The sequence below is a fragment of the Pseudomonas sp. Irchel s3f7 genome (assembly GCF_900187615.1).
Lineage (GTDB): Bacteria > Pseudomonadota > Gammaproteobacteria > Pseudomonadales > Pseudomonadaceae > Aquipseudomonas.
Map to the genome: position 1 here is coordinate 90,105 of NZ_FYDO01000009.1, position 111,188 is coordinate 201,292.

Annotated in this window: 97 protein-coding genes, 1 tRNA gene and 2 pseudogenes (1 of these 100 only partly in view); 52 read left to right on the forward strand and 48 right to left on the reverse strand. The window is 59.1% G+C overall.

Annotated elements, in window-relative coordinates:
* Together CKW19_RS09935 and CKW19_RS09940 are read left to right on the forward strand one after the other, a co-directional pair.
* Nucleotides 1-3,227, forward strand: the 3' portion of a protein-coding gene (locus CKW19_RS09935) for an ATP-binding protein (protein ID WP_160012831.1). The gene continues 532 nt to the left of window position 1, outside the view; only the last 3,227 of its 3,759 coding nucleotides appear in the window; the start codon falls outside the window, past its left edge; the stop codon is at nt 3,225-3,227.
* A gap of 246 nt (nt 3,228-3,473) precedes the next feature.
* Nucleotides 3,474-4,595, forward strand: a complete 1,122-nt coding sequence (locus CKW19_RS09940; RefSeq protein WP_256580317.1) for a two-component system response regulator — start codon at nt 3,474-3,476, stop codon at nt 4,593-4,595.
* A 115-nt stretch (nt 4,596-4,710) separates the two neighbouring features.
* Here CKW19_RS09940 and CKW19_RS09945 read toward each other — a convergent pair whose 3' ends face one another.
* Both CKW19_RS09945 and CKW19_RS28390 read right to left on the reverse strand, forming a co-directional pair.
* Entirely contained in the window at nt 4,711-5,160 is a 450-nt protein-coding gene (locus CKW19_RS09945) for a response regulator (RefSeq protein WP_095057750.1), read from the reverse strand.
* A gap of 49 nt (nt 5,161-5,209) precedes the next feature.
* Complete coding sequence (locus tag CKW19_RS28390) at nt 5,210-5,404, reverse strand: hypothetical protein (protein ID WP_143500306.1); 195 nt, start codon at nt 5,402-5,404, stop codon at nt 5,210-5,212.
* A gap of 191 nt (nt 5,405-5,595) precedes the next feature.
* On the opposite strand from CKW19_RS28390, the gene CKW19_RS09950 reads away from it, so the two are divergent.
* Nucleotides 5,596-10,107, forward strand: coding sequence for a DUF5801 repeats-in-toxin domain-containing protein (locus CKW19_RS09950; protein WP_095057751.1), 4,512 nt, complete (start codon nt 5,596-5,598; stop codon nt 10,105-10,107).
* 300 nt (nt 10,108-10,407) lie between these two features.
* Here CKW19_RS09950 and CKW19_RS09960 read toward each other — a convergent pair whose 3' ends face one another.
* From CKW19_RS09960 to CKW19_RS09970, 3 genes are read right to left on the reverse strand one after another with little or no spacing between them, the layout of a single operon-like run.
* Nucleotides 10,408-10,770 (reverse strand): hypothetical protein, encoded by a 363-nt coding sequence (locus tag CKW19_RS09960; protein ID WP_095057753.1) that lies wholly within the window; start codon nt 10,768-10,770, stop codon nt 10,408-10,410.
* Entirely contained in the window at nt 10,767-11,129 is a 363-nt protein-coding gene (locus CKW19_RS09965; RefSeq protein ID WP_095057754.1) for a P-II family nitrogen regulator, read from the reverse strand. The genes CKW19_RS09960 and CKW19_RS09965 overlap by 4 nt, the downstream gene beginning before the upstream one ends.
* Nucleotides 11,126-12,910 carry a DUF1538 domain-containing protein gene (locus tag CKW19_RS09970; protein ID WP_095057755.1) on the reverse strand — a complete coding sequence of 595 codons (1,785 nt, stop codon included), beginning with the start codon at nt 12,908-12,910 and terminating at the stop codon, nt 11,126-11,128. Before CKW19_RS09970 ends, CKW19_RS09965 begins: the two co-directional genes overlap by 4 nt.
* Before the next feature lie 368 nt (nt 12,911-13,278).
* On the opposite strand from CKW19_RS09970, the gene CKW19_RS09975 reads away from it, so the two are divergent.
* On the forward strand, nt 13,279-13,977 hold the full coding sequence (locus CKW19_RS09975; RefSeq protein WP_095057756.1) for a potassium channel family protein: 699 nt from the start codon (nt 13,279-13,281) through the stop codon (nt 13,975-13,977).
* Between the two features lie 401 nt (nt 13,978-14,378).
* On the opposite strand, the gene CKW19_RS09980 is transcribed toward CKW19_RS09975, so the two are convergent.
* Nucleotides 14,379-15,326 carry a hypothetical protein gene (locus CKW19_RS09980; RefSeq protein WP_095057757.1) on the reverse strand — a complete coding sequence of 316 codons (948 nt, stop codon included), beginning with the start codon at nt 15,324-15,326 and terminating at the stop codon, nt 14,379-14,381.
* Between the two features lie 1,174 nt (nt 15,327-16,500).
* Here CKW19_RS09980 and CKW19_RS29475 point away from each other — a divergent pair.
* A pseudogene (locus CKW19_RS29475) lies at nt 16,501-16,593 on the forward strand (transcriptional regulator); the annotation flags it as partial.
* 106 nt (nt 16,594-16,699) lie between these two features.
* Here CKW19_RS29475 and CKW19_RS09985 read toward each other — a convergent pair.
* Complete coding sequence (locus tag CKW19_RS09985) at nt 16,700-18,040, reverse strand: 2-hydroxycarboxylate transporter family protein (RefSeq protein WP_095057758.1); 1,341 nt, start codon at nt 18,038-18,040, stop codon at nt 16,700-16,702.
* Nucleotides 18,041-18,168: 128 nt separating this feature from the next.
* Between CKW19_RS09985 and CKW19_RS09990 the strand changes: the two genes are divergently transcribed.
* On the forward strand, nt 18,169-19,086 hold the full coding sequence (locus CKW19_RS09990; protein ID WP_095057836.1) for a LysR substrate-binding domain-containing protein: 918 nt from the start codon (nt 18,169-18,171) through the stop codon (nt 19,084-19,086).
* A 46-nt stretch (nt 19,087-19,132) separates the two neighbouring features.
* On the opposite strand, the gene leuD is transcribed toward CKW19_RS09990, so the two are convergent.
* The 5 genes from leuD to CKW19_RS10015 form a co-directional block, all read right to left on the reverse strand.
* On the reverse strand, nt 19,133-19,741 hold the full coding sequence (gene leuD, locus CKW19_RS09995; RefSeq protein ID WP_095057759.1) for a 3-isopropylmalate dehydratase small subunit: 609 nt from the start codon (nt 19,739-19,741) through the stop codon (nt 19,133-19,135).
* Between the two features lie 3 nt (nt 19,742-19,744).
* The gene (gene leuC, locus CKW19_RS10000) at nt 19,745-21,166 is read right to left on the reverse strand and encodes a 3-isopropylmalate dehydratase large subunit (RefSeq protein WP_095057760.1); all 1,422 of its coding nucleotides are present in this window, start codon (nt 21,164-21,166) and stop codon (nt 19,745-19,747) included.
* A 158-nt stretch (nt 21,167-21,324) separates the two neighbouring features.
* Entirely contained in the window at nt 21,325-22,074 is a 750-nt protein-coding gene (locus CKW19_RS10005; protein WP_095057761.1) for a sulfite exporter TauE/SafE family protein, read from the reverse strand.
* 119 nt (nt 22,075-22,193) lie between these two features.
* Nucleotides 22,194-22,637: a hypothetical protein gene (locus CKW19_RS10010; protein ID WP_256580318.1), complete on the reverse strand. Its 444-nt coding sequence runs from the start codon at nt 22,635-22,637 to the stop codon at nt 22,194-22,196.
* A 159-nt stretch (nt 22,638-22,796) separates the two neighbouring features.
* Nucleotides 22,797-23,672: a LysR family transcriptional regulator gene (locus tag CKW19_RS10015; RefSeq protein WP_095057762.1), complete on the reverse strand. Its 876-nt coding sequence runs from the start codon at nt 23,670-23,672 to the stop codon at nt 22,797-22,799.
* Nucleotides 23,673-23,771: 99 nt separating this feature from the next.
* On the opposite strand from CKW19_RS10015, the gene CKW19_RS10020 reads away from it, so the two are divergent.
* The 4 genes and pseudogenes from CKW19_RS10020 (at nt 23,772) to CKW19_RS10035 (ending at nt 27,904) form a co-directional block, all read left to right on the forward strand.
* Entirely contained in the window at nt 23,772-24,941 is a 1,170-nt protein-coding gene (locus CKW19_RS10020) for a mandelate racemase/muconate lactonizing enzyme family protein (protein ID WP_095057763.1), read from the forward strand.
* Between the two features lie 102 nt (nt 24,942-25,043).
* Nucleotides 25,044-26,351 carry a C4-dicarboxylate transporter DctA gene (gene dctA, locus CKW19_RS10025; protein WP_095057764.1) on the forward strand — a complete coding sequence of 436 codons (1,308 nt, stop codon included), beginning with the start codon at nt 25,044-25,046 and terminating at the stop codon, nt 26,349-26,351.
* 121 nt (nt 26,352-26,472) lie between these two features.
* Nucleotides 26,473-26,841 (forward strand): annotated as a pseudogene (locus CKW19_RS10030) (isocitrate lyase/phosphoenolpyruvate mutase family protein); the annotation flags it as partial.
* Between the two features lie 88 nt (nt 26,842-26,929).
* Nucleotides 26,930-27,904, forward strand: a complete 975-nt coding sequence (locus CKW19_RS10035; RefSeq protein ID WP_095057765.1) for a D-glycerate dehydrogenase — start codon at nt 26,930-26,932, stop codon at nt 27,902-27,904.
* Between the two features lie 192 nt (nt 27,905-28,096).
* Here CKW19_RS10035 and CKW19_RS10040 read toward each other — a convergent pair whose 3' ends face one another.
* The 4 genes from CKW19_RS10040 to CKW19_RS10055 all read right to left on the reverse strand — a co-directional run bounded on the left by CKW19_RS10040 (nt 28,097) and on the right by CKW19_RS10055 (nt 30,545).
* A complete protein-coding gene (locus tag CKW19_RS10040; RefSeq protein ID WP_095057766.1) occupies nt 28,097-28,666 on the reverse strand; it encodes a YSC84-related protein in 570 nt (189 codons plus the stop codon).
* Nucleotides 28,667-29,175: 509 nt separating this feature from the next.
* On the reverse strand, nt 29,176-29,403 hold the full coding sequence (locus CKW19_RS10045) for a hypothetical protein (protein ID WP_095057767.1): 228 nt from the start codon (nt 29,401-29,403) through the stop codon (nt 29,176-29,178).
* Between the two features lie 176 nt (nt 29,404-29,579).
* A complete protein-coding gene (locus CKW19_RS10050; protein WP_095057768.1) occupies nt 29,580-29,774 on the reverse strand; it encodes a hypothetical protein in 195 nt (64 codons plus the stop codon).
* A 561-nt stretch (nt 29,775-30,335) separates the two neighbouring features.
* Nucleotides 30,336-30,545, reverse strand: a complete 210-nt coding sequence (locus CKW19_RS10055; protein ID WP_095057769.1) for a hypothetical protein — start codon at nt 30,543-30,545, stop codon at nt 30,336-30,338.
* Nucleotides 30,546-31,049: 504 nt separating this feature from the next.
* On the opposite strand from CKW19_RS10055, the gene CKW19_RS10060 reads away from it, so the two are divergent.
* A complete protein-coding gene (locus tag CKW19_RS10060) occupies nt 31,050-32,426 on the forward strand; it encodes a GGDEF domain-containing protein (RefSeq protein ID WP_095057770.1) in 1,377 nt (458 codons plus the stop codon).
* Nucleotides 32,427-32,590: 164 nt separating this feature from the next.
* Here CKW19_RS10060 and CKW19_RS10065 read toward each other — a convergent pair.
* A tRNA-Ser gene (locus tag CKW19_RS10065) sits at nt 32,591-32,678 on the reverse strand.
* A gap of 123 nt (nt 32,679-32,801) precedes the next feature.
* Here CKW19_RS10065 and CKW19_RS10070 point away from each other — a divergent pair.
* Nucleotides 32,802-33,473 (forward strand): Bax inhibitor-1/YccA family protein, encoded by a 672-nt coding sequence (locus CKW19_RS10070; RefSeq protein WP_095057771.1) that lies wholly within the window; start codon nt 32,802-32,804, stop codon nt 33,471-33,473.
* Between the two features lie 60 nt (nt 33,474-33,533).
* Here the strand turns inward: CKW19_RS10070 and CKW19_RS10075 are convergent, their stop codons facing one another.
* On the reverse strand, nt 33,534-33,863 hold the full coding sequence (locus CKW19_RS10075) for a YceK/YidQ family lipoprotein (RefSeq protein WP_095057772.1): 330 nt from the start codon (nt 33,861-33,863) through the stop codon (nt 33,534-33,536).
* 58 nt (nt 33,864-33,921) lie between these two features.
* Entirely contained in the window at nt 33,922-34,359 is a 438-nt protein-coding gene (locus tag CKW19_RS10080) for an Lrp/AsnC family transcriptional regulator (protein ID WP_095057773.1), read from the reverse strand.
* A gap of 136 nt (nt 34,360-34,495) precedes the next feature.
* Between CKW19_RS10080 and CKW19_RS10085 the strand changes: the two genes are divergently transcribed.
* Nucleotides 34,496-35,392 (forward strand): DMT family transporter, encoded by an 897-nt coding sequence (locus CKW19_RS10085; protein WP_095057774.1) that lies wholly within the window; start codon nt 34,496-34,498, stop codon nt 35,390-35,392.
* Here the strand turns inward: CKW19_RS10085 and CKW19_RS10090 are convergent.
* Nucleotides 35,380-37,005 carry an NADP-dependent glyceraldehyde-3-phosphate dehydrogenase gene (locus CKW19_RS10090; protein ID WP_095057775.1) on the reverse strand — a complete coding sequence of 542 codons (1,626 nt, stop codon included), beginning with the start codon at nt 37,003-37,005 and terminating at the stop codon, nt 35,380-35,382. The two genes, CKW19_RS10085 and CKW19_RS10090, sit on opposite strands and share 13 nt — an antisense overlap.
* Nucleotides 37,006-37,262: 257 nt before the next feature.
* On the opposite strand from CKW19_RS10090, the gene CKW19_RS10095 reads away from it, so the two are divergent.
* The 10 genes from CKW19_RS10095 to CKW19_RS10140 all read left to right on the forward strand — a co-directional run bounded on the left by CKW19_RS10095 (nt 37,263) and on the right by CKW19_RS10140 (nt 46,276).
* Nucleotides 37,263-38,150 (forward strand): Dyp-type peroxidase, encoded by an 888-nt coding sequence (locus CKW19_RS10095; protein ID WP_095057776.1) that lies wholly within the window; start codon nt 37,263-37,265, stop codon nt 38,148-38,150.
* A gap of 233 nt (nt 38,151-38,383) precedes the next feature.
* A complete protein-coding gene (locus CKW19_RS10100; RefSeq protein WP_095057777.1) occupies nt 38,384-39,136 on the forward strand; it encodes a GntR family transcriptional regulator in 753 nt (250 codons plus the stop codon).
* On the forward strand, nt 39,133-40,863 hold the full coding sequence (locus CKW19_RS10105; RefSeq protein WP_095057778.1) for a fumarate reductase/succinate dehydrogenase flavoprotein subunit: 1,731 nt from the start codon (nt 39,133-39,135) through the stop codon (nt 40,861-40,863). The genes CKW19_RS10100 and CKW19_RS10105 overlap by 4 nt, the downstream gene beginning before the upstream one ends.
* A 26-nt stretch (nt 40,864-40,889) precedes the next feature.
* A complete protein-coding gene (locus CKW19_RS10110; RefSeq protein ID WP_008050632.1) occupies nt 40,890-41,135 on the forward strand; it encodes a ferredoxin family protein in 246 nt (81 codons plus the stop codon).
* A gap of 217 nt (nt 41,136-41,352) precedes the next feature.
* Complete coding sequence (locus CKW19_RS10115; protein ID WP_177408795.1) at nt 41,353-42,777, forward strand: ABC transporter substrate-binding protein; 1,425 nt, start codon at nt 41,353-41,355, stop codon at nt 42,775-42,777.
* A 118-nt stretch (nt 42,778-42,895) separates the two neighbouring features.
* A complete protein-coding gene (locus CKW19_RS10120; protein ID WP_095057780.1) occupies nt 42,896-43,678 on the forward strand; it encodes an ABC transporter permease in 783 nt (260 codons plus the stop codon).
* A complete protein-coding gene (locus CKW19_RS10125) occupies nt 43,678-44,526 on the forward strand; it encodes an ABC transporter ATP-binding protein (RefSeq protein ID WP_095057781.1) in 849 nt (282 codons plus the stop codon). The genes CKW19_RS10120 and CKW19_RS10125 overlap by 1 nt, the downstream gene beginning before the upstream one ends.
* The gene (locus CKW19_RS10130) at nt 44,523-45,485 is read left to right on the forward strand and encodes a HEAT repeat domain-containing protein (RefSeq protein WP_095057782.1); all 963 of its coding nucleotides are present in this window, start codon (nt 44,523-44,525) and stop codon (nt 45,483-45,485) included. Before CKW19_RS10125 ends, CKW19_RS10130 begins: the two co-directional genes overlap by 4 nt.
* Complete coding sequence (locus CKW19_RS10135) at nt 45,482-45,760, forward strand: DUF971 domain-containing protein (RefSeq protein WP_095057783.1); 279 nt, start codon at nt 45,482-45,484, stop codon at nt 45,758-45,760. The genes CKW19_RS10130 and CKW19_RS10135 overlap by 4 nt, the downstream gene beginning before the upstream one ends.
* A gap of 147 nt (nt 45,761-45,907) precedes the next feature.
* Nucleotides 45,908-46,276, forward strand: coding sequence for a DUF427 domain-containing protein (locus tag CKW19_RS10140; RefSeq protein WP_095057784.1), 369 nt, complete (start codon nt 45,908-45,910; stop codon nt 46,274-46,276).
* A gap of 143 nt (nt 46,277-46,419) precedes the next feature.
* Here CKW19_RS10140 and CKW19_RS10145 read toward each other — a convergent pair whose 3' ends face one another.
* Together CKW19_RS10145 and CKW19_RS10150 are read right to left on the reverse strand one after the other, a co-directional pair.
* On the reverse strand, nt 46,420-48,042 hold the full coding sequence (locus CKW19_RS10145; RefSeq protein ID WP_095057785.1) for an MFS transporter: 1,623 nt from the start codon (nt 48,040-48,042) through the stop codon (nt 46,420-46,422).
* A 195-nt stretch (nt 48,043-48,237) separates the two neighbouring features.
* On the reverse strand, nt 48,238-49,884 hold the full coding sequence (locus CKW19_RS10150; protein WP_095057786.1) for a GMC family oxidoreductase: 1,647 nt from the start codon (nt 49,882-49,884) through the stop codon (nt 48,238-48,240).
* 132 nt (nt 49,885-50,016) lie between these two features.
* Between CKW19_RS10150 and CKW19_RS10155 the strand changes: the two genes are divergently transcribed.
* Nucleotides 50,017-50,913, forward strand: coding sequence for a LysR family transcriptional regulator (locus CKW19_RS10155; protein WP_095057787.1), 897 nt, complete (start codon nt 50,017-50,019; stop codon nt 50,911-50,913).
* Nucleotides 50,914-51,016: 103 nt separating this feature from the next.
* On the opposite strand, the gene CKW19_RS10160 is transcribed toward CKW19_RS10155, so the two are convergent.
* Both CKW19_RS10160 and CKW19_RS10165 read right to left on the reverse strand, forming a co-directional pair.
* Entirely contained in the window at nt 51,017-52,117 is a 1,101-nt protein-coding gene (locus CKW19_RS10160; RefSeq protein ID WP_095057788.1) for a DNA alkylation repair protein, read from the reverse strand.
* Nucleotides 52,114-53,937, reverse strand: coding sequence for a monovalent cation:proton antiporter-2 (CPA2) family protein (locus CKW19_RS10165; protein ID WP_095057789.1), 1,824 nt, complete (start codon nt 53,935-53,937; stop codon nt 52,114-52,116). The genes CKW19_RS10160 and CKW19_RS10165 overlap by 4 nt, the downstream gene beginning before the upstream one ends.
* A 207-nt stretch (nt 53,938-54,144) precedes the next feature.
* Here CKW19_RS10165 and CKW19_RS10170 point away from each other — a divergent pair, with 207 nt between their 5' ends.
* The 3 genes from CKW19_RS10170 to CKW19_RS10180 all read left to right on the forward strand — a co-directional run bounded on the left by CKW19_RS10170 (nt 54,145) and on the right by CKW19_RS10180 (nt 55,568).
* Entirely contained in the window at nt 54,145-54,609 is a 465-nt protein-coding gene (locus CKW19_RS10170; RefSeq protein WP_095057790.1) for a hypothetical protein, read from the forward strand.
* Between the two features lie 127 nt (nt 54,610-54,736).
* Nucleotides 54,737-55,075 carry an FKBP-type peptidyl-prolyl cis-trans isomerase gene (locus tag CKW19_RS10175; RefSeq protein WP_095057791.1) on the forward strand — a complete coding sequence of 113 codons (339 nt, stop codon included), beginning with the start codon at nt 54,737-54,739 and terminating at the stop codon, nt 55,073-55,075.
* The gene (locus CKW19_RS10180; protein WP_095057792.1) at nt 55,068-55,568 is read left to right on the forward strand and encodes an MEKHLA domain-containing protein; all 501 of its coding nucleotides are present in this window, start codon (nt 55,068-55,070) and stop codon (nt 55,566-55,568) included. Before CKW19_RS10175 ends, CKW19_RS10180 begins: the two co-directional genes overlap by 8 nt.
* A 7-nt stretch (nt 55,569-55,575) precedes the next feature.
* Here the strand turns inward: CKW19_RS10180 and CKW19_RS10185 are convergent, their stop codons facing one another.
* The gene (locus tag CKW19_RS10185; RefSeq protein WP_095057793.1) at nt 55,576-56,697 is read right to left on the reverse strand and encodes a cytochrome P450; all 1,122 of its coding nucleotides are present in this window, start codon (nt 56,695-56,697) and stop codon (nt 55,576-55,578) included.
* Nucleotides 56,698-56,776: 79 nt separating this feature from the next.
* Here CKW19_RS10185 and CKW19_RS10190 point away from each other — a divergent pair, with 79 nt between their 5' ends.
* Entirely contained in the window at nt 56,777-57,541 is a 765-nt protein-coding gene (locus CKW19_RS10190) for a helix-turn-helix transcriptional regulator (protein ID WP_095057794.1), read from the forward strand.
* 59 nt (nt 57,542-57,600) lie between these two features.
* Here the strand turns inward: CKW19_RS10190 and CKW19_RS10195 are convergent, their stop codons facing one another.
* The 5 genes from CKW19_RS10195 to CKW19_RS10215 form a co-directional block, all read right to left on the reverse strand.
* Nucleotides 57,601-58,620 (reverse strand): branched-chain amino acid aminotransferase, encoded by a 1,020-nt coding sequence (locus CKW19_RS10195; protein ID WP_095057795.1) that lies wholly within the window; start codon nt 58,618-58,620, stop codon nt 57,601-57,603.
* 212 nt (nt 58,621-58,832) lie between these two features.
* The gene (gene lpdA, locus CKW19_RS10200; protein ID WP_095057796.1) at nt 58,833-60,215 is read right to left on the reverse strand and encodes a dihydrolipoyl dehydrogenase; all 1,383 of its coding nucleotides are present in this window, start codon (nt 60,213-60,215) and stop codon (nt 58,833-58,835) included.
* An 18-nt stretch (nt 60,216-60,233) separates the two neighbouring features.
* Nucleotides 60,234-61,508, reverse strand: a complete 1,275-nt coding sequence (locus CKW19_RS10205; RefSeq protein WP_095057797.1) for a dihydrolipoamide acetyltransferase family protein — start codon at nt 61,506-61,508, stop codon at nt 60,234-60,236.
* Nucleotides 61,509-62,567 carry an alpha-ketoacid dehydrogenase subunit beta gene (locus CKW19_RS10210; protein ID WP_053158507.1) on the reverse strand — a complete coding sequence of 353 codons (1,059 nt, stop codon included), beginning with the start codon at nt 62,565-62,567 and terminating at the stop codon, nt 61,509-61,511.
* Between the two features lies 1 nt (nt 62,568).
* Complete coding sequence (locus tag CKW19_RS10215) at nt 62,569-63,804, reverse strand: 3-methyl-2-oxobutanoate dehydrogenase (2-methylpropanoyl-transferring) subunit alpha (protein ID WP_095057798.1); 1,236 nt, start codon at nt 63,802-63,804, stop codon at nt 62,569-62,571.
* Between the two features lie 184 nt (nt 63,805-63,988).
* On the opposite strand from CKW19_RS10215, the gene bkdR reads away from it, so the two are divergent.
* The gene (bkdR, locus tag CKW19_RS10220) at nt 63,989-64,477 is read left to right on the forward strand and encodes a Bkd operon transcriptional regulator BkdR (RefSeq protein ID WP_007915088.1); all 489 of its coding nucleotides are present in this window, start codon (nt 63,989-63,991) and stop codon (nt 64,475-64,477) included.
* A gap of 144 nt (nt 64,478-64,621) precedes the next feature.
* Here bkdR and CKW19_RS10225 read toward each other — a convergent pair whose 3' ends face one another.
* Nucleotides 64,622-65,485, reverse strand: coding sequence for an MBL fold metallo-hydrolase (locus tag CKW19_RS10225; RefSeq protein ID WP_095057799.1), 864 nt, complete (start codon nt 65,483-65,485; stop codon nt 64,622-64,624).
* Nucleotides 65,486-65,603: 118 nt separating this feature from the next.
* On the opposite strand from CKW19_RS10225, the gene CKW19_RS10230 reads away from it, so the two are divergent.
* From CKW19_RS10230 to nahK, 6 genes are all read left to right on the forward strand, one after another.
* Nucleotides 65,604-65,945 (forward strand): helix-turn-helix transcriptional regulator, encoded by a 342-nt coding sequence (locus CKW19_RS10230; RefSeq protein WP_007976596.1) that lies wholly within the window; start codon nt 65,604-65,606, stop codon nt 65,943-65,945.
* 176 nt (nt 65,946-66,121) lie between these two features.
* Nucleotides 66,122-67,366, forward strand: a complete 1,245-nt coding sequence (locus tag CKW19_RS10240; protein WP_095057800.1) for an FAD/NAD(P)-binding oxidoreductase — start codon at nt 66,122-66,124, stop codon at nt 67,364-67,366.
* 9 nt (nt 67,367-67,375) lie between these two features.
* On the forward strand, nt 67,376-68,182 hold the full coding sequence (locus CKW19_RS10245; protein ID WP_095057801.1) for a sulfite exporter TauE/SafE family protein: 807 nt from the start codon (nt 67,376-67,378) through the stop codon (nt 68,180-68,182).
* A 232-nt stretch (nt 68,183-68,414) separates the two neighbouring features.
* Nucleotides 68,415-69,599, forward strand: a complete 1,185-nt coding sequence (locus CKW19_RS10250) for a porin (protein WP_095057802.1) — start codon at nt 68,415-68,417, stop codon at nt 69,597-69,599.
* Between the two features lie 300 nt (nt 69,600-69,899).
* A complete protein-coding gene (nosP, locus tag CKW19_RS10255) occupies nt 69,900-71,057 on the forward strand; it encodes a nitric oxide-sensing protein NosP (RefSeq protein WP_095057803.1) in 1,158 nt (385 codons plus the stop codon).
* Complete coding sequence (nahK, locus tag CKW19_RS10260) at nt 70,987-73,620, forward strand: hybrid sensor histidine kinase/response regulator NahK/ErcS' (RefSeq protein WP_095057804.1); 2,634 nt, start codon at nt 70,987-70,989, stop codon at nt 73,618-73,620. The genes nosP and nahK overlap by 71 nt, the downstream gene beginning before the upstream one ends.
* 117 nt (nt 73,621-73,737) lie before the next feature.
* On the opposite strand, the gene CKW19_RS10265 is transcribed toward nahK, so the two are convergent.
* The 6 genes from CKW19_RS10265 to CKW19_RS10290 form a co-directional block, all read right to left on the reverse strand.
* Complete coding sequence (locus tag CKW19_RS10265; protein WP_007976602.1) at nt 73,738-74,403, reverse strand: response regulator transcription factor; 666 nt, start codon at nt 74,401-74,403, stop codon at nt 73,738-73,740.
* A 56-nt stretch (nt 74,404-74,459) separates the two neighbouring features.
* Nucleotides 74,460-75,017, reverse strand: coding sequence for a PQQ-dependent catabolism-associated CXXCW motif protein (locus CKW19_RS10270; protein ID WP_095057805.1), 558 nt, complete (start codon nt 75,015-75,017; stop codon nt 74,460-74,462).
* 181 nt (nt 75,018-75,198) lie between these two features.
* Nucleotides 75,199-75,990, reverse strand: coding sequence for an ABC transporter permease (locus CKW19_RS10275; RefSeq protein WP_095057806.1), 792 nt, complete (start codon nt 75,988-75,990; stop codon nt 75,199-75,201).
* A complete protein-coding gene (locus CKW19_RS10280) occupies nt 75,987-76,718 on the reverse strand; it encodes an ABC transporter ATP-binding protein (protein ID WP_095057807.1) in 732 nt (243 codons plus the stop codon). Before CKW19_RS10280 ends, CKW19_RS10275 begins: the two co-directional genes overlap by 4 nt.
* Nucleotides 76,715-77,674: a YVTN family beta-propeller repeat protein gene (locus CKW19_RS10285; RefSeq protein WP_095057808.1), complete on the reverse strand. Its 960-nt coding sequence runs from the start codon at nt 77,672-77,674 to the stop codon at nt 76,715-76,717. Before CKW19_RS10285 ends, CKW19_RS10280 begins: the two co-directional genes overlap by 4 nt.
* Nucleotides 77,675-77,704: 30 nt before the next feature.
* Nucleotides 77,705-78,889, reverse strand: a complete 1,185-nt coding sequence (locus CKW19_RS10290) for an ABC transporter substrate-binding protein (protein ID WP_095057809.1) — start codon at nt 78,887-78,889, stop codon at nt 77,705-77,707.
* Nucleotides 78,890-79,046: 157 nt separating this feature from the next.
* Between CKW19_RS10290 and CKW19_RS28840 the strand changes: the two genes are divergently transcribed.
* The 15 genes from CKW19_RS28840 (at nt 79,047) to CKW19_RS10360 (ending at nt 93,380) form a co-directional block, all read left to right on the forward strand.
* Nucleotides 79,047-79,211, forward strand: a complete 165-nt coding sequence (locus CKW19_RS28840; RefSeq protein ID WP_177408796.1) for a hypothetical protein — start codon at nt 79,047-79,049, stop codon at nt 79,209-79,211.
* 56 nt (nt 79,212-79,267) lie between these two features.
* Nucleotides 79,268-79,729 (forward strand): cytochrome c-550 PedF, encoded by a 462-nt coding sequence (gene pedF, locus CKW19_RS10295; protein ID WP_095057810.1) that lies wholly within the window; start codon nt 79,268-79,270, stop codon nt 79,727-79,729.
* Between the two features lie 3 nt (nt 79,730-79,732).
* Nucleotides 79,733-80,608, forward strand: coding sequence for an ABC transporter substrate-binding protein (locus CKW19_RS10300; protein WP_095057811.1), 876 nt, complete (start codon nt 79,733-79,735; stop codon nt 80,606-80,608).
* 10 nt (nt 80,609-80,618) lie between these two features.
* Complete coding sequence (locus CKW19_RS10305; RefSeq protein ID WP_095057812.1) at nt 80,619-81,380, forward strand: quinoprotein dehydrogenase-associated SoxYZ-like carrier; 762 nt, start codon at nt 80,619-80,621, stop codon at nt 81,378-81,380.
* 16 nt (nt 81,381-81,396) lie between these two features.
* The gene (locus tag CKW19_RS10310) at nt 81,397-82,335 is read left to right on the forward strand and encodes a quinoprotein relay system zinc metallohydrolase 1 (RefSeq protein ID WP_095057813.1); all 939 of its coding nucleotides are present in this window, start codon (nt 81,397-81,399) and stop codon (nt 82,333-82,335) included.
* Nucleotides 82,336-82,616: 281 nt separating this feature from the next.
* Nucleotides 82,617-84,392, forward strand: coding sequence for a PQQ-dependent methanol/ethanol family dehydrogenase (locus tag CKW19_RS10315; RefSeq protein WP_095057814.1), 1,776 nt, complete (start codon nt 82,617-82,619; stop codon nt 84,390-84,392).
* A 253-nt stretch (nt 84,393-84,645) separates the two neighbouring features.
* A complete protein-coding gene (locus tag CKW19_RS10320) occupies nt 84,646-86,166 on the forward strand; it encodes an aldehyde dehydrogenase family protein (RefSeq protein WP_095057815.1) in 1,521 nt (506 codons plus the stop codon).
* A gap of 224 nt (nt 86,167-86,390) precedes the next feature.
* Complete coding sequence (gene pqqA / locus CKW19_RS10325; protein WP_003253598.1) at nt 86,391-86,462, forward strand: pyrroloquinoline quinone precursor peptide PqqA; 72 nt, start codon at nt 86,391-86,393, stop codon at nt 86,460-86,462.
* Nucleotides 86,463-86,517: 55 nt separating this feature from the next.
* Nucleotides 86,518-87,432: a pyrroloquinoline quinone biosynthesis protein PqqB gene (gene pqqB, locus CKW19_RS10330; protein WP_095057816.1), complete on the forward strand. Its 915-nt coding sequence runs from the start codon at nt 86,518-86,520 to the stop codon at nt 87,430-87,432.
* 48 nt (nt 87,433-87,480) lie between these two features.
* The gene (pqqC, locus tag CKW19_RS10335) at nt 87,481-88,233 is read left to right on the forward strand and encodes a pyrroloquinoline-quinone synthase PqqC (protein WP_095057817.1); all 753 of its coding nucleotides are present in this window, start codon (nt 87,481-87,483) and stop codon (nt 88,231-88,233) included.
* On the forward strand, nt 88,230-88,502 hold the full coding sequence (gene pqqD, locus CKW19_RS10340; RefSeq protein ID WP_095057818.1) for a pyrroloquinoline quinone biosynthesis peptide chaperone PqqD: 273 nt from the start codon (nt 88,230-88,232) through the stop codon (nt 88,500-88,502). Before pqqC ends, pqqD begins: the two co-directional genes overlap by 4 nt.
* Nucleotides 88,480-89,622 carry a pyrroloquinoline quinone biosynthesis protein PqqE gene (gene pqqE / locus CKW19_RS10345; protein WP_095057819.1) on the forward strand — a complete coding sequence of 381 codons (1,143 nt, stop codon included), beginning with the start codon at nt 88,480-88,482 and terminating at the stop codon, nt 89,620-89,622. The genes pqqD and pqqE overlap by 23 nt, the downstream gene beginning before the upstream one ends.
* 208 nt (nt 89,623-89,830) lie before the next feature.
* Nucleotides 89,831-90,994, forward strand: a complete 1,164-nt coding sequence (ercA, locus tag CKW19_RS10350; protein ID WP_095057820.1) for an alcohol dehydrogenase-like regulatory protein ErcA — start codon at nt 89,831-89,833, stop codon at nt 90,992-90,994.
* Nucleotides 90,978-92,705, forward strand: a complete 1,728-nt coding sequence (locus CKW19_RS10355; RefSeq protein WP_095057821.1) for a NahK/ErcS family hybrid sensor histidine kinase/response regulator — start codon at nt 90,978-90,980, stop codon at nt 92,703-92,705. Before ercA ends, CKW19_RS10355 begins: the two co-directional genes overlap by 17 nt.
* A gap of 54 nt (nt 92,706-92,759) precedes the next feature.
* Nucleotides 92,760-93,380 (forward strand): TetR/AcrR family transcriptional regulator, encoded by a 621-nt coding sequence (locus tag CKW19_RS10360; RefSeq protein ID WP_095057822.1) that lies wholly within the window; start codon nt 92,760-92,762, stop codon nt 93,378-93,380.
* Nucleotides 93,381-93,487: 107 nt separating this feature from the next.
* Here CKW19_RS10360 and preA read toward each other — a convergent pair whose 3' ends face one another.
* The 3 genes from preA to hydA form a co-directional block, all read right to left on the reverse strand.
* Nucleotides 93,488-94,762 (reverse strand): NAD-dependent dihydropyrimidine dehydrogenase subunit PreA, encoded by a 1,275-nt coding sequence (gene preA, locus CKW19_RS10365; RefSeq protein WP_095057823.1) that lies wholly within the window; start codon nt 94,760-94,762, stop codon nt 93,488-93,490.
* Nucleotides 94,763-96,130, reverse strand: coding sequence for an NAD(P)-dependent oxidoreductase (locus CKW19_RS10370; RefSeq protein ID WP_095057837.1), 1,368 nt, complete (start codon nt 96,128-96,130; stop codon nt 94,763-94,765). It abuts the gene before it with no gap.
* A 154-nt stretch (nt 96,131-96,284) separates the two neighbouring features.
* Nucleotides 96,285-97,724 (reverse strand): dihydropyrimidinase, encoded by a 1,440-nt coding sequence (hydA, locus tag CKW19_RS10375; protein ID WP_095057824.1) that lies wholly within the window; start codon nt 97,722-97,724, stop codon nt 96,285-96,287.
* 602 nt (nt 97,725-98,326) lie between these two features.
* Between hydA and CKW19_RS10380 the strand changes: the two genes are divergently transcribed.
* Together CKW19_RS10380 and CKW19_RS10385 are read left to right on the forward strand one after the other, a co-directional pair.
* Complete coding sequence (locus CKW19_RS10380) at nt 98,327-99,811, forward strand: NCS1 family nucleobase:cation symporter-1 (protein WP_095057825.1); 1,485 nt, start codon at nt 98,327-98,329, stop codon at nt 99,809-99,811.
* A 142-nt stretch (nt 99,812-99,953) separates the two neighbouring features.
* A complete protein-coding gene (locus tag CKW19_RS10385) occupies nt 99,954-101,237 on the forward strand; it encodes a Zn-dependent hydrolase (RefSeq protein WP_095057826.1) in 1,284 nt (427 codons plus the stop codon).
* An 80-nt stretch (nt 101,238-101,317) separates the two neighbouring features.
* Here CKW19_RS10385 and CKW19_RS10390 read toward each other — a convergent pair whose 3' ends face one another.
* The 8 genes from CKW19_RS10390 to CKW19_RS10425 all read right to left on the reverse strand — a co-directional run bounded on the left by CKW19_RS10390 (nt 101,318) and on the right by CKW19_RS10425 (nt 110,677).
* Entirely contained in the window at nt 101,318-102,463 is a 1,146-nt protein-coding gene (locus CKW19_RS10390) for an XdhC family protein (RefSeq protein WP_095057827.1), read from the reverse strand.
* A gap of 140 nt (nt 102,464-102,603) precedes the next feature.
* A complete protein-coding gene (locus tag CKW19_RS10395; protein WP_095057828.1) occupies nt 102,604-103,992 on the reverse strand; it encodes an amidohydrolase family protein in 1,389 nt (462 codons plus the stop codon).
* Between the two features lie 12 nt (nt 103,993-104,004).
* Entirely contained in the window at nt 104,005-105,372 is a 1,368-nt protein-coding gene (locus tag CKW19_RS10400) for a nucleobase:cation symporter-2 family protein (RefSeq protein WP_095057829.1), read from the reverse strand.
* A gap of 241 nt (nt 105,373-105,613) precedes the next feature.
* Nucleotides 105,614-106,660 (reverse strand): GTP-binding protein, encoded by a 1,047-nt coding sequence (locus tag CKW19_RS10405; protein ID WP_095057830.1) that lies wholly within the window; start codon nt 106,658-106,660, stop codon nt 105,614-105,616.
* Nucleotides 106,661-106,727: 67 nt separating this feature from the next.
* A complete protein-coding gene (locus CKW19_RS10410) occupies nt 106,728-107,381 on the reverse strand; it encodes a UbiX family flavin prenyltransferase (protein ID WP_301156538.1) in 654 nt (217 codons plus the stop codon).
* Nucleotides 107,378-108,763, reverse strand: coding sequence for a UbiD family decarboxylase (locus tag CKW19_RS10415; protein WP_095057831.1), 1,386 nt, complete (start codon nt 108,761-108,763; stop codon nt 107,378-107,380). Before CKW19_RS10415 ends, CKW19_RS10410 begins: the two co-directional genes overlap by 4 nt.
* A 74-nt stretch (nt 108,764-108,837) precedes the next feature.
* A complete protein-coding gene (locus tag CKW19_RS10420; RefSeq protein ID WP_053158646.1) occupies nt 108,838-109,743 on the reverse strand; it encodes an amidohydrolase family protein in 906 nt (301 codons plus the stop codon).
* 4 nt (nt 109,744-109,747) lie between these two features.
* Nucleotides 109,748-110,677 (reverse strand): amidohydrolase family protein, encoded by a 930-nt coding sequence (locus CKW19_RS10425; RefSeq protein WP_053158649.1) that lies wholly within the window; start codon nt 110,675-110,677, stop codon nt 109,748-109,750.
* Between the last annotated feature and the right edge of the window lie 511 nt (nt 110,678-111,188).

Sequence of the window (111,188 nt, forward strand, 5' to 3'; positions counted from 1 at the left end):
TGGCCAGCCGAATCAATGTATTGATGCAGTTGATTACACTGGGCGCCGCACTGTTGGCATTTCTGATCATTTTGCGACGCCAACTGGTGGTCCCGCTGCTGGGGCTTTCCGAGCGCATACGCCGGCTGCAAGCCGGGGAGGCCGTTGGTGAACCGGAGCCGCGCACCGGCCTTGCCGAGGTCGTGGCACTGAATGAAGCGTTCGATGCCTATGTTGACGTCAATGAAGAGTTGCGCCGGCAGCACTGGGTGAAGGTGCGCCTTGGTGAACTGTCCCAGGCGTTACAAATGTGCGCGACCCCACAGGCCTTTGCGGCGACGCTGCAACAGCGGTTGCAGGATTGTTTGAATTGTCACGCGGTCTTGTCGTTTGATGCGGTGCCCGACGTGCAACGCAGTGGTCAAGTGCACTTCAGCTTGCCATTGCTGCAAGAGGGGCAGCAGTTGGCCAGCCTTGAACTTGATTTCACTCAGCGTCCGGATCCCGCCCAATTCAAGCTGCTCGACAGTCTGCCGGCGCGACTTGGCACGTTGCTGCACCTTGTGCAACAACGACTCCACAACCAAGAGCTGTTACAACAGGCCCGCCGACAGGCTCGGCAGCTGGAAGACCAGGCGCAGATCCTGCAGCAACGACAGGATTCACTGGAAGCCACCGAGAGCTGGTATCGCGGCATCGTGGAGTTCGCCCCTAAAGCGCTGCTCGTGTTTGACGAAAATGGTGTGATTCTGGCGAATCAGCAAAGTGAAGTGACGTTTGGTTATGCACCTGGCAGTTTGCTCGGCCAAAGCTATCAAGTCCTGCTCCCGGACAGTCAACGTGACCTGATCGTATCGATGGTTGAGCAGTTGCGCATAGACAAGGTGCTCGACCCGGTCGAAGTCATTGCGCGTCGCGCGGATGACAGTGAGTTCCCTGTGGAATTACGTCTCTGCCTGCTGCCCGCACGGCAGGATCGCGGTGAATGCCTGTGTGTTGCGATTCGCGATCTCACCCAGCGCAAAGCGGACGAGCGCCGTCTGCGTGAAGCGCACGAGCAACAACAAGCAATCGTCACGGCGGCGCCTTGTGGTATCGCGCTGGTGCAGGGTGGCGTGATTGTGCAGGCCAATTTGCGCCTGGACGAACTCTTCGGCTTTACGCCGGGCGAGCAATTGCAATGTTCCCCGGTGAGTTGGCTGGATCAGGTCGTGTGGGCAGAGACGAAGGTTGCATTGGAAGCACAGGTTCGGGCGACCCTCAACAGCGGCGAAATTTATCATCAGCATCTGCAACTGTGCCGCAAGGACTCCACCAGCTTTTGGGGGAGCCTGAGCGCACGTGCCATCGCGCCCGGTGACCTGTCCCGTGGTTCGATCTGGATCGTCGAAGACATTTCCGCCCACCAGGCCGCAGCCGCCGAAATGCAGCAAGCGCAGCTACTCGCCGAGGAGAGCGCACGAATCAAGTCGGAGTTCCTGGCCAATATGAGCCACGAGATCCGCACACCGATGAACGCCATCATCGGCATGACGCATCTGACCTTGCGCACGGAGCTGAACGAACGCCAACGTGATTATCTGAGCAAGGTACAGAGCTCCAGCCGACACTTGCTGGGCGTTCTTGACGATGTCCTGGACTTTTCCAAGATCGAGGCAGGCAAGCTTCAGCTGGATGTCTGTAACTTCAGTCTGACTGCGTTGCTGGAAGAAGTGGTTGACCAGGTTCGTCCCCGCATTGCCGATAAACGCCTGGATCTGCGCCTCAACACCGGGGCGGATGTCCCTGAGCGCTTGTGTGGCGATCCGCTGCGGCTGCGTCAGGTGCTGCTGAACTTCCTCAGCAACGCGGTGAAGTTCACTGAACGGGGGCAGATCCGCATAGAGGTCAACCTGCGTCAGGCCAGCCAGGATGATGTGCTGTTGTACTTCAGCGTGACGGACACTGGCATCGGCTTATCCGCCGAGCAACTGGAAGTCCTGTTCCAGTCCTTTCAACAGGCAGATGCCTCGATCACCAGGCGCTTTGGCGGAACGGGTCTGGGGCTGGCGATTGCCAAACAATTGGCCGAGCTGATGGGCGGGCAGGTGGGTGTTCAAAGTGAACTGGGCGAGGGCAGTACATTCTGGTTTGAGGTCCGTTTGCAATTGGCCCAGGACGACGTCATCGACAACCTGTCCCACACACCGCACCGCAGTGATTGGAAGGTGGCCGACGGCACTCGTATCTTGCTGGTGGAAGACAACGAGCTGAACCAGCAGGTTGCCGCCGAGTTGCTGCGGGCAGTGGGCTGCAGTGTCGATATTGCGTTCGATGGTCGCAAAGCGTTAGAGCGGCTGGCGGCAGAAGAATATGACCTGGTGTTCATGGACATGCAGATGCCGGTGCTCGATGGCCTGGCCGCCACCCGCCAATTGCGCCAGCGGCCCGGATTGAGCGCGTTGCCGGTCATTGCGATAACGGCCAATGCCCGGCGTAGTGACCATGACGCTTGTCTGGCCGCCGGTATGAACGATTTTGTCAGCAAGCCTTTCGAGCCGCAGGCGCTTTACGCGATGTTGCGACGCTGGCTGAGTGACGCGCCGATCAGCCACGGTGGCGCTCATACACGTAAGCCAACCCCGGCTGCACACGTTACCAATGCCAAGTTCAGTCTCGACGGCGTGGATACGGAAGCGGGAATGCGGCGGGTGTTGGGCAATCACCCTTTGTATCTGGATTTATTGCGCAATTACCTGGCCGACCAGAGCCTTCTGCTGGAACAGTTGAACGTGACGCTGGCGACGGGCGATCTGGAAAGAGCGGAGCTGTTGGCACATAGCTGCAAAGGTGTATCCGCAACCATCGGCGCCGACACCGTCGCGCAAGCAGCGCATGCATTGGAGCAAGCGCTGCGCATCAGGCAGCCGGCTGAGATGTTGCAAGTATGCCTGGAGAGGTTGACCCAACCCTTGGCGGCGCTCCTGGGCCAACTGCGCGAGCAATTGCCGGCAAAGGTCGAATCACCGTCAATGCAGGTTGACTTGCCCCGGTTGAACGAAGTGTGTCGCACGCTCGATGCGCTGCTGGGTGAGTCCGATGGGGACGCTGTCCATTACTTCTCCCGACATTCCGTGTTGTTGCGGGGCGCGTTTGCAAATGGCTTTGCGCCACTTGAGGAGGCGATAAAGCGTTTCAGTTTCGAGCAAGCACAGTGCCATCTGAACGAGGCGCTACAAGCCTATGCAACAGCGGCGATGAGCGAATAGCAGGTGGGTTATGCGCGGTGTTTGCCAGCATCAGGACTCTGCTCAAAAGTTTTCAGCGTTTTTCAGCGTTGAACAGAATGCACTCAGACCAATTCAGAGCAGAGTTGCGCAGGGCATGCGTTACTGCAAAAAAAAACCTGGCAAAGAAAACGGACGATTCTTGCCCCATTGTGCCTTCAGGCCAGTTGCGTCTGCCCCGGCAGATTTAACGACGCATTGGTGTGTGCCCGTTGCGAGGATGTCTTGTTGAACCAATTTCCCCGTAAACCCATCGTGCTGGTGGTTGACGACATGCCGGCCAACCTGCAGTTGATCAATGAACTGCTCCGTGAGCAGTATCAATTGCGGGTTGCTGTCAGCGGCGAGCAGGCGCTACAGATTGTCGACCGAGTCCTACCCGACCTGATCTTGCTTGATGTGCAGATGCCTGGCATGGATGGTTATGAGGTCTGTCGTCGTCTCAAAAGCAATCCGAAAACCATGGATGTCCCGGTTCTGTTTCTGAGTGCCAGAAACGAAGATGAAGATCAATGCCTGGGGCTCGAACTGGGCGCTAGCGATTACCTGAGCAAGCCGGTCAATCCGCCCATATTGCTGGCGCGGGTGCAGACACAGATGCGTCTGAAATTGGCGGCAGATCTGCTGCGTGTGCAAAACAACTTTCTCGATCAGGAAGTACTGGCGCGAACCCGCGAACTGCAAGCCACCCATGACGTGACCATCATGGCCCTCGCGTCACTGGCCGAGACACGCGATAACGAGACAGGCAACCATCTGCGACGCACGCAGCATTATGTGCGCGCGTTGGCCGAGGCACTGCGTCATCACCCACGATTCAGCGCGTTTCTGGATGATGAAAGCATTGAACTGATGTTTAAGTCAGCGCCGCTGCACGACATCGGAAAGGTCGGGATCGCGGATCATATCCTGCTCAAGCCTGGCCGTTTCGAGCCCGCCGAGTTCGAGATCATGAAGACCCATGCCCAGTTGGGTTATCAGGCACTGGTCCATGCGGAGGAGCTGTTGGGGCAGCCCGTTCCCTTCCTCAGCATCGCCAAGGAAATTGCCCTGTGTCATCACGAAAAATGGGACGGCAGCGGTTATCCGAACGGGCTGGCCGGTGATGCCATTCCGGTGAGCGCCCGACTGATGGCCGTGGCGGATGTCTACGATGCGGTCATCAGCCGGCGCGTATACAAGTCGCAGATGAGCCATCAGACGGCTGCAACCATCATTTATGACGGTGCCGGCCGGCATTTTGATCCGGATGTGGTGCTGGCCTTCAGGGCTCTGGAGGACGAGTTCGATCAAATTGCCCAGCGCTTTTCCGATAGCGAGCCCGCTGAGCCACTGACAATGGCCGGATAGCGATGAGGGGCATGACAGGGTCATTTTATACAGTTGAAGGCAATGCGCCGACGTCACTCATCCGAGTGACTGGCCTCGTAGACTGTTGGTGTTCGGTGCCGGTTTCCCGGTAAGTCTAGGCTTTGATGCCGAGCTCCCGGTAAACCAAAGGGAGGAGCTGGTCGGGCTCTATCGGTTTGAGCAGGAAATCAACAATGCCCAGATGCATTGCGTCGATTGCATCCCTGATTCCCGCATCGCCGGACATGACCAGGACAGGCAGATCGGCCCACACGGACTTTCGGATCTTGCGAATAAAATCCAGGCCATCGGTCGGTAACATCCGCAAGTCTGTAATGACCAACTCGATGGCGTCGTCAGCGACCAGTAATTTCATGGCGTCGTCAGCGCTTTCAGCTAAAAGGCTCTGGATGCCTTTCAGGTGAAGAATGCCGGAGATCATCTCGCGCAACGCGCGGTCGTCATCAACGATCAAGACCTTTTGAGGTCTTTTTTCTGGCTCATGCCGGTTAGCGGCGTTGAGTGCCTCGTGTTCAGCACCACTCAAAATATCGTCGTCGTTCATAGTCCCTCATTCCGTCAATACTGCTGCCGATTGGCCTTTTCCCTTTGATTCAAGGATCAATCAAAACTTGGTCGGTTGCGCCTGCATTTGCGGGTAGCGACGCGTACCAGAACGCCAAATGCGGGCTGCTCAGTATCAAGGTATAGACGAAATTACGGCCATTCGTGCCGAGCGAAAAAAATATTGAGTGGCTGCTCAACGCGCCTTCGGCCGAAGGCTGCGGCGAGGCGGCGGGTGTGGTCATCGGGCCAGCCATCCTGCCGATGAACACCGCAGCAGGCTCCCGTCTCCCGCTCCCCAGTAGTCTGAAACTCCCAGCCCGTCTGGGAGTTTCAGACGATGTGCAAACTTTGGAGCTTGTTCATAGTTGTGCCCTATAGAACAGACAAAGGTCTACGGTCGGTCTCGATGACTTGACCTGCTCAGGAGAAAGTCATGACTATGCGCAAGAAAACCTCATCGCCAACGAATGACCTGACCGTCACCACCGACCAGCAAGACTACGCACCGGGCAGCACTGCCACTATCACGGCCGGCGGGCTCGCCCCCGGCAGCACCGTGACGTTCGAAGTGGACCACGCCGTCGGTGCTGGCGCGGATAGCGTGTGGGGCACGTCCGACGATGTGCTCGATACCAACACCGGCGATGGGCACGAGCCCTGGTCCGTGACCGATGGCGGTGCCGGCGATCTCGATGGCCAAGTCAATGGCAGCGTTACCACCTCGTGGTACGTGAACCCCGACGACTCGGCCGGCGCGACGTTTCTGCTCAGCGCGACCTCGGCAGGTGCCGATGGTGCGTCCGGCACGGCTGACGATGCGGTGGCCACAGCGTCCTTTACGGACAGTGCTTTTGGCGTCGAGCTGACCGGCGAGGACGTTACGCTGGACGAAACGGCCGGGTTGCAGAACGCCACGGCCACTCCAGCCCCTGGGGGAGACGCGGACGACAACGACACGTCATTGGCCTTGCCGGGGGCGTTTTCCACGCGACTGGGCACTCTTGGGGCCGGTACCGCAACGGGTGTGGCCCTGAGTGGTTACAACGGGGAAGTGGGCAATACGGGCAGCACGGCATTCACCATCACCTCTGCGCCCGGAGGCAGCATTACCGATGTCAGCTTCGTTGACAGCGCTGGCGCTGCGCTCGATGGCGATGACAGTGGACTGTTTACCCTCGATGGCACCAGCATCCTTCTCTATACGGATTCAGATGACAACATCGTTCTGGGCCGGGCCGGTGGGCCGAACGGCGCGATTGTGTTCGCAGCTTACATAGAAGAAACCGGAACACCGGTCTCTGGCGGCAAGATCTGGATCGTGGAGTACCAACCGATTCAGCATCCAGGCACGGCGAACCCTGATGACTCGGTCAATTTGATGGATAAGGTTTTCATCGGTGCCAGCCAGGACCTGGCGTTCAGTCTGCTCAATGCACCCTCCGGTCAGAACCTCTTCCTGATGTTTACGAAGCTGAACCCGGAAACTGAAATTGTAGACACTGTCACGCGGATCACGGACCCCACCATCATCGCCACCGGCAAGAACCCCGCAAACCAGTCAACCGGAGTCAATATAACCACTGGCGACACGATCAATACCAGCCAGGCGGGTGGCCCGACCACCTTCGGCACCAACAATCAGATGATTGTGGAGCAAGAGGGCATCCGCTTCTCGTTCGTCACGGGAGCCAGGCAAAATGTGACTGTTCCCTTCCTCGATCAGAACGAAGCAGATCTTGAAGCCAACGTCGACTTCACCGACGTCTTCAATGCGAAATCGGCGAGTTTCGACGTCGTACAGTTGCAGAGCGGCAAGAGTGCTGTCGTAAGAGTCAGCGCCTTCAGCACCGAGGTTGAATCTAAAGAGGATTTCATCGACGGATATGCGGATGATACGTCGATTTCAATCACCAGCGTTCGCGTCACCAACATTAGTACCGGGGTCGTCGCGGACTCCACCGCACCGTCGAATACCCTGGGCATTGTCTTCAGCTTTGCCGGTGGGGTTGTGACCATCAGCGGCGTCAAGGCTGGCTACGAGATTGAATACACCACAACGGCGGATCACAACCGCGTGCTCATCGAGAACGGCGCGGCCGTCGACGCCAAGGGCAACAACCACGCCGATTTTGACATCGGTGGCTTCAGGCTGCTCCAGGCCTCTATCCAGACCGTCGAAATCGGCTCCAAAATGATTTTCGACGACGACGGACCGAGCATCAGCACCACCGGCACGGAACCCACGCTGACGGTAGACGAGACGACACTGACAACCGACGCTACTCAGAGCTTTGCGGCCAACTTCATCTCGGCGTTTGGCGCTGATGGGGCGGGCACACTGACCTATGCGCTGAGCATGGTGGCCGGTGCCTCCGGGCTGACGGACACGGCCACGGGTGAGGCGGTGATCCTGTCGCTTAACGGCGCGGTGGTCGAAGGCCGCACGGAAACGAGCGACGATCTGGTGTTCACAGTCAGCGTCGCCGCCAATGGTAGCGTTACACTCAACCAGATCCGGGCCGTGGTGCATGCCAACACAGGCGATCACGATGACTCGACGACTCTAACCTCGGATGACTTGGTGAAGCTGACAGCGACCAAGACCGATGGGGACGGCGACAGTGCCCAGGCGACCCTTAACATCGGGCAGAACCTGGTGTTCAAGGACGATGGGCCAAGCATCAATACCACCGGCACGGAACCCACGCTGACGGTGGACGAATCGGACCTGTTAAGCGACGCCACCCAGAGCTTTGCGGCCAACTTCAACTCGGCGTTTGGCGCTGATGGGGCCGGCACGCTGACCTATGCGCTGGGCATAGGGGTTGGCGCCACCGGGCTGACGGACACGGCCACGGGCCATGCGGTGGTCCTGTCACTCAACGGCACGGTGATCGAAGGCCGCACGGTCACGAGCAACCAGCTGGTATTCACGGTTAGCGTCGACGCCAATGGCAGCGTTACGCTCAATCAGCTCCGGGCCGTGGTGCATTCCAACACAGGCAATCCCGATGATTCGAAGAGCCTGGCCTCGGACAACCTGGTGACCCTGACGGCGACCAAAACCGACAAGGAAGGCGACAGCGTCCAGGCGACCCTCAACATCGGGCAGAACCTGGTGTTCAAGGACGATGGGCCGAGCGTCAACACTTCCGGCACGGAACCCACAATGACGGTGGACGATTCGGCCCTGGGGGGCGATGCCACCCAGAGCTTTACCGCCAACTTCAGCTCTGGTCCTGGCGCCGATGGGGCAGGGCCACTGACCTATTCGCTGGGCATAGGCGTCGGCGCCACCGGGCTGACGGATACGGCCACGGGTCAAGTCGTGATCCTGTCGCTTAACGGTACGGTGGTCGAAGGCCGCACAGCCGTGAGCGACGATCTGGTGTTCACGGTCAGCGTGGCCGCCGATGGCAGCGTTACGCTCGATCAGCTCCGGGCGGTGGTGCATCCCAATATCAACGATCCCGATGACTCGACGACTCTGGCCTCGGACAATCTGGTGACGCTGATAGCGACCAGAACCGATGGGGACGGCGACAGTGCCCAGGCGACCCTAAACATCGGGCAGAACCTGGTGTTCAAGGATGACGGGCCATCACTCGCGTTCGGCAACCTGATCGGGACCGGTAGTCTCCTTCCACAATACGGGTACTGGAACAGCGCGGCGGGAGCCGACGGGCTGGGCGCGACCGGCTTGAACATTTCGTTGGTGAACAACCAGTTCACCCTCGTCAGGCCGGACAACTCGACCCTGCTCGGAGTCGGCTCGCTGACCGAGCAGGGGAGCTCACCGGATATCAACGGCGCGTACCATTTTGCGGGTACGTTGACCGGTGATTTCGACAACAACGCCGCAACGGCCAATACCAGCGTCGACTACACGCTGACCGCCTTCGCCGATGGCACTTATGCACTCGATCTGGTGCAAGGCTTCCATTCGACGATCGTGCTCAGCAGTGCCGACGGCTCGCTTGCGGCCGGCGGCCCGGATCCAGTGCGCACCTTGCTGATTCCGCAGACGAACAACCCGGCTATTCCTTCGACTTCCGAGGAAATTGTGTTCTTTTCCGCAGAGTCGCTTGCGACGACTGATCAGATCCTGAGCGGCATCGGGCTCGGAGCCTCCGACCCTACCGAAGCCACGCTACAGACCAACCCGCTGCCGGCGTACATCGACGCCGCCTCCATGAACGTCAGCACGTCCGGCATCGGCGTCGGCAACAACGTGTTCCAGGGAGACAACCAGGTGGCAATCAGCGCTGCCGATGAAAGTTTCGTGATCAATCCGGAAACCCTGCTGGCGGGTATGAAGGTCTTTATCGACAACTCCGTAGGGGGTTACAACACCGCGACCGAGGATTTGTATTACAGGATCTTCTACGAAAATGGCACGTTCTCGAATCGCATCGAGGTGAACACAGTGACATCGGAGGCGGGTGGGCAGGTGTCCTTCCTCATTCAGAAAGAGGGCGCACTGCTGATCGACGCGGTTCAACTGACCATGGGTCGGGGCGATATCAAGATCCCGGTCATCCAGTTCATCTCGGAGAGCGAGAGCCTGGCCAACGATGTGAAACTGGCGTTCAGCGCGACGCTGACCGACAAGGATGGCGATTCGGCGACGAGTACGTTTGACGCCAACCTGTTCGCCAATGACGCGGCCAATGCACAGTTCGACTACACGCTAGTGGGCACGATCGGCGAGCAAGATGCGTTCAACATCGACCTGTCGATCAATGACAACCTGTACCAGGTGACCGGCTTCGATGTAGGCCCGGACGTGCACGACAAACTGGTGATCAACGGTGTGCAGAACACCTTCCAGATCGACAATACCGGCTTTGACAGCATCGTGACGGTGACCGAGCCAGGACAGGTAACGACCATCACCGTGGTCGGGGTCGACCTTCAGGATAGCGACCTCTTCTTTAGCGCCTGAGGCGTCGCGCGCGTGAACGAATGCGAGGGTGGTGCAGGAAACCACCCTCGCATTTTTTTGCGGCACCCATACAAGATCGTCAGTTGAAATCAAACAGGTTGTTAAGGGTTCGATTTATTGACTGATGAACAGCCTCTGCTTCTGTGATGTTGCCATTGAGCGCCGCATACTGGAGATTGATGAAAATCAAAAATCATCAAGACGTGGGTTTTTTTTGTTTGAGAACTACGAGCGCATGGCCGACTTCAGGCGCAATTGCAAGGGCAGTGTGATGGTCCGTATCAGCGACCACCCGGACTCTTACGCGACGCCAGCAGGCATAGCCATGGGCGTCGCGAAATTTAACGCAATCATGTACACCGAACCCCGGCCTGGCTCGGTCAGCCCGGCGTGAGCGCAGATGAATTCGAATACCGTTTCGGCCTCGGCCTCATCCACCACCACATTGATTAGTCGGGACAGTACCGCCTCGGGCACTTCATGACGGGGAGCTTGAGCCGCCTGCAGCACGGGCACACCGCGGCAGCTAACGCTGTCCGCGCGCGTAATGCCATGTGTATCGCGCAACAACTGCAATAGCCTGCGCTCCGTACCATCGTCCGGCAACACGCAGGTGATAAGTTTCGCAGCCCCACCCGGTATACACGCCGTCACCACGCTCACGAGATATTCCCCTGTTCAAGCATTTCTCGGGGAATGTAGGTGGCCACTTTTTCCACCGGTGTCGCATAGATCATTCCCGCTCCGGGAACATTCAGGTTGGCTGCGTGGTAGATGGCTTCGAGTACCGCGTCCTGGTAGTCGACCGCCACCAGCAGGCTGACCACTTCTTTTTCCGCATCGATAGCAACGCTGAGCAAACCGAGCCGCTCGCGGGGGCCTACACCGTGGGCGTGGTAGACAATGGCGCCTGGCGCGCCCATACCCTGGGCCGCACGGATCACCTGGTCAGCGCGACCGACGGGAACAATGCAGGTGATCAGTGCCACATCAGTCAGGTAGGTAATCCCGTCAGCTTTCATCCCGCTTCTCCCGTGCTCAATAATGTATTTGCCGGCTGTTGCGCGGCAGCCTTTGTCTGTTTCCACGACTGAAAGCGCGCCCACTGTCCCAGGAGCATGACGCTGATGATGGGACCAACGGATGCCATGCAGAGAATGCCGAAACCTTCGACTGCGTGGGTGGCATTGCCCAGTCCCAACCCCATGGCAAGAACAAGCGGAACGGTGATCGGCCCAGTGGTGACTCCTGCACTGTCCCAAGCCACATTGACAAACTCTTCCGTCGAAAAAAACGTCAGTACCACGGCAAACAGGTAGGGCGGCACCACCAGCCAGACCAAAGGCAGGTCGAATACCAATTTGGCCACGCCCACCGCAATACCGCAGGCGACGCCTATTGAAACTGCACGGATCAGGCTGCGCTTGCGGATAAAACCATTGGTCAGGGACTCTGCTGTGACGCCGAGCGCATTGAGCGCGGGTTCGGCAATGGTCGCCCCATACCCGAGCACCCAGGCGAAACCCAAGGCCAGTACCAGTCCCACCTGATACATATAAAGCGGAGAGTCTTCTGTGCCAGGGGTTTTCATGAAGGCCGCCGGAATCAGCGAACCCGCACTCCCACCCAGTTTCGACAGGCCGTACGTCAACCCGAGATTGAACACACACATGCCGGCTACGGTCAGTGCAATGCCGAGGAAAATCTCGCCACGTCGTGGCAGGCGCTGGCCCAGCAGAAGTTTCAGCACGATCAGTAAAAATATCACCAGAGGCACAATGGCTCGCAGCCCCGAAACAACCTCCAGTCCGGGGCTGACCGTGTGCCAGGGTGCAGCCAGTTGTTCGGCGCCGGTCATGGCCTGCGCTGCGACGATTATTTCCGCTGGTGAGGAGAGCGCCGCCACGTACAGGCCGAGCAGCATGACGCCCATGACGGGAAACAGCGAGGCCAGGGTGACAATGCCGAACCCGGACAGACCGGAGCCGCCCTTGCCAGCGGCAGCCGCAATGCCGATACCCAGCGCCAGCACCAGCGGTACGGTGACCGGCCCGGTGGTGACCGCGCCAGCGTCCCATGCCAGGCCAATAATCTTCGCAAGCTCAGGGTCCCGGGTCATGTAAACCGTCAACAGCAGCACAGGTGCCAGCGCTAAATAGATCAGCGGCTTCAGGCTCCAGCCATAGAGAAACCGAAGCGTACCGGTTACAGCGGCCAGGCCGACGCTGGCCCCCACAACCAGGACGAGTTCGCCGGTCCACTGGTTGAGTAACGCCCAGAGGTAGGGCGCACGCTCTGCAGAAACGTTCTGCCCCGCAGCGCGCAGCGCCCCGATAGCGGGTTCAGCGAAAGTCACCCCGATGCCCAGCAACAGGGTAATCAGCAACACCACAGGCAGGGATAACTTACGCGGAAGGTTACTGCCAATTATTTCGCCCAACGGCATCAGGCCGAGTTTCAGCCCTTCCATGAACAGCATCAGTCCGACGATCACAGCGAACAGGCCGCCCGCGACAATCAGCGAGTCCTCCACCACTTGGCGCAGGATGATGATCTGAAACAGTACGAGGTACATCGCTAACGGCGCCACGGCGCGAAGCTGCTCTTTCAGCCGGACATTGAGGTAGGGCCTGAGGATGGCGGCGACCTCGACTCCGCGCAATTTTGCAGCTTTGTGAGGAGCGGCCTGCCAGTGGCCATCGGCATTGCGAACCGGTGCGGATACCATTTCTCGCATGGGTATTTCGCGGCGACCGGCGCCGATCATCTGCATGTAGTCGGCGTAGCGAATGGAGTCTTTCATAGGGTCATCTGTTTAAGTAGATCTACGGGTAGGGGACCAATAGCCCGTCGCATTGGCGCCGATTCGGGCTTAACCCAATTTTCCTGCGGCGTACAACTTTGCCTGCCCTCGGTGAGTAGGGTGTTGACTTCAATCATGAAGTTGATCGCAAAGCAGGCAGCAGAACTGCACTTTCTACCGTGAATTCTCCGTAGAGACTTCAGCGTAGCAGAGGGCGTTTTTTGCTGGGTGTGAAGCTGCCAGTCAGGTCGAAAACTCTTACAGGTATACGCGACTAGCGCTTCACTCCCAACTATTCTGAAGCAAGATCAGAATTCACCCGTGTAACATCAGGTATCGAGCGTTGCTTCGGCATTAGGGAAACCGGTATGACACATCTGCAAGATAAAGCCGATTCCGACGCGGATTTAGCTCAGATGGTGATAGGGCTGGGGCCCTGCACTTATCTGTTGTTGCTCTTGCTCGGGTTGATCCTTCTGTTTCCCTTTCTGGAGGAGGGGCTGATTGCTCGCACGTTGCTCGGCATTCTGTTTTCGGCCGTGCTGCTCGTGGGCGCTTTTGCCACCAGGCAGACCCGGTCGGGGTTCATCTTCAAACTGTGCCTGGCGTTGTTTGGGATTGGCCTTCAATGGGCGGCCTTGTGGACGGAGAGCATCGCGACGCTTGAACTTGCCGGGATAACCTATGCGGCGTCTCTTGCGGTTTCGTTCAGCGGAGTGCTTCGCTACCTTCTCAAGCGCGGGCCAATAACAGCCGACAAACTGCATGGCGCGCTTGCTGGCTACATCATGCTGGCCTTTGTCTGGTCCTTCATCTATGCCCTGGTCGAGATTTCCGCCACTGGCTCCTTCGGACCTGGCAACTTCGATTTCAGACAACCCGGCACTTTCTTTAAGCTGATCTATTTCAGCTTCACAACGCTTACTACCACCGGTTACGGCGATGTTATTCCGTTGACCAACCACGCTCGCTCACTGGTGATGGTGGAGGAATTTTCAGGCGTCTTTTATGTGGGGGTCGTGATAGCGCGGCTTGCCGGTATTTATCCGTCGCGTCAGGCCAGGTGACGCCCGATTTGCCTGTGCCATCTACGGGCATTTGTAAGCAACCAGCATCGGACAGTTTGCTGTCGTCGTATGGGGCGAGTACTGCCTATCACGAAGGGCTGGGATTGACTGTGGATTCAACCTGTCAGTCTTACAGGCAGCCATTGGACAGACCGGCGTTGCGCTCGATTCCTCCGATCAGTGCTGAGGAATCGAATCTACCGAAACCTTTAGTTTTTGTTAGGCAGAAAACAGCGCGTCAAGGAATTCTCGGTGAGTAGGGTGTTGACTTCAATCATGAAGTTTGTCGTAGAAGGCAAGCCCCATTCCCGGGCGATGTTGTAAATATGCGAAAGCAGCGATATTCACGGTTCGCTTGCACCTTGCCGGTTCGTTTGTCGCGGTACTGCGTGATTGGGCGTCTACTTCATATCGGCGGTGATTTTTTTCAGCATGTGATCGGGGCTGAACTGATGCAGTATCTCCTCAGGTAACACCGTTGATTTTGATTGTATGAATTCACAAAGATCATTAAAGTTGTCTTTACCGATAATATGTATATTTTCTGGCCTGAAAAAAGGTTGTAGTTTTATTTCATTATTTGATGTTATAAGTTTTTTATTGAAAAAAATAGACTCTAGCGCTCGCAAGGTTATCCCTGCTTGGCCGTCTTGTGGTATGTCGAGCAAAAAATTCGAGCTTGTCGACATCTCTATGCTTTTGTCATAGGAAAAACCTTCGTCGACATGGTACTCTGAAAAATATTTTGTGTTTTTGTCCTTGACGATATAGAAGTCAGCCACGCAACAAAGCCCGCGAAGTTGTTTTGCGATGGAATTGATAGCGGCAGTCCTGCCTTTATCGCGACCTAAAAAAAAGCATTTCGGCGCTCCGGTCGATTCTTCAATTCGACTGTGCAGGGATTTTACATCGTCAACCCCATAGGGGAAAAATTGATTCAAGTAGTCCATGCCATACAGTTCACACTGTGGTTTGTCGAAGCTGTAGACCTTGTCAAAGACCCCCTTTATGCTGAGCATAAAATCTAGGTCAATCAAGTTTCTAACTAGCAGTACTTTTTTTCCTTTGAAATTTTTAATTATGGTTGGCTGGAAGTCTCGTTTGAACTGCCAGTCATTACATATAAGAATGTCGCTGTTACTAACGCTGTATGATGAAAGTAAATTTCGTGCCAGCCACTCATTGCTGATTAGGTTTTTGTTAAATAATTTATTGATTTTTGAGATGTACCGGTTCAGTCTCTTTGTTATTTTTGGGGTGCTGATTGTTTCTATTTTGTGTCGTAGTGATAAGTTTTTAATCATCACTTGCTCGTATTCAGCGATCCATCCTAAGAAAAAATACTTCATTACATCCTCCTCTAGAGTGCTCTAAAGCCAACAAATATTTTTAAGTGCTGGAAGAGTTAAAGTTGACTTGGTGTCGGCGCGCGATTATGCGCCAGAGCAGGAGTCGATAGCAAATCCAAAATTATCATCAACGGTTGATCGTGATTTTGTCACGCTGAGAGTGTCGATCACACAGATCGTTACTCTGAACGGAAGAGACCATCCGCAAGGCCCGCAGCGTTGCCAGCCTATGAAGTCGGAGTGGAAGTGCTAAGTCACGCCAGAATGAGGGATATCTGCAGGAACGGTAAGCTCGTACACATACGGAACTGCCGGAGATATCTGATCGCGCTTTTTTACGGCTGAAACTTCATTGCATTCTAATCGTTGGCGTCTACTCGCTAAAAAAACCAGTTCTGCTGCGCACTGTCTCTTGCCAGAGTAAAGGCCATTATTTTATGGAGTAATTGCTGGCTTTGATGGTGTTTAGAATGTCTATTGCATCGAACACAAGTTACGACTGTTCGCCGAGGTCAGGCGGTTAGGGCAGAATTAGTCGCAAAACACCGCGTTGCACCAAAGACAAAGTGCAAATATGCTGCTTTCACTGGTCCGGAGCGGTCGTCGTGGATGGAAGTTAGGGGCGGTATAACCTTGAAAAGGGTTTGTGGATTTTGGATTTTTTATGTTTCCATTCGTTTGAGTGCTAAATTCACTTGTCGTGAGTTAAGCATTTTGACCTATGGTTGCTGAGTGCAATATACCTTCCTAAAGGTATAGATATGAATTTGGATTTGTTGTTCTCTGGCTGGAGGAACTTCATTAAAGTATCTGCCCCGTACAAAACAGAGTCCGAGATAAATTTTGTCGTTTTTGACAACTATTCGATATTTCTACAGCTGCTTGAGGGTAGCTGATCGAACGACCGCCTGCGGCCGATTTCTGCCTGTCGTGACTGACCGAAATCGACTTAGCTGCCTTTCATTTGTGACCACCAAAACAGGGATAATTCAGTGATATTGAACTGAAACGAGCGATCGAATTTGAGAACACGCTTTGCCCTTTGCTTGCCGAGCACGGATTAAACTTACCAAGCTTGATCAAATATTTATCCCCTGCGGACCTCCTGCTCCACCCGTTGAGTTCAAGGCCAGCAGTCGCTATTCGCACTAGGTAAAGTTTAAAAAAGCCACCTTCCATCAAGGTTACCGAATCGAAAAGCGGAAATCACAAGACGCTGAAAGAATGGAAAGTAGAGCACGGTCCCACGACCGTTGCGTCTGGCTGACCACGTGATTTTGCTTTGAGTACAAAAGGGCCGAGTGGGCCCTTTTTTATTGATGCACTGACAGTGAAGTTAGTATGGCTACTCGAGTCGCATTGTTTCAATTCGCTCAGGCGAAAATACCTAACAGAATCGTTGCAAGAATCACTGTCGATGCGCCACCAATCCGCGTGGAAATCTGAGCGAACGGCATCAACGACATGCGGTTAGAGGCAGATAGGATGGCTACATCCCCAGTGCCGCCCAGGCCGCTGTGGCAGCACGTCACAATGGCCGACTCGATGGGATACATCTTCATCACATTGCCAATGAAGAAGCCCGCCACTGTCATCGAAACCACGACCGATATGCAGACCAGCACATAGCTCACAGAGAACACCTTCACCACGCTATCCAGCGGCACATAGAGCATGCCAAGGCCGATCATGACCGGCCAGATGAAGGCAGCGGAGACCAGCTTGTAGAAGGATTGCGCACCTTTCTCCAGTTTTTCCGGCAGGACACGGATGTACTTAAATAGTACGGCGGCAAGGATCATCATCACTGGCCCTGGGATACCAACAACCTTTTCCAGCAACCCACCCAGGACAAAGAACGCGCAGATGACCAGCACGCCTGCACCCATGATGCGAAGGTCGATGCTGGGGTTTGCCTCTTCCTTGACCTGAAATTTGTCATTCTCGGTCTTGGCCCGAATCAGTGAGCCTTCGCCATTGAGGTTCGGACGTTTCAGGGCCAAACGAGCCAGGTATCCTGCACAAATGATTGCTGCGATGTTGCCGACCACGGCGGCGGGCACCAATTGCGCTACGTAGATATCAGGCGTGCCTCCGAGGATCGCCGAGTACGCCAGCGACAGAGGAAGAATCCCTTCACCGATCCCACCGCCAATAATCGGTACGATGATGAAGAAGAAGGTGTGGTAGAAGCTGTATCCGGCCAGTTTTCCAACAATCAGCCCGCTTCCGACGGCGGCCAAGGTGCCGACGAGCAAGGGGATGAACATGCGGATCATGCCCTGAACCAGGATAAAGCGACTCATACCGAGAATGCTGCCCACCACCAGGCTGGCAATAACGAAGTAGAGGAAATTTGCCTCCTTCATCAGCATCTTGGTTGCATCAATCGTTGCCGGGCCGAAGAAACCGTAAAACACCAGTACCGACGGCAGCATCAGGCACAAGATGGCACCGCCACCAATCTCTCTGAGCAGCGGAAGGCGCGAACCCAACTGACCAAAAAACACGCCCATTGTCATGATGACTGCGAGTCCGCCGATCATGTTTTTTGGCAGAAAACCCAAATGCGCGGAGAAAAATACAATCAAGGCTATCCCGAGGAAAATCGGCAAGGGGATAACACCAATTTCGTAAGCGCAAAGGCTTTGCAGGCGTTGAAGAAAACCGCCACCACCTTCTACTTTCAGGGATTGCTCATAGGAACTGTTCATTACGCTATTTCCTCATGTTGTTTTTATCGAGGATTCAGAAACCACGGTTAACCGGGCTCAGGTTGCCACTCGGTATTTCGATGTTATCCTTCGCAAATAACGTGATAAATAGCGGAGGTATGAGGCGTATGAACACGAATCGTGACCAATTCCCCTTGCCCGAAGACCTCAACGTTTTTCTGACCGTCGTTCGAAAAAACAGCTTTGCCAGTGCTGCCGAGGAGCTTGGCTACTCGCCTGCCTACATCAGCAAACGCATATCCGTTCTCGAAACCACGCTATCGACAAGGCTATTGCACCGCACCACCAGGCGTATTGCCTTGACCGATGATGGTGAGCGGGTGCGGGTATGGGCGGAAAAATTGCTGGGTGATCTTGACGATTTTGTTGGGGAAATATCCCAAGCGCGCCATCAGCCCATGGGGTCGTTGCATATTTGCAGCAGCTTTGGGTTTGGTCGCAATCATGTTGCGCCAGCCATCTGCAAACTCTCCCAGACTTACCCAAAGCTTGATATTCGCTTGGACGTGTTTGATCGCGTCGTCGATATAGTCAGCGAAGGGTTCGATCTGGAAATACGTGTAGGAGATGACCTGCCAGGCCAACATTTGGGTCGCAAGCTGGTGAGTAATCGGCGAGTGCTGTGTGCAACGCCCGAGTATCTGGAGCGGCGGGGCGCGCCTCAGTCGTTGGAAGATCTCAAAAACCATGATTGCCTGGTGCTGAAAGAGCGAAACAACGCTTTTGGCGTGTGGAACCTCACCAGAAACGGGCGGGAAGAATCCGTGCGCGTGAGTGGCCCGTTGTCTTCAAACAGCGGCGAGATTGTTCTGGAGTGGGCGTTGAGCGGCGGCGGTATTCTTCTGCGGTCGATGTGGGATGTGAAATCGATGCTGGAAAAAGGGCGTCTGGTGCAAGTGCTTGCTGATTACTCACAGAGCGCCAACGTCTGGGCTGTTTATCCCACCCGTCTCAGCGAGTCGGCAAAGTTGCGCGTCTGCGTCGAGTTTCTGGAAGAGTACTTTCGCGATCTATCGGTTGGGTGACTTCCTGGCGGAGATCACCACACGTGATCTCCGCCAGGCATTTTCATCAGCTCAACCAGGGGTTTTCCGCCAAATGCCGAGATTCAAAGCTTCGAATCTGGTCGGACCGCTGCAACGTCGTACCAATGGCATCAAGTCCTTGCAAAAGAGACTGCTTGCGCAGTTGGTCGATCTCGAAAGGAATGACGGTACCGTCCGCCAATTCGATTGTTTGCTCTGGCAAATTCACTTCGATCCGCGCTGTCGACGCGTCACCGATTACCCCGGCAATCTGCTTTAGTTGGGTTTCAGAAAGCTGGATGGCCAACACACCATTGCGCTGGCAGTTGTCATAAAATATTCCGGCAAAACTGGTACCAATGAGTGCTCTGATGCCTACTTGCTTCAGACCCCAAACGGCATGTTCTCGACTAGACCCACAACCGAAGTTGGGGCCGACCACCAGGAAGGCTGCGCCATTCCAAGCAGGTTGATTAAGAATGAACTCGGGGTTGGGTTCGCCTGACTCAAGAAAGCGCAAATGGAAGAACAAACCGCGATCCAGTCCCTTTCGATCAATACCCTTGAGAAACTGCTTGGGCATGATCACATCGGTGTCGATGTTGGAAGCCAAAAGTGGCGCGGCGCTGCCGCTGACCGTATTGAAAGGTTGCATGCTTCAAGCCTCCAGAGCGAATGAACGAACGTCAGTCAAATGTCCGGTGATCGCAGCAGCTGCGACCATCGCCGGACTCATGAGATGGGTGCGCGCGCCGGCACCTTGTCGACCTTCAAAGTTGCGATTTGTACTGGATGCGCAGCGATCACCCGGAGCGAGGACATCGTCATTCATGGCCAGGCACATCGAGCAACCCGACTGCCGCCACTCAAAACCGGCATCCAGGAATATCTGCGCAAGGCCTTCCTGCTCGGCCTGGGTACGCACCAGCGTTGAGCCGGGAACGATCATTGCTCGTACATGTGCCGCCACGCGCTTGCCGCGCACCACACGAGCAACGTCACGCAAGTCTTCAATTCGCGCATTAGTGCAGGAGCCGATAAACGCATGACTGATGACTACGTCGCTCAGTGGCATGCCCGCCTGTAGCCCCATGTAATCCAAGGCGCGTTGCATGCCTTGGCGGAGAATCAGGTCGGGTTGAGTGGCGGGATCTGGCACATGACCGCCGACCGGTGCGGCTTGGTCTGGGCTTGTGCCCCAGGTGACCATCGGTTCCAGATCATCAACGTTGAGTATGACCTCGCGATCAAATACAGCGCCTTCGTCAGTGTGCAGTTCCTTCCATTTGGCAACGGCCTGCTTCCACATTTCGCCTTGGGGCGCACGTGGTTTGGTTTGCAGGTAAGCGAAGACTTTGTCATCCGCAGCCATGAACGCGCCCCTGGCCCCCGCTTCGACGGCCATGTTGCAGATGGTCATTCTGGCTTCGACACTCAGGTCGGAGATCGCCGACCCTGCGAACTCGATGGCATAGCCAGTGGCGCCTGATGCACCGATGTTTTCGATCAGCGCCATGATGATGTCTTTGGACGTGACACCGCTTCCGAGCAACCCGTTGACTGTGACTCGCATGGTCTTCAGTCGTTTGTAAACCAATGTTTGCGACGCTAGCAGGTGCTCGATTTCGGAGGTGCCGATCCCAAATCCGAAAGCACCCAGTGCACCATATGTCGTGGTGTGGCTGTCGCCTGCGGCGACGACCATCCCAGGTAATATGAAGCCTTGTTCTGGCGCTACGACGTGCTCAATGCCTTGTCTCTTATCCAGCACATCAAAAAGCTCGATTCCAAAGTCTCGGCAATTTTCTTCGAAGTACGAGACCTGCTGCGCACCGCCGGCATCCGGCATGGTTGCGATACGAACCGGAGCGGTCGGATTCACGTGGTCGACCACCGCGAGTGTCGCGCTTGGGCGCCATACTTTGCGGCCTGCTTCGCGCATCCCGCTAAATGCCTGGGGGCTGGTGTATTCGTTAGCGACTTGGCGATCAATGTACAAAAGCACGTGGCCTTGGTCATCAAGAGCGCAAACGGTGTGGCTATCGATGTGTTTTTGGTAGAGCGTTCGAGGCATATTCATGGCTGATTCTTTCTCTGTCTTATTCGAGATCACGGGTACAACATGCCTACAGCATATTGATCCTTGATCACGCATCAAGAGCGTGAAAGTGAACGCTTTCAGCACGAATTGTGAATAATCGAATTGCCCTCGATTTCAGTTTGATCGCCCGGTGGCGTTCACGCTTTAAAGATCATCAGGGCGGCACACACCATCAGAAAAAGACAAAACCAGGTGCGAAGCGTCTTTTCGGGCAGGGTGTGAGCGAGCTTGACTCCCCAACTGACACTAAGAAGCCCACCTGCCATCATGGGCAGACCCAGGTGCCATTGGACATGGTCATGAAGCGCATAGGTCAGCAGCGTTACACCCGTACTTGGAACGGCCAATGCCAGCGATAGGCCCTGTGCGACTACTTGGGTTGTACCGAAGACGGTGGATAAAATGGGGGTAGCCAGTACCGATGCCCCCAACCCGAAAAAACCGCCCAAAATCCCGGAGCCTGATCCCAAGACCATCAACCACGGCCATGGATGTCGGAGCTCTTTGCTCGGTGGGGGTTTGGGTAAGTACATCTGCAAAAAGCTGTAGGTCGACAGCAAAATCATGAATACAGAGAAACCTATGCGCATGGCATCGGGATCCAGGCCTACGGCAATGATCGATCCTATCCAGGCGAAGACAAACCCTGATCCCGCCAATGGCACGGCATGACGCAATAAAATATGGGTTCGTTGGTGATACCGCCACAGCGCGAGAATTACGTTGGGAACGACCATGACGAGAGTCGTCCCCTGGGCCACTTGTTGATCCATCCCGAATATTAAGACCAATGCGGGGATTGCGATGAGCCCACCACCGATCCCGAATATTCCTCCGAGAGTACCCATGGCCGCGCCCAATAGCAGGTACATAGCCCAATCGATCATTTGATGCTGCCCGCCTTTAGCTTATGACTTGAATGTTGAGCGATAGCGCGCATCGAATCGCGCTAACAAAGAACAAAATTGAAGGCCGCTCGAAGGGATGGGGCGAGGTCCCTGACAAATTAAAGTGGACAACCCTTTGCCCGCAAAATAGCGTCAAAACGATTCGGATCTAGCGTGCCGGCTTCAATAGCTTTTAACGTTGCCTGTTCGCGAGCACGCATATCGTGGCAACGCACAAGCAGTTCAGACAGCTCAGCACGGGCGGCAGCAACGACGCCATCTCCGTCGCCTATCATCAGATCACCAGGGTTCACGAGCATTCCAGCGCAGGAGATCGGCACGTTGATTTCTCCACCACCATCTATGCTTGGCCCTCGATGTACCCCGCCGATTGCGTAGGCTTGCAACTCACCGGTCTGCCACTCATCGAGATCGCGTAGAGCCCCATTGATTACCACTCCAACGATTCCCGCCTTCAACGCCATTGCCCGCATGATTCCCCCAAAGACGGCGCGCGTCAGGTCTGCACTACCGTCAATGACGATGACATCGCCAGGCCGCACTAGCTGTTGTTGGAAAAATCGCGGCCCCGAGCGTAATTAGATGACTAGCCTCAAACAATGGCGATTCAGTGATCAACCACTTCACGAATCGTGGCGTATTGGATTTTTTCGGTACCAGAACGCCTTTGGCGAATGAAGACTGGCTGCGGCCCAATGTGTCTAGTCGCCTAGCTTGGCCCAGAACTCTTCGGCAGAGGGACTGATTGGGGCTGTGGGACGAGTGAGGTGAATTTCCAAGGGAATATCCCAGCTTTCGTCGAGTGCCCTGACCAGCCGACCGTCAGCCATTTCCTGTTCTGTAAGGCTTTTCGGTAACCATGCGACACCTTTGCTCTCCAAGGCCATGGACATCAGCACTGCCGCGAGGTGGCTGCTGAAAAGTGGTTTGAGGTGAAGGTAATCTTCCTTGCCATGCAGTCGGTGAGCGACGATACGCCCCAGTCCGGACTCATGGGTGTAAGCGAGGTAGGGCAATGCCGCCGGGGAATTGCCGAAGTTGGCGGAAGCACTCGCCAGAGGAACGAGAACGTCCTCTCCAACCTTCTTGCCAATGAACTGATCAGGGGCCAGTAATGGTGGAACGTCGGGGTGGCGGTGGCAGAGCAGAAACTGAACCTGGCCATGTATCAGCATCTGCTCACAGACAGCCATGCTATCGGAGTGCAGTTGCACAGCCTCGATTGGAGCACCGTTTTCTGTGCTGCGAAGCCACCGTGGAAAAAATGTAAACGACAGGGAGTGAGTTGCAGCGAAGTGCAGGGATTTAGCGGCCATTCCCGCCACCTCTTGAGCTTCGTTGCGCATCCTGTACAAACGCCTGGCTGCCTCCTGAGCACTTGGCAAAATTTGCCTCCCGGCTTCGGTCAGGGTCGCCCCTTGAGGGGTGCGAACGAACAGCTGTACGCCCATCCAATTCTCCAGTGAACGGACTCTGCGGCTGAATGCCGGCTGAGTAACGTGCCGCGCTTCTGCGGCACGAACAAAGCTGCCGTATTCCGCAAGCGCTGAAAAATCTTCGAGCCAGACGAGTTCCAAGGGCAATGCCTCCTGTGCATAGGGCGCGGCATTAATAGCATTGGGCGAGTCCCATCGCAAAGCATAACGTTGGGCCACCAACAACAAGAGGAACCCGTCATGCGTATCGTAGACATCCGTGAAAAAACAGTTTCGATTGCTTCTCCAATCGCCAATGCCTACATCGATTTTTCCAAAATGACCTGTTCGGTCGTCGCTGTTGTCACGGATGTGATTCGCGATGGTAAACCAGTCATCGGTTACGGCTTCAACTCCAACGGTCGCTATGGTCAAGGCGCTTTGATGCGTGATCGCTTCCTGGCGCGAATCATGGAAGCTGATCCGGATACTCTTATCGACCATGAGAACAACAACCTGGATCCGTTCGCCATCTGGAAGGCCCTGATGACCAACGAAAAGCCAGGTGGCCACGGCGAACGTTCAGTTGCCGTTGGCACCATTGATATGGCCGTGTGGGATGCCGTTGCAAAGATCGAAGGTAAACCACTGTACCGCCTGCTGGCCGACCGTTACCGCGACGGCGTGGCAGATGACAAGGTTTGGGTTTACGCGGCGGGTGGTTATTACTATCCGGGCAAAGACCAGACCAAGCTCAAGGCAGAGATGCAGAGCTATCTGGATCGTGGCTACGACGTCGTCAAAATGAAGATTGGCGCGGTGCCACTGGACGAAGATATCCGTCGTATCGAAGCAGTACTTGAAGTGGTGGGTGACGGTCGTCGACTGGCTGTCGATGCCAATGGTCGCTTCGATCTGAAAACAGGTATTGCGTACGCAGAGGCCATCAAGAAGTACAACCTCTTCTGGTACGAAGAAATTGGCGATCCGCTGGACTACGCATTGCAGGCGGAACTTGCAAATCACTATGAACTACCAATGGCTACTGGTGAAAACCTGTTCTCCCACCAGGATGCTCGTAACCTGCTGCGCCACGGTGGTATGCGCCCTGATCGCGACTACCTACAGTTCGACTGTGCATTGTCCTACGGCCTCGTGGAGTACATGCGCACCCTGAAGGTGATGGAAGAAATGGGTTGGTCTTCTCGCCGCGTAGTGCCGCACGGTGGTCACCAGATGTCCCTGAACATCGCTGCAGGCCTGCATCTGGGCGGTAACGAATCTTATCCAGACGTATTCCAGCCATTCGGTGGGTTCGCTGACGGCATACAGGTGGAAAACGGCTACGTAGGCCTTCCTGACATCCCAGGTGTTGGCTTCGAAGCCAAGTCAGCTCTATACGCAGTTATGCGCGAGCTGGGCGAGGGCTGATAGCCCCGAACTGTGGCCTCTGCCCTTGAGGCCACAGTTATCCGGCGTCATCCGCTGACGCCACGCCACACGCCCATCACAAAAATAAAATGAGGTGCTTCCGTGGAAATCTCCAAGTCCCGCTGGTACAGCCAGCTCTATGTGCAGGTGCTGATCGGCATTGTGATCGGTGCCGCAATCGGTTACTTCGTCCCCGATATCGGAGCCAAGCTCCAGCCTTTTGCTGATGGCTTTATCAAACTGATCAAGATGCTGTTGGCGCCCATTATTTTCGGTACCGTCGTCGTTGGTATTGCCAAGATGGGCAGCATCAAAGAAGTTGGGCGGATTGGCGTCAAAGCGCTGCTCTACTTTGAAATCCTTTCAACCATTGCGCTGGTCATTGGCCTCATCGTGGTCAATATCGCAAAGCCAGGCGTTGGAATGAATATCAACGCTACCACGCTGGACGCCAGTGCAATCAACAAGTACAGCCAGGCCGCGAGTGAGCAGGGCGGCACCGTTGAGTTCTTTCTTAACATCATCCCGCACACCTTCATCGGCGCGTTTTCGAATGGCGTCATGCTTCAGGTCATCTTGCTGTCGGTCTTGATGGGTGTTGCTCTGGTTCAAATGGGTGAAACCAGCAAGCCGCTGATCAATACCATCGATCTGTTTCTGCAAGGGCTGTTCAAGATCGTGGCAATGGTAATGCGTCTGGCCCCGATTGGTGCCGGTGCCGGCATGGCTTTTACCATTGGCAAATACGGGATTGGTACGTTGCTGTCACTGGGCCAGTTGCTGGTCGCGCTCTACATCACGACCTTGATTTTCATCGTGGTAGTGCTGGGCACGGTTGCTAGATGGTCGGGCATGCCGCTCATGCAATTTCTTCGTTATTTCAAAGATGAAATTCTCATCACGCTTGGCACCTGCTCAACCGAAGCCGTACTTCCGCGAATGATGGTGAAACTTGAAAAGCTGGGCTGCAAGAAGTCAGTGGTGGGCATGGTGCTACCAACTGGATATGCCTTCAATGCGGATGGCACCTGCATTTACCTCACCATGGCGGCGATTTTCATCGCGCAGGCAACCAATACACCGCTGACATTTGTGGATCAGATGATCCTGTTGGGCGTCTTTTTGCTGACCTCGAAAGGTTCTGCGGGGGTAGCGGGTGCCGGATTCATCACCTTGGCGGCAACGCTCACAACCATCCACTCAATTCCGCTGGTAGGCCTTGTCCTGCTTTTGGGCATTGACCGATTCCTCAACGAAGCGCGAGCCGTGACCAACCTGATCGGCAACGGTATCGGCACCATCGCGATTGCCAAGTGGGACAACTCGTTCGATGTCGAGGCCTGCGAGCGTGAAATTACTGCAATGAAAAACGAAAAGGCAGAGCGTAAAGCCCTGGTAGCGCAAAAGTAGTCGGCATCGCTTGCCGGTCATTCCTCTTCGAATAGGGCGCAATGACCGGTAGCCAATTTATGTCTCGTTCTCGCAGGACGATTCAGCGATGTACTCAGTTGAAATGTGATGGAGCAGAAAAATGATTGAGCGATCTCATCATGAACTAAGACAGGCGTTCAGTGATTTGCTTCATGGCGCCGTCTGTAAATTTGCGGCATCGGTGTTCGATCCGATCTCTGTTCGAATGGCTTCTGACCTTGGCTTTGAAGTCGCTATCCAGGGTGGATCGGTCGCCTCGCTCCAGGTGCTTGGTGCCCCGGACATCTCGTTACTCACGCTCGATGAGTATGCAGAGCAGGTTTCCAGGGTCGGACGCGCCAGTCAAATCCCAATCATTGGGGATGCCGACCATGGATTCGGAAACGCGCTCAATGTGATGCGAACAGTCACGGAGTTACAGAAGGCCGGCGTTGCCGCCCTGACGCTGAGCTGCTTTCAAAATACACACTTTCGGACAACTACCGCGAATGGGCAAAAACCTATTTGACGTCAGATAACGGCGCCAATTGAACTTGAGGCAGGTGGAATAAAGCGTCATGAAAAAGACAATCCTGGCCTTCAGCCGAGTCTCACCCAGCATGCTAGAGCCTTACGCAGATAAGTACGACATCGTCATCATGAGCCCAGAAATTGGTGACATGGATGCTCAGTTTGAAGCAGCCCTTCCCAACGCTCATGGACTGATCGGTGGGAATCGTCGTCTGGGTGAAGTTGAGCTGGCGTCGGCTAAAAACCTTGAAATCATCTCCAGCATTTCGGTGGGTTACGACAACTATGATCTCAGCTATCTCAATAGCAAAGGGATCATGTTGACCAATACACCAGATGTGCTGAACGAAACCACTGCCGATCTCGCTTTTGCCCTGATCCTCGCCACAGCGAGACGTATCCCAGAGCTTGATGCTTGGACAAAAGATGGGAATTGGTCAAAAACAATCGACGCCTCCCATTTTGGATGTGATGTGCATGGAAAGACCTTGGGCATTATCGGCCTGGGCAAAATCGGAGAGGCCATCGCTCGCAGAGGACGTTTCGGCTTCGGCATGAATATCTTGTACAGCGGCAAAACTCGTAAACCACAGCTGGAGCAAGAGCTCGGCGCAAGATTTGTCCCGCAGGAACAGCTGTTAAGCGAGTCTGATTTTGTCTGTCCGGTCGTGCCATTGACCGCAGAGACGAGAAACCTCATCGGCCAAAAAGAGCTGGCGCTGATCGGGGCAGAGGGCATTTTGATCAACGTTTCTCGTGGTCCGGTGGTTGATCAGGACTCGCTCATCCAAGCGCTTGAGGAAAAGACGATTCGGGGCGCTGGCCTGGATGTCTACGTGAAAGAGCCACTAACAGATTCCAGGCTTTTTAAGCTGAAAAACGTCGTTACGGTCCCTCACATTGGCTCGGCAACAAATGACACCCGCGACGCAATGGCCAAGCGTGCCTTGGACAACTTGCTGGTGGGGCTCGAAGGTCAGTGGCCTCGGGATCTCGTTAATTCGCAAGCGTTACGTCAGTGATAACCGAGTCGCTGACTTCTTGTGGATCGTCGGGCCCACAGCGCTAACCACTCTGTTGAATTGAAGGAAACCAATATGCCGCAAGTCATCGTCTATGCCGCCGCTGACCTCCGCTAAGGGCAGCCAGGGATTGTGAATTCAGCAGGTCGATACAACACAACTGAATTCTGTGTAAGCGACATGCAGACGGCGTCAGCGATTGAGCCTGGTAATCTTTGAACCCTGCAATCCCAGCCCGGCCATTAAGCCCTTTTGATCAAAGATGAACGCATAGACATCGGAATGAGCCGTTGAAGTGGTCAACGACTTGGCGATGCCTGAATCCACGACCACGATGCTTGGGCCCACGCCGACCTCGAATCCATTAACATTTTTCAGATCGTTCATCGCTGAATAGGTCATGAAGAACATCACGTATCCAAACCGCTGCACGCCCGCCTGAAGGCCGTATGAGGCTGCTGTGGTCGCGTAGTATCCCGTGACTTTTCCGTTCTCAATCAATTCGCCTTCGCCATGCTGTGCGCCGGCGATGAGGCCCGCTTTCAGCACATCAGGGAAAACGAGGATACCCTTGGCTCGCCGCGCGAGGTCTCGCGCTTGCGGCGTTTTGGCATACAAACTCTGTAACGCCGCGTTCGCGTCGCGGTTCATTTGCGCGTTAGCAGCCTTCACATCTGAGGCGGAACTTGATTGACCCATTTGGCAGCCCGCCGTGATCGCGAGTATTGAAATCATTGCCATCATTCGAAGGTATTTGGTCATGAGCAATACTCCGTTTCACTTGCCATTGAGGAAACTGCGTGGCGCTAGCCGTTGCGGATCAAAGACTGACGGGGTCGATCTTTCCCTTAGACTTTAATCCTAATAAGCCGTTGGTCAAATGCTATGCACATGCACATGCACATGCACATGCACATGCACATGCACATGCACATGCACATGCACATGCATGTGCCTCAGACGAAATCGACAGTCAACTTCTGGCCGTTTTTTGCCTGTCACGATGGGCAGAAATCGACCCAAAACTGACGCTCGATTCTGTCTAGGTGAATCGCCCCGGATTTTCTAGACACCCATGAAACCTATTCCCATCGCCACCCAGCCACGCAACCACGCAGTGATAATGGCTCAACTCCGTAAAGTGTGGAGAAAAGCGCTATGAAAAGGGGAGTCGTGTAGATTGCCAGGGCAGCCACTGATAACGGTATCAACGGTAATGCCGAGTAGTACGTTACCCACATTAACAACAGCAGAATGCTCCTGGTTGTCACCTAAAACACCGAAGCAATTGCGTGTCGACCCGATTTGATGTCCCTGCCTAGCCAGGCTCCAAGAGTGGGAACCGACAGACAGGAAACGATGAGGAACAACTGCCAGAGCGGTAGTCTGGCGCTAAAATATTTGACCGCTGCATCGGCCAGAGAAAGGAGAAATACAGCAGCGCTGATTAGCAATATGCCCTTGGGAACGCTGTCGACGCTTGAACTGTACTTGCTCACGAACCGCACTCCTGTTCCGTTAGTGAGCTGAGATCCTAACGGACGGTGGCGAACTCCTAGAGCACATATCCAGCACCTCAGGTGCCAATTTTCACTGTAGGCCGTTTTGACCATCGCCCCCACTTGATCTGTGCCGTGAAGAGCCCGTATGCGAATGGCTGCTTTGCCGATTACTGTCACACCGGCGCCATCATCACCGTGAGCGTCATCTTGATGAATTCTTCTTTCTTGTCGATGGCTTCCAGGGCGCCGCGCACGTTGTCGGCGACGGCCGTCGATCCGTGCTGCTTGACCCAGTTCGAAAGCTCCATGATGGCGGCTTCGAGGGCGAGCTGGTTTTCATTGAGTTTGAACAGTCGGGCAGGGAGCAGGGCAGAATTTGGCTATTTTCGCCCGCACCCCTTAATGCCTGGCGAACGTGGCGGCGAGAATACCAGCGTTGAATCGGTGACTCACTACTGCGATGGACGGATTGTGTTGAATTACGCGGCATCCCAAGCTTTGATACTGCAAAATCAATCCGGCGTCATCATTGTAGGATGTGAGGAACGCGTCAGTTTGCGCCCAATTTAAACTTTATGTTGTTTGAGGGCCACCAAGACCACGATGGTGGTGGCGTGTAGCAACCTGGCTGATTGGCCGGCGTTGCATCACAACGGACGGTGTAGCCCTTGTTGGTTATTTCTCTTCCGCCTTCACCGGTACCGCGCTCACTGTACGAGGAGCATCCACCTAGTAAAGCGGTAGCCAGAAAAATTGTTGTGTACTTCATAAATGCTCTCCATGCGTGAAGCGTATAGCTTAACCATAGAGTCCCGCCTGGCGCCGGATTTTTTGTCAGGAGAAAGTCACGGTTACATTGGAGGCGCGGGGCCACGGTATGTCGCTATTGGACATCTGATGCCTGTGCGAAGGGCTGCAATCGATAGTAATCACTCCGGCGCCATCATCACGGCGAGCGTCATTTTGATGAACTCTTCATTCCTATCGATGACTTCCAGGGCGTCACGCACGTTGTCAGCAACGTCGGCCGATCCGCTCTGCTCGACCCAATTCGAAAGCTCCATGATGGCGGCTTCCAGGGCGAGCTGGTTTTCGTTGAGCTTGTAGAGCAGGGAAGGGAGCAGGTCAGAGTTTGGCAAAGCGAAATCCTCCGTGGAGATTTTAGCGTAGCAGCGGGTGTTGATCGGGGCGGGTAGGGGAAGGGGCAAAAAGTTGGCAGGGAGAGAGGATTGTTGTGCGCAAAACCTCCGCTGGAAGCCGCGGATTATCGTTTGCGAAATCACAAAAAAATGTATTTTTTGCCACCATCAATAGTGATGGTATTTCTTTTAAAGCAATGGATTAGGTCTTTTCAGTCCCCAATATGGGGTGCAAGGGACGAGCGTGGCGCTATTGGCTGTTGTTGCCTTCGCGAAGCGCTGCAGTCGACCCAAAGTTACCCTGTCGCATCAGGTTGAATTCTACCGTCCACAAACGGTCGGTCGCTGGTCGTCAGTACAGCCAAAGGACAATAATTTGAAGTGAGAACCCTGCGCCGTGCCTATGCTGCAACCAATGAGCCCATTGGCGAGAGCAGGAGGTCAGATGCTTGGTAACAGGAGCGCAAGACAGGTTTCCCCAAATGCCATTTTGGAGAGGCAATCATGAGGTGGGTGATCGAGTCTGCGCGCGCCGTCAAGGTTGGCAGCTGGATTATAGGGACAATCTTGATCGTTATCGCCGTTATCGGGGTGGCCGACCGCTATCACCGTCAGCGCGCTCTGCTATTGGAGGGGCAGCAAGCATTGCTGGCTCATCGAAGCAGCTGGGGCTATGACACTTTGGTACGCCAACTGGCGACCCATGAACTGCAACTTTCACTGCTTCGGGCAAATCCCCTACCGACCGGGTGTCTGCCAGACCACTCTATTGCCGAGCAGCGGCGCGCTACAAAGACCCTGACTGAAGGTATCGAAGAGCTCACTCAGTACACATCGCGAGTACCCATAAATCACGTAGCGGATTTGCCCAGTCCGCTGGCACCACAAATGCGCCTGACGAATGGCGGCATTCAGATGACCAGTCGACAACTTCTAGGCTACAGCTGCAGCGGGCGTAACGCGGTGATCCGGGAAACACAGACCCGGTTACAGCCGTTACCACTGCCGCCGCGCTCGGCGATCGGACCGGCGTTTGTCGATGCGCTTATCGTGCATGTCGCTGTGAGCCACGGCCATGAACCCCCCTTGTATGTCGACATTCATTTCACCGGCGACAAGGCAGATCTGATTCCTGTCACAGCCGCCAACTGGCCCACGACACACATTTCCGAGGAGCAAGGCCAGGAGCGTTTTGTCCGAGACATAGAGGACCCACAACATGCCCTGCATCTGCAGTTCTATAGTGAAATCCTGACACCGAGTTTCCTGTCACTGTTCCTGAGCTGGAATGGTCTCGGGTTGTCAATGCTGGTTGGCATGCTTGCCAGTGTGCTGTTGATCATTTGGCTGTCGGGGAAATTGATTGACGCCTACGGGATACAGCATCGAGCGGCGACCCGCGACTTTCTTACCGGGTTGTACAACCGACGGGAGGCGATGGCACTGGCAGAGGCGGAGTTGGCCAGGGTAATCCGCACCCCCGGTTCGTTGTGCATATTGATGCTGGATATCGACCACTTCAAACGGGTCAATGATACCTACGGCCATGACGGGGGAGATGAGGTGCTGAAATTTTTTGCCCAGCTACTTAACCAGGTTGTGCGTCAACATGACCTGGTCGCCCGCATCGGCGGGGAAGAGTTCCTCATCCTGCTCCCAAATACCGACTTGACGGGCGCACATACGATGGCCGAGCGCTTGTTGCAGATCCTGCGCGACTCGACGCTGGACTATGCCGGAACACGTATTGGCGTCACCTGTAGCATAGGTGTCACCGCTTGGCGTGGGCCTGAAGACAACATTCAGGCCATGCTTATCCGTGCCGATCAACTGCTTTACCAAGCCAAACAGCAAGGCCGTGACCGCTATGTGAGTGACTAACGCTAATACGTTTTCGACGACATCTGCGGCTCCCCGCTTCGAGAGCGAATTGGTTTTCGGAAATAGCCAGAAAGATACGGAAACGATCGCTCTGATGGCACACCGGATTGCCCGATCCCAGAAACGACAAAGCCCTGAAAAATCAGGGCTTTGTCGTATAAAGATGGCGGAGGCGATGGGATTCGAACTCATGGACCTGTTACAGTCGACGGTTTTCAAGACCGTTGCCTTAAACCACTCGGCCACACCTCCGTTTGCGTTGCGGGCGCCATAATACCTGAATGAAACACACTGTCAAACTCTCTGCATAGCTTGTTACAGGGTGTCTGTTATGATCTTTGCGACTGAACGTTTCAAACCAACAGGAGTGTCGCCATGCGCGAACAGGATTACGCAGTGAATAACAGCGTGCAGGCTGAGCAGCTAGAGGTTAGCCGCGTCCTGCGCAACACATATGGCTTGCTCGCCCTGACCCTGGCTTTCAGCGGTGTGATGGCCTACGTTGCCCAGCAGATGCGTGTTGGCTACCCGAATATTTTCGTGGTGCTGATCGGCTTCTACGGTCTTTTCTTCCTTACCAATAAACTCCGCGATTCCGCTTGGGGCCTGGTGTCGGCATTTGCCCTGACCGGTTTCATGGGTTTCCTGCTCGGCCCGATCCTCAACCGTTACCTGGGTATGCAGGGCGGCGCTGAAGTCGTCAGCTCGGCGTTCGCGATGACCGCTCTGGTATTCGGCGGCCTGTCGGCCTATGTGCTGATTTCCCGCAAGGACATGAGTTTCCTCAGTGGTTTTATCACTGCAGGTTTCTTCGTGTTGCTGGGTGCAGTGGTTGCCAGCTTCTTCTTCCAGATCAGCGGCCTGCAACTGGCGATCAGCGCAGGTTTCGTGCTGTTCTCCTCGGTCTGCATTCTGTTCCAGACCAGCGCCATCATTCATGGCGGCGAGCGTAACTACATCATGGCGACCATCAGCCTGTATGTATCGATCTACAACCTGTTCGTCAGCTTGTTGCAGCTGTTCGGCATCATGGGTCGCGATGATTGATCGTCAGCCCTGAATGAAAAAACCCGCTTCGGCGGGTTTTTTCTTGCCTGAGAATCAGGGTTACTCGTTGATGATAATGCTGCCATCGGCCTGCTGGCGGTAGATGGTGTAGGGCAGCAACAAGGTGTCGAACGCGGCGGAAACAACGACGTCGATCAGCACAATGGCCGGAGCAAAATCATGTTTCTGGTCGTCCCTTCCATCCTGCAGCGGAGCGTTCAACGCGCAAAAGTCGTACGTCACACCGCTGTAAATTCGTGGAACCGCACCGCAGTAACTCTTCTGTTCCTTGAGGCTTTTCACTGCCACGTCGTCACCGCGCACGACTGTCTGGACCGTGCCGCACCCAGTGAGCATCAATGCTGCCACCAGGAGAACCTGAACTTTCATACCGTCATTCCTTCGTCGAGATGATCGCCAATCTGCATGATGCAAGGTCAAAGATCACTTATTCCATCGGCGGTAACCGGCGTTTAACCGAGGTTTTCTTGATGATAGCGGTGTTGGTTTCGGCGTGGGTATTGAGGCGGTCGAGAAGTGTGTCCAGTTGTTCCATCGAGCGCACATGCAGGCGCGCAATGAAGCAGTCGTCACCGGTGACCTTGTCGCACTCGGTGAACTCGGGAATGGCCATGATCTGCCGTTCGACTTCCTGCAACTGACCTGGCAACGGGCGTATGCGCACGATGGCCTGCAGTTGATAACCGAAACATTTCGGGTCGATTTCCACGGTGTAGCCCTTGAGCACGCCACGCTCCTCCAGGCGGCGCAGGCGTTCGGCAACACTGGGTGAAGACAAGCCACTGATCTGCGCCAGGGCCTTGAGTGAGCGTCGCGAGTCTTCCATCAGGGCCGTGATCAGCACCTGGTCGATATCATCGGTCATGGCGAAAACCTCTATTAGGCAATTATCGACAATCGCCTTCGTAAAAAAGGCAGATTCAGAGTTTAACCTGCTTTATACGCTGGAGATGCCCCTCAGACCATTGGCATACTTTGCCCACAAACACAGGAGTCTGATGATGGACAACACAATACGTCGCGGTTCATTCGAAATGACGGCCGCCATGCTGATCTCCGGAACCATCGGCTGGTTCGTGCTGGTCTCCGGGCAACCGGTGCTGGATGTGGTGTTCTGGCGTTGCCTGTTCGGCGCCGGCACGTTGCTGCTGATTTGCGCGGCGTTCGGCTTTCTGCGCCCCGGCATTCTGACCCGCACGACGTTTCTGCTGGCGGTGCTCAGCGGTGTGGCGATTGTCGGCAACTGGGTGTTGTTGTTCGCGTCCTATTCACGTGCATCAATTGCCATCGGGACTGCGGTGTATAACGTGCAGCCGTTCATGCTGGTCGGGCTGGCGGCACTGTTCCTCAACGAAAAGATCACCGCGCAGAAACTGACCTGGCTGGGTGTTTCGTTCCTCGGCATGCTGGCGATTGTCAGTGCCCATGGCGGGCAAGGGGAGAGTGGCGGCGAATACTTGCTGGGTATCGTTCTGGCGCTGGGTGCTGCGTTCCTTTACGCGATTGCCGCGTTGATCATCAAACGCCTGACCGGTACGCCGCCGCACCTGATCGCACTGATCCAGGTCAGCACCGGCGTGTTGTTGCTCGCACCGTTCGCGCATTTTTCCGCGCTGCCGCAAGCCCCCGGTGCGTGGGCCAGCCTAGTGACGCTGGGCATCGTGCACACCGGCGTGATGTATGTGCTGCTGTACGGTGCGATTCAAAAACTGCCGACCGCGTTGACCGGCGCACTGTCGTTCATCTATCCGATTGCAGCGATTTTCGTCGATTGGTTCGCCTTCGGTCACCGCCTCGAACCGCTGCAATGGGTAGGGGTTGCAGCGATTCTGTTGGCGGCCGCCGGTATGCAACAGGGCTGGAGCCTGAAGTTTCAATCAGTGCCTCAGAAAATGTAATCCGTGGTCAGGAAACTCGAACTACGGCCGCTGATGATTTCGCTGATCAAGTCCTTGTTGGTCTCCTGGAACTTGGTCGCAACCAAGGTGCGGATTGAAAACACTCGCAATGCGTCATGTACCGATAATGTGCCCTCGGCGGAGTTTTTGCGGCCGTTGAATGGGTAGGTGTCCGGGCCGCGCTGGCATTGGGCGTTGAGGTTGATCCGACCGACCTGGTTGGCGAAGGTGTCGACCAGTCGCCCAACCGCCACCGGGTTGGTGCCGAAAATGCTCAATTGCTGGCCGAAGTCCGATTCCAGGACGTAATCGATCACGGTGTCCAGATGGCGATAGGGCACGATGGGCACCACCGGGCCGAACTGTTCTTCCTGATAGACGCGCATCTGTGGCGTGACGGGGTAAAGCACCGCCGGGTAGAAGAACGAAGCACGGGTTTCGCCGCCATTGGGGTTGACCACTTTGGCGCCTTTGGCCTCAGCATCCGCCACCAATGAATGCAGGTAATCGACCTTGCCCGACTCCGGCAGAGGAGTCAGTGCCACGCCACTTTCCCACGGCATACCGGGTTTTAGCGTGGCGAGTTTGGTGTTGAATTTGTCGATGAAGGCCTCGACCACGTCTTCGTGGACGAAAAGGATTTTCAACGCGGTGCAGCGCTGACCGTTGAACGACAACGAGCCGGTGACCGCTTCACTGACCGCGTTGTCCAGATCCACCTCCGGCAAGACGATGCCGGGGTTTTTCGCATCCAGGCCCAACGCCGCACGCAAACGATGGGGTTTGGGATGCAGTTTCTTCAGGTCGCTGGCGGCTTTGTTGGTGCCGATGAACGCGAAGATATCGATCTTGCCACTGGCCATCAGCGCGCTGACAGTTTCGCGACCGCTGCCGTAGATGACGTTGATCACCCCGGCCGGAAAACTGTCGCGGAAGGCTTCCAGCAGCGGACGAATCAGCAACACGCCCAGTTTGGCCGGTTTGAACACCACCGTGTTGCCCATGATCAGTGCCGGAATCAGTGTGGTGAAGGTTTCGTTCAGCGGGTAGTTGTAAGGCCCCATGCACAAGGCGACGCCGAGGGGAACACGACGGATCTGGCCGAGGGTGTCCTGTTCCAGTTCGAATCGGCTGGAGCGGCGGTCGAGTTCCTTCAACGCGTTGATGGTGTCGACGATGTAGTCGCAGGTGCGGTCGAACTCTTTTTCCGAGTCCTTGAGGTTCTTGCCGATTTCCCACATCAGCAACTTGACCACGGCTTCACGCTGTTCGCGCATGCGGGCGAGGAAGGTTTCGACGTGCTGGATGCGTTCGGCTACACGCATTGTTGGCCAGAGGCCCTGACCCCGGTCGTAGGCGCGGACGGCGGCATCGAGCGCGGTCAATGCGGTGTCGGCATCCAGCAGAGGCGTGCTGCCGAGGATGGCTTGTTCATCGCCGTTCGGACCGCTCAGATAAACCGGGCTGCGGACCTGGGCGAGCGGGCCGGGCCAGGTTCTCAGCGTGCCGTCGACCAGGTATTCACGCTGTTCGGTCGGGCCGTCGAGGCGGTGTTTTTCCGGGATGCTGCCGGCGTCGGGAAACAGGTTGCCAAGAATCGGTGCTGTGGTCATGTCGCTACCCCGTAGGTGGTGTCAGCCATGCGCTGGCGGCTGCCGTTCAAATTCACTTCAAAGGTTATACGCCTCAATGCCGGTTTTTTTTAACCGTTATTGAGCGCTGATGGGCAGAGTAGAGGGGTTGAGGGTCTGGATCTTGTGCTTGAAGCGTAGACCGCAATCGGCATGGGGTGATACCTGTTCTTTTGACCTGAGCGCACACAAGTGACTGTGCGGGAGGTAAACTTCGGACTCTTTCAAAAGGAGTTCATATGAGTTATTTCCAGCCGGGCATCCTCGCCACCCCCGTTCCGCCTCAAGCCCGTCATATGTTCTTCGCCCTGGAATCGGCGGCTGCACTGCCGGCTGCGCTCGACAAACTGCAAGCTCTGGTGAACGGCAAGTCGGCGGTGATCGGCTTTGGCGAATCCCTGGTCAAGGCCCTGGACCGCCACATCGACGGCCTGCGCACGTTCCCGGCATTGACCGGCGTCGGCGTCGACAACCCGTCGACTCAACATGCGCTCTGGTGCTGGTTGCACGGTGATGACCGAGGCGAGTTGCTCAACCGCAGCAACGCCATCGAAGCGGCATTGGCACCGGCCCTGCGTCTGGTGCAGATGAACGAAACCTTCCGCCACATGAGCGGCCATGACCTGACTGGCTACGAAGACGGCACCGAGAACCCGCACGACGAAGCCGCCGTGGCTGCGGCGCTGGTGGGTGAGGGCGCGGACGGCACGGTCGGCGGGAGCTTCGCCGCGATCCAGCAATGGCAGCATGACCTGAAGGGCTTTCACGCGATGTCGTCCGAGGACAAGGACAACATCATGGGCCGCCGCTTGAGCGACAACGAAGAGATCGATGACGCGCCGGTTTCCGCTCACGTCAAACGCACCGCCCAGGAAAGCTTCGCCCCCGAGGCGTTCGTGGTGCGCCGTTCGATGCCGTGGATCGAAGGTGACCGCGCAGGCCTGATGTTCCTGGCCTTCGGTTTCTCCCTCGACGCGTTCGAAGCCCAACTGCGACGTATGAGCGGTCTGGAAGACGGGATTACTGACGGCTTGTATCGCATCAGCCGGCCGATCACGGGTGGCTACTACTGGTGCCCGCCGATCAAGGATGGCCGTCTCGATTTGCGTGCGCTGCGCATTGGCTGAGTAAAAGCCAAAGATCGCAGGCTTCCGCAGCTCCTACAGGTGGGCGATCACTGTAGGAGCTGGCTTGCCAGCGAAGGCGGTGTGTCAGATTTAGCGCGTTACCGGTTTTCGCCAGCAAGCCGGCTCCTGCAGGGCTAGTCGCTAGAATCTAACCTTATGCTCATTCGGTATTTCTCAAGCTTGTCATAACGTCTCTAAGATCACGTCATAACTCGTTATAACAAGTGATCTTCATGACCGATAACGTTCTATCCCTCAGCAGTGTTCCGCTGCACACCCAACTGCGCGACGTGCTGCGTGCCCGCATCCTCGACGGCCAATATCCGCAAGACAGCCAGATGCCTTCCGAGAGCGAACTCGGCGCGTTGTTCAAAGTCAGCCGCATCACCGTGCGCCAGGCGTTGGGCGATCTGCAAAAGGAAGGGCTGATCTTCAAGATCCACGGCAAGGGCACCTTCGTCGCCAAGCCGAAAACCTTCCAGAACGTCAGCACCCTGCAAGGCCTGGCCGAGTCCATGACCGGGCGCGGCTACGAGGTGATCAACCGCCTGCGCAGCTTCAAATTCATTGCTGCCGACAAACTGGTCGCCGAGCGTTTGCAGGTGGCCGAAGGCGAAACCGTGGCGCAGATCAAACGGGTGCGCCTGATCAACCGCGAACCGATCTCGCTGGAAATCACCTACCTGCCAAAAGCCATCGGCGAACGCCTCGAAAAGGCTGATCTGGTCACTCGCGACATTTTCCTGATCCTGGAAAACGACTGCGGCCTGGCGCTCGGTCATGCCGATCTGGCCATCGACGCGGTGCTGGCCGACAGCGACCTGACCCAGGCGCTGAACGTCGAACCCGGCTCGCCGATCATGCGCATCGAACGCCTGACCCACGACGCCAATGGCCAGCCAGTGGATTTCGAACACCTTTACTACCGTGGCGATGCGTTCCAGTACCGCTTGCGGATTGATCGGCAAAAAGGGGATCAGGCATGACTCGAAACACGCTTGAGCAGGAATACGACATCGTCGTGATCGGCGGTGGCACCGCCGGGCCGATGGCGGCGATCAAGGCCAAGGAACGTAACCGCGATCTGCGGGTGCTGTTGATCGACAAGGCCAACGTCAAGCGCAGTGGCGCGATCAGCATGGGCATGGACGGCTTGAACAACGCCATCATTCCCGGCCACTCGACACCGGAGCAATACACCAAGGAAATCACCATTGCCAACGACGGCATCGTCAATCAGGCAGCGGTGTACGCCTACGCGACCCACAGCTTCGAAACCATCGAGCAACTGGACCGCTGGGGCGTGAAGTTCGAGAAGGACGAGACCGGCGACTACGCGGTGAAAAAGGTCCACCACATGGGCGCCTACGTGTTGCCGATGCCGGAAGGGCATGACATCAAGAAAGTCCTGTATCGCCAGTTGAAACGGGCACGGGTCAGCATCACCAATCGCGTCGTGTGCACCCGTTTGCTGAAGGATGAAGAGGGCACGGTCAACGGTGTGATGGGCTTCGATTGCCGCACGGCTGACTTTCATGTGATCAAGGCCAAGGCGGTGATCCTCGCTTGCGGTGCGGCCGGGCGTCTGGGCTTGCCGTCTTCGGGTTACCTGATGGGCACCTACGAAAACCCGACCAATGCCGGCGACGGATATGCCATGGCCTATCACGCCGGGGCGGAACTGGCGAACCTGGAGTGCTTCCAGATCAACCCGCTGATCAAGGATTACAACGGCCCGGCCTGCGCCTACGTCACCGGCCCACTGGGCGGCTACACCGCCAACAACAAGGGCGAACGCTTCATCGAGTGCGACTACTGGAGCGGGCAGATGATGTGGGAGTTCCACCAGGAGCTCGAAAGCGGCAACGGCCCGGTGTTCCTCAAACTCGATCACCTGGCCGAGGAAACCATCCAGAACATCGAAGAGATTTTGCACAGCAACGAACGCCCGAGTCGCGGCCAGTTCCACGCCAATCGCGGCACCGACTACCGCACGCAGATGGTCGAGATGCACATTTCCGAGATCGGTTTTTGCAGCGGTCACTCGGCCTCCGGTGTGTGGGTCAACGAGAAGGCCGAGACCTCGGTCAAGGGTTTGTACTCGGCAGGCGACATGGCCGCGGTGCCGCACAACTACATGCTGGGTGCCTTTACCTACGGCTGGTTTGCCGGTAACAACGCGGCGGATTTTGTCGCAGACCGCGAGTTTTCTGCGCTGGATGCCGAACAGATCGAAACCGAAAAACAACGGGTCTACGCACCGCTGGACCGTGAACACGGCCTGCCACCGGCGCAGGTCGAGTACAAGCTGCGGCGCTTCGTCAACGACTACCTGCAACCGCCGAAAGTGACCAAGAAAATGCAGATCGGTCTGCAACGCTTCAGCGATATCCAGCGTGACCTCGATCAGATCAAGGCGCACAACGCCCACGAACTGATGCGTGCGATGGAAGTCAGCATGATCCGCGACTGCGCCGAAATGGCTGCCCGCGCTTCATTGTTCCGCGCTGAAAGTCGTTGGGGGCTTTACCACTATCGGGTCGATCACCCGCAACGCGACGACAGCGACTGGTTCTGCCATTGCCATCTGAAGAAAGATGAAAACGGCCAGATGACCAGCTTCAAGAAGGCCGTTGAGCCTTACATCATTGCGTTGGATGCCGAAGAAATGCAGATCTACGACCGACTGCGAGTCCGCGCCGATGCCGCTTGAGCATCACCCAAGAGAGAGACCGTGAAATGGCCTATCAAGCCCAGGAAATCTTCTTCCGCTCCAACGCCCCCGTCACCGTCGACGAGGACAAATGCATCGCCCACAAAGGCTGCACCGTGTGCGTCGACGTCTGCCCGATGGACCTGCTGGCGATCAACCCGGCCACGCAAAAGGCCTACATGGCGTTTGATGAATGCTGGTACTGCATGCCCTGTGAAAAAGACTGCCCGACGGGCGCTGTGAAAGTCGAAATTCCGTACCTCCTACGCTGAAACAAGAACCTTGTAGGCGCCGGCTTGCTGGCGATGGCGTGCCAGTCACCATCGATTCAGCTGACACTCCATCGCCAGCAAACCGGCTCCTACAGGGGGATGGAGGCCAGCCCAGACAACGAAAAAACCGCCATCCGGCCACCACCGGACGCCTGATTCAAAAACACCCCTCGTTTCCCACCGCGCCCTGATCGTGGCGGAGACGAACATCCTATAAATGATTCGAGGGGAAACACTCATGTTGCGTGCAGCTTTTGCCGGTCTGGTACTGGCGTCATTCACCTTGTCGGCCTCGGCCGAAACCATCCGCATTGCCATCGGCACCCAGGACACCACGATCAACTGCGCCGCTGGCGGTCTGTTGATTCGCGAGCTGGGCCTGCTGGACAAATACCTGCCCCACGACGGCCAATACAAAGATGCGAAGTACGAGGTGCAGTGGAAGAACTTCACCAGCGGCGCACCCCTGACCAATGAAATGGTGGCCGGCAAACTCGACTTCGGCGCCATGGCCGATTTCCCCGGTGCTTTCAACGGCGTGGCGTTTGAAACGGCCGGCAAGCACAGCCTGTTTATCAGCGTGCTGTCGGGCAGCACACAAGGCAGCGGCAACGGCATCGTGGTGCCGAGTGCGTCGGGCGTGCAATCGCTGGCAGAGCTCAAAGGCAAGACCATTTCCGTGCCGTTCGCGTCCACCGCCCATGGCATGTTGCTGCGTGCCGTGGCGGCTCAAGGCTGGGATCCGTTGAAAGATGTGAACATCATCGCCCAGCCACCGGAAGTCGCAGGCTCCGCATTGCAGGCCGGCAAGATCGACGCTCACGCAGACTTCGTGCCGTTTGCCGAACTGTTCCCGAGCCGCGGTTTCGCACGCAAGATCTACGACGGTTCGCAGGCCGCAGCGCCGACATTCCACGGCGCGCTGGTCGACCAGGCCTACGCGAAAAAGTACCCGGAAATCGTCGTCGCTTACTTGCGGGCAAGCATCGAGGCCAATCAGCTGTTGGCCGCGGAACCGGAGAAGTACAGCGAACTGATCGCCAAGGTCACCGGCGTCGATGCCGAGGTCAACTACCTGTTCCACGGCCCGCTGGGTGTGCAAACCCGCGACCTGAGCTGGAAACCGGAATACCGCCAGGCCGTGGGCACGGCTATCGATACGCTCAAGCTGTTGAAGAAAGCCGATCGCGGACTCGATCTGAACAGCTTCATCGACGACCAATACATCCGCACCGCCTTCAAAGCCTCAAACCTGGACTACACCGCGCAATTGGCCAACTACGCACAAACGCCACTGAAGGCGAGCGATGCGGCGAGCGGCAAAGCCATCACCGACTTCAGCCGTGTGGCCGAAATCTGGGTGCGTGGCGAGCCGAAAGTCCGCCAGTACGCCTCGGCGGAATCAGCGTTCGCCGCACTGGCCAACCTCAAGCAAGAAGGCAAAAACATCCGCGCGGTGTATGCCCAGGCCAGCGACAGCGGGATCAAGTTGCTGGCGGATCAGGCGTGGTTTGCCAGTGATGCGAAAGGGCGTTTGAGCGCGTTCCTGCTCAAGGGCCAGGCCCAGCAGTACGCCACGGCGCAGGGCGGCAAGGTCTTTGACTTTACCGATGCCACAACGCAGGCCGTCGCCACCCGCTAACCCTGTAGGAGCCGGCTTGCCGGCGATTGCTGACGGACATTCAACATTGATGTCGACTTAACTACCGCTATCGCCGGCAAGCCAGCTCATACGGGTTTTTTGGTTGAGAGGAATAACTGTGTACCGATCCTATTCACGCTGGATACCCAGAGCCGCTTCACTGCTGCTCTGCCTTTTGTTCTGGCAACTCGCCGCCAGCCACCACTGGAACCTCGGCCTGATAACCTTCGCCAACGTCCCGACCCCGCTGGCCGTGATCGAGGCCGCACTGGGGCTGGGCGACTCCGGCAAGCTCGGCCGACACCTGAGCAGCAGCCTCGGCCGGGTGTTCGCCGGTTACCTCGCTGCGCTGATCATCGGTATCGCTCTGGGCCTGGCCATCGGGCGCTCGAAATGGGCCGAAGACGTTTTGCTGCCGCCGCTGGAAGTGCTGCGCCCGATCCCGGCGGTGGCTTGGATTCCCCTGGCGATCCTGATGTTCCCGTCATCCGAGCTGTCGATGGTGTTCATCACCTTCACCGGCGCGTTGTTCCCGATTCTGCTCAACACCGTGCACGGCGTCGAAGGCGTCGATCCACGGCTGATCGCCTCGGCGAAAAGCCTCGGGGCAGGGCGCCGGGCAATCCTGCTGGAAGTGATCTTGCCCGGTGCTGCGCCCAGCATCATCACTGGCCTCGCCATCGGCATGGGCACGTCGTGGTTCTGCCTGGTGACGGCAGAAATGATCTCTGGCCAGTACGGCATCGGTTACTACACCTGGGAGTCGTACACCATCCAGAACTACGCCGACATTGTCGTCGGCATGTTGCTGATCGGGGTGTTGGGGATGGGCAGCAGCCTGTTGATCAAACGTCTGGGCGGACTGTTTACGCCTTGGCACCGTCCACGAGGGAAAAGCTGATGAGCGCGTTTCAACACCCTGAAGGGCGAATAGATATTCGCGGCTTGTCGATCAGCCTGGGCGAAGGCCACGCGGCGTTCGAAGCCGTACAGGGCCTCGATTGCCAGATCGAACCGGGGCAGTTCGTGTGCATTCTCGGGCCGTCCGGTTGCGGCAAATCCACGTTGCTCGGCGCGCTGGCCGGTCACTTGCAGCCGCGTGCCGGAACGCTCACGGTGGATGGCGCGGCGGTGTCCGGCCCCTCGCCGCAGCGCGGCATGGTGTTTCAGCAACACACGCTGTTCCCGTGGCGCACGGTGCGCGACAACGTCGCTTTCGGGCTGAAAATGCGCGGTATCGGCAAAGTCGAACGGCATAAAGCCGCCGACGAAATCCTCGCGCTGGTGGGCCTTGACGGCTTTGCCGAGCGATGGCCGGATCAGCTTTCCGGCGGCATGCAACAACGGGTGGAAATCGCCCGGGTGCTGGTCAATCGTCCGCGACTGTTGCTGATGGACGAACCGTTCGGTGCCCTCGACGCCTTGACCCGCTTGAACATGCAGGAACTGCTGCTGGATATCTGGACGCGCATCCGCACCACCGTGGTGTTCGTCACCCACGACATCGACGAAGCGCTGTTCCTTGCCGATCGGCTGTTGGTCATGAGCTCACGACCGGGACGCATCATCGAAGACCTGCGCCTCGATTTCCCCCGGCCTCGCACCACCGAATTGGTGACGAGCCACGAATTTTCGCGCTTGAAGCGCCATTGCCTCGAACTCCTGCGTCACGAAGACGGTCGGCAGCTGCCACGCCTGAACCCTCTCGGACTGCCTCCTGAAAACAAACTGCCGCGGTTTGCCCTATGACCTCACTTTTTGCTGTAACCGACAACGCCGACATTATCGCCCTGCAACCACGTCTGACCGATGAGGACCCCGGCGTGCGCCGGATTGCCCTGATCGAACTGGCTGACCTTGAAGAACCGGACGGCCTGCTGTGGCTGGTGGATCGACTCTCTCAGGACCCGACCGAAGAGGTCCGCGCCGAGGCCGCGCGCTTGCTCGAAGCCTGGGAGGACGAGCCCGTGGTTCAGGCGTTGTGTCAGGCGCTGACCGATCCGAGCGAAGCGGTGCAGGCCGCCGCTGCACAAAGCCTCAGCCTGCTGAAAAGTGCAGCGGCGGGGCGGGTGATTCTGCCGTGGACCGGGCATGCCGACCTCCGTGTGCGCATTGCCGCGTTCCGGGCATTGCGCGAGCTGCGTTGCGCCGATGCCGCTACGGCGGCTGCCAACGCGCTGAACGATGAGGACGCTGGCGTACGCCGCGAAGCCGTCGGCGTGCTGGGCTGGCTCAAGCAACTCGAAGCCTTGCCGGCATTGGCGCAATTGGCCAGCGATGATCCGGACACGGAAGTGCGCCGCGCCGCTACCGGTGCCCTCGGTCTGGCATCTGACGCTCAGGTGCTGCCGGCACTGCGCCAGGCATTGCAGGATCAGGCCTGGCAAGTGCGCGAAGAAGCCGCGACCACCTTGGGCAAGGTCGGACACATCGACGCCGGCCCGGCCCTGGTCCAGGCCTTGGGCGACGATTATTGGCAAGTGCGTTTGCGCGCCACCCGCAGTCTCGGTCGTTTGCGCTATGCCCCCGCGCTCGATGCGCTGATCGAAACCCTCGGCCACCGCATCAGCAACCTGCGCAAGGAAGCGGCGTTGGCCTTGGGCGAATTGAGCGATCAGCGGGCCATCGCCGCGTTGCAAGCCGCGCAGGACGATGGCGATCCAGAGGTGCGCAAAGCGGTGCGCATCGCCTTGAGTCAACTGCAATGAATCCGCTGTCAGTGGGAAATTCGACAAGCGCCCGGCAATTGCGCCTGAACTGGCCGGACGGTCGCGAACAACGACTCGACCACGCCGAGCTGCGCCGCCAGTGCCCGTGCTCGCAATGCCGAGCCTTTCGTTTGCAGGGCCTGACGCCGATGGTCGATGCGCAGGTTCGGGTCATCGAATTGAACCCGCAAGGCTATGGCGTGCAGTTGGTGTTCAGCGATGGCCACGAGCGGGGCATCTATCCCTGGACTTATCTGGCGCAATTGAATGCTTGAAGCGCAGGGCTCCCGTTCGGCTGTGAAGCCGTCGAAATGGCGGAACTTGGGTTATACCTGATAAGTCGGCATTCATAGGTTTCGGCGCTGCCACCGTCACCGGCAGCCTTGCCTACAGGTCCATCACCGTCATGAGGAACGTTTTCCATGAAAAGCTCCGGTCCTAGCCCTGTCATCACCATCGCCGAGCAGCCTGGCTGTTTGTTGGTGAAGTTTCACGGTATCCAGGTGGCCGCTTCGGCGCGGGCATTGGTACTGCTGGAGGCCAATTACCCACCGGTGTACTACGTGCCGCGCGAGGACATCGACGAGAAGTATTTCGCCCGCACCGATCACACCAGCTATTGCCCCTTCAAGGGCGATGCCAGCTATTTCAGCTTGCAGGTGCCGGGGCATGAAGGTGCGAATGCGGTGTGGAGTTATGAGAACCCCAAGGTGCCTGTCGATCAGATTAAAGGATATGTGGCGTTTTACCCGGATCAAGTGAAGTTCGAGTTGCTCGACGCCGAGGTTTAAACGCGATTTTTTTCATTGGCACTGCCCGTGTAGGAGCGAGCCTGCTCGCGATGGACTCGAGAACGCCGTGTTTATCCAGACAACACGCGTTTTCGTTTACGACCATCGCGAGCAGGCTCGCTCCTACAGGATTCGGGTCGATCTCAGTTCTTGTCCAGATCGACGTTACGCGTCTCTCGCAAACAGATCATCCCCACCACCAGACTCACCCCGGTGATCACCACCGGGTACCAAAGCCCGTAGAAAATATCCCCGGTGTACACCACCAGCGCGAACGACACGGTCGGCAGGAAACCGCCGAACCAGCCGTTGCCAATGTGGTAGGGCAGGGACATCGAGGTGTAGCGGATGCGGGTCGGGAACAGCTCGACCATCAGCGCCGCCAGTGGGCCGTAGCACATGGCGGAAATGATGATCAGCGCCACGATCAGCGCGACGATCATCGGTTTGTTGATCTGCTGCAGGTCCGCCTGCTGCGGGTAACCGGCGAGGGTCACGGCGCCGCGCAGGGCCGCTTCGTCGAAGCCGTCGATCTTCACGTCACCAATACTGATCTGCACGTCGCTGCCGGCCGGGGCCGCTGCGCTTTGGTACGGCAGGCCTTGCTTGACCAGGAAGGTCTTGACCTTGTCGCACGGGCTATCAAATTTCGCCTTGCCCACCGGGTCGAACTGGAATGTGCAGGTCGCCGGGTCGGCCATCACGGTTATCGGCGCCTGACGGCTGGCCTGGTCGATGGCCGGGTTGGCGTAGTGGGCCAGGGTCTTGAAGATCGGGAAGTACAAAGCGGTGGCGAGTAACAGCCCCAGCATTAATACCGGTTTACGCCCGACCTTGTCCGACAGCCAGCCGAAGAAGATGAAGAACGGCGCACCGATGGTCACGCTGATGATCAGCAAGCCATTGGCCACCGCCGGGTCCATCCTCAGGAACTGGGTGAGGAAGAACAGCACGTAAAATTGCGCAGCGTAAAAGGTCACCGCTTGTCCGGCGTTGATGCTGAACAGGGCAATCAAGACGACTTTGAGGTTTTCCCATTTGCCGAACGACTCACGAATCGGCTGTTTGCACAGCTTGCCTTCTTCTTTCATTTTCACGAAGGCCGGCGATTCGTGCAGGCTCATGCGGATCCAGGTCGAGATGCCCAGCAGCACGATGGAAAACAGGAACGGAATGCGCCAGCCCCAGACTTCGAACTGGTCGCCCGTGAAGTAACGGCAGCCCAGTACCACCAGCAGCGACAGCAGCAAGCCGAGGGTCGCGGTCGACTGAATCCAGCTGGTGTGGAAACCACGCTTGCCGATGGGCGCGTGCTCTGCGACATAAGTGGCAGCGCCGCCGTATTCACCGCCCAAGGCCAGGCCCTGAAGCATGCGCAGCACCACCAGAATGATCGGCGCGGCGATGCCGATGCTGGCGTAAGTCGGCAGCAACCCGACGCAGAACGTCGCCAGGCCCATGAGGACGATGGTGGCGAGGAAGGTGTATTTGCGTCCGATCATGTCTCCCAACCGACCGAACACCAGCGCACCGAATGGTCGCACGACGAAACCGGCGGCGAACGCCATCAGGGCAAAAATGAACGCCGTGGTGTCGTTGACCCCGGCGAAAAACTGTTTGCTGATCACCGCCGCGAGGGCGCCGTAGAGGAAAAAGTCATACCACTCGAAGACCGTCCCGAGGGAGGAGGCAAAGATGACTTTCTGGGTTTCCTGACTGGTGCCCGCGCTGCGCACGGCTTCCAGGGTTTGAACGTTCTCTGACATACCGGTATCCCTCACAGTGATTGTTTTTGTTGTTCCACTGTCGGCACCTGCCTTGTGGGCGGGTGCCGCTGTCGATGCATCGGACATCCCTGTAGGAGCCGGCTTGCCGGCGAAGGCGACCGTGAGTCGACATCAACGTTGACTGATGCGCCGCTTTCGCCAGCAAGCCGGCTCCTACATGTTTGTGTACCGAGTTCAGGCGTTTGCTGACAGTTCCATTGACTGCTTCACGCTCCTTGTGTCTGGGTTGAGAATCATCTGTGCCGCTTTCTCGGCAATCATCAACGTCGGTGAGCAGGTGTTGCCCGAGGTGATGCGCGGCATGATCGAGGCATCGGCGATACGCAGGCCGGGGATGCCGTGCACGCGCAGTTGGGCATCGACCACCGCAGCGGCGTCGTTGCCCATGCGGCAGGTGCCCACCGGATGGAAAATCGTCGTACCGATTCGGGCGGCGGCTTCGTGCAGTTGTTCTTCGCTTTGCAGGCTGTCACCGGGCAGGTACTCGACCGGTTTGAATGCCTTCAGGGCCGGGGCGGCCACGATGCGTCGGGTCAGGCGGATCGCGTCGGCGGCGACGCGCAAATCCTCCGGATGACTCAGGTAATTGGGTTGAATCAGCGGCGCTTCCTGCGGATCGGCGGAGCGGATTTCCACCCGGCCACGGCTTTGCGGACGCAGGTCGCAGACCGACGCCGTAAACGCCGGAAACGCATGCAGCGGTTCGCCAAAGCGCTCCAGCGACAGCGGTTGCACGTGGTACTCAAGGTTCGCTGAAGTCTGTTCCGGGCCGGAACGGGCGAATGCACCGAGCTGACTCGGCGCCATGGACAGCGGGCCGCTGCGGTCATAGAGGTAGCGCAGGCCCATGCCCATCTTGCCCCACAGGCTGCCGGCAATCTGGTTCAGGGTGCGGGCGTTTTCCAGTTTGTAGATCAGCCGCAACTGCAGGTGATCCTGCAGATTGGCGCCCACGCCGGACAGCTCATGGGCGATGCCGATCCCCAGTCGCTCCAGCAACGGACGCGGCCCGATGCCGGAACGTTGCAGGATGCTCGGCGACCCGACGGAGCCCGCGCACAGGATGATTTCCTTGCGCGCCTTGAAGGTCCTGGCCTGATCTTGCCAGCGGGCACTGACTGCCGCCGCCCGGCTGTTTTCCAGCAGTACGCGGTCGACTTCAACGCCGGTCAGCACGGTGAGATTGGGTCGATGCCGAGCCGGTTTGAGAAACGCCTTGGCCGCATTCCAGCGAATACCGGCCTTCTGATTGACCTGAAAGTAGCCGCAACCTTCGTTGTCGCCCTGGTTGAAATCATCGATGCTGGCAATGCCGCTTTGTTCGGCGGCGTTACGAAAGGCATCGAGGATCGGCCAGGACAGACGCTGGCGCTCGACCCGCCAGTCGCCGCTGGCGCCGTGAAACTCAGAATCACCGGCAAAGTGGTTTTCGCTTTTCTTGAACAGCGGCAGCACGTCCTGCCAGGCCCATCCCGGATTGCCGTCGGCCGCCCAGCCGTCGTAGTCCCCGGCCTGGCCGCGCATGTAAATCATACCGTTGATCGACGAGCAGCCGCCCAGTACTTTGCCGCGCGGATAGCTCAGGGCGCGGCCTTGCAGGCCCGGTTGCGCTTCGGTCTTGAAGCACCAGTCGGTACGTGGGTTGCCGATGCAGAACAGGTAACCCACGGGGATGTGAATCCACGCATAGTTGTCGCGGCCCCCGGCTTCGAGCAACAGCACGCGGTGCTGCGGATCGCCCGACAGTCGATTGGCCAGCAAACACCCGGCCGGCCCGGCCCCGACCACGATGTAGTCGTATTCATCAAGGGAAGTCTGCATCCCTGACCTCGTTTGTTGTTCTTGTTGCCTGTCATCCTAGTTGTTAGCTTTCGTCAAAAGAATGTTAGTTTTTGCGCAGCGGCTGTGCGTTTTTAAACAGCGCCATCCACAGCGAACAACCAGGGACGAATCATGTTTGACTGGAATGACTTGCGGTTTTTCCTCGAATTGCAGCGCAGCGGGCGTTTGCTCACGGCGGCGCGCCGGTTGAACACGACGCACGCCACCGTGGCGCGGCACATCGAAGCCATCGAAAAGAGCCTCGGCACGGCGTTGTTTGTTCAACACGCCCAAGGCTATGAACTGACCCCGGCCGGTGAAGCGCTGCTTAAACACGCCGAGGCGATGGAAAACGTCGCGCTGCTGGCGCAGGAGGAAATCACCCAGTCCACGGCTCCGCTGGGCAAGATTCGCGTCGGGGTGACGGAAGGGCTGGGCATCATGTTTCTCGCCAGTCGCATGAACGGCTTGTTCGAGCGCTACCCGGGGCTGGAGGTGGAACTGGTGGCGGTGCCGCGCTTTGTCAGCATCCTCAACCGTGAGGCGGAGATCAGCATCCACCTCGAACGCCCGTCCGCCGACATGCTGGTCACCCGCAAGCTCACGGACTATCGCCTGGCGCTCTATGCCAGCCAGGCTTATCTCGACCGTTCGCCACCGCTGCGCAGCCGCGAAGACCTGGGGCGCCACGCGTGGATCGGTTATGTCGATGATTTGCTGTTCAGCCAGGAATTGATGTTCCTCAACAGCTTCTGCCGTAACCCGCAGGTGGTGTTCCACAGCACCAGCGTGATCGCCCAGCAACAAGCGGCGCGGTCGGGGCTGGGGATCGCGGTGCTGCCGTGTTACATGGCCAGCGACGATCCGGGGCTGGTGCCGCTGTTGCCGGACGAAAGCATCCAGCGCAGCTACTGGATCAGCACCCGCCGCGAGCTGCACAAGTCTGTGCGGCTAAGGGTGCTGTGGGATTATGTGGTGGAGTTGTGTGAGCGGGAGCAAGCCCTGCTACTGCCCCCCAATCCCCTGTAGGAGCCGGCTTGCCGGCGAAGAGGTCTCAAGGTTTTCATCATGTTCAAGGCCCATTCGCCGGCAAGCCAGCTCCTACAGGTCCGGTTCTAACGAAGAAATGCAGTCAAACGATCTCGAATTGTGTACTGGCCAACCGTTCCCCATTCACCATGATGTGCACGGCGTGAACGCCCGCATAATGCCGGCGCGTCGTGAGTTCCTTGATCTGTTGCCCCCGGCTGACGGTTTCGCTGGCCATGCCGGGCAGTGTCAGCGTCTTGAGCTTGAACACCTTCGCCGACGTGCTGCCGTTGGCTTTGACGTAATCGATGGCGTAATCGATCACCAGACGCTGACTGTCCTCAACCGTGGATTTGACGACAAAGGACAGGGTGATCTTTTCCCCCAGACCAATCACCGGCGGATTGATCTGTAACTCGCTGATGTCCACTTCAGGCTTGCCGCCCGCACCAATAATCGCCAGCGCGCGCGGGTTGCCCTGTTTGATCAGGCTGCGCAAGGCATGTTTGGCGATCCACGCGGTGTGTTTGTTATCCAGCGACCAGCCTTCGATCAGCTCCAGCACCCACTCGGGATGGTCCTTGGTGATGTCGTTGAGGTGATTGGCCACGGATTTTCGTACGTAAAGGCTGGTGTCGGCCTTCAGGTTGTCGAGGATTTTGACGGCGAGGCGTGGCTCAGCCTGGACCTGTTCCAGTCGAAACGACCAAGGCAGGCGGGGTCGGCAGCCTTCGCTGGCCAGGCGTCGCACGTGTTCGTTGTCATCCAGCGACCAGTCATGCATCCGCTTGAGCGAACGCTCGAAGTCGCTGCGCAGAAAGTAGCGGATCGCAAACTCCGAAGAGCCGAAGCAGGTGAAATACTTGAGCGCATCCATCGACTGCTCGAACGCATGGCCGCCGTAGCGGGCGACGTAGTGCGGCAGGCACATGCTGACGAAACCGCTGTTCAGGCGGGGGGCGAGGGCGCGCAGGACCTCCAGCGATGCTGTGTAATCTAGCGGCAACACCGCGTGCAGGCATTCGCTGACCCGGGCCATGCGCTGCATCACGCTCAGCTCTGCCAGACCGGATCGGGCCAGTTTCAGGAACGCCTTCGCGTCAAACCCGGGATAGACCGCCGTCATCTCGGTGGCGATGTGCTCGAGGCGCTCGACGTTGAAGATTTCCTTGAGCGCGGGCGAAGACGAGTCAGCGTCACTCATTGAGGTGTCCTTGTTTTGCTTCCCGCTCGCTCTTCGAGCTCATCGGACTCAAACAAGCGCGCCAGTTCCGCCCGCGCTTCCTGTGCCGTTTGCAGAACCTTCGCCGCGTCGTCATACACGGCATGCTGGGCTTCGAGCACCTGCTCATCGTGATGCTTGAAGCGCTTGATCCGCGCATCGGCCTGAGCCTGGGTCAACCCGAGGCCGATCAGGGTTTGCCGGCTCATTTCCAGGCTGGAGTAAAAGGTCTCGCGCACCGCGTGTGCACCGACGTCCATCAAGCGGTGCACGTGTTGGCGGTTTCGGGCGCGGGCGATGATTTTCAGGTGAGGGTAGAGCTTGCGCACCCGTTCGGCGGTCTTGATGTTGGTGTCCGGATCATCAGTAGCGATCACGAAAAACTCGGCTTCCCCCACTTTGGCGGCGTTGAGGATTTCCGGGCGCATCGGGTCGCCATAGAACACCGGTACGCCACCAAAACTGCGCGACAGCTCGATGGTTTCAATCGAGGTATCGAGGGCGACGAACTTGACGTTCTGCGCCCGCAGGATCCGCGCAACGATCTGCCCCATGCGGCCCATACCGGCGATGACCACCCGCGGGGCATCGGTATCGATTTCACGGAATTTCTCCGGCACTTCGACCGGTTGCACTTTCGGTCTGACCAGCCGCGCGCACACCAGCAGTAACAGAGGTGTCACGGCCATCGACAGGGTGATCGTCAACACCAGCAGGTCGTACAACTGCGGCACGAACAGCTCATGGTCGCGACCGATCTTGAACACCACGAAGGCAAATTCACCGCCGGCCGCCAGCACGATCCCCAGACGAATCGCGCTGACCTTGTTCAAACCACCGGCCAGGTGACCGACGATAAACAGCAACGGCAGCTTGATTGCGATCAACAGCAGGGTCAGGCCCAGCACCGTGATCGGTGCACTCAGCAACAGGTTGAGGTTGGCGCCCATGCCGACGCTGATGAAAAACAGCCCCAACAACAGGCCCTTGAAGGGTTCGATCTGCGATTCCAGTTCGTGACGGTATTCGGAGTCCGCCAACAGCAGGCCGGCCAAAAAGGCCCCCAGGGCCATGGAAATACCGGCCAGTTCCATGAGCCACGCGGTGCCGATCACCACCAGCAACGCCGTGGCGGTGAACACTTCAGGCAACGCAGCTTTGCTCACCACGCGAAAGATCGGGCGCAGCAGATAACGTCCGCCGACCACCACCACCGCGATGCTGGCCAACACCTGCAAGCCGTGGTTCAGGTTTTCGGCGGCACTGGCGCTGTGACTGCCCCCGGCGAGCAACGGCACCATGGCGATCAGCGGGATTGCCGCGATGTCCTGGAACAGCAGAATCGCAAACGCCAGCCGCCCGTGGGGGCTGGTCAACTCCTTGCGCTCGGCCAGGCTTTGCAGGCCGAATGCGGTGGACGACAACGCCAGCCCAAGGCCCAGAACGATCGCACTGTTCAACGGCTGACCGAAGACAAACAACGCCACGACGCCAATCGTCGAACCGGTCAGCAACACCTGCGCCAAACCCACACCGAACACCGACTTGCGCATCACCCACAAGCGTCGCGGTGACAGTTCCAGGCCAATGATGAACAGCAGCAGCACCACACCGAGTTCGGAGATATTGGCGACGCTCTGCGGATTGTCGATAAGCCCCAGCACCGAAGGGCCAATGATCACCCCGGCAAACAGATAACCCAGCACCGCTCCCAGTTGCAGGCGCTTGGCCAGGGGCACGATCAGCACGGCCGCGCAAAGAAACACGACAGCGGCTTGCAGCAGATTGCCTTCATGGGGCATGAACAAAAACTCCATCAACTTGGTACGGCGGGGCGTCAAGGATAAGGGTTAGGCGTTCAGAAGATCCACTGCAAGCCAGGTCGATTCAGACTCCGCCACACAACAATGCGTTTGAAACAATTGATCATCAAGACTCGATTGATTTTGCCCGGCATTCAAGTAAAACCCGCAGAGTGTTCGAAATGATGGATATCAGGAGGCTGTTCGTTGGAAAAGAAACCCCTTTACCGCAAGGTCAACACTCGAACCTGGGGTGTGTGGCGCAACGAGCAGACCGGTGAGTATAGGCACCAACGGCACACCCAATATGAAATCCGCAATGAATCGTCACGCGGTTCAATGCACTCAACCCGTCGCCATGGGTTTGATTACACGCCGTTGTTCCGGTTTTTGCTTTCGCGGGTAGGAGGAGACTGGGATGAAATTTTCAGTGAGGCCGTCAGTCGTCTCGACCGCCCTGAACCGGTGTTCTGGATGGTCGCCCTGCATGAGGACGAAAGAGAAGAAGTAGTTTGTTTGGGGGAATCAAGTTACTTCAGCGGATTGTATGTCGATGACCAAAAGCGCCTGCAGATTGTGAATCCTCAACTCAATGCACAGGACATGCAGCCTTACTGTCAATGTTGCACCCACACGTTCAACGGCAAGCTGTTCGGCAAACGTAAAGACTAATTCAGGCTACACCAGCATTGCGCTTAAGCTTACGGGCTGAAACGGGACGGTTGCCAATCGAAGGCAAATCTGGGAAAACGGCGCCCATCAGGCCCTTTTGGGCGAGTGAGCATACGAGTGAAATTCAATGAATGACGAGCTTCAGATAATTGATCTTCAGGTGGGCGACGGTAAAGCCGCCAGCAAAGGCGCTTTGATCACCACCCAGTATCGTGGTTGGCTGGAAGACGGCAGCGAATTCGACTCTTCCTACAGCCGTGGCAAACCTTTCCAGTGCGTGATTGGCACAGGGCGAGTCATCAAGGGGTGGGACCAAGGCATCACGGGCATGCAGGTCGGCGGCAAACGCAAGCTGCTGGTGCCGGCGCATCTGGCGTATGGCGAGCGCAGCATGGGCAAGATCCCGCCGAACTCGAACCTGATTTTCGAGATCGAGTTGCTGGAAGTGCTGACGCGCGATGATTGATCGTGATTGCCCGGAAGGGTTGCTGAACGAGGAGTACACCGCGGCGATTGAGCTGATCGACGCCTCCTATCGGCATTGGACCGGGAAAAACCTGCCGGCTCCGGACTCATTGAGCCCGACCGGGCGCCTGCACTGGCTTCATGCGCACGCGCCCTACAGTCTGTTAGCCCACGGCACCGAAGACGATCCGCTGTTTTTCTACGCCAACCAACAGACCTTGGCCTGTTTCAAATACCCGCGCTCCGAATTCCTCGGCATGCCGTCGCGCTTCAGCGCTTCGCCGCTCGACCGTGCCATGCGCCAGACATTGCTCGAACAGGTCACGGCCCACGGCATTGCCCATGGTTACAGCGGCTATCGGGTAGACAAGGCGGGCAATGCCTTCATGATTCATGAAGGCAAAGTGTGGACGCTGATTGACCGCAATGGCCAGCGCAAAGGGCAGGCAGCGTTGTTTTGGCCGGATGCCGGGCGGGTGGGGGAGTTGGGTTGATTGCCGATCAAACCTGCCTTGTGTCGCTAAACACCGGAACCCGCCCATTCAAGGACGGCCGGTAATCCCAGCTCAGCCGTTCCAGCACCGGTTTTTTCTTCAAAATCTGACGCAGCGTCGCGCTGGCGATACTCAACGCCAGGTTTTGCCCCGGGCATTGGTGGTGTCCGGCGCCGAAGGTGAAGCTGCGGCGGTTTGGGCGGTCGAGCATAAAGGCATCGGGGGTGTTGTTGAGCTGCGGGTCGCGGTTGGCCGAGGCCAGCAGTACCAGGATCACGTCTCCTGTCTTGAGGCTGATGCCGTTGATTTCGCACGGGGCGACGACGAAGCGTCGGGTGTTCTGGACGGGCGGGTCGAAGCGCTGGACTTCGGCCAGCAGGTCGTCGATTTGTGCGGGTTCGCGGAGCACTGATGGGTTCTTTATCAGTGTCAGGATCGCGTTGCCGATCAGTCCGGCGGTCGCCTCAAAGGTTTGGGAGAACAGGCCGATCAAGTTGGCGATTAGCATTTCTGGCGTGCCACCGGTAAAGCGCTGGCGGATGCCACTGAGCAAAGGGCTGTGGTTGTCGGGATCCTCCAGAAGCTCGACAAAGTAGCCGCTCAGCTGTTCTGCAGCAGTGTGGGCGGCGGTCAGTTGAGTGTGAGTGCTCAAGGGCGACAGGCACGCAACGAAGTCCCTCGTCAGTTCGCTGATGGCTCGACCTTGAGCGGGGGAGTACCCCAGCAGGGCTGCCATTACACAGGCCGGTCCCCGGAACATGGCGTTGTACAGGCCTGCGGCGTCCGCCGTGATCAACCGCGCGCCGACCAGCGCCTCGACTTCCTGCGCATCGATTCCTTTCAGACCCGGTGCAATCGCCGACCTTGGGCAGCGTTGGCGTTCGCCCTCATTCATCCGCATCAGTTGGCCAAATACCTTGCCGGACATGCCATTGGCAATCGCATGGGGCACCGGTTCGTTTGAGGGCCGCACGTGGCAAACGGGATTTTCCAGTACCGCAGCCACCGCTTGGGCGCTGCTGGCGACCCATACATTCAGTTGCGAGTGGAAAACCAATCCGCCCTCGGCGCGCAGTTGTGCGTAATAGGGATAAGGGTCGGCGTGGGTCGCGGCGAGAATCGGGTCCATGGTTCGCAGCCTTTTGTTGTTGGAAAGTGTTGCTACTATCTCCAGTCGGAAAAGGCGTTGATTCGTCCGGGAGCGAAGTATGAGTGCAGAACAACACGACATCGGCGTTTCGCAGGTCGCTGCGGCCATTGCGGAACCCGCACGGACGAAAATCCTCTGTTCGTTGATGGACGGCCACGCTCGTACCAGCACGGAGTTGGCGGCGGTGGCCGAGGTCAGCGCGTCGACCGCCAGTGCCCATTTGGCGAAACTTAAGGAGTTGGCGCTGATCCGCTTGCACGCACAGGGGCGTCATCGTTATTACAGCCTGGCGGACAAGCGCGTGGCCCAGGCGCTCGAAGCACTGATGGTGATCGGCCAGAACACCGCGCCGACATTCAAATCGCACACACCGGACCGTCTGCAATTCGCTCGCACGTGCTACGACCACATGGCCGGAACCCTGGCGGTGCTGTTGCACGACCGTCTGATTGACGCGGGGTGGCTGCAGGAAATCGACGAACAGGCCTATCGCTTGAGCGACAGCGGTACGGCAATGTTTGAAGGACTGGGTGTTGCCGTGCAGGATTTGAACACGCTACGTCGCCGCTTTGCCTGCCCTTGCCTGGACTGGAGCATGCGCCGGCCGCATCTGGGTGGATCGCTGGGAGCGGCTTTGTTGCAAGTGGCGCTCAGGCGCAAGTGGGTGACGCAGGATCTCGATAGCCGTGCACTGGCATTGACGGTGTTGGGACGAAAGGAGATCGCGGGGCGGTTTGGGATTGAGTTGCCCATTGAGCGTGATGGTAAAAGATCGCAGCCTTCGGCAGCTCCGGGGAGTGGGCCGCGTTTGGACGATTTTTAGCCATGAAAAAGCCCCCCATCGGTCACCCGATGGGGGGCTTTTGTGCGTCTGGCGTCAGGTCAAACCTTGACGATCCAGCCCGCTGGCGCTTCGATGTCGCCGGTTTGCACGCCGGTCAGCTCTTTGTAGAGCTTCTGGGTGACCGGGCCGACTTCGGTTTCGCTGTGGAACACGTGCAGATGGTCGTTGTAGTCGATGCCGCCGATTGGCGTGATTACGGCTGCGGTACCGCAGGCACCGGCTTCCTTGAAGTCCGACAGTTTGTCGATCAGCACGTCGCCTTCAATCACTTCCAGGCCCAGACGGGTCTTGGCCAGCTCGATCAGCGACAGACGGGTGATGCCCGGCAGTACCGATGGCGAGTTCGGGGTCACGAACTTGTTGTCGTGGGTGATCCCGAAGAAGTTGGCCGAACCGACTTCCTCGATCTTGGTGTGGGTCATCGGATCCAGGTAGATGGCGTCGGCGAAGTGGGCTTTCTTGGCCTTGGAGCCCGGCATCAGGCTGGCGGCGTAGTTGCCACCGACCTTGGCGGCGCCGGTACCTTGAGGCGCGGCGCGGTCGTAGCTGGAAATCTGGAAGTTGTGCGGGGTCAGGCCGCCCTTGAAGTAGGCGCCGACCGGAATGCAGAAGATCGAGAAGATGAACTCGGGGGCGGTACGCACGCCGATGTTGTCACCCACGCCGATCACGAACGGGCGCAGGTACAGCGCGCCGCCGGTGCCGTAAGGCGGGATGAAACGTTCGTTGGCGCGGACCACTTCTTTACAGGCTTCGATGAACTGCTCGGTTTCGACCTGCGGCATCAGCAGGCGGGCGCAGCTGCGCTGCATGCGCAGTGCGTTCTGGTCTGGGCGGAACAGGTTGATCGAGCCATCCTTGCAACGATAGGCCTTCATGCCTTCGAAGCACTGCTGGCCATAGTGAAGGGCCGTGGAGCCTTCGCTGATGTGCAGCACGTTATCTTCGGTCAGGGTGCCCTTGTCCCACTCGCCATTGCGAAAATACGACAGATAGCGTTTGTCGGTCTTGATGTAGTCAAAACCCAGCTTGTCCCAATTGATGCTTTCGTTACCCATGACACCCTCTATCACTGAACAACCGTCGAAACGGTTCAAGGCTTCTGACGTTTTTTGGATGGGGACAACAATACTTCATTCCGGGCCTATTTCGCAGCCCAGATTGCGATCCCTGTAGGAGCTGGCTTGCCAGCGATCAATGCGGCGCGGTGTATCAGATTGACCGCCATCGCCAGCAAGTCGGCTCCTACAGAGTTAGAGCGTGCTTTGAATCACAGATGCAGCGCATGCCCCAAGGCCCGCAAAGCCGCTTCCTGCACCGCTTCACCCAGCGTCGGATGGGCATGGATGGTGCCGCCGATGTCTTCCAGCCGCGCACCCATTTCAAGGCTCTGCGCAAACGCCGTCGACAATTCCGACACGCCAACCCCCACCGCCTGCCAGCCGACAATCACATGATTGTCCCGACGAGCGACCACACGCACGAAGCCGCTTTTCGACTCGAGCGTCATCGCCCGGCCATTGGCGGCGAACGGGAAGCTCGACACGATGCAATCCAGACCTGCGGCACTGGCTTCGTCCGGGGTCTTGCCGACCACCACCAGTTCCGGGTCGGTAAAGCACACGGCGGCGATGGCGGTGGGGTTGAACTCGCGGTTCTTGCCGCTGATCAGTTCGGCAACCATTTCGCCCTGGGCCATGGCCCGGTGCGCGAGCATCGGTTCGCCGCTGAGGTCACCGATGGCATACACGTTGCGCATGCTGGTCTGGCAACGGTTGTCGATCTTGATCGACGAGCCATTCATGTCCAGGTTCAACGCTTCGAGGTTCCAGCCTTGGGTGTTCGGCTTGCGACCGACGGCCACCAGCACCTGATCGGTTTCCAGGTTCAGGATGTCACCGTTTGGATCGAGTACTTGCAAGGTATTAGCTTGTGAATCAAAGCCTTGCACGCTGTGCTTCAAGTAAAGCTTCACGTCGAGTTTTTTCAGTTCGTCGTGAACAGGCTGGGTCAGTTCGGCGTCATAGGCCGGCAGGATGCGCTCCTGAGCCTCGACCACGCTGACGTCGGCACCGAGTTTGCGATAGGCAATGCCCAGTTCCAGGCCGATGTAACCGCCACCGACCACGATCAGGCGCTTGGGTACGGATGTCGGCGCCAGGGCCTCGGTGGACGAGATGATCGGCCCGCCAATCGGCAGCATCGGCAGGTTCACGCTTTTCGAACCGGTGGCCAGCACCAAGTGCTCGCACTGAATGCGCGTGTCGCCTACGTCCACGGTTTTACCGTCAACCACCTTGGCCCAGCCTTGAATGACCTGGACCTTGTTCTTCTTCAGCAGCGCCGCAACGCCGGTGGTCAGGCGATCAACGATACCGTCCTTCCACTCGACGCTCTTGCTGATGTCGAGGGTCGGCGCCGAAACGTTGATGCCCAGCGCTGAATGCTGGCTGTGGTGTTGCGTCTGGTGAAACTGCTCGGCGACGTGAATCAACGCCTTGGAGGGAATGCAGCCAATGTTCAGGCAGGTGCCGCCCAGCGATTGGCCTTCCACCAGAATGGTCGGGATGCCCAGCTGACCGGCACGGATCGCCGTCACATAACCGCCAGGGCCACCGCCGATGATCAGCAGCGTGGTGTTCAGAGTTTGCATGGAGCTCTCCAACAAAAATCAGTCCACAAACAAGGTGGCGGGTTGTTCGAGCAGGCCGCGAATGGCCTGGATGAAGAGCGCCGCGTCCATGCCATCGACCACGCGGTGATCGAAGGAACTGGAGAGGTTCATCATCTTGCGGATCACGATCTGGCCTTTGATCACCATCGGCCGTTCGACGATCTTGTTCACGCCGACAATTGCCACTTCCGGCAGGTTCAGCACCGGAGTGCTGACAATGCCGCCCAACGCGCCGAGGCTGGTCAGGGTGATGGTCGATCCGGACAGTTCATCGCGGCTGGCCTTGCCATTGCGCGCAGCCGTGGCCAAACGAGCGATTTCCGCCGCGTTGTCCCACAGGTTGCGGGCTTCGGCGTGACGCACCACTGGCACCATCAGGCCGACAGCGCTTTGGGTGGCAACCCCGACATGCACCGCGCCGGGGCGGGTGATGACCTGGGCTTCGTCGTCGTAGCGGGCGTTCATCTGCGGGAAGTCGCGCAGGGCGACGACCATGGCGCGGACCAGGAACGGCAGCAACGTCAGCTTGCCACGGGTTGCGCCGTGTTTTTCGTTCAGGTGCGCACGCAGCTCTTCCACAGCTGTCACGTCGATTTCCTCGACGTAGCTGAAGTGCGCGGCACGCTGGGTCGCGTCCTGCATGCGCTGGGCGATCTTGCGGCGCATGCCGATCACCGGGATCTGCTCTTCATCGTGACGCTGGGCGTAAGCGGCCGCGACGGGTGCCGAAGCGTTCGATTGGCCTTGGGCCAGATAGGCTTCGAGGTCGTCGTGCAAAATCCGCCCGGCGGGGCCAGTGCCACGCACCAGACGCAATTGAATGCCGAAGTCCAGCGCATGTTTGCGCACGGCCGGGGAGGCGAGCGGGCGTTCATCGGCTTCGCGGGCGACCATCGGCCCTTGGCAAACGGCCGCTTTCGGTGCTGCGGCAGCCACCGGTTTGCTTTCCACGGCGGTTTCGACTGTCGGCGCTGCAACCGGCGCTTCTTTAACAGGGGCCGGTTGCGCCGACGCCTTAACGTTGCCGGCGCCTTCGACTTCGATGCTGATCAGCACACTGCCGACCGCCATGACTTCGCCTGGCTGGCCACCGAGTGCAATGACTTTGCCGTGCACTGGCGACGGAATATCGACCATCGCTTTATCGGTCATGACATCGGCCAGTACCTGATCCTCGACGACCATGTCGCCGACTTTGACGTGCCATACCGACAATTCAACTTCTGCAATGCCTTCGCCAATGTCCGGCATTTTAATAACGTGCGTGCCCATTCAGACCTCCATGACCCGTTTCAGAGCCGCGCCCACTCGGGACGGGCCAGGGAAATACGCCCACTCTTGCGCGTGCGGGTAGGGAGTGTCCCAGCCGGTGACGCGTTCGATTGGCGCTTCCAGGTGGTGGAAGCAGTGTTCTTGCACCAGCGACACCAGTTCGGCGCCGAAACCGCAGGTGCGGGTGGCTTCATGGACCACCACGCAACGGCCGGTTTTCTTCACCGACTTGACGATGGTTTCCAGGTCCAGCGGCCACAGGCTGCGCAGGTCGATGACTTCGGCGTCGATGCCGGTTTCTTCAGCGGCGACTTGCGACACGTACACGGTGGTGCCGTAGGTCAGGATGGTCACGTCCTTGCCCGGACGGGTGATGGCGGCGACGTCCAGCGGCACGGTGTAGTAACCGTCCGGCACTTGTGCGGCCGGGTGTTTCGACCACGGGGTAACCGGGCGGTCGTGGTGGCCGTCGAACGGGCCGTTGTACAGGCGTTTTGGCTCGAGGAAGATCACCGGGTCATCGTTTTCGATGGAGGCGATCAGCAGGCCTTTGGCGTCATACGGGTTGGACGGCATGACGGTACGCAGACCGCAGACCTGAGTGAACATCGCCTCGATGCTCTGGCTGTGGGTCTGGCCGCCGTAAATGCCACCGCCGCAGGGCATGCGCAGAGTCATCGGTGCGGTGAACTCGCCGGCCGAGCGATAGCGCAGGCGGGCGGCTTCGGAGATGATCTGGTCGGAGGCCGGGTACACGTAGTCGGCGAACTGGATCTCGGCCACCGGACGCAAACCGTAGGCGCCCATGCCCACGGCGACGCCGACGATACCGCTCTCGGAGATCGGCGCGTCGAACACCCGCGAAGTGCCGTACTTGTTCTGCAAGCCTTCGGTGCAGCGGAACACGCCACCGAAATAGCCAACGTCCTGGCCGAACACCACGACGTTGTCATCACGCTCAAGCATCACATCCATGGCCGAGCGCAGGGCCTGGATCATGGTCATGGTGGTCGTGGTCATGGCGGTTTCCAACTCGATATTGTTGTTGTGATCGTTCATGTCAGATCCCCAACTCCTGGCGCTGGCGCTTCAAGTGCTCCGGCATCTCTTTGTAGACGTCTTCGAACATGGTCGCGGCGCTCGGAATCTGGCCACCGGCGAGGGTGCCGTACTGCTCGGCTTCTTTTTGCGCGGCGATCACTTCGGCTTCCAGTTCGGCGCTGACGGCGGTGTGCTCCTCTTCGGACCAGTGACCGGTCTTGATCAGGTGCTGCTTGAGGCGCGCAATCGGATCACCCAACGGGAAGTGGCTCCAGTCGTCGGCGGGACGGTATTTCGACGGATCGTCGGAGGTCGAGTGCGGGCCGGCACGGTAGGTGACCCATTCGATCATGGTCGGGCCGAGGCCACGGCGAGCGCGTTCGGCAGCCCAGGCGGAGGCGGCGTAGACCGCATAGAAATCGTTGCCATCAACCCGCAGGGAGGCAATACCGCAACCGACGCCGCGACCGGCGAAGGTGGTCGCTTCACCACCGGCAATCGCCTGGAAGGTGGAGATCGCCCACTGGTTGTTGACCACGTTGAGGATCACCGGCGCGCGGTAAACGTGGGCAAAGGTGAGGGCGGTGTGGAAGTCCGATTCGGCGGTGGCGCCGTCGCCGATCCACGCCGAGGCGATTTTGGTGTCGCCCTTGATTGCCGAGGCCATGCCCCAGCCCACACCCTGGATGAACTGGGTGGCGAGGTTGCCGGAAATTGTGAAGAAACCGGCCTCTTTGACCGAGTACATGATCGGCAGCTGGCGCCCCTTGAGCGGATCGCGCTCGTTGGACAGCAGTTGGCAGATCAGGTCCACCAGCGGTACTTCGCGGGCCATCAGAATGCTTTGCTGGCGATAGGTCGGGAAGCACATGTCGTCGATGTTCAACGCCAGGGCCTGGGCGCTGCCGATGGCTTCTTCGCCGAGGCTCTGCATGTAGAACGACATTTTCTTCTGACGCTGGGCGACCACCATGCGGTTGTCGTAGATCCGCGTCTTGAGCATGGCGCGCATGCCTTTACGCAGAATCTCGCTGGAGACGCCTTCGGCCCAGGGACCGAGGGCATTGCCCTGGTCGTCGAGCACGCGAATCAGGCCTCGGGCCAGGTCAGCCGTGTCAGCCGGTTCAACGTCGATTTGGGGTTTGCGCACCGTGCCGGCATCGGTCAGATGCAGGTAGGAGAAGTCGGTTTTGCAGCCTGGGCGGCCCGAGGGTTCAGGGACGTGCAGGCGCAGCGGTTCATACGCTTGGGTCATGGCTTCTACGCTCGATCTTGTGAATTTCTTGTAGTGAGCTGACAGGAATCTTCGGTAAAAGAAATCTTGTCCTACAACAATCATAGGCCCGGCCAAGAAGAATATTTCTCTCTGTTTCATTGCGCTCAAGATCATTTGCAGATAAAAAATCTGCATAAACATAAAAAACAGGTGTTTTTGTCTCATGCGCAAACTTGACCGTACCGATATCGGCATTCTCAATAGCCTTCAGGAGAATGCGCGCATCACCAACGCCGACCTCGCGCGCTCGGTGAATCTGTCGCCGACGCCGTGCTTCAACCGGGTCAAGGCCATGGAGGAGTTGGGGCTGATTCGCGAGCAGGTGACGCTACTGGATGCTGACCTGTTGGGTTTGCACGTGAACGTGTTCATCCACGTCAGTCTGGAGAAGCAGGTAGAGGAGGCGTTGCAGCATTTCGAAGAGGCGATTTCCGATCGCCCCGAGGTGATGGAGTGCTACCTGATGGCCGGCGACCCGGATTACTTGATCCGGGTGCTGGTGCCGACCATTCAGTCGCTGGAGCGTTTCATGATGGACTTTCTGACCAAGGTGCCGGGGGTGGCGAATATTCGGTCGAGCTTTGCGCTCAAGCAGGTGCGCTACAAGACCGCGCTGCCGTTGCCGGCAAACGGCTTGACCCTTGGCAATTAGACACAAGCATCTTTATCGCCTGATACGCCGCCTTCGCTGGCAAGCCAGCTCCTACAGGGGCCTCGGCTGTGCGCAAACCTTGTGTAGGAGCTGGCTTGCCAGCGAAAGGCCGCAGGCTGCTTTCAGCATTTCAAGTTTTTGTGTTCAGAGCTTGTTCAGGGGAATTTTCAGGTAGGTCACGCCGTTGTCCTCGGCCGGCGGCAAGTTCCCCGCCCGCACGTTCACCTGGATCGCCGGCAGCAACAGCGTCGGCATCCCCAACCCGGCATCGCGCCGGGTGCGCATCTCGACAAACGCAGCTTCGTCGATGCCGTCACGCACATGAATGTTGCGTTGGCGTTGTTCCCCGACCGTGGTCATGCAGGACGGTTCTCGGCCTTCGGGCGGGTAATCGTGGCAAACGTAGAGCCGCACGCTGGCGGGGAAGGCCAACAGTTTGTGGATCGAGGCGAACATCTGGTTGGCATTGCCACCGGGAAAGTCGCAGCGCGCGGTGCCTACGTCCGGCATGAACAACGTGTCACCCACCAGAATCGCGTCATTGCCAACCAGGTACGCCATGTCCGCCGGGGTATGGCCGGGTACGTGCAGGGCGGTCGCCTTGAGGTTGCCGATCATGAACGATTCGCCGGGGGCGAACAGGTGATCGAACTGGGAACCATCGACGCAAAAGGATGGCTCGAGATTGAACAGCGTCTTGAACACGTCCTGGACCTTGCTGATCGATTCGCCAATGGCGATTTTGCCGCCAAGCTCCTTGCGCAGATACGGCGCGGCGGACAGGTGATCGGCATGGGCGTGGGTTTCGAGCAGCCATTGCACCTGCAATTGATGGGCGCGAACGAAGGCGATGATCCTGTCGGCCTGGGTGGTCGCGGTACGCCCGGCGGCTGCATCGTAGTCGAGCACCGGATCGACAATCGCACACTGCCCACCATCAGCCTCGTAGACCACGTAGCTGTAGGTCGAGGAGGCGGGGTCGAGGAAAGCTTCAATCAGTGCGGGCATGGACACGAACCTGTGCAGGGGTAGAAAAGGCAGAAGAGGAAAAGTCAGCCATCGGTTGCAACACTTTATCTAAAGACATAATGTTCGCAGCTTAAGTGACGTTGAAGGCATCCTGCAAATGCAATCCAGTCTGACCGAATGTGAAGTCGCCCAACTGCGCGCCTCGGCCTCCAAGGCCTGTGCGCTGCTCAAGGCCCTGGCCAACGAGGATCGTCTGTTGATCCTGTGCCAGTTGACCCAGGGCGAGCGCAACGTAGGCGAGCTGGAAAAAATGACCGGTGTGCGCCAACCGACCCTGTCCCAGCAATTGGGCATCCTGCGCGATGAAGGACTGGTCGCCACCCGTCGTGAAGGCAAATACATTTTTTACGGTCTCGCCAGTCACGAAGTGATCCAGGTGATGAAAACCCTCTCCGGGCTTTATTGCGGGGCGGTGCTTAAAAGCTGGGTTCAACCCTGATGCCAGCTAACACACCGAACCTGTAGGAGCGAGCTTGCTCGCGATGGATGTAATGGCACCGCGTTTATACAGATAACACGCGTAATCGTTAGCGACCATCGCGAGCAAGCTCGCTCCTACAGTCGTTTTGTGTCGCGGCTGGAAGAAAATTTGCGTGCAGCAAAAAGGAACAAGCAATGAACGATCAACACTGGGGCCCATCCATCAGTGCAGATATCGTGGTCATCGGCGGCGGAACGGCAGGCATCGGTTTTGTCGCCAGCCTGCTCAAGCGTAGCCCGCATCTGAACGTCACCGTCATCGAGCCCGACTCCCGGCACTACTATCAACCGGCCTGGACGCTGGTCGGCGGCGGCGCCTACAACGTGGAAAACACCGTGCGGCCGATGGCCTCGGTGATGCCACGCGGGGCCCATTGGCTGCAGGCTGCCGTGACGGGCATCGATCCCGACAAGCGCCAACTCACCCTCGGTGATGCGCGTACGGTCAGCTATCAAAACCTGGTAGTCTGCCCCGGCCTGCGCCTGGCCTGGGAGAAGATCGAAGGCCTGGAGGACACCCTCGGCCAGCACGGTGTGACCTCCAATTACAGCTACCGGCACGCGACCTACACCTGGGATCTGGTGCAGAAACTTCGCGGCGGCAAGGTGCTGTTCACCCAGCCGGCCATGCCAATCAAATGTGCCGGTGCGCCACAAAAGGCTCTGTACCTGTCCTGCGATCACTGGAACAAGACCGGTGTGCTGAACACCATCGACGTCGAATTCAATCTTGCGGGCGCGGCGCTGTTCGGCGTGCCGACCTTTGTCCCGCCACTGATGAAATACATCGACAAGTACAACGCCCGGCTGGCGTTCAACTCGAACCTTGTCAAGGTCGACGGCCCGGCGAAAACCGCGTGGTTCGACGTCAAGGATGCCGATGGCAATGTCACCCGCCAGGCAAAAACCTTTGACCTGCTGCATGTCGTACCGCCTCAGGTGGCCCCGGATTTCGTCGCCCGTAGCCCGTTGGCCGACGCCGCCGGCTGGTGCGAGGTCGACCCCCACAGCCTGCAGCATCCGCGTTATCCCGACGTCTTTGCGCTGGGTGATATCTGCGGCACTACCAACGCAAAAACCGCCGCGGCGGTGCGCAAGCAGATCGTGGTGGTGGCCGAAAACCTGCTGGCCTTGCGCAAGCAACAGCCGCTGCCGCTGAAGTACGACGGTTATGGCTCCTGTCCGCTGACGGTGGAGAAGGGCAAGGTGATCCTTGCCGAGTTCGGTTACGCGGGCAAGTTGCTGCCGACCTTTCCCCTTGATCCGACGACCCCGCGCCGCTCGGCGTGGTGGCTAAAGGCGACACTGCTACCGTGGTTCTACTGGAACGGCATGCTCAAGGGCCGCGAGTGGCTGACACGTGTATCCAAGGTCGACTGAGAACTCCCTATGTTGCTGGCAAGTCTGTTTGGTTTGGTGATGGGCCTTGTGCTGGGTTTGACCGGTGCCGGGGGCGGCATTCTTGCAGTACCAGCCCTGGTGTTGGGGTTGGGCTGGAGCATGACCCAGGCCGCGCCGGTGGCGTTGTTTGCCGTCGGCAGCGCGGCAGCGGTCGGCGCCCTCGACGGTTTGCGTCATCGGCTGGTGCGCTATCGAGCGGCGCTGCTGATCGCGGCCCTCGGTGCAGTGTTTTCACCGCTGGGCATCTACTTCGCCCATCAGTTGCCGGAAAAAATCCTGATGATCCTGTTCAGCCTGCTGATGGTCATGGTGGCCTGGCGGATGCTGCGACGTGAGCGCAAGGAGGAGGGCCCCAGCGACCACGGTCAGGCCAACTGGGGCCAGAAAAACTGCATGCTCGATCAACAGACCGGGCGTTTCTCCTGGACCGCCAAATGCACTGCGACCCTCGCGGCGCTGGGTGCGGTCACCGGCGTGGTGTCAGGGTTACTCGGTGTCGGCGGCGGTTTTCTAATTGTGCCGGCGTTCAAGCAACTGACCGACGTGCAGATGCGCGGAATCGTCGCCACCTCGCTGATGGTCATCAGCCTGATTTCGGCCATCGGCGTGATCGGCGCGTTTCAGGCGGGGGTGCGTATCGACAGCGTCGGTGCAACCTTCATCGGCGCCAGCATTGTCGGCATGATCATTGGCCGAAGGCTGTGCAGCCGGGTTCCGGCGCGGGCGTTGCAGGTCGGGTTCGCTAGCATCTGCGTCGTGGTCGCCGCCTACATGCTGATAAAAGCGAGCGTTTGACCTGTAGGAGCCGGCTTCAAGTGCGCCTTCGCCGGCAAGCCGGCTCCTACGAAAAGCGGTTCTTTACAACTTTAGTGGCTTGCCCTGCCAACAAGCGGTCGTACGCCTTAGTTATCGCGCGCAGTCGTCCCTTCCAAAGCACCTGCAAACCACCCCCAAGGCAGCGTATGGCGCCGCCCGTCAGCTTTCGATAATCGCCTCCGACACTTCGTCCCCCGTTTCGGAGCGCGCCATGCACAACAATAAGAACTTCACGCATAGTTTTCTGCCGGCCTTCATTGCCAGCCTGTCCTCACTCGGCCTGGTCCCATTGGCCGAGGCGGACATCATGCTGTACGACAAGGACCAGACCACGTTCTCCACAGACGGCTATATCAATGCCTTTTATGTGAACAGCGATGTGGATCGCGCTGGCGATCAATACGACCGCCGCCAGTCGCGGGTGAAGATGGGCTTTTTGCCCAACTACCTGGGTTTCAACATGAGCAAGCAGGTTGATGACCTGAAGCTGGGTGCCCGCTCTTCCTTTTGGGTCACCATCAACGACAGTGAAACCAACGGCACCGACACCGCCATCGACGTAAGGCAGTTCTACGGCACTGTGGCCAACCCGGAGTGGGGTGAAGTGCTGATCGGTAAAGATTTCGGCCTGTTTGCCCGCTCCAACATTCTGCTCGACGAAATGCTCGCCGGTTACGGCCAGGTCAGCGATACCTTGGGGCTGGTCGACGGTGGCGGCGTGTCGTTCGGCAACATCGGCACCGGTTACCCGTATCCGTTCCCGACTTCCCAGATCACTTACCGCACGCCTGTGCTGGACGGTTTGCGCGTAGCGGTCGGGATCATGGACCCGGTGGATACCAACGACAGCAGCCCGACGGGCAAGGCCTATCAGGAAAACCCCCGTACCGAGAGCGAGATCACCTACCAGTTCGACCTGGCCGGGGCAAAGATCTACAGCTGGCTCAACGGCAGCTACCAGAGCTCGGACAACACGGACTCTACGGTCGACACCGTGACCTCCAAGGGTGTCGGCTATGGCGTACAGGCGAAAATGGGAGGCCTGTCACTCACCGGTTCCGGCTTCCAGGCCAAGGGTATCAACCCGTTTTTCACCAACAATGCCGGCGAACCGACCCTGCGCAACGTCGACAGTGACGGTTACCTGTTGCAGGGCTCCTACAAACTGGGCAAGAACCGCTTGGCCCTGTCTTACGGCAAGACCAATGACGATGGCAACGGCGTGGTCGGCAGCGGCGCGGATTACGAGACTCGCGGGGTCGCGTTGTTTCATGACGTGAACGACAACCTCAAGTTGGTGGCCGAGTACAACCAGTTCGAAATCAACGGTCATGACACCGACGAGCAGAACGAAGACACCGACACCTTCGCCGTGGGCGCGGTGCTGACCTGGTAATAAAGCCGGTCTGCTCATCCTTTCCCTGTGGCGAGGGAGCTCGCTCCCGCTGGAGCGCGTAGCGGTCCGGATTCTGGTCGCGCATCGGCCGGTTTTGGGCCTGCTACGCAGTCTAGCGGGAGCAAGCTCCCTCGCCACCAACGCGCGTGCTTCACATCTCCAGCTATAGCCTTCAAGTCCTCACCTCCTCAAACACTCTCATCCCATCGAAGCGGCTACCCGCTACCCAAGTAGCATTCGTCGCACCCCACAGACTTCGTACACTCGTGCCTCATACACACGCACCTGCGGGAGGTAAGGATGCAGCAGAGCGAAGGCGTCGTCAGTGCAATGTCCCAGGCCAGCGATGCCCGGCAGGTCGCGCAGGAGTTGGCACGGCAGTTGTTGCATCCGCATTTGGGCCTGGTCCTGTTCTTCTGTTCCGCCGAGTACGACCTGCAGGCCTTGGGTCAGGCCTTGCAGCAAAGCTTCGGCGGCATTCGCCTGGTGGGTTGCACCAGCGCCGGGGAAATCACCCCGTTGGGCTACGGCCGTAATTGCGTGACAGCGGTCGGTTTCGATCATCGGCACTTTTCCATTGCGGTCGAGCTGATCGATGAAATGGAACACTTCAGCCTGATCGACGCCCAGCAAATGGTCGAGCGACTGGTCAGTGGCTGCCGCAGCAACACACTGGCGCCCATCAAGGGCAACAGCTTCGCGTTGACCTTGCTCGATGGCCTGTCCAGCCGCGAAGAAATGGTGCTGGCCGCCTTGAGTGCGGCATTGGGCGACATACCGCATTTCGGCGGATCGGCCGGCGACGACAATTACCTGACCCATACCCACGTGTACTTCGATGGCGAGTTCCACAGCGGCGCGGCCGTGGTGGTGCTGGTCAATACCTGGCTGGATTTCGAAGTGTTCACCACCCACCACATGCAGCCCAACGCCGACAAACTGGTGGTCACGGGCGCCGACAGCGCGCTGCGCCGGGTTTTTGAACTCAATGCCGAACCGGCGGCCGCCGAATATGCCCGACACATCGGCGTGCCGGTGGCTGAACTCGATCACCGGGTCTTCGCGGCGCATCCGTTGGCCGTGCGCGTCAATCAGCAGTATTACGTGCGTGCCATTCAGCAAGTGCACCCGGACCTCAGCTTGAGCTTCTACTGCGCCGTGGAGAACGGCATCGTTCTCACCGCCATGACGCCGGGCCCGATGCTGCCGAACCTGCACAGCCTGTTCGAAGGGTTGCAGGAGCGCCTTGGGGATTTGCTGCTGACCATCGGCTGCGACTGTTTCCTGCGGCGCCTGGAGCTTGAAGACGACGGTCGTCTCGAACAGATCGGGACGTTTTTGCGTGAGCAGCGGGTGATGGGTTTCAACACCTACGGAGAACAGTTCAATGGCATGCACATCAACCAGACCTTCACCGGCGTTGCCATTGCCCGCGGCCGTGCCCCCGGACATCGCTGAGCTACAGGCCGAACTGGCCAGCCTGCGCCATGAAAACCACAAGCTGCAGCGCATCAATGGCGCGTTGATCGAGCGCGTCGAGTCCGGGGTGACCCGTGGCAACGACCCGTACGCGGCGTTCCAGCATTCGGTGGTGCTGGCCGAGCAGGTGCGCGAGCGAACCGATGCCCTGAACCAGGCCATGGCCGAGCTCAAGGCCGGCAATCATTTGCTCAGCGAAGCGCGCCTGCGTGCGGAAACCGCCCATCAACACTTGATTGATGCCATCGAAAGCATATCCGACGCCTTTGTGCTGTTCGACGCCGAGCAGCGCATCGTGTTGTTCAACAGTCGTTTCAAGGCGTTCTGGAGCAACAGTCGCGTGCGTATCAACGCGGGGATGCGCCTGGCCGAGGTCAAGCGCCTGATGATGAGCAACGGCATGTTCACCGAAGAACCTAGGGGGCATGCCGACGAGAACCTGGTGTATCGCCTGCAGAACGGTCGCTGGCTGCAAGTCAGCGAACGACCGACCCAGGAAGGCGGGCGGGTGATCCTGTTCACCGACATTACCGACGTCAAACTCAGCGAGACCGTACGCCGCGAGCAGGCCGTGGCGCAGAAGTCGCATCTGTTGCAACGGGCGGTCGACAACCTGTCCCAAGGGGTGGCGATGGTCAACGCCGAGGGCATTCTGGAACTGTGGAACCGACGTTTCCTGGAATTGAGCGGTCTGGCGCCCGTGGCAGCGCATCGCCCGTTTGCCGAAGTGATTGCCGACAGCGAGTTGACCTTGCTGACGCCGGCCACCCGCGATGGCAACGGCCGTCCGGTGCAGGAATGCGAACAGCGCCTCTACGATGGCCGAGTCCTGGAGATCCGCACCCATCCGCTGCCCACCGGTGGCTTCGTCAATACCTTCACCGACATTACCGAGCGCTACCAGCACGCCGAGGCACTGAGCGAAAGCGAGCGCTGGATCCGCCTGATCACTGACCATGTGCCGGCGTTGATTGCTTACCTCAACGCCGATCTGGTCTACGAATTCACCAACAAGGTCTATGAAGAATGGTACTGCTGGCCCCGTGGCGTGATGCTGGGCCAGAGCCTGCGCGAAGTGCACAGCGAACAGCATTACCAGCGGCTGGAGTCTTACGTGGACAGAGCCCTGGCCGGCGAAAGCGTGACGTTCGAGTTCGCCGAAACCAACGTCAACAATCAGGAGCGCTACATGCTGCGTTCCTATGTGCCCAATCGCTTGGCGAATGGCGAGGTGGTGGGGATCTTCGTATTGATCCGCGACATCACCGAACGTCGGCGCACGGCGGAAGCGCTGCACCAGGCCTATCAGAATCTTGAACTGCGGGTCCGTGAACGCACGGCGGAACTGACCAACCTGAACGGCCAGTTGTTGCGTGAAATCGAAGAGCGTTGCCGGGTCGAGTCACGTCTGCGCGAAGCCAAACAAGAGGCCGAACAGGCCAATCTGTCGAAAACCAAATTTCTCGCCGCCGTCAGCCACGACCTGCTGCAACCGCTGAATGCCGCCCGGCTGTTTACCAGTGCATTGCTGGAACGACGCGAGCCTGGTTCCAACGAGGTGCTGGTGCGCAATGTCAGCAATTCTCTGGAAGACGTGGAAAACCTGTTGGGCACCCTGGTGGATATTTCCAAACTCGATGCCGGGGTGATCAAGGCCGACATCGCGCCGTTCGCCCTCAGTGAGTTGCTGGACACACTGGCCGCCGAGTACACCGAGGTGGCGCGCAGTGAAGGCCTTGAACTGCATTTCGTTGCCTGTTCGGCGCTGGTGCGCAGCGACGTCCAGTTGCTGGCGCGGATTCTTCGCAACTTGCTCAGCAACGCAATTCGCTACACCTACAGCGGCCGTGTGGTGCTGGGTTGCCGACGTCATCGTCAGCGCTTGTCGATCGAAGTCTGGGACAGCGGGATGGGCATTGCCGAGCATCGCCTCGAGGAAATTTTTCAGGAGTTCAAGCGCGGCGACGTGCAGCGCCCCGATCAGGATCGCGGATTGGGCTTGGGCCTGGCGATTGTCGAGAAGATTGCCGGCATCCTCGGGCACCGCATTCATGTGCGCTCGTGGCCGGGCAAGGGTTCGGTGTTTTCGGTGGAAGTGCCATTGAGCGCCACGGCGCCAAAGCCTTCGCCGGGCCTGTTGATGAGCGAACCGATGCTGGAACGGTTGCGCGGGGCGCGAGTCTGGGTGCTGGACAACGACGCGACCATTTGCGCTGGCATGCGCACGCTGCTGGAGGGCTGGGGCTGTCGGGTGGTGACGGCGTTGTCGGAGGAGGACCTGGCGCGGCAAGTGGACAACTACCACGCCGAGGCGGATCTGCTGATTGCCGATTACCACCTGGATAACGATCAGAACGGTGTCGATGCGGTGGCAAGGATCAATGCCCGTCGTGCCTCACCGATTCCGGCAATGATGATCACCGCCAACTACAGCAATGAACTCAAGCTACAGATCCGCGAGCTGGGCCACACGCTGATGCACAAGCCGGTGCGGCCGATGAAGCTGAAGACGGCGATGAGTCATTTGCTTGGCAGGCCTTGATCTTTCCGCTGCATGGGACGGCCCTATTGCTGGCAAGCCAGCTCCTACAGGATTGCGGTGATTCTGTAGGAGCTGGCTTGCCAGCGATAGGGGCGACCCGGCCTCTCGGGTAAACCCTCAACGCCGCAAATAAGACCCGAAATCAATGTCCCCGGCACTCAGGATCGCCTGCACCCGGTTGTGCACGTTGAGCTTGCGCAAGATCGCCGAGACGTGGGCCTTGACCGTGGTTTCGGCGATTTCCAGGGTGTAGGCGATCTGTTTGTTCGACTCACCCTTGGTCATACGTTCCAATACCTGCAATTGCTTGCGGGTCAGGGCCTGGAGCAGTTCCGGAGGGAAGCTCGGCGTGTCGTTCATCCGCCGGTGGGTGCTGCTTTTGGCGGTGCGGATGATGTCGGGCGGCAGGTAGACGTTGCCGTTGAGAATCTGCTGGATCGCATCGGTCATCTGGGCCCGTGGTGAAGACTTGGTGATAAAACCCACCGCACCGTAAGTGATGGCTTGCAGGACGATCTGCTTGTCCTGTTCGGCGGAGACAATCACTACGGGAATGGTCGGCGCTTCATTGCGCAGGTTGATCAGGCCATTGAGTCCGTGCATGCCGGGCATGTTCAGGTCCAGCAGAATCAAATCCAGGTCGTCGTGTTCCTGGGTCAGGGCCAGGGCGCTGTCCAGGTCGGCGGTTTCCATGACTTCGCTGCCGGCAAAGCCATCGCTGATGACGTTGTGAATGGCTTCGCGAAACAGCGGGTGATCGTCGGCAATCAGAATTTTGTACATAGCCTTTCACCTCATTATTTTGATTATGGTGTGGCAACAACGTGCACGCGTAAAGCTCAGGGAAAGGGTTCGGGCTGGGCGAGTGAAACCGGCAGATTGGCGGCTTGCCAGGCGTCCAGACCATCGCGGTACCAATACAACGTCTTATAGCCCATGGTGGCCGCGCGTTTGATGGCGTTCCAGCTCAACCAGCAGTCGGAGCGGCAATAGAAGATCAGCGGTTGCGCCAGATTGCCGGCGGTGAGGGTTTTCAGGTGACGCGCAAAGTATGCCTGCCAGTCCGGCGTCAGGTCGCCGTCACCGGTGTTGGCCAGCCAATGGCTGCCGGGCAGGTTTTCGTGGGGCTGGTCTTCGATGAATTGCCCGTTCAGCCATTGGCGGCGATAGACATCGATGAGCACCGGACGCGGGTTTTGGCTCAGCAGGGCTTGCAGGGCAGGGGTGTCGACGATGGTTGCGCCTTGCAGTTGTTGCGGCGTCGGGCTGCGGTACAGGTCGACGCGGTAGCCATCGGCGGAGAACAGCGGGGTGTCGGCCTGCGCAGTACTCAGCAGCAGGCTCAGCGACAGGGCGCTGAAAGTAAGGTGCAGCAGGCGAGGTCGGGCACGCGGCATGGATACAGTCCTTATAGTTATGGACCTATTACATGCCAGTCGGGGGACATTGGGAATGCGACGATAGACAGGTAGAACCAGTACTAAAGTAGGAGCCGGCTTGCTGGCGATCCAGGCGACGCGGTGCAATTGATAGACCGTGTTGTCTGGATCGCCAGCAAGCCGGCTCCTACAGGGGGGGTTAGTTGGATTTGCGCAGGGCGGCGTGCTGCGGGTTGAAGGTCAGCACGGCGAACAGGGCGAACAGCAGCGTCAGCCCCGTGCACACCGCCAGCGCCAGCGGATTGAAGCGTTCATACAGGGCGAAACGCACCAGCTCCACCGCATGGGTAAACGGATTTACCGCGCACAGCCAATACAGCCACTCGCTGGCCTCGCGCATCTTCCACAGCGGATACAGCGCCGATGACAGGAAAAACAACGGGAAGATCACGAAATTCATCACCCCGGCAAAGTTCTCCAGCTGGCGGATCGCGTTCGACAGCAACAGGCCCAGGGCGCTGAGCATCAACGCCACCAGCAGCAAGGCCGGCAACGCCAGTAACAGGCCCATGGCCGGTGGCCTCACGCCGTACACCCAGGCAATCGCCAGAAACGCATACACCTGCAACAACGAAATCAGCGACGTGGCCAGCAGTTTGCTGCACAGCAAAAAGGTGCGGGGCAGGGGGCTGGTCAGCAGCACGCGCATGCTGCCCATCTCGCGGTCGTAGACCATCGACAGTGAGCCCTGCATGCCGTTGAACAGCAGGATCATGCAGGCCAACCCAGGAATGATGTAAACCTCATACGGGATGTAGGTGTCGTAGGGCTCGATGATCGCGATCCCCAGCGCTGCACGAAAACCGGCGGCGAACACCAGCAGCCAGAGCAACGGCCGCACCAAGGCGCTGAGAAAACGCGTGCGTTGCAGCACAAAACGCAGCCATTCGCGCAGCACGATACCGCGCAAGCATTGCCAGTAGGCGGTCATTGCATCGCTCCTGAAGTCGTAAGACGGGTGAACGCCGAACCGAGATCACCGCCGTGTTCCAGGCTCAGGACATCGGCCTGACCACTGGCCACCAGCCGGCCTTGATGCAGGATCAACAAGTCATCGCTGGGTTGCACTTCGTCGAGCAGGTGGGTGGTCCAGAGCACGCTGATGCGCTCCTCGCGACACAGGCTGCGGATGTGCTGATTGAGCGCCAGGCGACTCGCCGGATCGAGGCCTGCGCTGGCTTCATCGAGCAGCAACAGACGCGGCTCATGCAGCAGGGCACGGGCAATGTCCACCCGGCGACGATGGCCGCCATTGAGTTCGCGTACCCGTTCGCGGCGGCGGTCGGTCAAGGCCTGGCGGGCCAGTTCGGCATCGACCCGAAGGTCAGTCTGGCGCCGGGACAAACCGTGCAGCGCGGCGTGATAACGCAGGTTCTGTTCGACGCTGAGGTCCAGGTCCAGCGTACTTTGCTGGAACACCACGCCCAACTGCTTGAGCGCCGGGCGGACCGCATGACGCAATGAACAGCCACCGACGAAGATATCGCCGTGCTGCACGTCATAAAGCCGCGTCAGCAAGGCGATCAGGGTTGATTTTCCAGCACCGTTAGGCCCCAGCAGGGCAGCGAAACGTCCGGGCTCCAGGCTGAAACTCACCTTGCGCAAGGCCTCTCGGGCGCCGTAGGCGAAACTCAGGTCGCGGACTTCAAGGGCGTTCATGGCGTCACCACCACGCCCCAGGGATAGCGCCCGACCTTCACCGATTTGCTGACCTTGAGGCTGTCGACATCGATCACCGAGACATCGCCGCTGACGCCGTTGGTGGCCAGCAATTGCTTCTGATCCGGGGTGAACGCCATCTGCCAGACCCGTCGACCCACCAGCAGGTAATCGAGAATCTCGAAGGTCTTGGCATCGATCACCGCCACATGGTTGGCCGGGCCGAGGGCAACGAAACCGTACTTGCCATCGGCGCTAAGCTTGATGCCCACCGGCTGGACCTTGTCCGGGTGCACGCCCTTGATCTGGAAGGTCAAGGTCTTGAGTACGTGGCGACTGGCGACATCGAGAATGGTCACGGTGCCGCCGATTTCCGCCGAGGCCCAGAGTTTTGCGCCATCGGGGGAGAACTCGACGAAACGCGGGCGCTGGTCCACCAGCGTGCTGTCGGCCAGGGTCTGGGTGCTGGTGTCGATCCAGTGCAACATGTTGGTGGTTTCACTGGTGTTGACCGCCCACTTGCCGTCAGGGCTGACGGCCATGCCTTCGGGTTCGACACCGACTTCGATCTGGCCAAGTACCTTGGACGTCTCGGTGTCGATCACCGTGACCAGCGCATCGTCTTCGTTGGAAACGTACAACCAGCGGTTGTTGGGGTGCAGGGCGAATTGCTCGGGGTCTTTGCCCGAGGGCAGCTCCTTGATGATCTTGCGCGTGGCCACGTCCATCACCTGGACCCGGTCGGAATCGCTGGCGCAGATGTAGAGCAATTTGTTGTCGTGGGACAGCAACAAGCCGCGCGGACGCTGGCCGACGGGCAGGGTGTCGGTTACTTGCAGGGTCTGCAGGTCGATCAGGCTCAGGCTGTTGTCCTTTTCGTTGGAGACCCATGCCGTGCTGGCAACGGCATGGCCGGCGGCGAGGAGCAGGGCGCATGAAAGCAGGGTGCGGCGCATGGCGGATTCCTTGTTGTTGTGATGATCGGATCAGGGAAAACGGCAGCTGACCTCGGGTTTGTCGTAGCCCAGGCTGTCCATCTCGTTGAACGGGTGCAGAAAGCCGTCCTGGGGTGAGGTGCTGACCAGCGCTCGCGGCTGGACGATGGGAATCGGCTGGCGCAACTGGCCGTTCCACGGTCGGTAGCTGAGCTTGCGGCCCTTGAAGCCGTCGAGCGGCAGTTGATCGCTGATTTCCAGTGCACGGATTGCCATTGGTTCGGCCTGGCGTAGTTTGCTCACGGCGCTGGCGATGCTGCGCACGGCGATCCACGCGGCGAAATCGCGGTCATTCATCCAGCGCCCGGTCAGGGCTTCGAAGCGTTTTTGCAGCTGCGCGGCGCCGTAGGTTTCCACGGTCTTGTGCCAACCCACCGGGGTCAGGCCTTGGGTGCCGGCGACCGGGCGCGGGTACCAGGTCTGGTAAGGCACGTATTCACCGAAGTCGCCGCGCTCATCGGCCACCAGTACCACGTCGTACTCGGCGGTCTGGGTGAACAGCGGCATGTCGGCCTGCGCGCTGCGGCGTTGGTCGTTATCAAAACTCCAGGTTTTCTCTGCCACCAGTTGCAGGCCGAAACGCTTGGCGGCGCGGCGCAGGGCGGCGGCATAGGCTTGATCGTCCGGGGTCGGGCCGACGATCAGCAGCACTCGCTGCCATTTGCGCAGTACCAGAAACTGCGCCAGTGCATCGGCGAGCATCGCCCGGCTCGGCAAGGTGTGCAGCACGTTCGGCAGGCAATCGGTGGTGCGCAGGCTGTCATCGGGAGTGCCGGCATTGAACAGCAGACTATCGGGCATCGCTGCACTCAATTGGCGCAGGCTGGTCGCGGGTGCATTCACCACAAACAGGCGCAGGCCTTGTTCATGCTGCGCCTTTGCCGCATCGAGCAAGGCCTCGGGGCTGTCGACGCTGGCGCTGACCAGGCTGTAGCCGTGATTGAGAAAACGCCCGGTGCTGTTGCTGTCGGTGATCGCCAGTTCGGCACCGCGCAGCCCGGCATCGATCGGCTCGGGGATAACGTTCGACAGCAGCGGGCCGGGGGCGGGGCGATAACCCAGGTAGCCGATCCGCACCTGCAAGGGCGCATCGGCAGCCTGGCTTTGGGTGGCCAGGCCGGCGGCACAGGCAATCGCCAGCAGGTAGAACAAGGCGTAAGGGGCAAGCTGGCGCATAAGGCTCTCCATGACCGTTAGCGCCAGCATAGGAAGCCAGTGGTGCAGTGAAAATATGCAGAAAGTACCGAACAGACAGTACCAAGGTAGTAGCTCGCCACGTACGGCGCGGTTCTAGCATGGGTAACCACGGCCACTGATCTGGAGGGGATTGACCATGCGTATCGTCAAAGCACTGCTCCTGCCGTTCCTGCTGATCCTGACCCTGATCGGCGTCGACCGGCTCCACGGCCCGCGTCCCGTGTCCAACGATCGCCCTACGACCAAGGGAGTAGATAGCGACCACCAAAGCAGCATGGGGGCTGCGCGAAAGGCTTTCTAAGATGGCTGCCATAGCCTCTGCCAAGAGGTTTTGCGTGCAATCCAGAGGGCATAACAATGACAACAATACGCAACGCCTTGCTCGTGACCGGGCTATTGGCCGGTTTGATCAGCACAGGTTCTGTCTGGGCCCATGGCAACGTGGTACCACAAGCCGTGGCCACTCCGGGGCTGACCCCGATCAAGGACGCCGGTGTGCAGCTCGATGCCGATGGCTGGGCGGCGGTGAACCCATATCGCACCGCCGCGGAGCATGACAAAGCCGTGGAAATCGGTGCTTCGGCCTACACCCAGAACTGCGCGGCCTGCCATGGCCTGGAAGCCAAGTCCGGTGGCATTGCCCCCGATTTGCGCATGCTCGATGTCGGAGAGTCGGGTGATGAGTGGTTTGCCGAGCGGGTGCGCCATGGCGCGGTGCGCGACGGTCGGGTGTACATGCCGAAAATGGCTGACTACCTGAGCCAGGAAGCCCTGTGGGCGGTGCGCACCTATCTGGACACTGTCCGCGTCGAGGAGTGACCCATGCGCCTGCTCGCGGTGTTGATCAGTGCTGTGTGGCTGTGCTGCCAGGCGGCGCAGGCGCAAGTACGCAACTACGACGAAATGATCGCCGCTGGAGAGCTGAAGGTGGCGGTCTACAAGGACTTCGCCCCCTACAGTTTTGAAAGTGCCGGCCAGCCTCGCGGCGTCGATGTCGAACTTGCCGAGGCCCTGGCCAAGGCACTTGGCGTGCGCCTGACGCTGATCTGGGCACCGGCCGGGGAAAAACTCGATGACGACCTGCGCGACTACATCTGGCGCGCCAGTGCCTTGCACCATCAGCAACTGGCCGACCTGATGATGCGTGTGCCCTACGACCGTGACTACGCGCAGAGGCGCAACGAGTTGGGCGAACTGGTCAACGGCCAAGTGGTGATGTTCGGTCCGTACCAGAACGAACAATGGCAGGTGGCCTATGACCGTCGGCGGCTGGACAAAGTCGCCAGCGTCGCGGTGTTCGAGCATCACCCGATTGGCGTGGAGGTCGACAGCGTGCCGTCGTTCTACCTGACTTCGGTGTTCAACGGCATGCTCGCCGGCAAGACCCATCACTATCCTGGCGTGCCACAGGCGTTTGCCGCGATGAAGGCCGGTGAGGTCGACGCGGTGATGGCCATGCGCGGCGAGATCGACTGGCAAGTCCATGAGGCGGCTGACCCTCAACTGGCACTGGCCGAGAACGCCTATCCGAACATGGGCAAGCAGCTCTGGGAAATCGGCATGGCGGTGCACGAAAGCAACCGGCAACTGGCCTATGCCGTGGAAGAGGCGCTGGAAGCGCTGATCCGCGAGGGTTCGGTGAAGATCATCTACGGCCATTACGGCCTGCAATACGACGTGCCCGAGATGTATCAATAAGGAGCAGGCGATGAAATGGCGAGGGAGTTGTCTGTTGGCTTGCTGGTTAAGCCTGGCGGCACAGGCTGGCGCTATCGATCCCGGTAAAGACCCGGTCCCATCGGTGATGTGGGCCTTCTATCAACAGCAGTTTCTGGGCAATGCGCCATTCGTTTTCGATGACCGGGTGAAGTTGCTGGCGCCGCCATTTGCCGAAGATGCCCGGCAGGTGCCGTTGGAAATCGATGCCCGTGCGTTCAAGGGCGAGGTGGTGAGGATCCTCGCCTGGGCAGAGCTCAACCCATTGCCGAAAATCGTCGACTTCCAGCCTTTGAATTCGGTTTTACCGTGGCTGTCGCTGCGCATCCGCATCGAACAAGCGACGCCATTGCGCGCGGCGGTGTTGACCCGCGATGGCGTGTGGCATGTCGGTTCGACCCTGATCGACGCCGCAGGTGGCGGTTGCACCGCGCCGAGCGTGGTGCGCACGCAACCGGGTTGGGAAGAACACATCGGCGAAGTGCTGGGCGGTCGTTATCCCAGGGGTGAATTCAGCCGTTTGCGGTTGCAGGTGGCGCATCCCATGGACAACGGCATGGTCAGCGGCATTCCGGAATTCTTCATCAACCATGCGGAGCTGCGCGATAGCAACGAGCAAGTGCTGGCCCGGCTGGAGCTGTTTCCGGCGGTCAGCGAAAACCCCAACCTGGCCTTCGACATCGAAGGGGCAGGGCAAACGCGCCTGCTGCTACGGGACAACAGCGGTAATGAGTTCGATGCGTCGATCCCCTGACCCCAAGGAGCGTGGCATGCGCTGGATCCTGTTGATGGTGCTGAGCGTCAGTCTGCCGGCCCTGGCCGATCTCGAGTACACACTCAAGCCCCGGCAGATCGCCCGGGACACCTGGCTGCTGGAAGGCAGCACGGATAATTTCGCCAAGGCCAACGGCGGCAACATCGTCAACACCGCGTTTATCGTCACCGAACGCGGGGTGGTGGTGATCGACACCGGGCCATCCAGGCGTTACGGCGAAGCGATGCGCAAGGCGATTGCCGCCACGACGGATAAACCTGTGATCGAGGTCCTGCTGACCCATCACCACCCGGACCATGTGCTGGGCAATCAAGCTTTCGCCGACGTGCCGATCGGCGCGTTGGCCGGCACCACCGAGCTGTTGCATCAGCAAGGCGATGCCATGGCCGAGAATATGTACCGGATGGTCGGCGACTGGATGCGTGGCACCGAAGTGGTGTTACCCACCCAGACGCTGACACCGGGCGTGAAAAGTTTTGGGAATCATGATTTGCGCTTGCTGAGCCTGGGTGGGCATACGGGCGCGGATCTGGCTATTCTCGACCAGAAAACCGGCGTGCTGTTTGCCGGGGACCTGGTGTTTTATCAGCGGGCGCTGACCACGCCCAACAGCCCGGGCCTGGCCGTGTGGCTGGCGGACATCGCAACCCTGCAAGGCTTGCCCTGGACGCAGGTTGTGCCGGGTCATGGCCCGGTGGCAAGTGACCCGCTGCCCTTCGAGCAGATGCGCGATTACCTGACCTGGCTCGATCAGATGATGCGCGACGGCGCCGCCAATGGCAGCGACATGGCCGAGATGATCCGCAGCCCCATCCCTGAGCGTTTCGCCGGGATCAATCTGAGCCGCTACGAACTGATCCGCAGCATCAGCCATCTGTACCCGCGCTACGAGCGTGAGCGGATGACGCGGGTGGATTCCAGTGCCGGCAAATGATGCTTTTCTGTAGGCGCGAGCCTGCTCGCGATGGACGTCAACGATAACGCAAGCTGCCTGGAAGAACGCGGTGGCCTGACGTTTTTCGCGAGCAGGCTCGCTCCTACAGGGGGGGGGCGGTGCCGTTCACAAAATCTCGCGTCTATCTCATCCGAACCTGTACCAAGGAACTAGCAATCTCCTCATTGCGGGCAATTGTTGCCAGGGCGGCGGCGCTCAAGAATCTGCTCCACACCGGGAAACTTTTCCGGAAATAACAAAAAACCGCAGAGGAAGCCGTCATGACCCAACCCGCACGTCGCCAGCCCTTCGTCTTGAGCCTGCTGCTCAGTGCCATGCTGTTGTCCGGCCAGGCATTGGCCGGGGTTTCCGACCAGGACATTCTCCAGGACCCGAAAAACCCCGAACAGGTCGTGACCAATGGCCTGGGTGTCCAGGGGCAGCGCTACAGCCCGCTGGACATTCTCAACGTCGACAACGTCAAGGAACTGCGCCCGGCGTGGGCGTTTTCTTTCGGCGGCGAAAAGCAGCGCGGCCAGCAGGCGCAGCCGATGGTCAAGGACGGCGTGATGTACATGACCGGCTCCTACTCGCGGGTGTTTGCCGTGGACGCACGCACCGGCAAGAAACTCTGGCAATACGATGCGCGCCTGCCCGATGACATCCGTCCGTGCTGTGACGTGATCAACCGTGGCGTAGCGCTGTATGGCGACCTGGTGATTTTCGGCACCCTCGACGCCAAGCTCGTTGCGTTGAACAAGGACACCGGCAAGGTGGTGTGGAGCAAGAAAGTCGCCGACCACAAGGAAGGCTACTCCATCAGCGCCGCACCGCTGGTGATCAACGGCAAGCTGATTACGGGCGTGGCCGGTGGCGAGTTCGGCGTGGTGGGCAAGATCGAAGCCTACGATCCGAAAAACGGTGATTTGCTGTGGACCCGTCCTACGGTCGAGGGCCACATGGGCTTCGTCTACAAGGACGGCAAAGCGGTGGAGAACGGTATCTCCGGCGGCGAGGCGGGCAAGACCTGGCCGGGCGATCTCTGGAAAACCGGCGGCGCAGCCCCTTGGCTTGGCGGTTACTACGACCCGGAAACCAACCTGCTGCTGTTCGGTACCGGTAACCCGGCGCCGTGGAACTCGCACCTGCGCCCAGGTGATAACCTCTACTCTTCGTCGCGCCTGGCGCTCAACCCGGACGACGGCACTATCAAATGGCACTTCCAGAGCACGCCACACGACGGTTGGGACTACGACGGCGTGAACGAACTGGTGTCGTTCAACTACAGCGAAGGCGGCAAGGAAATCAAGGCAGCGGCCACTGCCGACCGTAACGGTTTCTTCTACGTGCTCGACCGCACCAACGGCAAATTCATCCGTGGCTTCCCGTTCGTGGACAAGATCACCTGGGCCACCGGTCTGGATAAGAACGGCCGGCCGATCTACAACGAAGCCGGCCGTCCCGGTGCTCCGGGTTCCGAAGTCAAGGGCAGTTCGGTCTTCGTCGCGCCGGCATTCCTCGGTGCGAAAAACTGGATGCCGATGGCTTACAACAAAGACACCGGGCTGTTCTATGTGCCGTCCAACGAGTGGGGCATGGACATCTGGAACGAAGGCATCGCCTACAAGAAAGGCGCGGCATTCCTCGGCGCCGGTTTCACCATCAAGCCGTTGAACGAAGACTACATCGGCGTGCTGCGTGCCATTGACCCGAAAACCGGCAAGGAAGTCTGGCGCCACAAGAACTACGCGCCGCTGTGGGGCGGGGTGCTGACCACCAAGGGCAATCTGGTCTTCACCGGCACGCCGGAAGGGTTCCTGCAGGCGTTCAACGCCAAGACCGGCGAGAAGGTCTGGGAATTCCAGACCGGTTCCGGCGTACTCGGCTCGCCCGTGACCTGGGAAATGGACGGTGAACAGTACGTCTCGGTGCTCTCCGGCTGGGGCGGCGCGGTACCGCTGTGGGGCGGCGAAGTGGCCAAGCGCGTGAAGGACTTCAACCAGGGCGGCATGCTCTGGACCTTCAAACTGCCGAAGGACCTCGTGGCCAAACATTAAACCTGTAGGAGCAAGCCTGCTCCGGGCGGCGTTCCGACGATGGTCGTCAACGATAACGCTTGAAACCTGATACCCCGTGGCGTTCTCGGGCTCATCGCGAGCAGGCTCGCTCCTACAGTGATCTGTGTGAAATCTACGACCAAATAACGAGAGCCCCTCCTGCCAACGATGCATTCGTTCGGCGCGCGGGGCTCTCTAGTATCGGTTCATCGCCTGTCAGTACGACAGGCATCGACCCAGACAGAGGCCCACCATGATCTATGCACAACCCGGAACACCAGGCGCCATCGTTACCTTCAAACCGCGCTACGGCAACTTCATCGGTGGCGAGTTTGTCGCCCCGGTCAATGGCGAGTACTTCACCAACACCTCGCCGGTCAACGGTGAAGTGATCGCCGAGTTCCCGCGCTCCAGCGCCGCGGACATTGAAAAGGCCCTCGACGCCGCCCATGCCGCTGCAGATGCCTGGGGCAAGACTTCGGCCCAGGACCGCTCGCTGGTGCTGCTGAAAATCGCTGACCGCATCGAGCAGAACCTCGAAGTGCTCGCTGTCACCGAAACCTGGGACAACGGCAAGGCCGTGCGCGAAACCCTGAACGCCGACGTGCCGCTGGCGGCTGACCATTTCCGTTACTTCGCCGGCTGCATCCGCGCTCAGGAAGGCGGCGCTGCCGAGATCAATGAACTGACCACGGCCTATCACTTCCACGAACCGCTGGGTGTGGTCGGGCAGATCATTCCGTGGAACTTCCCGCTACTGATGGCCGCCTGGAAACTCGCCCCGGCCTTGGCCGCCGGTAACTGCATCGTGCTCAAGCCTGCCGAGCAAACGCCGCTGTCGATCATGGTCTTCGCCGAACTGATTGCAGACTTGCTGCCAGCGGGCGTGCTGAACATCGTCCAGGGTTTCGGTCGCGAAGCCGGCGAAGCCCTGGCCACCAGCAAGCGCATCGCCAAGATCGCCTTCACCGGCTCGACCCCGGTCGGCGCGCACATCATGCATTGCGCCGCCGAGAACATCATCCCGAGCACCGTCGAGCTGGGCGGCAAGTCGCCGAACATCTTCTTCGAAGACATCATGAACGCCGAACCTGCGTTCATCGAAAAAGCCGCCGAAGGCCTGGTGCTGGCGTTCTTCAATCAGGGCGAAGTCTGCACCTGCCCGTCCCGGGCGCTGGTTCAGGAATCGATCTACGAGCCGTTCATGGCCGAGGTGATGAAGAAGATCGTCAAGATCAAGCGCGGCAACCCGCTGGACACCGAGACCATGGTCGGCGCCCAGGCGTCCGAGCAGCAGTACGACAAGATTCTCTCGTACCTGACCATCGCCCAGGAGGAGGGCGCCGAACTGCTCACCGGCGGCGCCGCCGAACGTCTTGAGGGCGACCTCTCCAGCGGTTACTACATCCAGCCGACCCTGCTCAAGGGACACAACAAGATGCGTGTGTTCCAGGAAGAAATCTTCGGCCCGGTGGTCGGTATCACCACCTTCAAGGACGAAGCCGAAGCCCTGGCGATTGCCAACGACAGCGAGTTCGGCCTTGGCGCCGGCCTGTGGACCCGCGACATCAACCGCGCCTATCGCATGGGCCGGGCGATCAAGGCCGGGCGCGTGTGGACCAACTGCTACCACCTGTACCCGGCGCATGCCGCGTTCGGCGGCTACAAGAAGTCCGGCGTCGGTCGCGAAAACCACAAGATGATGCTCGATCACTATCAGCAGACCAAAAACCTGCTGGTGAGCTACGACATCAATCCGCTGGGCTTCTTCTAACCCGACTCGAAATCGGGTAACGGCGTTCGCTGGCAAGCCAGCTCCTACAGGAATGCGCAATACCTGTAGGAGCTGGCTTGCCAGCGAATGGCTGTATCTGACACCGCGCATACCCCCTACCAAATCACCCCGCCAACTCCTTCGAAAGTAGCATTCGGGCACTCAACGCCCCGTGCATTAATGGCTCTACCGGAATCACCCGGGCACAAGAAGAGGAATGACCCATGTGGACTAAACCCGCGTTTACCGATCTGCGCATTGGCTTCGAAGTGACGATGTATTTCGCCAACCGTTGATTGATCACCCGGCCAGCCGCTGCGTTGGCCGGGCCTGCCTTCTGGAGCATCCGCCATGCACATCCGTATTCTCGGTTCCGCCGCTGGCGGTGGTTTTCCGCAGTGGAACTGCAACTGCCGCCAGTGCGCCGGTGTGCGCAATGGCAGCCTGCGGGCACAACGTCGTACGCAGTCGTCGATTGCCCTGAGTGACGACGGTGTGGAGTGGGTGCTGTGTAATGCTTCCCCGGATATTCGTGCGCAACTCGAAAGTTTTGCGCCACTGCAACCGGCACGGCGCCTGCGGGACAGCGCCATCGCCGGCATCGTGCTGCTGGACAGCCAGATCGACCATTGCACCGGTTTGCTCAGCCTGCGTGAAGGTTGCCCGCATGACGTGTGGTGCACCGAGCGCGTGCATCAGGACCTGAGCAGCGGTTTCCCGCTGTTCAACATGCTCGGACACTGGAACGGTGGGTTGCAATGGCAGCCGATCGGTCTTGAGCGTCAGCCGTTCAGCATCCCGGCCTGCGAACATTTGCAATTTCGCGCGATTCCCCTGGTGAGCAACGCGCCGCCGTATTCGCCCAATCGTGGCAACCCGCAACCGGGCGACACCATTGGCTTGTTCATTGAAGACCGGCGCAACGGCGCCTCGCTGTTCTACGCGCCGGGCCTTGGGCAAATCGACGATGAAGTGCTGGGCTGGATGCAGCGTGCCGATTGCCTGCTGCTGGACGGCACGCTATGGCGCGACGACGAAATGCGTATCTGCGAAGTCGGCCAGAGCCTGGGCAGCGACATGGGGCACCTCGCACAAAGCGGCCCTGGCGGGATGCTCGAAGTGCTCGAGGGTTTCAACCGCCAGCGCAAGGTGCTGATCCACATCAACAACACCAATCCGATCCTCGATGAAGACTCGGCCGAGCGGGCCTTGCTGGAGCGACGGGGGATTGAAGTGGCTTATGACGGCATGAGCATTGTGTTGTAGCCAGCGATGAGGCCAGACCAGACACAGCAGATTCCCCGGAGACCCGCAATGACCGACACCCCCATGACCCCAAGCGAATTCGAGCAGGCCCTGCGCGCCAAGGGCGTCTACTACCACATCCACCACCCATTCCACCAAGCCATGTACGTCGGCCGCGCCAGCCGCGAGCAGATCCAGGGCTGGGTCGCCAACCGCTTCTACTATCAGGTCAATATCCCCCTGAAAGACGCCGCGATCCTCGCCAACTGCCCGGACCGCGACGTGCGCCGGGAATGGCTGCAACGGATTCTCGACCACGACGGCGTCCCCGGCAGCGAGGGCGGCATCGAAGCCTGGCTGCGCCTGGGTGAAGCGGTGGGGCTGGATCGCGAGCAGATTCTGTCTCAGGAGTTGGTGCTGCCCGGCGTTCGGTTCGCCGTGGACGCCTACGTCAATTTCGCCCGTCGCGCCTGTTGGCAGGAAGCGGCCAGCAGCTCGCTGACCGAGTTGTTCGCGCCGCAGATCCATCAATCGCGACTCGACGCCTGGCCGACTCACTACCCGTGGATCGACGTCGCCGGCTACGACTATTTCCGCACCCGTCTGAGCCAGGCACGGCGCGATGTCGAGCATGGTTTGCGCATTACGCTGGCGCACTACGTGACCGCCGAGGGGCAACAACGCATGCTGGAAATCCTGCAATTCAAACTCGACGTACTGTGGAGCATGCTCGATGCCATGAGCATGGCCTACGAACTCGAACGCCCGCCGTATCACACGGTCACCAGCGACAACGTCTGGCATCGGGGGATCGCCCTGTGAGCCTGATCAATCGCCAGCAGTCACCGGCCTTGCGTCGCGGTTTTCGCCTGCAATGGGAGCCACGTCAGGACTGTCATGTGCTGCTGTACCCCGAAGGTATGATCAAACTCAACGCCAGTGCCGGGCAGATTCTTGGCCTGATCAACGGCCAGCGCAGCGTTGCAAGCATCATTGAACAATTAACCACGGTGTTTCCCGGCGTGCCGGGGATCGACGAAGACGTCCTGGCATTCCTGGAGGTGGCGCATGCGCAGTTCTGGATCGAGTGACGTGCCACCGGGACCACCCTTATGGCTTCTGGCAGAACTGACTTATCGCTGCCCGTTGCAATGTCCGTATTGCTCCAACCCACTGGATTTCGCCCGGCACGGTGAGGAGCTGAGCACGCAAGAATGGATTCGCGTATTCCGCGAAGCCCGAGAGATGGGGGCCGCGCAATTGGGCTTTTCCGGTGGCGAACCGCTGGTGCGTCAGGACCTGGCCGAGCTGATCAAAGCCGCACGGGACATGGGTTACTACACCAATCTGATCACCTCCGGTATCGGCCTGACCGAGCAGAAAGTGCGCGACTTCAAGGTGGCCGGGCTGGACCATATCCAGATCAGTTTCCAGGCTGCCGACGAGGAGGTGAACAACATGCTCGCCGGTTCGCGCAAAGCCTTTGCCCAGAAGCTCGCCATGGCCCGTGCGGTGAAAGCCCAGGGCTATCCGATGGTGCTGAACTTTGTCACTCATCGGCACAACATCGACCGGATCGCGCAGATCATCGACTTGTGCCTGGAACTGGAAGCGGATTTCGTCGAGTTGGCCACGTGCCAATTCTATGGCTGGGCCGAACTGAATCGCGTCGGCCTGTTGCCCACCCGCGAGCAGTTGCAGCGTGCCGAGCGCATCACTAATGAATACCGCGAACGCCTTGAAGCCCAGGGCCATCCGTGCAAGTTGATCTTCGTCACCCCGGACTACTACGAAGAACGTCCCAAAACCTGCATGAACGGCTGGGCCAACCTGTTTCTCGACATCACCCCCGACGGCACGGCCTTGCCTTGCCACAGTGCGCGGCAGTTGCCGGTAGCGTTTCCCAACGTGCGCGATCACGGTATCGAGTACATCTGGAACGAGTCCTTCGGTTTCAATCGATTTCGCGGCGATGACTGGATGAAGGAACCGTGCCGCTCCTGCGATGAAAAGCACAAGGATCTGGGCGGGTGCCGCTGCCAGGCCTTCATGCTGACCGGCGATGCCAGCAATGCCGACCCGGTGTGCAGCAAGTCGCCGCACCACGGGGTGATCCTCAAGGCCCGTGAAGAAGCCGAGGAACCGGGGCAGGGGATCGAACACCTGACGCTGCGCAATGCGAAGGCTTCGCAGCTGATCTATCGCGGCTAGCCCAACGACAAAAATCCCCTGTAGGAGCGAGCCTGCTCGCGATGGCGGAGTGTCAGTCAACATAGAGCTGAATGTTAAACCGCTATCGCGAGCAAGCTTGCTCCTACAGTGATCTGTGGCTGGGCCAATGACCTTGGTCTGATTGCATTCACAGCTGGATGGTTTAGTGTGGTTTCTACCTTCCAAAACAATAAAAACAGGCTTACCAATGAGCCAGAGTCTCAACCAGCTGCGTAAATTCGTGTCCCCTGAAATCATCTTCGGCGCCGGTAGCCGGCACAGTGTCGGCAATTACGCCAAGACCTTTGGCGCACGCAAGGTCCTGGTGGTCAGTGACCCCGGTGTGGTTGCCGCCGGTTGGGTCGCCGATGTCGAGGCCAGCCTGCAAGCGCTGGGCATCGAGTACTGCCTGTATACCGACGTTTCACCGAACCCACGGGTGGAGGAAGTGATGCGCGGTGCCGAGTTGTACCGGGAAAACCACTGCGACGTGATCGTCGCCGTCGGTGGCGGCAGCCCGATGGATTGTGGCAAAGGCATCGGTATCGTTGTTGCCCATGGCCGCAGCATCCTTGAGTTTGAAGGCGTGGACACCATCCGCGTGCCCAGCCCGCCGCTGATCCTGATTCCGACCACCGCCGGCACCTCGGCCGATGTCTCGCAATTCGTGATCATTTCCAACCAACAGGAGCGCATGAAGTTCTCCATTGTCAGCAAGGCCGTGGTGCCGGACGTTTCGCTGATCGACCCGGAAACCACCTTGAGCATGGACCCGTTCCTGTCGGCCTGTACCGGCATCGACGCCTTGGTGCATGCCATCGAAGCCTTTGTTTCCACCGGTAGCGGACCGCTGACCGATCCCCATGCGCTTGAAGCCATGCGTCTGATCAACGGCAACCTGGTGCAAATGATCGCCAACCCGACGGACATTGCGTTGCGCGAAAAAATCATGCTCGGCAGCATGCAGGCCGGGTTGGCGTTCTCCAACGCGATCCTTGGCGCAGTGCATGCCATGTCCCATAGTCTGGGCGGCTTTCTCGATCTGCCTCATGGTTTGTGCAACGCGGTATTGGTGGAACATGTGGTGGCGTTCAACTACAACTCGGCGCCGGATCGCTTCAAGGTGATCGCCGAGACGCTGGGCATCGATTGCCGAGGCCTGAACCACCGGCAGATTTGCGGGCGCCTGGTTGAACACCTGATCGCGTTGAAACACGCTATCGGTTTCCACGAAACCCTTGGTTTGCATGGGGTCAGGACCTCGGACATTCCGTTCCTGTCGCAACATGCGATGCACGATCCGTGCATCCTGACCAACCCGCGTGAGTCCAGTCAGCGTGACGTCGAGGTCGTGTATGGCGAAGCCCTCTGACGAACAGCAAAGGGCGCTGACCGGCCTGCTGGGACTCGGCAATCATTCGGCCCGCAAGAGCCATTACCCGGAGCTGGCTGCGCGCCTGGATGAACTGGAGGCCGAGCGCAATCGCTACAAATGGCTGTTTGAAAACGCGGTGAACGGCATCTTCCAGGCCAGCCTGCGCGATGGCATGCGCGCCGCCAATCCGGCGCTGGCCCATATGCTCGGCTACAGGGATCCGCAGGAGGTACTTTTTTCCCTGACGGACCTGGCCGCCAACCTGTTTATCGACGGCACGCCGGAGCTGGAACACATCGGCGAAATCCTCACCCGCGAACGTAGCCTGAACAGCTATGAAACCCGTTTGCGCCGCAAGGATGGCAGCCACATCGATGTGCTGATGAACCTGCTGCTCAAGCCGGGGCATGAAGAGCTGGTCGAGGGATTTGTCGCCGACATCACCGAGCGCAAACAGGCTCAGCGACACTTGCAGCAGCTCAACGATGAACTAGAGCAGCGCGTCGCAGCACGTACCGATGAATTACTCGAGGCCAATCGTAATCTTCAGCAGCAGATCGTCCAGCGTAAATTGATCGCCAGGGCCTTGCGCCATGCCCGCGACGCAGCGCAGGCGGCTAATCACAGCAAGGATAAATACCTCGCCGCCGCCAGTCACGACTTGCTGCAACCGTTGAACGCCGCACGTTTACTGATCTCTACTTTGCGCGAGCGCCAATTGCCGGCATCCGAACAAGTGCTGGTGGAACGCACTCACCAGGCGCTGGAAGGGGCTGAGGATCTGCTGACGGATCTGCTCGATATTTCCCGGCTCGATCAGGCCGCGGTCAAGCCGGACGTTGCGCCGTATCGCCTCGACGAGTTGTTCGGGCCGCTGGTGTCGGAGTTCCAGTCCGTCGCCCAGGCGGAAGGCTTGAACCTGCGCGTGCACGCGGTCGATTACGCGATCAATACCGACTTGCGCCTGATGACGCGGATCCTGCGAAATTTCCTCAGCAATGCCTGTCGCTATACCGAAGAAGGCAGCATTCTGCTGGGGGCCAGGCGTCGCGGCGAGATGTTGCGCATCGAGGTGTGGGACACCGGGCGCGGGATCGCGGCAGATCGGCTCGACTCGATCTTCCTGGAGTTCAATCAACTGGACGTCGGACGCGCCGCCGACCGCAAAGGTGTCGGCCTGGGGCTGGCGATAGTCGAGCGCATCGCCAAGATTCTCGGTTATGCCATCGGTGTGAAATCGTCGCCGGGACGCGGTTCGATGTTCAGCATCGACGTACCGATTTCCGCCGAGGTTCCATTGCCCGTCAGCCAGGCGGTGCCGCAGCCAGGGGCGGGCGACCCGTTGCCAGGGCGCCGCCTGCTGGTGCTGGACAATGAAGTGAGCATCCTCGACAGCATGAGCGCGCTGCTCGGCCAGTGGGGTTGCGAGGTGGTGACGGCCACCGATGAAGCGTCGGCGCTGGCAGCGTTGGGCGGGCAGGCCCCGGAATTGATTCTGGCGGACTATCACCTCGACCACGGCGTGGTTGGCTGTGAGGTGGTCCGGCATTTGCGCGAGCACTTCGAGCTGAACATTCCCGCGGTGATCATCACCGCCGACCGCACCGACCAATGTCGGCGCTCCCTGGAACGACTCGCTGCACCGCTGCTGAACAAACCGGTGAAGCCGGGCAAGTTGCGCGCGGTGTTGAGTCAGTTACTGGGTTAACGCGTTTGGATCGCGGATGCTAGTCTTGTTTAACGCTGTTGTCAGGGAGCCCTCATGGGCAATCACAAGATCGAGATTCGTCGCAGTAACGTCGAGAAAATCCTGTTGGGGGCGGAAAAAGTCTTCGCTGAAAAAGGCTTCGGCAGCACTGCCATGGCTGACATCGCCGCCGAAGTGCAACTGCCGCGTTCCAACCTGCATTACTACTTCAGCACCAAGACCGAGCTGTACAGCGCCGTATTGTTCGACTTGCTGGAAGTGTGGAAGCAGGACGCGATGTGCTTCGAGATGTTCGACGATCCGCGTGTGGTGCTCAGCAGCTATATCCGCGCCAAGATGAACCACTCGCGCAGCCGGCCCTACGGTTCGAAAGTCTGGGCCAACGAAATCATCCACGGTGCGCCGACCTTGGGCACGGCGCTGGACGCCAGCCTGTACGACTGGGCCAAGATGAAAGAAGCGAAAATCCGCCAGTGGGTCGACGACAAGCGCATCTTGCCGGTAGAGCCTTCAAGCCTGCTCTACATGATCTGGGCCTCGACCCAGCACTATGCCGACTTCGATCACCAAGTGAATATCCTCAATGACCACCAGCCGCTGTCGGACAGGCAGTTCGAGAAGGCCGTACAGACGGTGACCAGTGTGATTTTGCGGGGGATTGGGTTGGAACCTTGAAACAGAAGATCGCAGCCTCGTTTCACTCGACAGCTCCTACAAGGGAACGCGCAATCCTGTAGGAGCTGTCGAGTGAAACGAGGCTGCGATCTTTTGATCTTCAGCAATCACACGACAACGTGATACGGGTTCCTCGGATCATGATTCCAGTCCAGAAACGGCTTGCCATTCTCCATCGGCACCATCTCGATACAGTCCTGCACCGGGCAGGTGATCTGGCACAGATTGCAGCCCACGCATTCCTCTTCGATCACTTCATAGCGGTGGGTTCCATCGGGCATTTTCAGGCTGGCCACAGCCTGGTGCGAAGTGTCCTCACACGCGATATGACAACGACCACAACCAATGCACGCCTCCTGGTCGATTTTCGCGATCACCTGATAGTTGATGTCCAGGTACTTCCAGTCCGTGGTATTGCCCACCGCACGCCCGGAGAACTCTGAAATGCTGGCGTAGCCCTGACTGTCCATCCACCGCGACAAGCCGTCTTTCATCTCCTCGACAATCCGGAAGCCATGCAGCATCGCCGCCGTGCACACCTGCACCGAGCCGCTGCCGAGCGCGATGAATTCCGCGGCATCGCGCCAGTTGCCGATGCCGCCAATCCCGCTGATTGGCAGGCCTTGTGTCTGCGGGTCACGGGCGATTTCGGCGACCATGTTCAAGGCAATCGGCTTCACCGCCGAACCGCAATAACCGCCGTGGGTGCTTTGGCTGCCAACCATGGGGTTGGCGACCATGCGTTCCAGGTTGACGCTGGTGATCGAGTTGATCGTGTTGATCAACGACACCGCATCGGCGCCACCGCGATGGGCCGCCCGGGCGGCGACGCGGATGTCGGTGATGTTCGGTGTGAGCTTGACGATGACCGGTAGCGAGCAATACGTCTTGCACCAGCGGGTGACCTGTTCGACATACTCCGGCACCTGGCCGACTGCCGCGCCCATGCCCCGTTCCGGCATGCCGTGCGGGCAACCGAAGTTCAGTTCGATGCCGTCAGCGCCGGTGGCCTCCACCAGCGGCAGGATTTGCTTCCAGGATTCTTCGACGCACGGCACCATCAAGGACACGATCAGCGCACGGTCCGGCCAGTCCTTTTTGACCTGGGTGATTTCCCGCAGGTTGATCTCCAGCGAGCGGTCGGTGATCAGCTCGATATTGTTGAAACCAAGAACCTCTCGGTTAGGGCCGAAATGCGCCGAGTAGCGCGACGACACGTTCACCGCCGCCGGGTCTTCACCCAGGGTTTTCCAGATCACGCCGCCCCAGCCGGCTTCGAAGGCGCGGACCACGTTGTAGGCCTTGTCGGTCGGTGGCGCGGAGGCCAGCCAGAACGGATTCGGCGATTTGATGCCAGCGAAGACAATCGACAGATCGGCCATTTACGCAGCCTCCACGTTGAGCATCAGTTGAGCATTGATCGCCTCGGCGGCGCGTTTGCCATGTTGCACCGCTTGCACGGTCAGGTCTTGATCGAGGCTGGTGCAGTCCCCTCCGGCATACACGCCGGGAATGCTGGTGCGCAGATTTTCGTCCACTTCAATGCGTTCGCCCTGGCGCTTGAGTTCACGGGCCAACGGATCGGTGAGGGCGCTGCTGTCGAATGCCTGGCCGATGGCTTTGAAGATCGCATCGGCGGCCAGTTCGAAAGTTTCGCCGGTGGTTTGCAGACGACCGTCGACCATTTGCGTACGAGCGAAGCGCATGCCGCGCACCTGTCCGTTGGCGTCGAGCAGGACTTCTTCGGGTTGGGCCCAGGTCAACAGGCGCACCTGATTGGCCTTGGCGATGTCCTGTTCGTGGTGAGTGGCGCTCATGTCCTCGACGCCACGGCGGTACACCAGATTCACGTCGTGCGCACCGAGGCGGGCCATTTGCACGGCCATGTCGATGGCGGTGTTGCCTGCGCCGAGGACGATGCAGTGGTCGGCCAGTGGCAGTTGTGTCAGGTCATCGGCCTGGCGCAGTTCGCGGATGTAATCGGTGGCGGCGAGCAAGCCGGGGGCGTCTTCGTGGTCCAGTCCCAGTTGCTTGCTGGCGTTGAGCCCGAGGCCGAGGAACACCGCGTCGAATTGCTGATGCAGATCGCTGAGGGTCAGGTTCTCTCCAAGTTTCTGCCCATGACGGATTTCGATGCCGCCGATCTCCAGCAGGAAGTCGAGCTCCTTCTGCGCGTAATCGTCCACCAGTTTGTATTTGGCGATCCCGTATTCGTTGAGGCCACCGGCCTTTTCCCGTGCTTCGAAAATCACCACCTCATGCCCGTGCATGGCACTGCGGTGGGCGCAGGACAAACCGGCAGGACCGGCGCCGACCACGGCGACGCGCTTACCCGTGGCCGCCGCACGCGCAAACGGGTGTTCGCTGAAGTGTGCGTTGTCCACGGCATAGCGCTGTAGCAGACCGATCAACACCGGCGCGCACTCGTGGGCGTTGTTGCGCACGCAGGCCTGCTGGCAAAGGATTTCCGTCGGACAGACCCGGGCGCAACTGCCGCCGAGAATATTGGCCGAGAGGATTGTCTGCGCCGCGCCCTGTACGTTGTCCTGATGAATGTTGCGGATGAACGAGGGAATATCGATCTCGCTCGGGCAGGCGTTCACGCAGGGCGCGTCGTAGCAGTACAGGCAACGCGAGGCTTCAAGGTGCGCCTGGCGATCATTGAGCGGTGGCGCCAGGTCAGTGAAATGGCCGGCGAGGGCGGCCGCATTCTCGTAAGGATGCGGGAGGTGGGTCAGGGACTTGATCACGGTATTGGCCTCACGGTTATTTGAGGTGCTGCCTCTGATGGGCATTGGTTTTTCGTTGCCTGCGAGGACGCCTTCGCTGGCAAGCCAGCTCCTACAGTTTGAAATGCGATCCCTTGTAGGCGCTGGCTTGCCAGCGATAGGCCGAAGGCCGATCTCAGCGCTTCACGGCAACCGGCTGATTCAACTCGGCCCGCTTGTTCAGCAAATCAAACACCGCCGGGTACGCCGGCCGCTCGATATACCGCCCGGCCCCGCGCTCGGCCCGCAGATCGCCATCGGCCCAGACAATCTTGCCCTGGCTGATGGTGTGGCTCGGAACACCGCGCACGGTCTTGCCTTCGAAGATGTTGAAGTCGACCTGCTGGTGGTGAGTCTTGGCGGAAATGGTTCGCGTGCCCTGCGGGTCCCACAGCACCAGATCGGCGTCGGCACCGACACGGATCGCCCCTTTGCGCGGGTAAAGGTTGAAGATCTTCGCGGTATTGGTCGACGTCAGCGCCACGAATTGCTGCATCGAAAAGCGCCCGGTGTTGACGCCTTCGTCCCAAAGCACGGCCATGCGGTCCTCGATACCGGCCGTGCCGTTGGGGATCTTGCTGAAATCGTCTTTGCCGGCCGCTTTCTGCTCGGCGCAGAAACAGCAGTGATCGGTGGCGGTGGTGTGCAGGTTGCCCGCTTGCAGGCCATGCCAGAGTGCTTCCTGATGACCGCGCGGACGGAACGGCGGGCTCATCACATAACCGGCAGCGGTCTGCCAGTCCGGGTGCTGGTAGACGCTGTCGTCCAGCAGCAAATGTCCGGCCAAGACTTCGCCGTAGACCGGTTGGCCCTTGGCACGGGCATAGGTGATTTCGTCGAGGGCTTCCTTGGTCGAGACGTGCACCAGATAGAGCGGCGTGCCGAGGGTTTCGGCAATACGGATCGCCCGACTCGCCGCTTCACCTTCCACCTGCGACGGACGCGATAACGGATGGGCTTCAGGCCCGGTCATGCCCTGAGTCATCAGTTTGCGTTGCAGGTGATAAACCAGTTCGCCGTTTTCCGCGTGAACGGTCGGCACGGCACCCAGTTCCAGGCAGCGCTCGAAACTCGCCACCAGCGTGTCATCGGCCGCCATGATCGCGTTTTTGTAGGCCATGAAATGCTTGAAGCTGTTGACGCCGTGTTGGCTGACCAGCTCGGCCATCTCTTCGCGCACCTGTTCGCTCCACCAGGTGATCGCCACATGAAAGCCATAGTCGGACGCCGATTTTTCAGCCCAGCCGCGCCACTGATGGAAGGCTTCCATCAAGGATTGCTGCGGATTGGGAATCACAAAATCGATGATCGACGTGGTGCCACCGGCCAGTCCCGCCGCCGTGCCACTGAAAAAGTCTTCGCTGGCCACGGTGCCCATGAAGGGCAGTTGCATGTGCGTGTGTGGATCGATGCCGCCGGGCATCAGGTATTGGCCGGTGCCGTCGAGTCGTTCGGCGTCCGCGGGAATATCGAGGTTTTCGCCGATGGCCTTGATCACGCCGTCTGCGCAATACACATCGGCGCGATAACTTTCATCATGGGTAATAACGGTAGCGCCACGAATCAACAGAGACATTCCGGATTCCTCGCAGGCAATGACCGACTGATATCGGTTCTAAATGTTCTATATGAAGCAAGTGCCAACAAGTAATTCCTGTCAGCGCTGTCAGGATTAAACGCTAGCTGCAGTTTATGGAATCGGCAAGAATATTTTTTATAAGCTTATTCAGTTATTAACTAATTGATAAATAAGCGTTAAAAGTTAAATTCACCAAAATGGTGAGGCCGCTCACCATTTTGACGCACTTGACAGGAACGAAATATGGTCAAGATTTCTTAAGTGAAATCAGCTGTTTGTGCAGGGTCTATGATTGATGCGTGCGTTTGAAAAAAAGTATGACGCACCAGATTGAGCCTTGAATGTTTTGACAACGGCTTGGCATTTGGCCTGAGTGACACTGGTTGAATATATAAAGCTGATAAACATCAGCACGTTAGAGCGTTGTATTGGCACTGCCCGATGCGTAAGCGGGGCACCCGGCACGTTTATTGATGCCGCCGCTGACACCTTGGCCGGTCCATGAAAGTTGTCAGTTTCTCCGGCCATCGTCGGGTTTGCGCCATAAGCGCCAGCCCCCCTGATGAGCAACAATAATCAAAAAAAACAGTGGAGCGGCCATGCAACAGATCAGTTCGAAAGTGACCGAGCGCGACGGCTTGTTTGAGCTCGAAGCCGGCAGCGACGTCCTCGACAGTCCCCGTTATAACCACGACATTGCACCGACCAAGGTGCGCGAACGAACCTGGAACAAATGGCACATCACCGCGTTGTGGGTCGGCATGGCGATTTGCGTGCCGACCTACACCCTCGGCGGCGTGCTGACGGCGTACTTCGGGCTGAGCGTCGGCGAAGCGCTGCTGGCGATTCTGTTTGCCAACATTATCGTGTTGATTCCGCTGACACTTAACGCGTTCCCCGGCACCAAGTACGGAATCCCGTTTCCGGTGTTGCTGCGTTCATCCTTCGGCGTCCTCGGCTCCAACATCCCGTGCCTGATCCGCGCTCTGGTGGCGTGCGGCTGGTTCGGCATTCAAACCATGTTCGGCGGCCTGGCGATTCACCTGTTTCTGGGCTCGGTGTTCGACGGCTGGAAATCTTTGGGCGGCACCGGTGAAGTCATTGGTTTCATGGTGTTCTGGGCGCTGAACCTGTGGGTGGTGATTCGCGGTGCCGAGTCGATTAAATGGCTGGAAACCCTGTCGGCGCCGCTGCTGGTCGCAGTGGGCGCAGGGCTTCTGGTGTGGGCCATGCCGAATGTGTCGATGACCGAACTGCTGGCGATCCCGGCCAAGCGTCCCGAAGGGGCGGGTGTGGCCAGCTACTTTGCGGCCGGGTTGACGGCGATGGTCGGCTTTTGGGCCACGTTGTCCTTGAACATTCCGGACTTCAGTCGCTACGCGAAAAGCCAGAAGGACCAGATCGTCGGGCAGATCATCGGCTTGCCGCTGACCATGTTCCTGTTTGCTTCCCTCGGTGTGGTGATGACTGCTGCGTCGGTCAAACTGGTCGGGGTGACGGTGTCTGATCCGGTGACCCTGATCGGTCATATCCAGAGCCCGTTCTGGGTCGCGATTGCCATGGCACTGATCATCATTGCCACGCTGTCCACCAACACCGCCGCCAACATCGTGTCGCCGACCAATGACTTCCAGAACATCGCGCCCAAGGCGATCAACCGCACGAAAGCGGTGATTCTTACCGGACTGGTGGGGCTGGGCTTGATGGCCCACGAACTGCTGAAAAAGCTCGGTTTGATCGTGTCTGACGTTAGCCTTGAAACGGTCTACTCCAACTGGTTGCTCGGCTATTCCAGCCTGCTCGGGCCGATTGCCGGGATCATGGTGGTGGATTACTTCCTGATCAAAAAGCAGCAACTTGACCTCGCGGGCCTGTACCGCGATGACGTGTACCCGGCGTGGAACTGGAGCGGTTTCATCGCGTTTGGTGTGCCGGTGGTGCTGACGTTGCTGTCGTTGGGCAGCGACGCGTTTAGCTGGTTTTACAGCTATGGCTGGTTTACCGGTTCGGCGTTGGGCGGGGTGATTTATTACGGGTTGAATGTGATGCGGCCCAGCCCGTCTGTTGCTAAATCTGCGGTGTGAGGGAGGGCCTCATCGCTGGCAAGCCAGCTCCTACAGGGGATCGCATTTCAATTGTAGGAGCTGGCTTGCCAGCGATGGCGGCCTCCAGCACGCCGACAAACTGCCTGAAGAAATCCATAAGAACAGCCTGAGGAGATCATTCATGAACGCGGCCATAGACGTTCTGCAATCCAACCATCAGCACATCAACCGCGACCGGCTGTGGCAGTCGCTCATGGAGCTGGCCAAACTCGGCGCCACGGTCAAGGGCGGCGTCTGTCGCCTGGCCCTGACCGACCTGGATCGCCAGGCGCGGGACATCTTTGTCCAGTGGTGTGAAGAAGCAGGTTGCACCGTCAGCATTGACGCCGTGGGCAACATCTTCGCCCGCCGCCCCGGCCGCAATCCCGATCTGCCACCGGTGATGACCGGCAGCCACATCGACACCCAGCCCACCGGCGGCAAGTTCGACGGTTGCTTCGGTGTGCTGGCGGGCGTCGAAGTGCTGCGCACCCTCAATGACCTGAGCATCGAGACTGAAGCGCCGCTGGAAGTGGTGGTCTGGACCAATGAAGAGGGTTCGCGTTTTGCCCCGTGCATGATGGGCTCCGGCGTCTTTGCCGAAAAATTCACCCTGGAAGAAACCCTGGCCAAGGTCGACGCCGAAGGCGTGACGGTCGGCGAAGCACTCAACGCCATCGGTTACGCGGGACCGCGCAAGGTCAGCGGGCACAAGGTCGGCGCTTACTTTGAAGCGCATATCGAACAAGGCCCGATCCTTGAAGACGAGCGCAAAACCATCGGCGTCGTGATGGGCGCGCTCGGGCAAAAATGGTTTGACCTGAAACTGCGCGGCGTCGAAGCCCACGCCGGCCCGACCCCGATGCACTTGCGCAAGGATGCTCTGGTCGGCGCAGCGGTGATCGTTGGTGCGCTCAACCGCGCCGCCCTCAGCCATCAACCCCATGCCTGCGGCACCGTCGGTTGCCTGCAAGCGTATCCCGGTTCACGCAATGTCATCCCCGGTGAAGTGCGCATGACCCTGGATTTCCGGCACCTGGAACCGGCGCGCCTGGACTCGATGATCGCCGAAGTGCGCGAAGTCATCGAAACCACCTGCGAAGAACACGGGCTGACCTTCGAACTCACACCCACCGCCGACTTCCCGCCGTTGTACTTCGACAAAGGCTGCGTCGAAGCGGTGCGCGGTGCGGCCCAAGGCCTGGGTTTGTCGCACATGGACATCGTCAGCGGCGCCGGGCACGACGCGATCTTCCTCGCCGAACTCGGCCCGGCCGGGATGATTTTCGTACCGTGCGAGGGCGGCATCAGCCACAACGAAATCGAAAACGCCGCACCGGACGACCTGGCCGCCGGGTGCGCGGTGTTGTTGCGGGCGATGCTGGCGGCTTCGGCGGCGTTGGCCAGCGCTCAAACACCCCTGTAGGAGCTGGCTTGCCAGCGAAAGCGGTGCATCAGGCGATACAAGTGTCGATTGTGCGACCGTCTTCGCTGGCAAGCCAGCTCCTACAAATCTGCCATGGCCGCAAGTTTTTCACTGACCAGTAAATCCGCCTGATGAATCGGCTTGCGCCGATGCCTGAGCATCCCGCCCTGGCGTTGGTTCAACACCGCCGTCATCTCCGCGAGTATCGACAGCGCCACACTTTCAGGGGCATCGCCGCCGAGGTCGAGGCCCATCGGGTAATGCAAGGCTGACGAACTGCGGCCGATGTCTGATAGCAAGCGTTCGGTACGCTCCTTGGGCCCGAGTTGGCCGAGGTAGGCGGGCGCGGCTTGCAGCAGTTGCCCGAGCCAGTGCCGGTCCTGGCGATAGCTGTGGGTCATCACGGCCACCGCCGCGCCGTCGATCACGGGGTTCAATTCGAACGGGTTTTCGAGGTTGGCAAAGATCACCGCGTCCGCCTGAGGGAAGCGCTCCGGTCGGGCAAAGTGGCTGCGACTGTCGATGACGCTGACATGCCAGTTCAGCAATTTCGCCATGCGCACCAGCGGTTGTGCGTCGTGACCGGCGCCGAAAATCACCAGGCGCGCTGGTGGAGCGACGTATTCGAAGAACACTTCGACTTCGCCGCGGGCGTCGGTGTAGAGGCGCAGCGATGATTTTTTCTGCAGCAGTGTCTTGTGCAGGTCGTTGCGGATGGCGCTGCTCAGTTGAGCGTTGCGCAGGGTTTCATCGGTGTCCGACCGCAACCGGTCACCGACCCGTGCCGAGGCATTGCGCGAAGTGGCAATGACGGTAGCCATGGCGGCCGGTTGTTGGTGTTCGCGGACTCGCCGCAGCAGGTCGATGGCCGGCGAGGGATTTTTCGCACGCAGGCGTTCAAGCAGCACGAACACCGTACCGTTGCAGCCGAGGCCAAAGGTCAGGGCGCTTTGCTCGTCGTCTTCGTCTTCGGTCGCGCCGGTACTGTAGCGGCGCACCACGGGCTCGCCGGAATCGGTCAGCCACCAGGCTTTTTTCGCCAGGTCCTGTTCCAGGCAACCGCCGCTGACGGTGCCGACAGTACGGCCGTGCAGCGGAATGAGCATGCGTGCGCCAGGGCGGCGATAGGCCGAGCCTTCGACCTTGACCACGGTGGCGAGGATGGTTTCTTCGCCGGCTTGGGCGGCGCTGTCGATGGCTTGTAGCAGATCGTTGAGGCCGGACATGGCATTCACCTGAATATGACGCAATCCCCTGTAGGCGCTGGCTTGCCAGCGAAAGCGGTGTGTCAGGCGATATGCGCTGGTTCGACGGCCGTCTTCGCTGGCAAGCCAGCTCCTACAGGGGGATTTGTGTTGGTAGTGGGTCAGTCGTCTACATGCATCAACTGCCGCACGCCTTCCCACGCCTCGGCGCGCATCTGCTGCACGTCCAGCCCCGGGATCACGCCGTCATCGACCACCACGCGACCGCCGACCAGGCTGTAGCGCACGGCAATCGGTTCACCCGCCACCACCGGTGCCACAGCAATGTCGTGGAAACCGAAGAACCGCGGATGATCCAGGCCATAGATCACCAGATCCGCCGCTTGCCCGACTTCGAGGGTGCCGACCGCGCCCAGGCCCAACACCTGCGCACCACCCGCCGTGCCCCAGTGAATGACATCTTCGGCGGTGGTTGCCGAGGCGCCTTGCTCCGCCCGATGAATCAGCCATGCCGTGTTCACCTCGCCAACCATGCTCCCGGATTCGTTGGATGCCACGCCGTCGACGCCAAGGGAGATCGGCACACCGGCCTCGAACATCTGCGGGATCGGCGCGACACCGCTGCCCAGGCGCGCATTGCTCACCGGGCAGTGGGAAACACCGGTGCCAGTTTGCGCGAGCATGCGAATTTCACCTGGTTGCATGTGCACCGCATGGGCGAACCAGACGTCCGGGCCGAGCCATTCGTGTTCGGCGACGAACTCCACCGGCAGGCAGTTGTATTTCTCGCGGCAGAAATTCACGTAGTTCTGTGTTTCGGACAGGTGCGTGTGCAAGCGCAAGCCGAGGCCACGGGCGGTGTGCGCCAGTTCGCGCAACAGCGTCGGCGGCAGCGAAAATGTCGGCGTGGTTGGCGCCACCACCACCCGACGCATCGCATCCGGGGTGTCCTGGTGATACAGCGACTTCAGGCGTTCGATATCGCCGACCATTTGGTCGAGGGATTCCGGTTGCAGCGCGGTTTTCGAGAACCCCGGATGGGCGCTGGCCGATTCCAGCGCGCCACCCCGGCACAGCACGAAGCGCAGGCCAAATTCATCGGCCATGTCGAACAGCAGGTCGCCGGTCTCGGTGGTGCCGTTGGCGTGGTAGAGGTAATGGTGATCGGCGCAGGTGGTCACCCCCGACAGCAGCAGTTCGGCCATGCCCAGCCGGGCGGCGATCCGCGCCAGTTGCGGGGTGAAACGGTTGAGACGCGGGTAGGGCACGCTGGCCAGCCAGCCTTGCAAGTCTTGATTCAGACCCTCGGGCACGGCTTTGAGCAGGTTCTGGAACAGGTGGTGGTGGGTGTTGATCCAGCCTGGATACACGACCGAATGGCGCGCATCGATCACCCGTTCACCCGGTTGCGCTTCAAGGTTCGCGTCCATTTCGGCGATGCGACCGTTGACGATACGAATGTCCACGGCACCGGCCCGGGCACGCGGGCCGCGCAGGCCGGTCATCACCGCCACCGGGTTTTTGATCAGGATGTTTTGAAGTTGAGTCATGGGCGGCTCCAGTCAGAGGCTGTGGGTGGCGGATTTGCTGGCGGCGGCATCAGGCACGCTGACACCATTGAGAGTGGCGTTGAGCAACACCGACACCAGGCAGGCGATCACCACGCTGCTGTGCAGGAACGGCTGCGACCACTCGGGTAATTGCTTGAACAAGGCCGGTGCCAACACCGGCACCAGCGCGGCGGCAATGGTGAAACCGACGATCAGCACGTTGTAGCGATTGCGCTCGTAGTCGACCTTGGCCAGGGTCTGAATCCCTGCCGCAGCGACCACGCCAAACATGGCGATCCCGGCACCACCGAGTGCAGCCGTCGGCATCGATGCGATGATTGCGCCGGCCTTGGGCACCAGCGCCACCGAGCACATCAGCAAGCCGCTGACAGCCACCACCCAGCGACTGCGCACGCCGGTGAGGATCACCAGCCCGACGTTTTCCATGAAGGCAATGAACGGGAACGCGGCGAACATACCGGCGATGGTGCTGGCCAGGCCATTGGCGCGCAGGCCGTTGATGACCTGTTTCTCTTCCACCGGTTTTTCGACGATGTCGCCGATGGCCACGAACAGCCCCATGGACTCGACCATCTGCACGATCATCACCACGACCATGGTGGCGATGGGGATCAGGCTGAAGGTCGGCAAGCCGAAGTAGAACGGGTAAGGCACGGTCAGCCACGGCGATTCCTGCACGCTGTGAAAACTGCCCATGCCCATCGCGTAGGCCAGCCCCGCACCGACCAGCATGCCCACCAAAACCGCCATGTTGCGCAGCATCGGGCTACCGTAACGGTTGACCAACAGGATGGTCAGCAACACCAACGCCGCGACCGCAAGGTACGCCGGTGCGCCGAAATCGGCGGCATGACGCCCGCCGCCGACCCATTCATAGGCAATCGGAAACAGCTGCAAGCCGATCACGGTGACGATGCAACCGGTGACCACCGGAGGAAAAAACCGGCGTAAACGCCCCACGAATGGCGCGATCAGCATGGTGAAAATACCCGCGCCGATCACCGCCCCGCAGACCCCGGAAAAACCGACCTCGGGGTTGCTGCCGATGGCAATCACCGGGCCCACGCTGCTGAATGCCACGCCCTGGAGAATCGGCAAACGAACACCGAATTTCCAGAATCCGACGGTTTGCAGCAGGGTGGCGATGCCGGAGCAGAACAGCGTGGTGCTGATCAGTACCACGGTATCGGCCTGGGACATTTTCAAGGCACTGGCGACAATCAACGGCACGGCGATGGCGCCGATGTACGAGACGGCCATGTGTTGCAGGCCGAGGGTGAGCATTTGTCGCACCGATAACACCTGGTCGACGGGATGGAGGACGGAAACGGGTTTGGAAGGGGTAGTGGCTGACGACATGGGGAAACACCTCTAGCTGTTGTTATTCGGTAAAGAGGGGTATTCGTTTTGATGCCGGAACATCGCGGCCCCTGTAGGAGCCGGCTTGCTGGCGATGGCGGCCGGCCAGTCGCCATTTTTGTTGGCTGACAGGCCGCTATCGCTGGCAAGCCAGCTCCTGCAGGTTTTGTGTTGTCCTGAGTAATTGGCATCAGTCATTCATGTGCCCGGAACCGCCATCCACCGGCTCCGATGCCTTTGTTCAGCCTGCGAGGCAGGCGGCAAAGCCCTGGTTCAACGCCGCGCGATCCAGGTCGCGGCCGATGAACACAATCTTGCTGGAGCGAGGCTCATTGCCCCATGAAGTGGAAGCACGGAACTCCACCAGGCTATGCACCCCTTGCAGCACATAGCGCTGGTCCTGATCAGCCACCGCCAGCACACCTTTCATGCGGTACAGGTTGTCGGCCTGCTCGGTGCGCAGTTTGGTGATCCAGCGATGGAAGTCGCCGAGGTTGACCGCGCCGTCCACGGCGATGCCCACCGACGACACGCTCGGGTCGTGGTCATGGTCGAGATCGTCATGGTCGTGGTGATGCTCATCGGCGTGATGGTCGTGCTCAGCGCCGATTTCCATGAGCTTTTGCGTGGACTCGAAGGCGCCGATGCCAAGGATTTTCGACAAATCGATTTCGGCGTAGCTGGACGTCACCAGATCCGCTGTGGCGTTCAATCCGCGGATCTTGTCGCTCAGGGACGCGACTTCGGCAGCGCTGACCAAGTCGACCTTGTTGATCACGATGCGGTCGGCGCAGACGATCTGATCCACCGCCTGGTTGTCCACGCCGTCGAGTTGCAAGTCTTCCAGGTGTTGCGCGATGTGCTTGGCGTCGACCATGGTGACGATGGCATCGAGTTCCACTTCATCGGCAATCGGGTCGTTGATGAAGAAGCTCTGGGCCACCGGATACGGGTCGGCCAGGCCGCTGGTTTCGATCAGGATGTGGTCGAGCCGCACGGGCCGCGCCACCAGTTCGCGGACGATGCGCACCAGGTCTTCACGGACTTCGGCGGTGCAGCACACGCAGCCGTTGACCATCTCGTAGATTTCTTCGGTTTCGGAACTGAGCACCAGGTCGCCATCAATGCCGACTTCGCCGAATTCGTTCTCGATCACGGCGATCTTGCGCCCGTGGTTTTCCTTGAGGATGTAGTTGAGCAGGGTGGTTTTGCCGGCGCCGAGGAAGCCAGTGAGGATGGTCACCGGGATTTTGGTGTTCGGGGTTGGGGCGTTGAATGGAGTGTTCATGTGATGCTCCTTGATAACAATTGACCAATGCACAATGAATTTGGGTGAGGTGGCTTTTCTGTGGGAGCTAGCCTGCTAGCGATTGCGGTGTGTCATTCAACGGTGATGGCGACTGGTCCTCCGGCTTCGCTAGCAGGCTAGCTCCCACAGAGTTTTGGGGTTCTCTCCAGCGTTGCGCAGTCCCGGCATCGAGACCGAACAGGTCGAGGACACGGCCGAGGCTGTGGTCGACCATTTGCGCAAGGTCTTGTGGGCGGGCGTAAAAGGCCGGCACAGGCGGGGCGATGATCCCGCCCATCTCGGTGACAGCGGTCATGTTGCGCAGGTGGGCGAGGGTCAGCGGCGTTTCGCGGGCCATCAACACCAGCGTGCGGCGTTCTTTCAGCGTGACGTCGGCGGCGCGTCCGATCAGGCCCGAAGAGGTGCCGGTGGCGATTTCCGCCAGGGTGCGCATGGAGCACGGCGCGACCACCATGCCCAGACAGCGGAACGAACCGCTGGCGATCCCGGCGGCCACGTCGTCGGCACGGTGGTAATGGCTGGCCAGCGCGGTGACGTCGGCCAGTTTGTAGTCGGTTTCGTGGGCCATGGTCAGCAGCGCGGCGCGGCTGATGACCAGATGGGTTTCGATGTTCAACTCGGCGAGCAATTGCAGCAGGCGCACGCCGTAGATGAAGCCCGACGCACCGCTGATGCCGACCACCATGCGCTGACAGTTCATGGCAGATAGCTCCTGAGCAGATCGCGAGCGCGCTCAAGCACGTCCTGATTCAGCTGCGCCTTGATCCCGTCGAATCCCGAGCCGCGTGTGGCGTCCAGGCCCATGCGCGAGGTGGTGCCGTTGACCGATGACGACGGGTCCAATGGGCTGCCGGGCAGGCCGTCGATGACGAAGATGTCCTGGTGCGGCTGGAAGTGCGAGGCCAGGGCCCACAGCACTTGGCTGTCGTCGCTGATATCGATGTCGCTGTCCACCGCGATCACGGTTTTCAGGTACGGGTCCCAACCGAGCAACGCGAGCATGATTTGGCGCGCCTCGCCGTCGCGGCTCTGGTCCAGCGCCACGTAGCAGTGAAAGTGCGTACCGGAATTCGGGTAGTGCACGGCGGTGACAGCGGGGAAGCGCGCCTTGAGCTTTTCGCTCATTTCCGCTTCCCGGGGCAGCCGCGCCAGGGTCAGATGCTCGGCGTAACGACCGCCGACCACGTCCACCAGCCAGGCGTCCTTGCGCCGCATCAGGGTGTCGACCCGCAGCACGTTGTTGGTCGAGCGATCCGAGGAATAACCGCTGAACTCGCCAAACGGACCTTCCTCGGCATAGGCCGCCGGATCGATCGCACCTTCCAGGACAAACTCTGCGTAGGCGGGCACACCGATACCGTAGCGCGGGGTTTTCACCAGCTCCAGCGGTGCGCCGAACAAGCCCCCGGCCACCGCACGCTCATCACTGCCGAACGGCAAACGCGCCGCCGCTGCGAGCATGAACAGCGGGTGTGCGCCGACCACCATGGCCACGCGTAGTTCTTCGCCGCGTTCGCGAGCGGTTTGCAGCATGCGCCACAGGTGACCGCGTGAATGCAGGCTGGTGGCGAGTGTTTGCCGGGCATGGCGCATCGAGCGGTGATAGCTCATGTTGGCGATGCCGGTGACCGGGTCTTCGGCAATGATGATGGCGTTGGTGATGTAAGGGCCGCGGTCAGTGTCGAAATGCTTGAGCATTGGCAGCAGCGCCAGGTCCACGGCTTCGCCTTCGAAGATTTCATCCAGCACCGGCCCGGTTTCTACATAGCGCGGGGCGATGGGGTGGTTGGCGCGTTGTTGGAACGTCTCGTGCAATTGCGCCGGGGCAACGCCGAACATCCGGGCGATGCGGGTTCGCGAGGCGAACAGATTGGTGGCCACCGGCACGCCGAAGCTGCCGACCTTTTCGCAGATCAGCAGCAGATCGCGGCCCTGGGTGGCGAGGGCATCGACCAGGGCGGTAACGTCCTGATCGGCTGAAAGACTGTGTTGGACTGTGAGCACATCGTCCGGGTATTGCCGGCGATAGGCGTCGATGAAGTCGTGAAAATCCTGGGTATCGCCGAGCGTTGAGAGGGTCATGGTTTCACCTCGTGAGAAGCAGTGCTGTGCACCTGTAGGAGCCAGCAAGCCGGCTCCTACAGAGAGGTCGAGGGTCAGAGGTACGTCGTGGTCAGCCGGATGTCCGCCTCGATCAGGTCCTTGGGTGGCGGCGTCGGTTCGATGCCGCACAACCGGGCGATGTTGTTGCCCAGGTAGTCCTCAAGGTGATCCTCGTCGATGCCCAACCCTTGCGGTGCCGGTGAGCACAACACCTCCAGTTCTCGCAGCCACATGCCCGGTTCGTTCGGCGGCGAGTCGGTGCCGAACACGATCTTGTTGCGCGGCAAATCCTTGGCGAACTCGACGATCCGAGACTGGAAGCACCAGCCGGATTCGCAGTACACGTTCGGCGTGTCCATGGCCATCCAGAACGCTTCGAACGAGTAGTTGCCACCGGTCTGGATTCCGAAGTGACCGATGATGAAATTGACCATCGGGAACTCGCGGATGATCGGGTAGAACATCGTCGGAATGGTGTATGGCCCGTCGCCGGTGTGGATCAGCACCACGATGTTGTACTTGGCGCAGACTTTCATCGCCGGGCGCAACCAGTCCAGCGCCCGGTCCGGGCGATAGCCGTGCATGTTGGCGTGCAGCTTGAGCATCTTGAAACCGTATTCCTTGATGTGGAACTCCAGCTCCGCCGCACCGTTTTCCGGTCCCCAGCGCGGGTTGAAGTTGAAGTTGCCGATGAAACGGTCCGGGTACTTCACGCAGAGTTCGGCGACGTAGGACATGTAGTCACGCACACCTTCGCGGCCCCGGCGGTTGCCGTCGCGATAACCGGTGTTGCCCGGTGGCGGCTGGATGAAGCCCATGTCGATGCGGCGCGGTTTGCCGTTGATCATGTACGGGCCGTCCATCAGCTTGAGCATGCGCTCGCCGGTGAAAGGTTCGCCGGTGTGGCGCCAGGCCTCGTCGACCAGGTTGGTAGGGTGCAGATGGGTGTCGATAATCATCGGTTCAGCTCCTGGCCAGTTGCGTGGTGACGGGGCGCTTTAGCTGCGCCTCTGCTTCGCAAACCGTGCGTGGTGGCGGGGTCGGTTCGAGGCCGATCATTCGTGCGGTGTTGTTGCCCAGGTACTCTTCGAGGGTGTCCTCGTCGAGGTTCAAACCCTGCGGCGGTTCGTGGCACAGCACTTCCAGCAGGCGCAGCCACATGCCCGGTTCGTTCGGCGGGGTGTCGGTGCCGAACAGGATCTTGTGGGTCGGCAGGACCTTGGCGAACTCGACGATCCGCGATTGCAGGCACCAGCCCGATTCGCAGTAGACGTTGGGCAGTTCCATCGCCCATTGCATCGGTTCGAACACATAGACGCCACCGGTCTGCACGCCGAAGTGGGCCATGATGAAATCGACGTTGGGGAATTCCTTGATCATCGGCACCCATTCCGACGGGATGCTGTACGGCCCGTCGCCGGTGTGCAGCTTGACCGGGATGCCCAGCTCGGCACATTTTTCGAAGCACGGGCGCACCCAGTCCAGCGCACGGTCAGGACGGTAGGCGTGCATGTTGGCTTGCATCTGCACCATCTTGAAACCGTGTTCCTTGACGTAGCGCTCGATAGCCTCGACGCCGTTTTCCACGCCGCAGCGCGGGTTGTAGACGAAGCAGCCGATGAAGCGGTCCGGGTAGGTCTGGACCATTTTCAGCGTGTAGGCCATGTAGGCGTCGATGGACTCGCGACCGGTCAGGTCGCCGTCGGTCCAGGTGTAGATGGTGTTGCCCTGCGGGGGCTGGATGAAGGCTTTGTCGATGCGGCGAGGCTTGCCGTTGACCATGTACGGGCCATCCATCATCTCCAGCAGACGCTCGCCGGTGAACGGGTCACCGTCATGCCTCCAGGCGAGGTCCACCAGATCGGTGGGATAGCAGCTGATATCGATGATCATTGAAGTCGATCTCCTGATAGCGGGGTAGGGAACCTTGCGGTTCACAGCAGCCACGTCCCGGGCAATCGGCCATTTCTATGCGCAAAAAATCACGCATTCCCTCGCCTGGTCGCATCCGGCTCGGGACGCTGGCTGCTTGGGGGGAAGTATTGGAAGGGGGTGTCGGGTTCGTACAATATTAATTGGGCGAGGGGTTGATATGTGTTCGATATGGCTGTGTGTTGGCTGGGCGGGCCTCATCGCTGGCAAGCCAGCTCCTACAGTGATCGATGGTGTTAACCCAATCTGTTACACCCCAAAAAACCCTGTAGGAGCTGGCTTGCCAGCGATGGCGTTCGATAGGTTTTTTGTGTTGGCTGGGCGGGCCTCATCGCTGGCAAGCCAGCTTGTATGTTTAGACTTGAAGGGGTGGGTGGGACTAAAGCCTCGCTTCTGACTCTGACCAGTACAGACCGTGGGAGACATCGTCCCACCCCTTCACCTAATGCGCCGATAAGGAATGCATCGGCTC

Coding starts and splice junctions, on each gene's coding strand:
- CKW19_RS09945 (WP_095057750.1), bottom strand. CDS start 5,160: ATGAACGACGACGATATTTTGAGTGGTGCTGAACACGAGGCACTCAAC.
- CKW19_RS28390 (WP_143500306.1), bottom strand. CDS start 5,404: ATGACCACACCCGCCGCCTCGCCGCAGCCTTCGGCCGAAGGCGCGTTG.
- CKW19_RS09950 (WP_095057751.1), top strand. CDS start 5,596: ATGACTATGCGCAAGAAAACCTCATCGCCAACGAATGACCTGACCGTC.
- CKW19_RS09965 (WP_095057754.1), bottom strand. CDS start 11,129: ATGAAAGCTGACGGGATTACCTACCTGACTGATGTGGCACTGATCACC.
- CKW19_RS09970 (WP_095057755.1), bottom strand. CDS start 12,910: ATGAAAGACTCCATTCGCTACGCCGACTACATGCAGATGATCGGCGCC.
- CKW19_RS09975 (WP_095057756.1), top strand. CDS start 13,279: ATGACACATCTGCAAGATAAAGCCGATTCCGACGCGGATTTAGCTCAG.
- CKW19_RS09980 (WP_095057757.1), bottom strand. CDS start 15,326: ATGAAGTATTTTTTCTTAGGATGGATCGCTGAATACGAGCAAGTGATG.
- CKW19_RS09985 (WP_095057758.1), bottom strand. CDS start 18,040: ATGAACAGTTCCTATGAGCAATCCCTGAAAGTAGAAGGTGGTGGCGGT.
- CKW19_RS09990 (WP_095057836.1), top strand. CDS start 18,169: ATGAACACGAATCGTGACCAATTCCCCTTGCCCGAAGACCTCAACGTT.
- leuD (WP_095057759.1), bottom strand. CDS start 19,741: ATGCAACCTTTCAATACGGTCAGCGGCAGCGCCGCGCCACTTTTGGCT.
- leuC (WP_095057760.1), bottom strand. CDS start 21,166: ATGAATATGCCTCGAACGCTCTACCAAAAACACATCGATAGCCACACC.
- CKW19_RS10005 (WP_095057761.1), bottom strand. CDS start 22,074: ATGATCGATTGGGCTATGTACCTGCTATTGGGCGCGGCCATGGGTACT.
- CKW19_RS10020 (WP_095057763.1), top strand. CDS start 23,772: ATGCGTATCGTAGACATCCGTGAAAAAACAGTTTCGATTGCTTCTCCA.
- CKW19_RS10035 (WP_095057765.1), top strand. CDS start 26,930: ATGAAAAAGACAATCCTGGCCTTCAGCCGAGTCTCACCCAGCATGCTA.
- CKW19_RS10040 (WP_095057766.1), bottom strand. CDS start 28,666: ATGACCAAATACCTTCGAATGATGGCAATGATTTCAATACTCGCGATC.
- CKW19_RS10060 (WP_095057770.1), top strand. CDS start 31,050: ATGAGGTGGGTGATCGAGTCTGCGCGCGCCGTCAAGGTTGGCAGCTGG.
- CKW19_RS10070 (WP_095057771.1), top strand. CDS start 32,802: ATGCGCGAACAGGATTACGCAGTGAATAACAGCGTGCAGGCTGAGCAG.
- CKW19_RS10075 (WP_095057772.1), bottom strand. CDS start 33,863: ATGAAAGTTCAGGTTCTCCTGGTGGCAGCATTGATGCTCACTGGGTGC.
- CKW19_RS10080 (WP_095057773.1), bottom strand. CDS start 34,359: ATGACCGATGATATCGACCAGGTGCTGATCACGGCCCTGATGGAAGAC.
- CKW19_RS10085 (WP_095057774.1), top strand. CDS start 34,496: ATGGACAACACAATACGTCGCGGTTCATTCGAAATGACGGCCGCCATG.
- CKW19_RS10090 (WP_095057775.1), bottom strand. CDS start 37,005: ATGACCACAGCACCGATTCTTGGCAACCTGTTTCCCGACGCCGGCAGC.
- CKW19_RS10095 (WP_095057776.1), top strand. CDS start 37,263: ATGAGTTATTTCCAGCCGGGCATCCTCGCCACCCCCGTTCCGCCTCAA.
- CKW19_RS10100 (WP_095057777.1), top strand. CDS start 38,384: ATGACCGATAACGTTCTATCCCTCAGCAGTGTTCCGCTGCACACCCAA.
- CKW19_RS10105 (WP_095057778.1), top strand. CDS start 39,133: ATGACTCGAAACACGCTTGAGCAGGAATACGACATCGTCGTGATCGGC.
- CKW19_RS10110 (WP_008050632.1), top strand. CDS start 40,890: ATGGCCTATCAAGCCCAGGAAATCTTCTTCCGCTCCAACGCCCCCGTC.
- CKW19_RS10115 (WP_177408795.1), top strand. CDS start 41,353: ATGATTCGAGGGGAAACACTCATGTTGCGTGCAGCTTTTGCCGGTCTG.
- CKW19_RS10125 (WP_095057781.1), top strand. CDS start 43,678: ATGAGCGCGTTTCAACACCCTGAAGGGCGAATAGATATTCGCGGCTTG.
- CKW19_RS10130 (WP_095057782.1), top strand. CDS start 44,523: ATGACCTCACTTTTTGCTGTAACCGACAACGCCGACATTATCGCCCTG.
- CKW19_RS10135 (WP_095057783.1), top strand. CDS start 45,482: ATGAATCCGCTGTCAGTGGGAAATTCGACAAGCGCCCGGCAATTGCGC.
- CKW19_RS10140 (WP_095057784.1), top strand. CDS start 45,908: ATGAAAAGCTCCGGTCCTAGCCCTGTCATCACCATCGCCGAGCAGCCT.
- CKW19_RS10145 (WP_095057785.1), bottom strand. CDS start 48,042: ATGTCAGAGAACGTTCAAACCCTGGAAGCCGTGCGCAGCGCGGGCACC.
- CKW19_RS10150 (WP_095057786.1), bottom strand. CDS start 49,884: ATGCAGACTTCCCTTGATGAATACGACTACATCGTGGTCGGGGCCGGG.
- CKW19_RS10155 (WP_095057787.1), top strand. CDS start 50,017: ATGTTTGACTGGAATGACTTGCGGTTTTTCCTCGAATTGCAGCGCAGC.
- CKW19_RS10160 (WP_095057788.1), bottom strand. CDS start 52,117: ATGAGTGACGCTGACTCGTCTTCGCCCGCGCTCAAGGAAATCTTCAAC.
- CKW19_RS10165 (WP_095057789.1), bottom strand. CDS start 53,937: ATGCCCCATGAAGGCAATCTGCTGCAAGCCGCTGTCGTGTTTCTTTGC.
- CKW19_RS10175 (WP_095057791.1), top strand. CDS start 54,737: ATGAATGACGAGCTTCAGATAATTGATCTTCAGGTGGGCGACGGTAAA.
- CKW19_RS10180 (WP_095057792.1), top strand. CDS start 55,068: ATGATTGATCGTGATTGCCCGGAAGGGTTGCTGAACGAGGAGTACACC.
- CKW19_RS10185 (WP_095057793.1), bottom strand. CDS start 56,697: ATGGACCCGATTCTCGCCGCGACCCACGCCGACCCTTATCCCTATTAC.
- CKW19_RS10190 (WP_095057794.1), top strand. CDS start 56,777: ATGAGTGCAGAACAACACGACATCGGCGTTTCGCAGGTCGCTGCGGCC.
- CKW19_RS10195 (WP_095057795.1), bottom strand. CDS start 58,620: ATGGGTAACGAAAGCATCAATTGGGACAAGCTGGGTTTTGACTACATC.
- lpdA (WP_095057796.1), bottom strand. CDS start 60,215: ATGCAAACTCTGAACACCACGCTGCTGATCATCGGCGGTGGCCCTGGC.
- CKW19_RS10205 (WP_095057797.1), bottom strand. CDS start 61,508: ATGGGCACGCACGTTATTAAAATGCCGGACATTGGCGAAGGCATTGCA.
- CKW19_RS10210 (WP_053158507.1), bottom strand. CDS start 62,567: ATGAACGATCACAACAACAATATCGAGTTGGAAACCGCCATGACCACG.
- CKW19_RS10215 (WP_095057798.1), bottom strand. CDS start 63,804: ATGACCCAAGCGTATGAACCGCTGCGCCTGCACGTCCCTGAACCCTCG.
- bkdR (WP_007915088.1), top strand. CDS start 63,989: ATGCGCAAACTTGACCGTACCGATATCGGCATTCTCAATAGCCTTCAG.
- CKW19_RS10225 (WP_095057799.1), bottom strand. CDS start 65,485: ATGCCCGCACTGATTGAAGCTTTCCTCGACCCCGCCTCCTCGACCTAC.
- CKW19_RS10230 (WP_007976596.1), top strand. CDS start 65,604: ATGCAATCCAGTCTGACCGAATGTGAAGTCGCCCAACTGCGCGCCTCG.
- CKW19_RS10240 (WP_095057800.1), top strand. CDS start 66,122: ATGAACGATCAACACTGGGGCCCATCCATCAGTGCAGATATCGTGGTC.
- CKW19_RS10245 (WP_095057801.1), top strand. CDS start 67,376: ATGTTGCTGGCAAGTCTGTTTGGTTTGGTGATGGGCCTTGTGCTGGGT.
- CKW19_RS10250 (WP_095057802.1), top strand. CDS start 68,415: ATGCACAACAATAAGAACTTCACGCATAGTTTTCTGCCGGCCTTCATT.
- nosP (WP_095057803.1), top strand. CDS start 69,900: ATGCAGCAGAGCGAAGGCGTCGTCAGTGCAATGTCCCAGGCCAGCGAT.
- nahK (WP_095057804.1), top strand. CDS start 70,987: ATGGCATGCACATCAACCAGACCTTCACCGGCGTTGCCATTGCCCGCG.
- CKW19_RS10265 (WP_007976602.1), bottom strand. CDS start 74,403: ATGTACAAAATTCTGATTGCCGACGATCACCCGCTGTTTCGCGAAGCC.
- CKW19_RS10270 (WP_095057805.1), bottom strand. CDS start 75,017: ATGCCGCGTGCCCGACCTCGCCTGCTGCACCTTACTTTCAGCGCCCTG.
- CKW19_RS10275 (WP_095057806.1), bottom strand. CDS start 75,990: ATGACCGCCTACTGGCAATGCTTGCGCGGTATCGTGCTGCGCGAATGG.
- CKW19_RS10280 (WP_095057807.1), bottom strand. CDS start 76,718: ATGAACGCCCTTGAAGTCCGCGACCTGAGTTTCGCCTACGGCGCCCGA.
- CKW19_RS10285 (WP_095057808.1), bottom strand. CDS start 77,674: ATGCGCCGCACCCTGCTTTCATGCGCCCTGCTCCTCGCCGCCGGCCAT.
- CKW19_RS10290 (WP_095057809.1), bottom strand. CDS start 78,889: ATGCGCCAGCTTGCCCCTTACGCCTTGTTCTACCTGCTGGCGATTGCC.
- CKW19_RS28840 (WP_177408796.1), top strand. CDS start 79,047: ATGCGTATCGTCAAAGCACTGCTCCTGCCGTTCCTGCTGATCCTGACC.
- pedF (WP_095057810.1), top strand. CDS start 79,268: ATGACAACAATACGCAACGCCTTGCTCGTGACCGGGCTATTGGCCGGT.
- CKW19_RS10300 (WP_095057811.1), top strand. CDS start 79,733: ATGCGCCTGCTCGCGGTGTTGATCAGTGCTGTGTGGCTGTGCTGCCAG.
- CKW19_RS10305 (WP_095057812.1), top strand. CDS start 80,619: ATGAAATGGCGAGGGAGTTGTCTGTTGGCTTGCTGGTTAAGCCTGGCG.
- CKW19_RS10310 (WP_095057813.1), top strand. CDS start 81,397: ATGCGCTGGATCCTGTTGATGGTGCTGAGCGTCAGTCTGCCGGCCCTG.
- CKW19_RS10315 (WP_095057814.1), top strand. CDS start 82,617: ATGACCCAACCCGCACGTCGCCAGCCCTTCGTCTTGAGCCTGCTGCTC.
- CKW19_RS10320 (WP_095057815.1), top strand. CDS start 84,646: ATGATCTATGCACAACCCGGAACACCAGGCGCCATCGTTACCTTCAAA.
- pqqB (WP_095057816.1), top strand. CDS start 86,518: ATGCACATCCGTATTCTCGGTTCCGCCGCTGGCGGTGGTTTTCCGCAG.
- pqqC (WP_095057817.1), top strand. CDS start 87,481: ATGACCGACACCCCCATGACCCCAAGCGAATTCGAGCAGGCCCTGCGC.
- pqqE (WP_095057819.1), top strand. CDS start 88,480: ATGCGCAGTTCTGGATCGAGTGACGTGCCACCGGGACCACCCTTATGG.
- ercA (WP_095057820.1), top strand. CDS start 89,831: ATGAGCCAGAGTCTCAACCAGCTGCGTAAATTCGTGTCCCCTGAAATC.
- CKW19_RS10355 (WP_095057821.1), top strand. CDS start 90,978: ATGGCGAAGCCCTCTGACGAACAGCAAAGGGCGCTGACCGGCCTGCTG.
- CKW19_RS10360 (WP_095057822.1), top strand. CDS start 92,760: ATGGGCAATCACAAGATCGAGATTCGTCGCAGTAACGTCGAGAAAATC.
- preA (WP_095057823.1), bottom strand. CDS start 94,762: ATGGCCGATCTGTCGATTGTCTTCGCTGGCATCAAATCGCCGAATCCG.
- hydA (WP_095057824.1), bottom strand. CDS start 97,724: ATGTCTCTGTTGATTCGTGGCGCTACCGTTATTACCCATGATGAAAGT.
- CKW19_RS10380 (WP_095057825.1), top strand. CDS start 98,327: ATGCAACAGATCAGTTCGAAAGTGACCGAGCGCGACGGCTTGTTTGAG.
- CKW19_RS10385 (WP_095057826.1), top strand. CDS start 99,954: ATGAACGCGGCCATAGACGTTCTGCAATCCAACCATCAGCACATCAAC.
- CKW19_RS10390 (WP_095057827.1), bottom strand. CDS start 102,463: ATGTCCGGCCTCAACGATCTGCTACAAGCCATCGACAGCGCCGCCCAA.
- CKW19_RS10395 (WP_095057828.1), bottom strand. CDS start 103,992: ATGACTCAACTTCAAAACATCCTGATCAAAAACCCGGTGGCGGTGATG.
- CKW19_RS10400 (WP_095057829.1), bottom strand. CDS start 105,372: ATGTCGTCAGCCACTACCCCTTCCAAACCCGTTTCCGTCCTCCATCCC.
- CKW19_RS10405 (WP_095057830.1), bottom strand. CDS start 106,660: ATGAACACTCCATTCAACGCCCCAACCCCGAACACCAAAATCCCGGTG.
- CKW19_RS10410 (WP_301156538.1), bottom strand. CDS start 107,381: ATGAACTGTCAGCGCATGGTGGTCGGCATCAGCGGTGCGTCGGGCTTC.
- CKW19_RS10415 (WP_095057831.1), bottom strand. CDS start 108,763: ATGACCCTCTCAACGCTCGGCGATACCCAGGATTTTCACGACTTCATC.
- CKW19_RS10420 (WP_053158646.1), bottom strand. CDS start 109,743: ATGATTATCGACACCCATCTGCACCCTACCAACCTGGTCGACGAGGCC.
- CKW19_RS10425 (WP_053158649.1), bottom strand. CDS start 110,677: ATGATCATCGATATCAGCTGCTATCCCACCGATCTGGTGGACCTCGCC.